Source organism: Enterococcus spodopteracolus (genome assembly GCF_030441955.1).
GTDB lineage: Bacteria > Bacillota > Bacilli > Lactobacillales > Enterococcaceae > Enterococcus_B > Enterococcus_B spodopteracolus.
On the sequence record NZ_JARJHD010000006.1, the window covers coordinates 1 to 115343 of the forward strand.

Annotated in this window: 103 protein-coding genes, 2 pseudogenes and 2 riboswitches (1 of these 107 running past the window's edge); of the genes and pseudogenes, 19 read left to right on the forward strand and 86 right to left on the reverse strand. The window is 37.7% G+C overall.

Annotation, left to right across the window (positions count from 1 at the left end):
• Positions 1-777 (forward strand): D-serine ammonia-lyase (gene dsdA, locus P3R27_RS08705; RefSeq protein WP_301399076.1); only part of this gene is annotated, 777 nt, incomplete at its 5' end.
• A gap of 148 nt (positions 778-925) precedes the next feature.
• Here dsdA and P3R27_RS08710 read toward each other — a convergent pair.
• From P3R27_RS08710 to P3R27_RS08720, 3 genes are all read right to left on the reverse strand, one after another.
• On the reverse strand, positions 926-1231 hold the full coding sequence (locus P3R27_RS08710; RefSeq protein ID WP_034690942.1) for a hypothetical protein: 306 nt from the start codon (positions 1229-1231) through the stop codon (positions 926-928).
• 1155 nt (positions 1232-2386) lie between these two features.
• Positions 2387-2662, reverse strand: a complete 276-nt coding sequence (locus P3R27_RS08715) for a hypothetical protein (RefSeq protein WP_034690918.1) — start codon at positions 2660-2662, stop codon at positions 2387-2389.
• An 83-nt stretch (positions 2663-2745) separates the two neighbouring features.
• Positions 2746-3438, reverse strand: a complete 693-nt coding sequence (locus tag P3R27_RS08720) for a DNA-directed RNA polymerase subunit omega (protein ID WP_126134033.1) — start codon at positions 3436-3438, stop codon at positions 2746-2748.
• A gap of 210 nt (positions 3439-3648) precedes the next feature.
• Between P3R27_RS08720 and P3R27_RS08725 the strand changes: the two genes are divergently transcribed.
• Together P3R27_RS08725 and apf are read left to right on the forward strand one after the other, a co-directional pair.
• Positions 3649-3861: a DUF378 domain-containing protein gene (locus P3R27_RS08725; RefSeq protein WP_010735711.1), complete on the forward strand. Its 213-nt coding sequence runs from the start codon at positions 3649-3651 to the stop codon at positions 3859-3861.
• 402 nt (positions 3862-4263) lie between these two features.
• A complete protein-coding gene (apf, locus tag P3R27_RS08730) occupies positions 4264-4896 on the forward strand; it encodes an aggregation-promoting factor (RefSeq protein WP_301357381.1) in 633 nt (210 codons plus the stop codon).
• A 113-nt stretch (positions 4897-5009) separates the two neighbouring features.
• Here apf and P3R27_RS08735 read toward each other — a convergent pair whose 3' ends face one another.
• The 8 genes from P3R27_RS08735 to P3R27_RS08770 all read right to left on the reverse strand — a co-directional run bounded on the left by P3R27_RS08735 (position 5010) and on the right by P3R27_RS08770 (position 13510).
• The gene (locus tag P3R27_RS08735) at positions 5010-5534 is read right to left on the reverse strand and encodes a hypothetical protein (protein ID WP_034687842.1); all 525 of its coding nucleotides are present in this window, start codon (positions 5532-5534) and stop codon (positions 5010-5012) included.
• 98 nt (positions 5535-5632) lie between these two features.
• Entirely contained in the window at positions 5633-6235 is a 603-nt protein-coding gene (locus P3R27_RS08740) for a hypothetical protein (RefSeq protein WP_034687844.1), read from the reverse strand.
• Between the two features lie 41 nt (positions 6236-6276).
• Complete coding sequence (locus P3R27_RS08745; protein WP_034687846.1) at positions 6277-6615, reverse strand: LPXTG cell wall anchor domain-containing protein; 339 nt, start codon at positions 6613-6615, stop codon at positions 6277-6279.
• A 369-nt stretch (positions 6616-6984) separates the two neighbouring features.
• Positions 6985-8457, reverse strand: a complete 1473-nt coding sequence (locus P3R27_RS08750) for an AcpB/EbpR/MafR family transcriptional regulator (protein WP_034687847.1) — start codon at positions 8455-8457, stop codon at positions 6985-6987.
• Between the two features lie 331 nt (positions 8458-8788).
• Positions 8789-10273, reverse strand: coding sequence for an AcpB/EbpR/MafR family transcriptional regulator (locus P3R27_RS08755; protein WP_034687849.1), 1485 nt, complete (start codon positions 10271-10273; stop codon positions 8789-8791).
• 409 nt (positions 10274-10682) lie between these two features.
• Entirely contained in the window at positions 10683-11630 is a 948-nt protein-coding gene (locus tag P3R27_RS08760; protein ID WP_034687851.1) for an ABC transporter ATP-binding protein, read from the reverse strand.
• Positions 11627-13165 (reverse strand): ABC transporter permease/substrate-binding protein, encoded by a 1539-nt coding sequence (locus P3R27_RS08765; RefSeq protein ID WP_301357523.1) that lies wholly within the window; start codon positions 13163-13165, stop codon positions 11627-11629. Before P3R27_RS08765 ends, P3R27_RS08760 begins: the two co-directional genes overlap by 4 nt.
• A 129-nt stretch (positions 13166-13294) precedes the next feature.
• Entirely contained in the window at positions 13295-13510 is a 216-nt protein-coding gene (locus P3R27_RS08770) for a hypothetical protein (protein ID WP_034687855.1), read from the reverse strand.
• 504 nt (positions 13511-14014) lie between these two features.
• Here P3R27_RS08770 and P3R27_RS08775 point away from each other — a divergent pair.
• Positions 14015-14680 carry a YitT family protein gene (locus tag P3R27_RS08775; RefSeq protein WP_034687857.1) on the forward strand — a complete coding sequence of 222 codons (666 nt, stop codon included), beginning with the start codon at positions 14015-14017 and terminating at the stop codon, positions 14678-14680.
• Positions 14681-14881: 201 nt separating this feature from the next.
• Here the strand turns inward: P3R27_RS08775 and P3R27_RS08780 are convergent, their stop codons facing one another.
• The 5 genes from P3R27_RS08780 to P3R27_RS15140 form a co-directional block, all read right to left on the reverse strand.
• Positions 14882-15859, reverse strand: a complete 978-nt coding sequence (locus P3R27_RS08780; RefSeq protein ID WP_404830964.1) for a zinc-binding alcohol dehydrogenase family protein — start codon at positions 15857-15859, stop codon at positions 14882-14884.
• A 154-nt stretch (positions 15860-16013) separates the two neighbouring features.
• Entirely contained in the window at positions 16014-16706 is a 693-nt protein-coding gene (locus tag P3R27_RS08785; protein WP_126134030.1) for a hypothetical protein, read from the reverse strand.
• Between the two features lie 62 nt (positions 16707-16768).
• Positions 16769-17737, reverse strand: coding sequence for a LacI family DNA-binding transcriptional regulator (locus tag P3R27_RS08790; protein WP_034687860.1), 969 nt, complete (start codon positions 17735-17737; stop codon positions 16769-16771).
• 156 nt (positions 17738-17893) lie between these two features.
• The gene (locus P3R27_RS08795; RefSeq protein WP_034687862.1) at positions 17894-18655 is read right to left on the reverse strand and encodes an alpha/beta fold hydrolase; all 762 of its coding nucleotides are present in this window, start codon (positions 18653-18655) and stop codon (positions 17894-17896) included.
• 8 nt (positions 18656-18663) lie between these two features.
• On the reverse strand, positions 18664-19050 hold the full coding sequence (locus tag P3R27_RS15140) for a hypothetical protein (protein ID WP_034687864.1): 387 nt from the start codon (positions 19048-19050) through the stop codon (positions 18664-18666).
• Positions 19051-19187: 137 nt separating this feature from the next.
• Between P3R27_RS15140 and P3R27_RS08800 the strand changes: the two genes are divergently transcribed.
• Together P3R27_RS08800 and P3R27_RS08805 are read left to right on the forward strand one after the other, a co-directional pair.
• The gene (locus P3R27_RS08800; protein ID WP_034687865.1) at positions 19188-19736 is read left to right on the forward strand and encodes a DUF2179 domain-containing protein; all 549 of its coding nucleotides are present in this window, start codon (positions 19188-19190) and stop codon (positions 19734-19736) included.
• A gap of 138 nt (positions 19737-19874) precedes the next feature.
• Positions 19875-20486 (forward strand): hypothetical protein, encoded by a 612-nt coding sequence (locus P3R27_RS08805; RefSeq protein ID WP_034687866.1) that lies wholly within the window; start codon positions 19875-19877, stop codon positions 20484-20486.
• A gap of 163 nt (positions 20487-20649) precedes the next feature.
• Here the strand turns inward: P3R27_RS08805 and P3R27_RS08810 are convergent, their stop codons facing one another.
• From P3R27_RS08810 to P3R27_RS08840, 7 genes are all read right to left on the reverse strand, one after another.
• Positions 20650-21501, reverse strand: coding sequence for a DUF1803 domain-containing protein (locus P3R27_RS08810; RefSeq protein ID WP_034687868.1), 852 nt, complete (start codon positions 21499-21501; stop codon positions 20650-20652).
• 98 nt (positions 21502-21599) lie between these two features.
• Positions 21600-22526, reverse strand: coding sequence for a manganese-dependent inorganic pyrophosphatase (locus tag P3R27_RS08815; protein ID WP_034687869.1), 927 nt, complete (start codon positions 22524-22526; stop codon positions 21600-21602).
• 84 nt (positions 22527-22610) lie between these two features.
• A complete protein-coding gene (pflA, locus tag P3R27_RS08820; RefSeq protein ID WP_019724233.1) occupies positions 22611-23372 on the reverse strand; it encodes a pyruvate formate-lyase-activating protein in 762 nt (253 codons plus the stop codon).
• Between the two features lie 203 nt (positions 23373-23575).
• Complete coding sequence (gene pflB, locus P3R27_RS08825; RefSeq protein WP_034687870.1) at positions 23576-25807, reverse strand: formate C-acetyltransferase; 2232 nt, start codon at positions 25805-25807, stop codon at positions 23576-23578.
• Positions 25808-26079: 272 nt separating this feature from the next.
• Positions 26080-28530, reverse strand: a complete 2451-nt coding sequence (gene parC, locus P3R27_RS08830; protein ID WP_126134029.1) for a DNA topoisomerase IV subunit A — start codon at positions 28528-28530, stop codon at positions 26080-26082.
• An 11-nt stretch (positions 28531-28541) separates the two neighbouring features.
• Complete coding sequence (gene parE / locus P3R27_RS08835) at positions 28542-30587, reverse strand: DNA topoisomerase IV subunit B (RefSeq protein ID WP_034687873.1); 2046 nt, start codon at positions 30585-30587, stop codon at positions 28542-28544.
• 267 nt (positions 30588-30854) lie between these two features.
• On the reverse strand, positions 30855-31280 hold the full coding sequence (locus P3R27_RS08840) for a CoA-binding protein (RefSeq protein ID WP_034687875.1): 426 nt from the start codon (positions 31278-31280) through the stop codon (positions 30855-30857).
• 97 nt (positions 31281-31377) lie between these two features.
• Between P3R27_RS08840 and plsY the strand changes: the two genes are divergently transcribed.
• Positions 31378-32013, forward strand: coding sequence for a glycerol-3-phosphate 1-O-acyltransferase PlsY (gene plsY / locus P3R27_RS08845; RefSeq protein ID WP_034687876.1), 636 nt, complete (start codon positions 31378-31380; stop codon positions 32011-32013).
• A gap of 137 nt (positions 32014-32150) precedes the next feature.
• Here plsY and P3R27_RS08850 read toward each other — a convergent pair whose 3' ends face one another.
• The 12 genes from P3R27_RS08850 to P3R27_RS08905 all read right to left on the reverse strand — a co-directional run bounded on the left by P3R27_RS08850 (position 32151) and on the right by P3R27_RS08905 (position 45362).
• Entirely contained in the window at positions 32151-33026 is an 876-nt protein-coding gene (locus tag P3R27_RS08850; protein ID WP_034687878.1) for an aldose 1-epimerase family protein, read from the reverse strand.
• 66 nt (positions 33027-33092) lie between these two features.
• Positions 33093-33884: a GTP-sensing pleiotropic transcriptional regulator CodY gene (gene codY, locus P3R27_RS08855; protein WP_010735738.1), complete on the reverse strand. Its 792-nt coding sequence runs from the start codon at positions 33882-33884 to the stop codon at positions 33093-33095.
• A 15-nt stretch (positions 33885-33899) separates the two neighbouring features.
• Positions 33900-35297, reverse strand: coding sequence for an ATP-dependent protease ATPase subunit HslU (gene hslU, locus P3R27_RS08860; RefSeq protein ID WP_034687882.1), 1398 nt, complete (start codon positions 35295-35297; stop codon positions 33900-33902).
• A gap of 11 nt (positions 35298-35308) precedes the next feature.
• The gene (gene hslV, locus P3R27_RS08865; protein ID WP_010735740.1) at positions 35309-35857 is read right to left on the reverse strand and encodes an HslVU peptidase proteolytic subunit; all 549 of its coding nucleotides are present in this window, start codon (positions 35855-35857) and stop codon (positions 35309-35311) included.
• A gap of 24 nt (positions 35858-35881) precedes the next feature.
• Positions 35882-36778 (reverse strand): tyrosine recombinase XerC, encoded by an 897-nt coding sequence (gene xerC, locus P3R27_RS08870; protein WP_034687884.1) that lies wholly within the window; start codon positions 36776-36778, stop codon positions 35882-35884.
• Positions 36779-37056: 278 nt separating this feature from the next.
• Positions 37057-38382, reverse strand: a complete 1326-nt coding sequence (gene trmFO, locus P3R27_RS08875; protein ID WP_034687885.1) for an FADH(2)-oxidizing methylenetetrahydrofolate--tRNA-(uracil(54)-C(5))-methyltransferase TrmFO — start codon at positions 38380-38382, stop codon at positions 37057-37059.
• Positions 38383-38404: 22 nt separating this feature from the next.
• A complete protein-coding gene (topA, locus tag P3R27_RS08880; RefSeq protein WP_019723732.1) occupies positions 38405-40483 on the reverse strand; it encodes a type I DNA topoisomerase in 2079 nt (692 codons plus the stop codon).
• 126 nt (positions 40484-40609) lie between these two features.
• Complete coding sequence (gene dprA, locus P3R27_RS08885) at positions 40610-41467, reverse strand: DNA-processing protein DprA (protein WP_034687889.1); 858 nt, start codon at positions 41465-41467, stop codon at positions 40610-40612.
• Positions 41468-41522: 55 nt separating this feature from the next.
• Positions 41523-42290: a ribonuclease HII gene (gene rnhB, locus P3R27_RS08890; RefSeq protein ID WP_034687891.1), complete on the reverse strand. Its 768-nt coding sequence runs from the start codon at positions 42288-42290 to the stop codon at positions 41523-41525.
• Positions 42283-43143: a ribosome biogenesis GTPase YlqF gene (gene ylqF, locus P3R27_RS08895; protein WP_034687893.1), complete on the reverse strand. Its 861-nt coding sequence runs from the start codon at positions 43141-43143 to the stop codon at positions 42283-42285. The genes rnhB and ylqF overlap by 8 nt, the downstream gene beginning before the upstream one ends.
• A 120-nt stretch (positions 43144-43263) precedes the next feature.
• Positions 43264-44040, reverse strand: a complete 777-nt coding sequence (locus P3R27_RS08900) for an aminoglycoside phosphotransferase family protein (protein WP_034687895.1) — start codon at positions 44038-44040, stop codon at positions 43264-43266.
• Positions 44041-44717: 677 nt separating this feature from the next.
• A complete protein-coding gene (locus P3R27_RS08905) occupies positions 44718-45362 on the reverse strand; it encodes a helix-turn-helix domain-containing protein (RefSeq protein WP_034687897.1) in 645 nt (214 codons plus the stop codon).
• A gap of 212 nt (positions 45363-45574) precedes the next feature.
• Here P3R27_RS08905 and P3R27_RS08910 point away from each other — a divergent pair, with 212 nt between their 5' ends.
• Positions 45575-46042: a hypothetical protein gene (locus tag P3R27_RS08910; protein ID WP_034687899.1), complete on the forward strand. Its 468-nt coding sequence runs from the start codon at positions 45575-45577 to the stop codon at positions 46040-46042.
• 87 nt (positions 46043-46129) lie between these two features.
• Positions 46130-46528 (forward strand): VOC family protein, encoded by a 399-nt coding sequence (locus tag P3R27_RS08915; RefSeq protein WP_034687900.1) that lies wholly within the window; start codon positions 46130-46132, stop codon positions 46526-46528.
• 53 nt (positions 46529-46581) lie between these two features.
• Here P3R27_RS08915 and lepB read toward each other — a convergent pair whose 3' ends face one another.
• The 14 genes from lepB to P3R27_RS08985 form a co-directional block, all read right to left on the reverse strand.
• Positions 46582-47133, reverse strand: coding sequence for a signal peptidase I (gene lepB, locus P3R27_RS08920; protein ID WP_034687902.1), 552 nt, complete (start codon positions 47131-47133; stop codon positions 46582-46584).
• A 248-nt stretch (positions 47134-47381) separates the two neighbouring features.
• Positions 47382-47609, reverse strand: coding sequence for a YozE family protein (locus tag P3R27_RS08925; RefSeq protein ID WP_034687904.1), 228 nt, complete (start codon positions 47607-47609; stop codon positions 47382-47384).
• Positions 47606-48124 (reverse strand): peptide-methionine (S)-S-oxide reductase MsrA, encoded by a 519-nt coding sequence (gene msrA / locus P3R27_RS08930; RefSeq protein WP_126134027.1) that lies wholly within the window; start codon positions 48122-48124, stop codon positions 47606-47608. The genes P3R27_RS08925 and msrA overlap by 4 nt, the downstream gene beginning before the upstream one ends.
• A gap of 32 nt (positions 48125-48156) precedes the next feature.
• Positions 48157-48813 (reverse strand): YpmS family protein, encoded by a 657-nt coding sequence (locus P3R27_RS08935; RefSeq protein WP_034687992.1) that lies wholly within the window; start codon positions 48811-48813, stop codon positions 48157-48159.
• Positions 48806-49702, reverse strand: a complete 897-nt coding sequence (locus P3R27_RS08940) for an SGNH/GDSL hydrolase family protein (RefSeq protein WP_034687993.1) — start codon at positions 49700-49702, stop codon at positions 48806-48808. Before P3R27_RS08940 ends, P3R27_RS08935 begins: the two co-directional genes overlap by 8 nt.
• Before the next feature lie 243 nt (positions 49703-49945).
• Entirely contained in the window at positions 49946-50788 is an 843-nt protein-coding gene (locus P3R27_RS08945) for a DegV family protein (protein WP_034687994.1), read from the reverse strand.
• A 264-nt stretch (positions 50789-51052) separates the two neighbouring features.
• The gene (locus P3R27_RS08950) at positions 51053-51565 is read right to left on the reverse strand and encodes a dihydrofolate reductase (protein ID WP_034687996.1); all 513 of its coding nucleotides are present in this window, start codon (positions 51563-51565) and stop codon (positions 51053-51055) included.
• A gap of 14 nt (positions 51566-51579) precedes the next feature.
• Complete coding sequence (locus P3R27_RS08955) at positions 51580-52527, reverse strand: thymidylate synthase (RefSeq protein ID WP_034687998.1); 948 nt, start codon at positions 52525-52527, stop codon at positions 51580-51582.
• Between the two features lie 10 nt (positions 52528-52537).
• Positions 52538-54424, reverse strand: coding sequence for an ABC-F family ATP-binding cassette domain-containing protein (locus P3R27_RS08960; protein ID WP_034687999.1), 1887 nt, complete (start codon positions 54422-54424; stop codon positions 52538-52540).
• Positions 54425-54645: 221 nt separating this feature from the next.
• Positions 54646-56742 (reverse strand): cation:proton antiporter, encoded by a 2097-nt coding sequence (locus P3R27_RS08965; protein ID WP_034688001.1) that lies wholly within the window; start codon positions 56740-56742, stop codon positions 54646-54648.
• A gap of 12 nt (positions 56743-56754) precedes the next feature.
• Positions 56755-57030 carry a hypothetical protein gene (locus tag P3R27_RS08970; RefSeq protein WP_034688003.1) on the reverse strand — a complete coding sequence of 92 codons (276 nt, stop codon included), beginning with the start codon at positions 57028-57030 and terminating at the stop codon, positions 56755-56757.
• Positions 57031-57258: 228 nt separating this feature from the next.
• On the reverse strand, positions 57259-57714 hold the full coding sequence (locus P3R27_RS08975; RefSeq protein ID WP_010735761.1) for a hypothetical protein: 456 nt from the start codon (positions 57712-57714) through the stop codon (positions 57259-57261).
• 265 nt (positions 57715-57979) lie between these two features.
• Positions 57980-59185 carry a CCA tRNA nucleotidyltransferase gene (locus P3R27_RS08980; protein ID WP_034688004.1) on the reverse strand — a complete coding sequence of 402 codons (1206 nt, stop codon included), beginning with the start codon at positions 59183-59185 and terminating at the stop codon, positions 57980-57982.
• Positions 59186-59204: 19 nt separating this feature from the next.
• Positions 59205-59543, reverse strand: coding sequence for a nucleotide pyrophosphohydrolase (locus tag P3R27_RS08985; protein WP_010735763.1), 339 nt, complete (start codon positions 59541-59543; stop codon positions 59205-59207).
• A 247-nt stretch (positions 59544-59790) separates the two neighbouring features.
• On the opposite strand from P3R27_RS08985, the gene P3R27_RS08990 reads away from it, so the two are divergent.
• On the forward strand, positions 59791-60669 hold the full coding sequence (locus P3R27_RS08990) for a YitT family protein (protein ID WP_034688006.1): 879 nt from the start codon (positions 59791-59793) through the stop codon (positions 60667-60669).
• 729 nt (positions 60670-61398) lie between these two features.
• On the opposite strand, the gene P3R27_RS08995 is transcribed toward P3R27_RS08990, so the two are convergent.
• The 10 genes from P3R27_RS08995 to P3R27_RS09040 all read right to left on the reverse strand — a co-directional run bounded on the left by P3R27_RS08995 (position 61399) and on the right by P3R27_RS09040 (position 71847).
• Positions 61399-61959 carry a YpiB family protein gene (locus P3R27_RS08995; protein ID WP_029594129.1) on the reverse strand — a complete coding sequence of 187 codons (561 nt, stop codon included), beginning with the start codon at positions 61957-61959 and terminating at the stop codon, positions 61399-61401.
• A 5-nt stretch (positions 61960-61964) separates the two neighbouring features.
• Positions 61965-63224 (reverse strand): tetratricopeptide repeat protein, encoded by a 1260-nt coding sequence (locus tag P3R27_RS09000; protein WP_301356691.1) that lies wholly within the window; start codon positions 63222-63224, stop codon positions 61965-61967.
• Entirely contained in the window at positions 63225-64271 is a 1047-nt protein-coding gene (locus tag P3R27_RS09005) for a hypothetical protein (RefSeq protein WP_034688010.1), read from the reverse strand.
• A 241-nt stretch (positions 64272-64512) separates the two neighbouring features.
• Entirely contained in the window at positions 64513-64788 is a 276-nt protein-coding gene (hbs, locus tag P3R27_RS09010; protein WP_002290178.1) for a non-specific DNA-binding protein Hbs, read from the reverse strand.
• Between the two features lie 245 nt (positions 64789-65033).
• Positions 65034-66344: a ribosome biogenesis GTPase Der gene (der, locus tag P3R27_RS09015; protein ID WP_126134024.1), complete on the reverse strand. Its 1311-nt coding sequence runs from the start codon at positions 66342-66344 to the stop codon at positions 65034-65036.
• Positions 66345-66556: 212 nt separating this feature from the next.
• A complete protein-coding gene (gene rpsA / locus P3R27_RS09020) occupies positions 66557-67789 on the reverse strand; it encodes a 30S ribosomal protein S1 (RefSeq protein ID WP_034688014.1) in 1233 nt (410 codons plus the stop codon).
• Between the two features lie 133 nt (positions 67790-67922).
• Positions 67923-68603, reverse strand: coding sequence for a (d)CMP kinase (gene cmk, locus P3R27_RS09025; RefSeq protein ID WP_034688016.1), 681 nt, complete (start codon positions 68601-68603; stop codon positions 67923-67925).
• A gap of 126 nt (positions 68604-68729) precedes the next feature.
• Complete coding sequence (locus tag P3R27_RS09030) at positions 68730-69365, reverse strand: SAG1386/EF1546 family surface-associated protein (protein WP_034688017.1); 636 nt, start codon at positions 69363-69365, stop codon at positions 68730-68732.
• Between the two features lie 84 nt (positions 69366-69449).
• Positions 69450-70841, reverse strand: coding sequence for a RecQ family ATP-dependent DNA helicase (locus tag P3R27_RS09035; protein ID WP_034688018.1), 1392 nt, complete (start codon positions 70839-70841; stop codon positions 69450-69452).
• A complete protein-coding gene (locus tag P3R27_RS09040) occupies positions 70828-71847 on the reverse strand; it encodes a helix-turn-helix domain-containing protein (protein WP_034688020.1) in 1020 nt (339 codons plus the stop codon). The genes P3R27_RS09035 and P3R27_RS09040 overlap by 14 nt, the downstream gene beginning before the upstream one ends.
• Positions 71848-71876: 29 nt before the next feature.
• Here P3R27_RS09040 and P3R27_RS09045 point away from each other — a divergent pair, with 29 nt between their 5' ends.
• A complete protein-coding gene (locus P3R27_RS09045; RefSeq protein ID WP_010735774.1) occupies positions 71877-72098 on the forward strand; it encodes a ferredoxin in 222 nt (73 codons plus the stop codon).
• A 260-nt stretch (positions 72099-72358) separates the two neighbouring features.
• Here the strand turns inward: P3R27_RS09045 and P3R27_RS09050 are convergent, their stop codons facing one another.
• The 3 genes from P3R27_RS09050 to P3R27_RS09060 all read right to left on the reverse strand — a co-directional run bounded on the left by P3R27_RS09050 (position 72359) and on the right by P3R27_RS09060 (position 76541).
• The gene (locus tag P3R27_RS09050; RefSeq protein WP_200868954.1) at positions 72359-73090 is read right to left on the reverse strand and encodes an alpha/beta hydrolase; all 732 of its coding nucleotides are present in this window, start codon (positions 73088-73090) and stop codon (positions 72359-72361) included.
• Positions 73091-73302: 212 nt separating this feature from the next.
• Positions 73303-74643: a M20 family metallopeptidase gene (locus P3R27_RS09055; protein WP_034688024.1), complete on the reverse strand. Its 1341-nt coding sequence runs from the start codon at positions 74641-74643 to the stop codon at positions 73303-73305.
• A gap of 374 nt (positions 74644-75017) precedes the next feature.
• Positions 75018-76541 carry a YfcC family protein gene (locus P3R27_RS09060; RefSeq protein WP_034688026.1) on the reverse strand — a complete coding sequence of 508 codons (1524 nt, stop codon included), beginning with the start codon at positions 76539-76541 and terminating at the stop codon, positions 75018-75020.
• A gap of 471 nt (positions 76542-77012) precedes the next feature.
• Here P3R27_RS09060 and P3R27_RS15430 point away from each other — a divergent pair.
• A pseudogene (locus P3R27_RS15430) lies at positions 77013-77241 on the forward strand (transposase); the annotation flags it as partial.
• A 141-nt stretch (positions 77242-77382) separates the two neighbouring features.
• On the opposite strand, the gene P3R27_RS09070 reads toward P3R27_RS15430, so the two are convergent.
• The 14 genes from P3R27_RS09070 to P3R27_RS09135 all read right to left on the reverse strand — a co-directional run bounded on the left by P3R27_RS09070 (position 77383) and on the right by P3R27_RS09135 (position 93128).
• On the reverse strand, positions 77383-77994 hold the full coding sequence (locus P3R27_RS09070) for an ECF transporter S component (RefSeq protein ID WP_034688030.1): 612 nt from the start codon (positions 77992-77994) through the stop codon (positions 77383-77385).
• Positions 77995-78121: 127 nt separating this feature from the next.
• A riboswitch (FMN riboswitch) is annotated at positions 78122-78244 on the reverse strand.
• An 84-nt stretch (positions 78245-78328) separates the two neighbouring features.
• Complete coding sequence (locus P3R27_RS09075) at positions 78329-79045, reverse strand: pseudouridine synthase (protein WP_010735779.1); 717 nt, start codon at positions 79043-79045, stop codon at positions 78329-78331.
• Positions 79045-79620, reverse strand: a complete 576-nt coding sequence (scpB, locus tag P3R27_RS09080; RefSeq protein ID WP_301356698.1) for an SMC-Scp complex subunit ScpB — start codon at positions 79618-79620, stop codon at positions 79045-79047. Before scpB ends, P3R27_RS09075 begins: the two co-directional genes overlap by 1 nt.
• The gene (locus tag P3R27_RS09085) at positions 79604-80374 is read right to left on the reverse strand and encodes a segregation/condensation protein A (protein WP_271525564.1); all 771 of its coding nucleotides are present in this window, start codon (positions 80372-80374) and stop codon (positions 79604-79606) included. Before P3R27_RS09085 ends, scpB begins: the two co-directional genes overlap by 17 nt.
• The gene (locus tag P3R27_RS09090) at positions 80371-80739 is read right to left on the reverse strand and encodes a GNAT family N-acetyltransferase (RefSeq protein WP_034688034.1); all 369 of its coding nucleotides are present in this window, start codon (positions 80737-80739) and stop codon (positions 80371-80373) included. The genes P3R27_RS09085 and P3R27_RS09090 overlap by 4 nt, the downstream gene beginning before the upstream one ends.
• A gap of 19 nt (positions 80740-80758) precedes the next feature.
• Positions 80759-81646 carry a site-specific tyrosine recombinase XerD gene (gene xerD / locus P3R27_RS09095; protein WP_034688035.1) on the reverse strand — a complete coding sequence of 296 codons (888 nt, stop codon included), beginning with the start codon at positions 81644-81646 and terminating at the stop codon, positions 80759-80761.
• 96 nt (positions 81647-81742) lie between these two features.
• Entirely contained in the window at positions 81743-82216 is a 474-nt protein-coding gene (gene fur, locus P3R27_RS09100) for a ferric iron uptake transcriptional regulator (protein WP_023519469.1), read from the reverse strand.
• A 104-nt stretch (positions 82217-82320) separates the two neighbouring features.
• Positions 82321-83184, reverse strand: a complete 864-nt coding sequence (locus P3R27_RS09105; protein WP_034688119.1) for a CvfB family protein — start codon at positions 83182-83184, stop codon at positions 82321-82323.
• Between the two features lie 280 nt (positions 83185-83464).
• The gene (locus P3R27_RS09110; RefSeq protein ID WP_301356700.1) at positions 83465-85501 is read right to left on the reverse strand and encodes a cell division site-positioning protein MapZ family protein; all 2037 of its coding nucleotides are present in this window, start codon (positions 85499-85501) and stop codon (positions 83465-83467) included.
• A gap of 290 nt (positions 85502-85791) precedes the next feature.
• Positions 85792-86901 (reverse strand): RNA polymerase sigma factor RpoD, encoded by a 1110-nt coding sequence (gene rpoD / locus P3R27_RS09115; protein ID WP_010735787.1) that lies wholly within the window; start codon positions 86899-86901, stop codon positions 85792-85794.
• Positions 86902-86924: 23 nt separating this feature from the next.
• Positions 86925-88766, reverse strand: a complete 1842-nt coding sequence (gene dnaG / locus P3R27_RS09120) for a DNA primase (protein WP_301356701.1) — start codon at positions 88764-88766, stop codon at positions 86925-86927.
• A gap of 168 nt (positions 88767-88934) precedes the next feature.
• Positions 88935-91304: a cation-translocating P-type ATPase gene (locus tag P3R27_RS09125; protein ID WP_200868956.1), complete on the reverse strand. Its 2370-nt coding sequence runs from the start codon at positions 91302-91304 to the stop codon at positions 88935-88937.
• A 243-nt stretch (positions 91305-91547) separates the two neighbouring features.
• Positions 91548-92384: a DUF368 domain-containing protein gene (locus tag P3R27_RS09130; RefSeq protein ID WP_404830926.1), complete on the reverse strand. Its 837-nt coding sequence runs from the start codon at positions 92382-92384 to the stop codon at positions 91548-91550.
• Positions 92385-92498: 114 nt separating this feature from the next.
• Positions 92499-93128, reverse strand: coding sequence for a lysozyme family protein (locus P3R27_RS09135; RefSeq protein WP_034688042.1), 630 nt, complete (start codon positions 93126-93128; stop codon positions 92499-92501).
• 209 nt (positions 93129-93337) lie between these two features.
• On the opposite strand from P3R27_RS09135, the gene P3R27_RS09140 reads away from it, so the two are divergent.
• Both P3R27_RS09140 and mprF read left to right on the forward strand, forming a co-directional pair.
• Positions 93338-94054: an alpha/beta fold hydrolase gene (locus P3R27_RS09140; protein ID WP_034688044.1), complete on the forward strand. Its 717-nt coding sequence runs from the start codon at positions 93338-93340 to the stop codon at positions 94052-94054.
• Between the two features lie 23 nt (positions 94055-94077).
• Positions 94078-96663, forward strand: coding sequence for a bifunctional lysylphosphatidylglycerol flippase/synthetase MprF (gene mprF / locus P3R27_RS09145; protein WP_034688046.1), 2586 nt, complete (start codon positions 94078-94080; stop codon positions 96661-96663).
• Between the two features lie 73 nt (positions 96664-96736).
• On the opposite strand, the pseudogene fic reads toward mprF, so the two are convergent.
• From fic to P3R27_RS09160, 3 genes and pseudogenes are all read right to left on the reverse strand, one after another.
• A pseudogene (fic, locus tag P3R27_RS09150) lies at positions 96737-97279 on the reverse strand (protein adenylyltransferase Fic).
• 327 nt (positions 97280-97606) lie between these two features.
• The gene (gene tuf / locus P3R27_RS09155) at positions 97607-98794 is read right to left on the reverse strand and encodes an elongation factor Tu (RefSeq protein WP_034688048.1); all 1188 of its coding nucleotides are present in this window, start codon (positions 98792-98794) and stop codon (positions 97607-97609) included.
• A 317-nt stretch (positions 98795-99111) separates the two neighbouring features.
• Positions 99112-100995 (reverse strand): glycosyltransferase family 2 protein, encoded by a 1884-nt coding sequence (locus P3R27_RS09160; protein WP_301390134.1) that lies wholly within the window; start codon positions 100993-100995, stop codon positions 99112-99114.
• 248 nt (positions 100996-101243) lie between these two features.
• Here P3R27_RS09160 and P3R27_RS09165 point away from each other — a divergent pair, with 248 nt between their 5' ends.
• Positions 101244-101600 (forward strand): YxeA family protein, encoded by a 357-nt coding sequence (locus P3R27_RS09165; RefSeq protein WP_200868957.1) that lies wholly within the window; start codon positions 101244-101246, stop codon positions 101598-101600.
• A 151-nt stretch (positions 101601-101751) separates the two neighbouring features.
• Here P3R27_RS09165 and P3R27_RS09170 read toward each other — a convergent pair whose 3' ends face one another.
• Positions 101752-102756: a nucleoid-associated protein gene (locus P3R27_RS09170; RefSeq protein ID WP_034688053.1), complete on the reverse strand. Its 1005-nt coding sequence runs from the start codon at positions 102754-102756 to the stop codon at positions 101752-101754.
• A gap of 159 nt (positions 102757-102915) precedes the next feature.
• Here P3R27_RS09170 and P3R27_RS09175 point away from each other — a divergent pair, with 159 nt between their 5' ends.
• The 3 genes from P3R27_RS09175 to P3R27_RS09185 all read left to right on the forward strand — a co-directional run bounded on the left by P3R27_RS09175 (position 102916) and on the right by P3R27_RS09185 (position 105086).
• Positions 102916-103767, forward strand: a complete 852-nt coding sequence (locus tag P3R27_RS09175) for an aldo/keto reductase (RefSeq protein ID WP_034688055.1) — start codon at positions 102916-102918, stop codon at positions 103765-103767.
• 22 nt (positions 103768-103789) lie between these two features.
• Positions 103790-104035, forward strand: coding sequence for a hypothetical protein (locus P3R27_RS09180; protein WP_034688057.1), 246 nt, complete (start codon positions 103790-103792; stop codon positions 104033-104035).
• A gap of 310 nt (positions 104036-104345) precedes the next feature.
• Positions 104346-105086 (forward strand): hypothetical protein, encoded by a 741-nt coding sequence (locus P3R27_RS09185; RefSeq protein ID WP_034688058.1) that lies wholly within the window; start codon positions 104346-104348, stop codon positions 105084-105086.
• A gap of 121 nt (positions 105087-105207) precedes the next feature.
• On the opposite strand, the gene P3R27_RS09190 is transcribed toward P3R27_RS09185, so the two are convergent.
• The 4 genes from P3R27_RS09190 to P3R27_RS09205 form a co-directional block, all read right to left on the reverse strand.
• The gene (locus tag P3R27_RS09190) at positions 105208-106809 is read right to left on the reverse strand and encodes a phosphatase PAP2/LCP family protein (RefSeq protein WP_034688060.1); all 1602 of its coding nucleotides are present in this window, start codon (positions 106807-106809) and stop codon (positions 105208-105210) included.
• 20 nt (positions 106810-106829) lie between these two features.
• Positions 106830-107969: an FtsW/RodA/SpoVE family cell cycle protein gene (locus P3R27_RS09195; protein WP_034688062.1), complete on the reverse strand. Its 1140-nt coding sequence runs from the start codon at positions 107967-107969 to the stop codon at positions 106830-106832.
• Entirely contained in the window at positions 107959-109104 is a 1146-nt protein-coding gene (locus P3R27_RS09200; RefSeq protein ID WP_034688064.1) for an FtsW/RodA/SpoVE family cell cycle protein, read from the reverse strand. The genes P3R27_RS09195 and P3R27_RS09200 overlap by 11 nt, the downstream gene beginning before the upstream one ends.
• 84 nt (positions 109105-109188) lie before the next feature.
• Positions 109189-109356, reverse strand: a riboswitch (M-box (ykoK) riboswitch).
• A gap of 393 nt (positions 109357-109749) precedes the next feature.
• Entirely contained in the window at positions 109750-112188 is a 2439-nt protein-coding gene (locus P3R27_RS09205) for a hydroxymethylglutaryl-CoA reductase, degradative (protein WP_126134021.1), read from the reverse strand.
• 455 nt (positions 112189-112643) lie between these two features.
• Between P3R27_RS09205 and P3R27_RS09210 the strand changes: the two genes are divergently transcribed.
• Entirely contained in the window at positions 112644-113801 is a 1158-nt protein-coding gene (locus P3R27_RS09210; RefSeq protein ID WP_034690124.1) for a hydroxymethylglutaryl-CoA synthase, read from the forward strand.
• A gap of 30 nt (positions 113802-113831) precedes the next feature.
• On the opposite strand, the gene P3R27_RS09215 is transcribed toward P3R27_RS09210, so the two are convergent.
• Both P3R27_RS09215 and P3R27_RS09220 read right to left on the reverse strand, forming a co-directional pair.
• Positions 113832-114554 (reverse strand): class I SAM-dependent methyltransferase, encoded by a 723-nt coding sequence (locus P3R27_RS09215; protein WP_034690126.1) that lies wholly within the window; start codon positions 114552-114554, stop codon positions 113832-113834.
• A 202-nt stretch (positions 114555-114756) separates the two neighbouring features.
• A protein-coding gene (locus P3R27_RS09220) for a cation-translocating P-type ATPase (RefSeq protein WP_034690128.1) crosses the window boundary here: on the reverse strand, positions 114757-115343 show its final stretch. The gene runs 2080 nt beyond the window's last position; 587 of the gene's 2667 nt are visible here — the last part of the coding sequence; the start codon falls outside the window, past its right edge; it ends in the stop codon at positions 114757-114759.

The window sequence follows — 115343 nt, forward strand, 5'->3', positions numbered from 1 at the left end:
TTTCAGACGACTGTCCACATGTCTAATGAAGCAAAAAGCTGGAAAAAGCGTTTGTTGAGAGAAATGGGTGTTGTTGTCAAAGAGTACGAAGGTGATTTTAGCAAAGCTGTAGCTTTAGGGCGAGCAGAAACAGTAAAGAAACCCAACAGTTATTTCATCGATGATGAAGCTTCAAAAGATTTATTTCTAGGATACTCTGTAGCTGCACTGAGACTACAAACTCAATTAAAAGAAAAAAATATTGAAGTCTCCGAAGATCATCCTCTATATGTCCATCTTCCTTGTGGTGTAGGTGGTAGTCCAGGTGGAATTGCCTTTGGATTGTCCTGCATTTTTGGTGATGCTGTAAAAATATTTTTTGTAGAGCCTACTCACGCTCCGTCCATGTTACTTGGCCTGTACACAGGATTACACGACAAAATTTCAGTGCAAGATATTGCAATCGATGGTAAGACAGCTGCTGATGGATTAGCCGTCGGCCGCCCATCGCGTTTAGTCGGCAAAATCATAGAACCGATTTTATATGCTACTTCGACTGTTCAAGATGAAAGATTATATCAATATTTAACATTGCTTGCGGATAGTGAAAACATCTATGTGGAACCTTCATCCACTGCTGGGATTGCATCATTTGTGAATATAAATCGAGCATTCGCATCGAAAAAACCTTGGATAAAGTCTGGCACACACATAATTTGGGGAACGGGTGGTAATATGGTTCCAGAAGAAGAAATGGCTCAATATTACAAAAAAGGATTGTCTTTACTTAATTTCTAATTATGTAACAATAACAGCAAGTTCAAGTTATTAAGCTCGCTAAAAGAACATCGATAACAAAAATACTCAGTTATCGATGTTCTTTTTTTACGGCAATGTTGGGTTACTAGATCATCCCAGGCTAATCTACCTTACATTAGCTAGATTATTATGATTTGATTATTTTTTCATATGGTGTTTTTCTATTTTGAGAATTTCTTTCTTTTTTTGGTTTTACTTTTTGGCTCTTCTTTTCTTTATTATCATTTGACTGTTTATTCTCCTGTTCTTTTCTCTTGTTATTAGATTTTTCTTTTTTCTTAGTACCATTTGTGTCACTACTTTGTTTTTTTCTGGGGATCTGTTGTGATTGCTTTGGCGAATGGCTCTTTGGCTTTTCTGAGACTTTAGGACCACACGCTGCAAAACTAACTGTTGCTAAAATTCCTAGACATGCTAATAAAAATTTCTTCATATTGACCACTCCTATTATTTTTTTTGTACACTTAGAGTGTATAAAAAAGAATAAATTAAACGGTGTCTATTTGCTTAAACCATTGATAAGAAACGCTTACATTGCTGTCACATTAATTTTTAAACATCCATAGATATGTTTAAATGATTAAAAATATTTCTATTTAGCACGTTACAGAAATAAACAAATTCATATCTTTACAATGCATGAACTTTTTATGAAAATTTTTTTGTTTTAAACAATTTTGCTAAATTTAGTTTTCTTGCTGTCCGAAATGATTCATTAGCTCCAAACTTTTACAAAGAAAAATTAGGAGGTTATTGTATTAAACGCTAGTCGATTAAATACTTCGTCCAAACCGATCATCTTATTTTTTATCGGTGGATTAGGTACATTGTTTTCTTTTTTCAATCTAGCTGATTTTCTAGTTTTTAATGTAGGAATATTGGAACCGTCGATGCCAATACATGTCTATAGCTTTTATCATATCTTATCAGTAAATGCTTCAAACCTTTTATTTTTTTCAGCCAATCAAATATATTTAGCTCTAATCGTTCTTACAATCACGGTTCCAGTTGCTATGCTCTTAATAAATATTAAACAAAATAATTTAAAATAAGATTCAATATTTTTACTCCTATTAAATCTAATTTTTTCACTTCTAATTATTTACCTACTATTTTTCTTTAAATAAGTGGTCCAATTGACATTATATTTTCTGTAAAACTAACTATATTATTATAGAAAAAATACCTACTCCAAAGAGTAGGTATTAAAAAAACCGTATGGTTAGGATTGTATAATTCTTTTGTTATCTAAAATACGTATAATATAATTAGTAAAGAGAGTATTGATATGCATGCTATCCCACTTCCCCCAGAAGTTTTTAGCTATTGATACTCTCTTTTGTAATGGCGCCTACTGGTAGCTTAACCCTGACTTAAAATCATTGCAAGAACTTGTCGTTTGGTTAAGAATATTTAAAATTTGATCAATTCTAATTAGCCAAAAAGAAAAAGCTCTCTTAAACGAAAAAGCTCATTTGAAAAGAAACATAGAAAATGAGCAGAAAAACATTGCTACTTGTGAAAAAAAGATTACTTCTATTAAGAAGTAATCCATTCGTCCTTGATATCTGGCATTGATTTTGTACTTTCATTTGATGATCTTTTGTTTAGGGAAGAGACTATTTTCAAAAGCGACAACAATATTTGTTTTTTCTAATACCGTGTAGTCTTTGACGACAAATTGCTTACGGTTATTATAGTAGCCTTTCACAAATATCTTCATTCCTTCATCTACATCGGCAATAAAATTAAGACTATAATTAGCAATCAAGCAATTCTCTGAGCCTAAAGTAAAACGAATCAGTGGTCGTTCCCCTAATTTGATTGTTCTGATTTTTGAGACCGATCCATATTTTCTTTCCATTGTCATCTCTCCCCTCATCCCTATTATACGAACGAACGTTCCGTTTTACAAGTGATTTTCCTTGAAAAAAGTATCGTTAAAGTCTACTTATTCACTTGACGATCAACGATTTGTTGAGACTTTGCCGCTGTTAGCTTTGCATCGTTTCTCGCTTTTTCTAATTGTGCGATATAACTTCTCAAATTACTATTTTCTGCTGAAATAGTTTCTAATTGTTTCTTCGTGGTTGCTAAATCAGTTTGTAAATTTGTTTTTTCTCGATTTAATTGGCTGATTTGTTCGTTTAACTGATTGACAGTACTTTGCATCTCTGTATATTTACCCTGGATTTCTTGGAGTCTAGTATTCCATTGACTATTTAGGGTATTGATTTCGTTTATTTTTTGAGTTATTTCATTGATCTTATTATTGATTTCGATTTGTTTGTCATTTAGTTGGTTTTCTTTACTGGTTAATTGGTTTTGTAAATTTGCATGTTCAGCAACCAATTGGCTTTTTTGCGTCTCCAAGTCAGTGATCTTTGTTTGGTATTCTTGCGCTTTTGTTTGTATATTTTGAAGATCTTGATTTTTTATTACTAATTGACTATTCAAGTCAGTGATTTGTTGGTTATGGCTTGTTAACTGTTGATCAAGTTTTTCTAAATTTTCGTTGATCTTACTGATATCAGATTCCCCACCCCAGAATAAAACTTCTCCTGCAAACCGTGTGCCCGTATAACCAATAGCCCCTAGCAACAATGCAATCAATCCAGTAATCATCCATTTTTTTTTCATGTTCTTCTCCTTAATAAATATTATTATTTTATAACCAGCTAAATCTAATCTTTTACTTGTCTATTGTCAAGACATATCTGTTTTAAATTTTCAAATTCTATAAAACGTTGAAATGAATGGACTATAAATTAAATTACAAGCAATATTTTAGTACAAATTCTTTAATTGTTTTATAATAATAGTATGTCATATAGGAAAGGGGTAATTTCAATGAAAACATTAGATATGATTGCTTTAACATTGTTGATTGTTGGAGGATTGAACTGGTTGTTAGTCGGTTTATTAGAATTTGATTTAGTTGCGACGATTGCAGGCGGCTCTACAACTATTTTAGCTAAAGCTATATATATTATTGTCGGGATTTGTGCTATTTATTGTTTGAAATTCTTTCCAATGATCTCCAATCGTGTAGAACATCAATAATTGGGATTTGATTTTTATAGAACATGGGGCAAACATTTGCTCCATGTTTTTTTATTTGATTAACTCCTTTGTATTGACATCAACAGCCTTAAGAATAGCTATTATGACTGATTGATATCCAGCCATTTTATCTTCTAAAATAGGAAAAAAACATATTTATTACGCACTTAATATTTTCTTAACTAATTTTTCTTATCAAAAAACGAGAACATACATTCTTTTAATTAAAGGAAAGAAAGCGTTTTTCGATTACATATGTTTCGTTGAATATTACAAAAAAGGTAGCTTTGTCATAAACTGTTACGTTTTTATCACCTATGAAATGTCTCAACATGGTAAAGTATTACTCGTTAGCGAAAACAGCTAATCAAATAACTTTTTAAAATACGAAGGAGATCTTTCATGAAATCACTTAAAACTATTCTTTTTGGAACAACTTTGGCCGCCGGCGCTGCATTATTTATGGGTACTTCTGCACACGCAGACGAAGCCTACACTGTTCAATCAGGTGATACTTTATCAACGATTTCTCAAAAATACGTTGGTGACAACTCCTTGATCCAAACAATTGCCGAAGCTAACTCAATCTCAAACATTCACCTGATTTTTTCAGGTCAAGAATTAACTATTCCTACTGGTGAGCAAGCAGCTGCTCCTGTCGCTACTCAAACACCTGTGGAACCTGTTCAAGAAACAGCTCCAGTTGTGGAAACACCTGTTGTGGAACAAGCACCTGTAGTAGAACAAGCGCCTGTTGTGGAACAAGCGCCTGTTGTGGAACAAGCACCAGCTACTGAAGTCGCTGTTTCAACTGGCACGAACGATGCCAAAGAATGGATCGCACAAAAAGAATCTAGCGGTTCTTATACAGCAACAAACGGACGTTATATCGGCCGTTACCAATTAGACTCTTCTTACTTGAACGGTGACTACTCTGCTGCCAATCAAGAAAGAGTGGCAGAACAATACGTTGCTTCTCGTTATGGTTCTTGGGATGCAGCCAAAGCTTTCTGGTTAGCTAACGGTTGGTACTAAGTACGGTTTAGCTTTGAGTTAAAAGCTAAATAAATAAAAAATGGAAGGCTCGAAAATAGATTATCTATTTTCAGAGCCTTCCATTTTTTATTTATGTTACCATCAATCAGCGATCAACTAATGTTGATTGTACCATCGATTGTTGTTGTATTGACCAATTTTTCTTCATTATAAATATTGTATAAAATTCTAACATCATGACTGCCAGCATCAGGTAGATTTTCAAAAGGGATAGAGTCTATTCGGTTGTTTGGAGGAATCAATCCTGATTTATACAATTGTTTATTATTTGATGCTAGATAGTATTCTACTTGGATATTGAATGCATTCTGACCATTATTACGTACATCGACACTTGCTTTTCCTTCTTTATCAACTTCTATATCATGTTTCAAAAGAATACGCATTTTGTCTTTATCCACTTGATCTTGCATTACTTTCAAAATATCTTCATTACTTAATCTTGACAGATTGTCATCTAAATCAGGCAATCCTGCCACTACTTGAGGAGGAGATTGATTAAAATAAAAGTATCCGCCGATCCCTGCTACAAGACATAGGAGTAGCAAAGAAAACAAGATATAAGTTCTCTTCTTTTTACTATGATTCTTTTTTTCAATATTATTACTATGTGCCATTTTTCTCAACCTCCTTTCTCAAATTATAACTGAAAAGTCTGTCATTCAGACTCTTTCTACTAAAATAGGTAATGGAATACTTATCAACTTTGCTAAGATTAGTTAGCTAATGCAGAAAAATGGAATGACATCGTGTATGCAGGTGTCACAATAACATCTTGTTGGAAAGGACTAGTGATTGCGCCTTCAAATTTCAAGGATTTGGTTTGTCCTGTATCGATAGTTGTCAAGTAAGTACGAGTATTCAAGAACTGTCCCGAAGCACTTTGTAAACGAACCGCTGCTTCATTTAGTGGTGTAAAGAACAAATCTTGAGTGATTCCAGTTGAGCTTGTCTCCGCAAAGCTATCTACTTCGATCATCACTCTATGTGAAGTTGAATTATTTGTCATTGCATATAATGGGGAAACGATCTCTGGTTGAGGCGTTCCGTCTTCTGCCATCGCATTTGCATATCTTACAGTCGTTGGGATCGTAATGTCGATATAGCGTTTATCTTCTGGATCAACTGGATCCCATTCTCCGATCCACCCTGAAACTTTAACATCAGCTTTATCATCATTTTTGATCGTTTGCCCCGGCGAATTGTCAGGTTGACCAGGAATCCATCCTAAATCATTGGCAGCAACATTCATTGATCCAAATCCCAAAGCGCTTAATAAAACTGTGGATACAATCGCTAAATTACTTAGCTTCTTCATATTGAATTTCTCTCCTTGCTGAAATAATCTATATTATTTCACTAAATTTTTTGTAGTCGTTCTTCTTTTTGATTGAATGTATAAAACAATCCTATCGAAAAAAGAGTAAGCAATAAACCGATCAAAGCAATTCCATTGGTCAAGCGTTCTCCGGTTTGTGGGAAATTAGAGGAAGAACCTTCACTTTTATTTGGTGTTGAACCTGTAGCTTGCTGTTCTTCATTTTGGGTACTCTGCCATGTGTCGTCTTGATTTTCGGAACTATTACTTAAATCACCGATCGTTGCTTCGACATGAACTGTTTGTATTTCTGATTGTTGAGCATGATAGACAGTTGGACTCATAAAGCATAACAGCAACACACCTATCATGTAATACATCGTCTTTTTTATCTTAACCTTCACCTCCTAATATAAACGACACGATTCCCACAAAACAATTATCCTTAAAAAACCAGCACTTTTAAAACCAAGTTTTACCGCCAGTTTGGTAAATAAAATAAGAATATATAGTTATTTATTTTAGTAACAAATATAATCCTGGCTTACAATAATTGACCAATACCCCATATATAAAAGTGATAAGATAGCATTATAGAGTCCTTATGAAACCAATAAATAACATATTATTTTAACCTATCAGTTTGTACTTTTCTTAATAATTCCCACCCAAAGAAATAATTGAGTAATATATCGCGGAACCGAATAAACTATCCTGAAACTATTGCCAACTGATTTTTATATAGTAGATCAAATCTCAGCAAGTTCATCCACTTTGATGTGATAGTACTCGACCAATTTATCAATGATCGCTTCATCTAAATAGTTAGAAATCCCAAGAGTAGGCACTTCAAAATAGTCATTGGAATATATATCTGTCAGAAGACAATCAAACTTCTTTAAATAATCATTTTGTATTTTTGTCGCAGGGTTGAGAATCTCTATATTGATATTATGTCGAAAATAAAATTTGATTTCCTCTTTGAGCATACGCATATGATCATAAGAACTATCTAATAATAGTGCGACATGGAGTTTTATCTTTTGCTTCCGTACTTGTACCCATAGATTTGACCAGGAAGTCAACAACTTGAAGACTGATTGATGGATCATTTCATCTAGATAGCTATGAAATACAGATCCTAATGTCTGATAAATCTCAAAAAATCGGTCTTCTAGATCTTTCACTAGTGTGGGACTGTCTCTTTTTACGTTTTGAAAAAATTCTCGTTTTTTATTATGTAAAATATAGGTGGGTCTTACCATATTCATGGTTGTCCAATAAATATCATGAATCAATTGATCACGATTCTCACAAACTATACCGAACTTATTTTCTAAGTATTCAATTACTTGATTTAGTTTATTTTTTTGATTTACAGCATCAACTTGGACATTTAAATATTGTAATCGTAAAGTTGGATGAATCGGTTGATAAAACTCATAGAAAAGTTGTTGGAGGTTTTCTTCTCTTAAATTGACGGCAAAATTTTCATTGATACGTCTTAAAAGTTCTGTTTCATTTGAGAAATGTTGGAAAATAAACGGTACATTCCTCGATAACAACTGATAATCTTGCTTCAAACGAATAAAAAAAATAAATAAATGAAATTTCATATTTCCTAAAAACAAGTGATTATCATTATTGACTAATGCCCAGATCGTATTCTCTTTTACAAATACTTCGATAATATCCGTGATCAAAGAGATATCATCGCTTTTCAGCAAATTCTCAGGTAAATTATATTTTTCTGCAAAGAAGGCAGAAAAAAAATCTCTAATATTCCCTTCATTACCTACAATATCGAGATGATTATTGATTTTAAATTCATATTTACTGATGACTTGATTGATTCGATTAATAATACGTGATACTTGTGTTTCAGATATGTATAAACTATCACTTAGGTCGTCTTTTGAACTTACTCTTCTAAAAAATAGTGTCTCAAGTAAGGTATATTCCAAACTTTTACTCAAAATTTTTGAATAGATGAATGCTTTGGGTGTTTTCAGATTTTTCTTTAGCAATACTCCTGATCTAAAGGAGGTTTCAATTGTCAACGGTGCAATCATCTCATTGATTTGTGAAAGATCATTTCGAGTTGTTTTTTCTGAGCTTTCGATCATTTCGGCTAATTCAGCTGTCGTCATCCACTGAGTATCCCATAATATTTCCAAAATCTTCAACTGACGTTTCAAACGTCCATCTAAGATTTCTCTCATTTCGTTTCCACCTCTCCCAACAAAAAATATTGAACGTCTACATTATTTTTAACATAATGATTTATCTAAAAATAATCTCAATCTACCGACTGCTTGGTAAAATAACGTTAGAACTTATAGGTAGATGTAATGAAAATGTCAACAATTCTATCATTCAAAAAATTGGTATATTTTAAAAATATTAAGGTATTCTCATTGATTCAGTGATCATTCTGTTTATAACCATTTTCAAAACAGATGTTTATCAATAATTTTTTGCTTTTTTATTAATTAAGAACAAGAAAAGATATGCCAGTATAGACATATCTAATAAATTGGATCATTAAACAGATTATATCACAAGTTCTTTTCTAAATAACTTCATACTTTCCTTTCTTTTTATGATAAAAGTATGTAATTTGTGAATGAACTCATTGTCGAAATAATGCGGGATGCCGATCACCCTCGGTTGTTCGATGGACCCTCGGATTGTACAAACATCTGTCAACACACAGTCATATTTTTCTAATTTTACTTGGCTGAACAGATCAAATGGTGACAAGATATCAACGGAGTACGTACTTCTAAAATGTATTTCGATTTCTTCCTTCAACATACGCAAATGACCAATAGGAACATCCAAGATCAATGCAGCTTTGATCTGATGGGTCTTTTTCATCTCGATCCTAAAATCAGACCACTGTGTAACCAAACTATATATCGATTGATACACCATATTTTTCTTATCAAACGGTTTAAGTTCAAGTTCTTCATATATTTCTGCAAAACACTCCCTTATTTCAAACATGATTGTTTGATTTTCATCCATTAATTCTAAAACAAATTCTTCAAGCACATTGTTCAATATGAAAGTCGGTCCAGTGATTCGAAAACTACTCCATAAAATGTCAGAAATCAATGTATCACTATGGGAGCACTCGATATTAAATCGTTGAGATAAATCTTTGATCAGTCGTTCAATTTTACTATGTAAGGAGGATTGGAAAATACCAAACTGTTGACAAGCTCCGATCACTTTAAAAGGTTCGCAATAGTTGGCAAATAAGTTGTATAATATGTCTTCATTTAGTTCAATTTCAAAATATTCTTTATATTTACGTTTTAATTCTTCATCATTCAAAATGATTTTGTAGCTAAAAACAGTTGCTTTTTTTTCTATAAAAGCCCCTTGCTTGCATCGATATAGAGCAGCTAGTACTTTCAAGTGTATTTTATTTAATAAAAAATGATGCTGGTCATTCGTTTCAATGATCGTTATGTTTTCCTCACAAAAACGTTGGATCAATTGATCGATCAAATCAAACTCTTCTTTTAAAAGAAGCGTTTGTGCTGAAAGATATTTTTCATACATCAAACTAGCAAATAATTTACGAATATTTATCTCTGAACCTACAATTGTCAATTCATGACTGATTTGTATTGAAAATTTTTCTAAAACTGAATTTAGTTTGGTCAGTAAGCGGTTCAACTGTGTCTCTGAGATAAACAAGCAATCACATAACTCACCTTTAGAAAGCTTCGGATTGAAGAAAATTTCTTCGATGATCTGGCATTCGATGCAATTTTGTAAAAACAAAGAATAAAGATGTGTTTTTGAGACTCCAAGTGTTTTATCCAAGAAAACACCGTGTTTAAAAGATGTTTCAATTGTAAGTGGTTTGATTATCTCATTTAAATGTTTGATATCCGTTCGTATCGTCTTTTCGACTCCCCCGATGACTTGGACAATTTTCGATACGGTCAACCATTCATTCTCCCACAGCAATTCTAATAAAGCTAATTGCCTTGTACTTTGTTTATTTAATATTCCTTTCATTTTACTCCCCCAAATCTAATAAAAAAGCACAGTAATAAACAAAAAAAATAACACCCCGTCTGTGATTTTTTCAATTTTTTCTTATATGATTATTCAATTTTCATTTAGATTTATCATTGAAATAAGATTTCAAAAAATATATGTACTATTACTTAATTATAAGTTTAAAATATAAATCGTCTTATGTCTATAAGAAAAATGAAGCTAACGTTAGATATTTTTAATTTACGGTTAAATAATATTAGTAATAATAAATGATCGAATAAAAGCATCCTAAAATCAACGCCTTCATTCGATCATATCTTTCTTTGATATTCTAATATGTTTTTAAATAACTTTTATTGAACTACTACTTCTTTGTGTCCAGTTATCTAAATAAGTCATAGTTCACCTGTCTAAAACATTCAAATCAACTCTGCTTTCCACTTAGAAATGCAAAGACATTTTCTCTGGAGATCGATCCAATCGGAATTTCTTGTTTATAGATGTTGACTGTTTCGACAGCTTCTAGTTGAGCAAATAATTGTTTTAATGGTGTATCAAGCTGAATCACTCTTCTTTGTTCAGTGATCTCTTTCTCAAAAAAACCAGCAAGTATAAGTTGTTCAACTGTCTGATCTTTTTCTTGGATCGATTCCTCGAAGAAACTACGTACAAAGTCATTCTTAGGATGCATCAATAATTGTCCTGGTGTATCACATTGGATCAATACCCCTTCTTTCATCACAGCAATGCGATCCCCTAGTTTAATTGCTTCTTCCATGTTATGGGTAACAAAAACAATCGTCGTACCTAATTCTTTATGAAGTGATAAAACAAGCTCCTGCAAGGAAGTTCTTGATAGAGGGTCCAACGCACTGAAAGGCTCATCCATCAAGATCACTTCAGGATTGGCTGCTAACGCCCGAATGATCCCTACACGCTGTTGTTCTCCTCCAGACAATTCTTGTGGCATTCGATCACGATAGACATCGGGATCTAAACCAACTTTTGCCAGTAACTGATCCGAAGTCTCGGCTCGTTTTTGTTTTTCCCAGCCTAACATTTCAGGGATCACTTCGATATTCTGTTTGACAGTCATCGTCGGAAACAATGCAATCTGTTGCAAGACATATCCCATTTGCCAACGCATTTTTTGCAAGTTATAGTCCTTTAATGATTTACCTTTGAAATATACCTCACCGTCACTTGGTAAAGAGAGCCCATTGATCATTTTTAGTGAAGTTGTCTTTCCACTTCCCGAAGGACCTACCAATACAAAGATCTCTCCCTCATTGATCGAAAGGTCTAATTGTCTAATTGCATACTTGTCATTAAAGGTTTTTTGGACGTTTTTAAATTCAATCAGTTCGGTCAATTGTTATCCTCCTTCACTAAACTTTGGTCAACCAAAAATTGTCGTGCCACTTCAGCTGGTTGTTTTTTCTCGACATTTACTTGGTAATTCATCGTTTGCATCTGTTCTTCCGTTATTTTACCGCTAAGTTTCTCTAAAGCTGCCACGACTTCTGGATGATCATTGGCAAAATCTTCATTCATCAATGGTGCGCCTTGGTAGGTAGGGAACAAGCCTCGGTCATCTTCTAAGACGATTAAATCGTATTGTTTCAGTTCACTGTCGGTAGAATAGGCATCAACTACATTGACATCACCATTATTTATTGCTTGGTAACGCAAACTAGGTTCCATGCTTTGGACACTCGGAAAATCTAACTGATAAAGTTCTTGTATCTCTTTGTACCCATCCGCACGGTCGATAAATTCTAACGTGAACCCTGCCTTGATTTGATTCTCGATTTTAGCTAAATCCGAAATTGATTTTAATTGGTGTTCATCCGCAAAGTCACGTTTAACAGCCAGAGCATATGTGTTTTGATAAGCCATCGGACTTAAAAGTGTCATTGAGAACTGTTCATTTAACAGTCTATTGGCCTCATGATAAGTTTCTTCCTTTGTTAATTTTTGGTCCTTGATTGATTCCGGAACTGTAACCAAACTCTCTAATACTGTTCCAGTAAACTCAGGATAAATATCAATTTGTTTGTTTTCTAAAGCGCTGAATAAAAAACTGGTTTTACCGAAATTCGGTTTTAATTCGACTTCCGCTTCGGTTTCTTCTTCGATCAATCCTTTGTACATCTGGATCAATATATCTGGTTCTGCACCAAGCTTACCGGCAATCGTGATTTTCTCTTGTTTTAAGAAACCAGTTTGATATATGGAAGCACCTGCGACTAAAGTCAAAATCAAGCCTAAAGTGATCATCGTATAACGAGGTTTCAAGTGTTGTAATAGACGGATCAAGCTACTGAAAATAATCGCTAACAAGGCAGAGCTGATTGCGCCGATCAAAGTTAAAACAGGTGTATTCCGATCGATCCCTAGTAAGATAAATGTTCCTAGCCCGCCAGCACCGATCAAGGCTGCTAATGTCGCTGTACCAATGATCAATACCAACGCTGTGCGGATACCTGAGATAATGACAGGCAGCGCGATGGGTAACTCTACTTTGATCAATCTTCGAAAACGAGACATCCCAAAAGCAACTGCTGCTTCTTCGATTGATGGATCAATTTCTGCTAATCCTATATAAGTGCTTTGAAATATCGGTAATAAGGCATATAAGATCAAGGCGATCAACGCCGGTAAAGTGCCGATCCCTACAAATGGAATCAATAATCCTAAAAGTGCAAGTGAGGGAATGGTTTGTAGCACACTCGTTACTTGTAACAAAAATTCTGCCATTCTTTTATGGTTGACTGCCCAAATAGCAAGTGGGATCGCAATCACTGCGGCAATCAATAATGCAATCAATGAAATAGATAAGTGCTGAAATGTTGCTGCGAATAATTCTTCTTTTCTCTCACTGAGCGTTTCGATAAACGTATTCATATGACCTTCCTTTCTGTTCTCCTTTAAGTATAAACATAGCGAAGTAAAACCCCAACTAAGTTGTTTTAAAAAAAACTTGCAATCGACTAGATGGTGAGAAGTGATTGCAAGTTTTGTTTTTGTATTTAGTTATTTTGAATCGTACGTAGCTCTATGTTGATAGAAGATTTTTTCATACCTGCGTTTTCGTTCATTTTGTCGATACTTTTTTTCATCCCACATCACAAACCATAATACAAACGAAGGTAAAAAAATCAATAATGCTGTTTGTAACCCATAATTACCTATAATAATTCCGAAAAATAAAATCAACAACATCGCACCAAAACGTCTCATTGATTGCATCTCTGATCACCTCTATTATTTTATACCGAACAATGGTTCGCTCTTTCATTATACGAACTATTGTTCCCGTTGCAAAGTAGAAGTTGGAATTAAAAAAAAACAGCCAGTAACTTTTAAAATCTCGTGGGGGAGATACTTGTTTACTGGCTTGTTCAATAATTATTATACTTTAAGTTGTGTGTCAGTGACCAAAAAAGTAAAAATCGGTTGTTTTAACATCATAATCGTTAAATTTAATAAAATAATTTATATTTTTTTATCTTTAAATACATTTTTTTATTGATCACACTATTTTATTCACTATTTTTTTATCCCCTAAATTATACAATACATATTTTTACAGAGAATCATTTTTGCTTTAAATGATTGTTTTACAAGGAATGATTGACCGAAATAAAATACACTTCATCATGTATATTTTTTCTATTTACCTATTGAATTTATAGAGCCATTCAGTGTAATATAAAGATTGCTGAAAATTTTCAAAAAGAAAAGAGGTTAGAGATGAAACAAGTAAAATTCTTATTAGACTTATGTGGAATTATTTTTGGGGCTGCTCTTTATGGATTAGCGGTTACCGGAATCAATCTCCCTTCAAAATTAGCTGATGGTGGTGTCACAGGAATTGCTCTTTTACTTAATCATTTATTTGGCTTTGCGCCTTCCATCACCTCACTGATCATAAATTTACCTTTATTGCTGATTTCCTTGTTTATTTTTGGAAAACATGCATTTATTCGAACGATCGTCGGAACATTTTCTCTGGTCTTCTTCTTGCATGTATGGGAAAATTTAAATGTCCACTTTGCTGTTGGAAATCTTTTAGTGAATAGTCTAATGACTGGCATTCTCTCGGGAATCGGTTGTGGCTTAGTTTTTCGTTTTGGTGGCAGCACTGGCGGAACAGATATCGTTTATCAAGCAATTGAAAAATATTACCATGTGAATATCGGGAAAAGTCTATTTATTATCACGTTTGGGATTTTAGTTGTGTCTTTGTTGTATTTGGATTTTACGCATTTTGCTTATACTCTTTTGAGTTGCTCAATTTTATCTTATACATTGAATAAAGTGAAGTACTTCCGCTTCGCTAATCCTTTCAAAAAAATCACAGCTCCATCCCCAACAGTCAATCAATTAGAACCTGTGGAAGATTCATATATAGATTGAACTCTTACCATAAAAAGCAACTGAGGTCGGAACAGAAGTGTTTGTTTATCGCCGTTTATTTGGTTTTAGGTGGTGCGAGAGAAACAATGTTCCAGACACAGTTGCTTTTTATAGTCATTCTTACTACTTGTCTTATCGATCCATTTTTCCACCGATGGTTTTGAACCCACCTGACAGAACGACTTTTCCTTGCTGGCTACCTTAACTCACCAGCTTCATCGCATGTTCAAGTGAAGCTCGGCTGATACCATCTGAGTAAACAGTTGTTACGTGGCTATGAAGTTTATTTTCTTCAAATAACTTTGTCAATGTCTCTAGGATTGTGCCTTGTGTTGCGATTTCTTTATTATGATCTGTTTTCGTGAAAACATACTCCCAATGGAAGCTGATTGAATCATTTTTATATTCATTCCAATCGATTTTCGCTTTTGTATTAACGATCATTCCGATATGCCCTAAAGGTTGAATGATTTTTTTTATTTCTGGTAGATAAGATTCAATATCATACAACACTGCGATATAGTCAACACCATCGCTCCCAGCTTGTTTTAACTGGTCATAAAGAGAATGATGGTAATCTATTGGAACATCTACGCCATTTTTTTCAAGCCATCCAAAATTTTGAGGACTAGCGGTTGCATACACTTTCATACCTGTCCACTTCGCTAGTTGCGTCATGATCGAACCAACACCACCTCCTCCATTGATCACCAAAAGCTCTTTTCCTTCATTTGCTTTTTCTTGAGGAACTAACTGAAATTTTTCAAATAGCAATTCATAGGCAGTGAGTGCAGTCAAGGGGATTCCAGCAGCGGCTTCGTCGCTAAGATTCTTAGGAGCTTTTGCAGCGATCCGTGCATCAACGATTTGATACTCTTGTTGACTCCCTTCACGTTGAGTCGTTCCTGCATAATAGACACGGTCATTCAGCTCAAACCCCTTTACAGCCGCGCCCATTTCCCGTACATAACCCACACTATCATAGCCGAGCACAGTGAACGTTTCTTCTTTGACGATTTCTCTTCGCTTTGTATCTACAGGATTGATCGAAAGTGCTACAACTTCGATCAATAAGTCATGTTCGTCAGGTTTTGGTACCATAGTATCTTCTTCAATCAATTGCGGATAAGGGGTCTTATAAGTAAAACCAAACCTTTTCATTGATGAGGGTCTATTTATCATTTTCCTGTTCCTTTCTACTGCAATAATATAGTTAGTCAAAAAAAAGCTGTTCCGCTCCAACATCCAGACATTTTTTTACAGGTCCTGCCTGTTTCTTATTTGTCTGGATGTTTGAAGGAACAACTTTTTCTCATACTTGATTACTCACTACTTATTGGAAATAACCATTGCCTTTCAAGGAATTACCTTGGTCATTGATCAGGCCTTCCAGCGAACGATCTAATACTCCATGAGTTTTCTTACTTGAACTTTTCTCTTGGTTCATTGTTACACCTTGTTTTCCATCATAGGGTGTATTTTCTGTTTCAAATAAAAGATACGCATTCTTTTCTTTTTTGATCGAAGCGAGCAATTCTTCTTCAGAGATTTTATTTTTCTTCGGATCAGAAATGATCGAAGCTGGTACGTATTTAGGTACAAAATAAGAACGTTCTCTTCCCGAACTATTGAATACACTTCGTGATTGGCTTGTTTTTTCTTGTGTTGGTCTCTGCTCTGAAGGGCTGGCATGACGAGTATAGCCAAAATTCGTCTGACTGTTTCGTTTTGTTTGTGTTTTTTTACTCTGTCTATAGTCTGGCAAATTTTGTTTATGTTTTGCTAGATTTGCTTTTTGTGTCGAAGCATGCCGAACATTGACTGTCGAATGAGGATTTTTTTGATTTTTTGAATAATCCTCAAAATGAAATTCATTGATTTGCTCGAACAATGGTTTGTCGCTTGTATCGGTCATCAGATCATCTTGTCCGTCAAACAGCACACGCCTATTTTCATTTTTTAACTTTACACCTATGTGATCATCGTATGCAGGAAAGCGAAAATGTTTTCGTTTGATTTCTGTCATGTAAACCATCCTTTTTAAGTGGACTTTCTCTTATAATAGCACAAATCGTCTATTTTCTATAGCTAAGCGTTAGTCTTATTTAACTTTCTTGTCGTTTCACGAATGATCAATTCTGGGAAAAAGTGACGGTAGCCTTGGCTTGCTCCTTTTTCAGTAATTTTCTTTAATAACATTTCGCCGCACACTTCCCCCATACGAATGATGTCTTGTTTAACGGTAGTCAGTTTTGGGGAACTAATTTGATCAAGAAATACGCCATCAAAACCAATAACGCCAAATTGTTCGGGTAACTGTCCGCCCACTTGTGTGATGCCACGAACGATACCAAGCGCTAAACGATCAGAACTGCAAACAAAACACGTTTTATCTAAAAATTCGTCCCAATGTTCTGTGATATATTTTTCTGGTGTGGTTGAATGATTATCAAAACGCAGCATTTTCGGAGTTAGCCCAGCCTCTTCCATCACTTTTAGATAGCCCGCTTCTCTAGATAGTTCAAAAGGTTCTGCCTCATCAATGCCGATATAAACAACCGTTTGATAACCAACTTCTAAGGCATATTGTGTCGCTTTGGCAGTCCCATATTGATTATCGCTATCAACATAATCATAGCCCATACGATTTTCACCAAATAACACGACTGGCTTTTCTAGACGATTGATCCAATCAAAATCTCTTTGACGCACGCCAGTGATGATATAACCATCGCAGGACCCAACGTCAAAAGCATCGTTGGTCACTAATTGCAAGGAATAGTGCTCTTTACCAATTCTTTTAGCAATCCCCATGAGTAGATTCATATAATAGGGTTCCGTGGTATCGATTTCCTCAAGTATAAACAACTTGATGATCTGTGAACGGTTCGAAACTAACGCTTTTGCTGCAATATTCGGACGATAATCCAATTCAGCCATGGCTGTAAAAACTAGTTCCTTTAGCTCATCAGTGACTTGTTCTGGATGATTGATCACCCGAGAAACCGTCATTTTTGAGACATTTGCTCGTTTAGCTACATCTGCCAATGTTGGCATAAAATCTCCCCTTCCATGCCTAATTCCATAACTATAGTCATTATAACAAAGATTCGTGCTAAAAAAGAGCAACTCTCACGTCGTTCTGAAAAAAAGTCTATCAAAGAAAAAAATTTCTCTTTGATAGACTTTTTACCTATTTAAACCTCTTACTTACTATATAGACGTAGCCATCATTTGGCTCAAAAAAACCGCTGCTTCATCCATCAATGGGACTTCTACCATATGACGTTTTTCCGAAGAAGCACGAAAGACAATTCCCTTACCATAAGGCTTATCTTGGTTTTTTTCGACAAATTTAGATACTTGTCGAAAAGGAATCTTTTCATCTTTTTCACCATGCCAGAAAAATAAAGGACGACCTGCTAATTTTTCTGGTTGTAAAGATAGATCATAATGGTTGACCCAAGAAATCAAATCAAAGTAGTCAACGGGCAACTTGTACTGAAATTCTTTTGCCCTATGTGAGATTTCTTCACCATATTCAAGTGGTGCTGGTGATCCCATCAAACAAATTCCGCCAGTGATTTCTGGGTGTTTGGCTAGCAATGCACAAGTGGTCATTCCACCCATTGACACACCACCCACAGCTAATTTATCTGAAAGAAGTTCACGTTTTTTTAGATGTTCAATCAATGTATCAAACTCGAATAGATTCCCGTAGATACTACTCCAAAAAGTAAAGGAAGGAATTTTTGAAACCGGTTGTTTACGCTCGCCATGATTCATCGCATCTGGAAGCAAAACTCGCATCCCTTTCTTAGCCATTTTTCTACCTTGAGTCAATACAAGTTCCTTGCTTGTCTGCCAACCATGATAGTAGATCACTACTGGGATTTTCTCTGTCTTCAACTCTTTTTTGACAACTTCTAATACGGGTATGTTTTTGATGGTTCGTTTCAAAATAATTGGATTCACTGATTGATTCACCTGATTTTCATTAAATTCGTTGACCGTAAAGTCAACCATAAACTTAGCATGACTTGTACAAGGCATAGTAGCCCAAATGTAATAGTATAAAAATCCATCCTCTTAACAAAGAATAACATGGCGAATATTCCTATGGTTCCTAATCCTATGGATAAGGCTGGAGAAATCGACATTTTAAAGAAGCTAGCCACACTACCAAAAATATTACCAATAAACACCATTAGAAAAAGAAAAATACTTAATATTACCCCATCAGTTAGTGAGATTGGGAATAACAAGGAATTCGCTTCAATGGGTTGTTGGATCGCATGAGTCCCTAAATACATACTGAGAAAAATACTACATATATGACTGACTCCAATGACCCTATTCATTCGCTTCATCGCGCTCACCTGACTCTCTTTATAATTCTATTATAATCATTTTATCATTTTTTTAAAGTAATAAACGTTTATTCTTTTCTTCAATCGCATTATTTCTGATATGATGAACATAGACGCTACTGAAAGGAGTTCTTATTATGTTCGATCCAAAAATGTTAGCGATGATCTTTTTCATTAATTTCGCTTACATCACATTAAATACCTTACGCTTTATGTTGACCATGAAAGGCTATCGCTACATCGCTCCATTAGTAAGTATGGTTGAGATCACTATTTATATCGTTGGTTTATCTCTGGTTTTAGACCGCTTAGATAATCCATTGAATTTATTCGTTTACGCATTAGGCTATGCTGTTGGGATCAGTGTTGGGATTGCCATTGAAGATAAATTAGCACTAGGATATATCATGGTAACGACGATCCTACCAGCAAATACTTCAGAGGATAAAAATTTACCGATCATTCTTCGACAAAATGGGTTTGGAGTAACACAAACGTCCGCAACGGGTTTAGAAGGTGAGCGGTTAGTCCTTGAGATTTTATCTCCACGTAAAAGTGAACGTGAGCTTTATCGCTTGATCAAAGAAGTCGAAGAACGCGCCTTTATTATCTCCTACGAACCAAAATATATTTCTGGCGGATTTTGGACAAAGAAAGTGCGGAAACGTCGAAGCGATGTGAAATGAATATTCACGAAGTAGGCGATGATCGGAACAATTTATTTCATCCGACCATCGTCTATTTATTTGTTTTATTAAAAACCATCGACAATTCCTCATCATTTTGTTATTATATTGTATATCATTAAATTTATGGGAGTACTTATGGAAATACAACAAAAAACAACGACCTATCTACATTGGGGATCTGTTTTTGCCGTTTTGAATGCTTTACTTTTTTTCTTTTATGCTTATTTTAAGACTTCAAGCATCCCATGCAATTCATTTGGCTGGTTATTGCTTGACCATTCCGAGCTAAACCAATCGACTGACAACCCAACATTCTTGATTCTTTCTACTTTCTGCGGCTTTATCTTCTCGTTATGTTTTGCCGCCTATTTTGCAAAAAAAAAGATGAATACATTTAATGAAGTAAATATAATTTTCGTGATACTGAAATCACTGAACCTTTTAACAGCTATGCTCTATACGGTTGATCAAGATTCACTTTTTTTCTTCATTATTAACGGTTTAGTTGTGATTTTAACGATATTTATTTTCTTTATTTTTTCATTGATCACCAAGCAATTAAGAATGCCAATGGTCATACAAACCAGCACCTTTTTCTGTTTTTGTTATAGTCTCGTAGCACTATTCATCCTAGCCTTTGCGCCATCGATCAATTCTGCCAATATCCAAATCACTAGTAATGTTCTAGATATCTTGTTTATTGGGAATTTGGCTTATATGATGCGGCATTTTCGTACAACAGCATGAGCCTAATGAGATCTGTACAGGAATGTTTAGCCTCGAAAAATCAGGCAGCATCCACAAAAATTATTTCCTAATTTTTGTGGATGCTGCCTGATTTTTCGAAGAGGTTCCTTCTGTTCCCACTTTTTTCGGTTTTAGTCGGTGGAGTCCCCCACAATTGTTGAGGTCATATTTTCTTGATATAAGAATACGATTTTAAATCCAATTGCTGCATGACTTCGACCAACGCTTGTTCTTTAATAAAGGCGGCTTGCATCGGTGTCTCCGTTGAAGGTTCATATTTTTGTAGCAATGCGTCATTCCTATCCTCTGTTACAGGCAAGAGCAATTGATATTGCTCCTGTTGGACAACAACCCCCGCTAATAATAAAGCATCTAAAAAAATCGACTCACGGCGTTTTTTGTATTTGTTTTCACAAATCCGTTCGATAATCACTTCTATTTGGTCAAAAAAATAGGTTTCATTCACATCGCCAATCAACTGGCCTAGTACCTGAAATTCCTCAGATAGTGGAGTTTGCTGTTTTTGAAGGTGGAAGTACGTTGGTAAAGATACCACCTCTTCTCCTTGGGTGAGCGTCCTGAAACGATAGTTTTCATTTCCTGCTTCCAACCGCACAATCGTAGGGACTGAAAAAGTAGTTGCATAAAAATAAGGAGATGTTCTTTCATGACAGAAATCCCAAATTTCTTCTGATAAGAAGAGATTTCTACGGTGTTCTGGTTGTTTCATTAATTCATTGACCAATTCTTTAGTCAGTTGATTGATCTCTGTTTGGAAATCTCCTTGGTCATAGACCGGAAAAGCACAGCGATAGCGGCGATTTTCTCGGAGGATCAAACCACTATCGATCATTTGATCAAGAAAGTGTTCCATTTTCTTTTGGGGAAATGCTTTCTTTAATTGGCGTAAAATCACCTCTTGCGAGCCTTGTTCGATCAAATAGTCGATCATTGGTTGGAAGAGGGGATGTTCAATTAGTTTTCGTTTGTTCTCTAAAGAATAAAAATATTGCATATCTGTTTACCTGCTTTCTATGTGACACCTTGAATGAAAAAAGCGGGAGGTCCCAGTCAACTGGTTACACTCCCACTCCCTTCTTCCAATCTCATTGCCTAATTGAAAACTTCTGTTAATTGAGGTACCACTTGTTTTTTACGTGAAACGACCCCTTGTAAAAATGCGCGATTGTTTTCTAACTTCACGCCAAAAGCTTGTTCAACTTGTTCTTTTCTTTCGCCAGCAATCAATAATTCTGAGTTGCTGTTCAAGATGTCTGTTACAACAAGAACAAAAAGATCATAACCATTCGTCGCGATCTCTGTTTGCATAGCAGTTTCAAGTTCAGCTTGACGATCCATTACTTCATTTAGATCAACTGTATTGATTTGAGCGATACGAACACTTGCTTCACCCATAGGGAAACTTTTCGCGTCTAGATCAAGTAATACTTCTGCTGGTTTATCATTTAGATTTGTACCTGCTTTCAACATGTCTAAACCATACGCCTCTAAGTCTACACCAGAGATTTCAACTAGCTCTTTTGCAGCCAATTGATCTGCTTCTGTTGAAGTTGGTGATTTGAACAACAATGTATCTGAAATGATTGCTGATAACATGATTCCAGCGATTTCTTTCGGAATCTCAATTTGATTTTCTTTAAATAATTTTAAAATGATCGTACTTGTACAACCTACTGGCTCAGCACGATAATACAATGGATTCGCTGTTTCAAAGTTGGCGATACGATGATGGTCAACTACTGCTAAAATCGTAGCTTCCGCAATATCTACTACGCTTTGTTGGAATTCATTATGATCGACAAGCATGACATCTGCTTGCTCCTCTTTGATCGATGTGATCACACGAGGCGCCTCTAATTTGAAGTAATCTAGTGCAAATTGTGTTTCTTCACTTGGCGTGCCTAAAGCGACAGGCTCAGCATTTACTCCTAATTGATTTTGCAAATATGAAAACGCAATCGCTGCTCCAATTGCATCTGTATCAGGATTTTGATGACCAAAAACTAAAACTTTTGACATTTGACTCGCTCCTTTTTGTTTTCTCCTATTCAATAATAGCAAAAAAACGGAAAGAAGCAATACTTATCTTCCTTCCGTTCGCGTCTATCTGGTTAAATACTTTGTATAATCTTCGATATGAAGAAGACGCTTTGCATTTTCTACTCGTTCTTTTGTCGGTGGTTCGATTCCTTCTAATGGATACGTCAAACCAAGCGTTTCCCATTTGTATTTACCCATTGTATGATAAGGAAGGATTTCCACACGATCGACATTTTCAAGTGTTTTGATGAATGCATCAAGGCGGATCAAATACTCATCATAGTCACTACGTTCTGGGACTAACACATGACGAATCCAGACAGGTTTCTTGATATCTGAAAGATACTGAGCCATTTCTAAGATATTTTCATTGCCCCAATGAGTTAATTTTTTATGTGCTTCGTTATCGATGTGTTTAATATCGAATAACAGTAAGTCCGTATAGTTCATCAACTCTTCAAAACGAGAAAAGAAAGGCTCATCATGGCTAAATGGTTTTCCACATGTGTCGATTGTTGTATGAATACCACGTTCTTTCGCCTTTTGGAATAATTCAATCAGAAAATCGATCTGCAATAAAGGTTCACCACCACTGATCGTGATCCCTCCTTGTTTACCCCAATAAGAACGGTAACGTTCTGCTTGGTCTAAAATTGCATCTGCGGTATATTCTTTTCCTCCACCAATATTCCAGGTGTCTGGATTATGGCAAAATTCACAACGCATGCGACAACCTTGCATGAAGACGACAAAGCGAACGCCTGGTCCATCTACAGACCCAAATGTTTCAATCGAATGGACATAGCCTTTTGTTTGTTCTTCCATTTTTAATCACTTCTTTTCTTTAGTTTCTTTCGTTATGAGCCACGGACAATGTTACGACTTCTCAACACGCTGTGAAGAGGAGAACTATCTGCTTGCCTCTAACAAGATATACATCCTTTTTTTACATACATATAGTTGTAAAAAAGGAAGACAAAAGCTCATGCGGAACTTTTGCCTTTCCTTTTTACACTGCATTAATTGTCTTACATTCTGTCGTGTGATGTTCTCATTAATACGTCTAATTGTTGTTCTCTTGTCAAGTCACGGAATTTAACCGCATATCCAGAAACACGGATCGTCAAGTTTGGATATTTCATTGGGTTTTCCATTGCATCACGCAATAAGTCATTACTGAATACGTTCACGTTCAAGTGGTATGCTCCTCTTGAGAAGTAACCATCTAAGACGTTACGTAAGTTGTCGATTCTTGTTTCTTCATCTTTCCCTAAACCGGAAGGGTTGATTGTTTGTGTATTAGAGATACCATCACGAGCGTGTGCATAGTTAAATTTCGCAGTTGAGTTCAAGCTTGCAAGTAACCCATTTTGTTCTGCTTGATAACTTGGGTTTGCACCAGGTGCTAAAGGTCTACCAGCTTCACGTCCGTCAGGTGTATTGCCTGTATTTTTTCCGTAAACGACATTTGATGTAATCGTTAATAATGAAGTTGTCGGAGTTGAATTACGGTAAGTTTTATGACGTTTGATTTGACCCATGAAGTATTCTAAGATCCATTCAGCGATCTCATCGGCACGGTCATCGTCATTACCATATTTAGGGAAGTCACCAGCTACTTCAAAGTCAACTGTGATCCCTTTTTCATTACGGATTGGTTTAACTTGTGCATATTTGATTGCAGACAAGCTATCCGCTGCGTGAGAGATACCTGCGATACCTGTCGCAAATGTACGTTTCAAGTCAGTATCCATGACAGCTAATTGTGCTGCTTCATAAGAATATTTGTCGTGCATGTAGTGGATGATGTTTAGCGTATTGACATAAAGCTCAGCTAACCAGTCCATGATGTTCATGAAGTTGTGTTTCACTTCTTCAAAGTCTAATGTGTCACTTGTGATCGGACGATACTCAGGACCTACTTGTGCGCCTGTCATTTCATCCACGCCACCGTTGATCGCATATAATAATGCCTTAGCTAAGTTTGCCCGTGCACCGAAGAATTGCATATCTTTACCAACAACCGTTCCAGATACACAACATGCAATCGCACAGTCATCTGAACCCCATTGTTCACGAAGCAAGTTATCATTTTCAAATTGGATCGAAGAACTTTCGATCGCAATTTTACTTGCATACGTTCTGAAGCCTTCTGGTAAGTTTTCTGAGTATAAAACAGTCAAGTTTGGTTCTGGTGAAGGTCCCATATTTGTCAATGTGTGCAACATACGGAAATCATTTTTTGTCACTAATGAACGTCCGTCTAAGCCCATACCAGCGATTGATAAGGTTGCCCAGATTGGGAAGCCAGAAAACAATTGGTTGTATTCAGGCGTACGTGCAAATTTCACCATACGTAATTTCATTACTAAATGGTCGATTAATTCTTGTGCTTCTTTTTCAGTGATCACACCGTTGTCTAAATCACGTTGGATATAAATGTCTAAGAATGCAGAGATACGTCCGATCGACATAGCTGCACCATTTTGAGATTTGATTGCTGCTAGATAACCAAAGTATAACCATTGAACAGCTTCTTTTGCGTTTGCAGCTGGTTTTGAAATGTCATACCCATATTTTGCAGCCATTTCTTTCATTTGTGCTAATGCACGATATTGTTCTGAAATTTCTTCACGAAGACGGATGACCTCTTCACTCATTGTATGGTAGCCTGTATTGTCATGGTCTTTTTTCTTTTGAGCCATTAAATAGTCGATTCCGTACAATGCGATACGACGGTAGTCACCGATGATGCGGCCACGTCCGTAAGCGTCAGGAAGTCCAGTGATGATCTTGTTTTTACGTGCAGCACGCATTTCTGCGGTATAAGCATCGAATACACCTTGGTTATGTGTTTTTCTCCAGTCTGTGAAAATGTGTGTTAACTCTTCATTTGGCTCATAGCCGTTACTTGTTAACGCATGATTCGCCATGTTGATGCCACCAAATGGCATGAATGCTTGTTTCAAAGGAGTTTCAGTTTGCAGACCGACGATTTGTTCTAAATCTTTGTCTAGGTATCCCGCCTCGTGAGAAGTGATTGTTGATACGACATCTGTATCCATGTCATACACACCATTACGTTCAAATTGGATATCATTCAATTTTTGTAATTTTTCCCACAAATTTTCTGTTGCTTCAGTAGGTTTTTCTAAAAAGCTGTCATCACCGCGGTATTCTGTATAGTTGTTTTGAATAAAGTCACGTGTATCCACGCCTTCTTTCCACTTAGTTCCTTTAAATCCATTCCATTGTTCCATCGTATGGACCTCCCGTTTCTGTTTTATGTAACAGTTTTTACGTGATAAGTATAACACATGTCGCCTTCAATGCAAGGGTTTTCTTGTTTTTTTGTTAACAAATAAAGCGAATATAAAATAATAACCGTTATTAATGCTTTTATATAGGCATTTATCTATTGTGAATCTATTCATATTTTGTTTGTGCAATCCTTAATTTTGTGTTAATAAATAAAAATAGCTGACAACTGTAATAATACAGTTGCTAGCTATCCTACAAAAAACTATAACAGTTATTCCTTGATATCCATCATCGGAGAATCAATCACTATTTGTACTTCTCCGCCTTTTTTCTCATCTAAAACAAATGAACCGTTCGACGTACGATCACCGATTGGATAATCTGTCGGATCGATCGGTAATTCTTGTCCTTTTTGATTGATCAATGTCATCGTTTTGGCGTGACCCTCTGACATATAGATCACTCGATGTGGTTGTTTCTTCAATTCTCGCAATACAGTCACACCTCGTTTGGCACGAGAAGTCTGACTGATTTCTTGTGCAAGCATTCGTTTTACTGCCCCACGCTGGCTGACAATAACGACAGGCGTATCTCCTTCTGCTAAGACAAGTAAACCATTAACGATATAATCTTCTTCTTTCAAATTGATCGATTTGACACCTGCAGCCTTCGTTCCAACGACTGGCACTTCAGTCAACGGATAACGTAGGCCCATTCCTTGATGCGTAACAAGGAAAACATCACGATCTGTTTGCTCTTTTTCAAGATAGACAGCCACTAATTCATCTTCACTGGCTTTTAGCTTCATGCCACTCAATGGTCGACTCTTATACGTACGCCATGGTTCAAAATCTGTCATCCGCGTCTGTTTGATCAAGCCGTTTTTACTGATAAATACAAATGTTTTTTCGGAATCGATTTTCTGATAGGGGAATACCGCTAAAATCGATTCATCAACAGCTAGATTCACTATCGTTTGTGAGATATGCTCACCAGCATCTTTCCATTTCAAATCTGGTAGTTCGTGGACTGGTCGATAGATCACATTGGCTTTATTGGTGACCAGTAACAAATGATCTAAAGTATTCAGTTCCCCAGCATATAGAAGATAGTCTCCTTCACGCATACCGATTTCTTCTGGTTTTGACGCACTATAGGAACGAAGGCTTGTTCGTTTCACATAGCCTTCACGTGTGACACTGACAATGACATCCTCTTGCGCAACTAATACTTGTGTATCGATTTTGATTTCTTCGATTTCATCTTCGATCATCGTCAAGCGAGAAGAAGCATATTTCTTCTTGACTTCACGTAGTTCTTTTTTCATGACAGAAAATAATTCTTTATCGTTTGAAAGGATTTTATTTAATTCAGTAATCAGAGCAATCAATTCTTGCGATTCACGACGGAGTTCAGTAATGTCTGTATTCGTCAAACGATAAAGCTGTAACGTAACGATTGCTTCAGCTTGTTCTTCTGTAAATTGGAACATTTTAACTAAATTATGCTTCGCATCTTTTTTATCTTTACTCTCACGGATCGTTGCAATGACTTCATCTAAAATCGATAGAGCTTTCATCAGCCCTTCGACGATATGTTGTCTTCTTTGCGCTTTCTCCAAGTCAAACTGACTACGTTTGGTGATCACTTGTTTGCGGTGCTCGATGTAACTACTTAAAATATCCTTCAACCCTACTTGATGAGGAGTCATATGATCGATTGCCACCATATTGAAGTTGTAGTTGATCTGTAATTCGGTATTCTTGAATAAATAATTCAAGATTCCTTGAGCGTTAGCGTCTTTTTTCAATTCCACAACGATCTGTAGACCCGTACGATCACTTTCGTCACGAACTTCTGCGATCCCATCGATTTTCTTGTTCAAGCGTATCTCATCCATTTTTTTAACAAGTGTCGCTTTGTTCACTTCATAAGGAATCTCAGTGATCACGATTTGTTGCTTGTTTCCTTTGATAGATTCGATCGCCGTTTTTGAGCGTAGGATCACTTTTCCACGACCAGTTTCATAAGCTTTCTTGATTTCATCTTTTCCTTGTAAAATGCCCCCAGTTGGAAAATCAGGACCTGGAATGAATTCCATCAATTTGTCTAAGCTGGCTTGTGGATGGTCGATCATATAGACAGTTCCATCGATGACTTCAGCCAGATTGTGTGTTGGTATCTCCGTCGCATAACCCGCAGAGATACCTGTAGAACCATTGACCAACAAATTCGGGTATCTTGCTGGTAAGACCGTTGGCTCTTTTTCAGTGTCATCAAAGTTCCAAACAAGATCAACCGTATTCTTTTCGATATCCGCGAGCATCTCACCACTTAGCTTCGATAAGCGTGCTTCTGTATAACGCATTGCTGCTGGTGGATCTCCGTCCATACTCCCGTTGTTTCCGTGCATTTCTACGAGTACTTCTCGGAGTTTCCAATCTTGGCTCATACGAACCATTGCATCATAGATACTGCTGTCACCGTGGGGATGATAATTCCCCATGATATTCCCGACAGATTTTGCTGATTTACGGAATCCTTTATCAAACGTATTGCCGTCTTTGTTCATAGCAAATAAAATACGACGTTGAACGGGTTTCAGACCATCACGGATATCCGGCAAAGCACGTTCTTGAATAATATACTTCGAGTAACGTCCGAAGCGGTCACCCATCACTTCTTCTAACGTTAATTCTTGGATTTCTTGATGTTCTTCCATTAGGTGACCTCCTATTCTACCTCTACTGATTGTTCATTTTTGTTTTCTTCTGCGCGTTCTTCTTCTAATAGGTCATTAGAAACAGACGCGGAAGTCTCAGTTTCTTCTTTTTTGTCTAGAATACTACGTTCTTCTTCTAAGCTGAATTGGACATGGTTTTCGATCCATTTACGACGTGGTTCGACTTTATCTCCCATCAAGGTGGTTACGCGTCGCTCTGCTTGCGCAGCATCATCGATCCTCACCCGGATCAAAGTCCGAGAGGTTGGGTCCATCGTCGTTTCCCATAACTGCTCCGCATTCATCTCACCAAGACCTTTGTACCGTTGCAACATATAACCTTTACCGACAGTCTTAATGATTGCAGCTAATTCGTCATCGGTCCAAGCATACTCGATTACTTGTTTTTTCCCTTGGCCTTTAGATACTTTATATAGCGGCGGTAAAGCAATGTAAACCTTCCCTGCTTCGATCAATGGTTTCATATAGCGATAGAAAAATGTCAACAATAAGACTTGGATATGGGCACCATCGGTATCCGCATCGGTCATGATGATGATCTTGTCATAGTTGCAATCTTCAAGTGAAAATTCAGGGCCGACACCGGCACCGATCGTATAGATCATCGTATTGATTTCTTCATTTTTTAAGATATCTTGCATTTTTGCTTTTTCGGTATTGATGACTTTTCCTCGAAGTGGCAATATCGCTTGGAATTTCCGATCTCTCCCTTGTTTGGCTGATCCACCGGCTGAATCTCCTTCGACAAGATACAATTCATTTTTCTTAGGGTTTCTCGATTGTGCAGGTGTTAATTTTCCAGAAAGTAATGATTCGCCCTTTTTACGTTTTTTGCCGTTACGGCTTTCTTCTCTGGCTTTACGAGCGGCTTCCCGTGCTTCTCTCGCTTTGATTGCTTTACGGATCAGCATTTGACTCATTTCGCTATTTTCTTGCAAGTAGAAGCCCATTTGTTCGCTCATGACATTATCAACGACGGAACGAGCAATCGGTGTACCCAGTTTTTCTTTCGTTTGTCCTTCAAATTGTAGCAAATGTTCAGGCACCCGGATCGACAAGACTGTCGCAAGTCCTTCACGGAAGTCACTACCTTCTAGGTTCTTATCTCGTTCTTTCAACAAGCCTACTTTACGGGCATATTCATTGTAGGCTTTGGTCATTGCTGTTTTCATGCCGACTTCATGTGTCCCACCATCTTTTGTTCGCACGTTGTTAACAAACGACAGGACATTTTCAGAATAGCCATCATTGTACTGATAGGCCACTTCTACTTCGATTCCTTCTTTTTCACCAGAGAAATAGACTACTGGCGTCAACGTATCTTTTTCTTCATTTAAATACGCAACGAATTCTTTGATTCCTTCTTCGTAATGAAAGACTTCTTGAACTGTTTCGTCACCTCTTAAATCTGTCAAAGTGATTTCTACACCTTTTAACAGAAACGCAGACTCTCTTAAACGTTCAGATAACGTATCATAGGAAAATTTTGTGGTTGAGAAAATACTATCATCTGGTAAGAAATGAACAGACGTACCATTGGCTTTCTTCGTTTTTCCAATTTTTTTCAACGTTCCGTCTGGTTTTCCACCTTGTTTGAATGTTTGTTGGTATTCGATACCATCTCGGACGATTGTCACTGTTAACCATTTAGATAAAGCATTGACGACACTGGCACCTACACCATGAAGTCCACCAGAAGTTTTATATCCTCCTTGGCCAAATTTACCACCGGCATGTAGCACAGTGAAAATAACTTCGACCGTTGGTATCCCTGAAGCATGCATGCCAACAGGCATACCACGTCCACTATCCGTAACAGTCACACTGTTATCCTCGTGGATCGTCACAGCGATTTCATTTCCGTAGCCTGATAAAGCTTCATCTACGGCATTATCAACGATTTCATAGACTAAATGATGCAAGCCTCGGCTATCAGTCGACCCGATATACATCCCTGGTCGTTTTCTTACTGCTTCTAATCCTTCAAGAACTTGGATCGAGGCATCATTGTATTCATTTTTAATTTTTTTTGCCAAGGCAAACGCTCCTTCAATAATACTTGCGATATAACCGCACCACGCTTATCATACTAGAAAAGTTCTCAAAAAAAAAGAGGGAAGGTCAGAATTGCAAGAAACAACCAACTCTCCCACTTTTTTCTCTTTTCTCTCAGCTTGTCAGTGGTAACGATCACTTACTCTTTTTGATAACAGGTCAAAACATTTTCTCATCACCCAGCTAAATTGTTTGCCAGTAAAAGTGGCACTAAGTATCAGAAAATGTGCTTCTGTTACTCCTGTTTTTTATTGTTCCATTTTTGCTAATTCGATCTTGATGCAGCGATCCATGACGATATCATTTCTTCCAGCTGCTTGGAGCATTTCAGCAGCTTCTTCATTCTCAATGCCTAACTGTGCCCAAAAGACTTTCGCATCTGTTTTCAGAAAATCTACCGCTACTTCTGGTAAAAACTCACTACGTCGGAAAATATCCACGATATCAATAGGTTCACTGACATCTGCCAGCTGAGCGACAACGGTTTCGCCTAACACTTCTTCCCCTGCTAATACTGGATTGACTGGAATGATACGATAGCCGTGTTCTTGTAGTAATTGTGCGATCTGATAACTTGTCCGTTCGGGCTTATTACTTAAACCAACGACCGCGATCGTTTTTGCTTCTTGAAGATAGCGAAAGATATTCGATTGTTCTGGATTTTTAAATGACATATGGATGACTCCTTTCCATCATTCGATTTTTTCGATTGTTTGAAGCATTCTTTCATGCTAAAATATACATTAGTTTCAACTTGAAAGAGGTTAAAAAATGAAAATAATCTTATTGTTTATTGTAGCATATCTTTTGGGTTCCATTCCATCTGGAGTATGGGTTGGTAAAATCTTTTTTAAAAAAGACATCCGCGAACACGGTAGTGGAAATATGGGAACGACCAATACATTTCGTGTTTTAGGTAAAACCGCTGGAACAGTGGTATTATTCATGGACATCTTAAAGGGGACATTAGCGACTGCCTTACCCGTCATTTTCCATGTCACTTCTGTCAACCCGTTATGGTTTGGTGTCTGTGCGATCTTAGGACATACCTTTCCGATGTTTGCTAAGTTCAAAGGTGGCAAAGCAGTGGCGACAAGTGCCGGTATGTTATTAGGCTTCAATCCACTGTTTTTTCTTTATTCATCAGCAATTTTCGTGATCAGTTTATACTGCACGAGCATGGTAAGCTTAACGAGCATGATCAGTGCGGTCTTGATCACTTTATCCACCATCTTCTTACCATACATTGCACCAGCAATCTTACCAGAACCAAATTTACTTTTGACGTTGATTGCTTGTGGTGTCTCCGCTTTTATTTTTTACCGTCATAAAGACAATATCAAGCGCATCAAAAATAAAACAGAAAGCCGAATCCCATTCGGTTTGAATAGTAGCAAAAAGAAATAATCTTTTTGATGAATGATAAAAAACAATGCCTTCTTAACAAATGACTGATCGATTGCACAACAATTCGTTCATTTGTTCAGAAGGCATGTTTTGTTTCATCGAACTAAATCAAGAGAACACATGTAATCGTCTTGTGTTTACTTGACAGTGATCGAATATTTCGTCTTGAATAATTCGTGAGCCCCTAATTGATTGATTCCTGCTTTTTCGTTCAACTGACCATTACTATCAACAGTATCTGCGATTCCAAACCACGGCTCAATACAAACAAATGGTGCTTCTTTAGGATATGGCGACCATATCCCAACGTAAGGCATATCTTTGTAACTGAGGGTGACACTGTGACTAGACTTTTCACTACGGATACTGTAAGCATTCAAACCTCTTGTTTCAAATACTAATGCATCCTGGTCAAACAGCTCCCGAAATAACGCAAGGTTGGTATTCGTTTGTCCAATCGTTTTTTGTTCCATGTCGATGAATGGTCCAGCTAATGGTAATCGCAAACGTGATTTTCTAGGAGAGAAAGCCAAATAAAAGTCTTCAAAAGTCAAACCTTCTTCTAATGGCACATTGAATGCTGGATGACCGCCAATCGAGAAATACATCTCTTCTTCCCCAATATTTTCAACATGATAATGAACAGTGATCCCGTCTCCCCCTAATTCATAAACAAGTACCAATTCAAAATCAAACGGATAATTCTCTTTTGTTTCAGGGGTACTTTTTAGGACAAACTTCGCACGTTCTTGTTCGTGCTCCGCCACTTCAAAATCCATATCACGAGCAAAACCATGTTGACCCATTGAATACGTTTTTCCTTGGTACACATATTGATCGTTTTTCAAACGTCCAACAATAGGGAAAAGAACGGGGGCATGTCTTCCCCAATACTTAGGATCGCCTTGCCAAATATATTCTAGATCATGTTCTTTTGATTTCAAACTGATCAATTCTGCTCCATGTTCGGAAATTTCAGCAATCAGCTGATCATTTTGAATAATAACAGTCATCGTCATCCTCCATCTTTTCTCAGACACTCACTTCTTCAATTAGCAAGCCTCTGAAAAATCTTCCTTTTAATAACTATGCTTCGTCAACTCATCTTTAAAACGAGCATTCAATACTTTTAAATACGTGCCTTTCATTCCCAGAGAGCGGGATTCAATGATTCCAGCTGATTCAAGTTTACGTAAGGCATTTACGATGACCGAACGAGTAATACCGATCTTGTCCGCAATATTTGAGGCAGTCAATCGCCCTTCATTACCTTCTAAAGCATCAAAAATGGCTTGAACTGCTTTTAATTCACTGTATGACAACGTATTGATCGCCATTTGTACAGCAGTCGTACTACGAACATCCGCTTCGATATCTCGTGATTTTTGATAAAGGATCTGCATCCCTACTACTGTCGCGCCGTATTCTGCTAAAACAAGGTCTTCATCGTTAAAGGCTTGTTCCATTCTTGCTAAAATGATCGTCCCTAAGCGTTCACCTGCGCCAAAGATCGGCACAACTGTCGTCAATCCAAAAGGATATTTTTCGCGACTTTCAAATGGAAATGCCGTCATATCGCTTGTGATTGGGATATTAGATTCCGTTTTCGTGATCATATCGACTGTTTCTGTGTAGGCATCAGGAAATTGCTTTTGCACAAACATTGTTTTCACACGATCATTGTTCACATCGTGCCGTTCATTATAACCAAGTAAAACCCCTTCACTGCCAATGATATACGTATTGCTGTCTAAAACAGCACCTAAAGTGACCGCCATTTTATCGTAAGGTAAATCCGCCTGCATATCAAACGTATTTTTTTGTTGCAATAATTTGTTTATCTTTCGAGTGTTCGTCAACAAATCCGTCATTTTTTTCCTCCGATTTTATAATATATAGCGACTTAGATCTTCATTTGCCGCAATTGATCCTAATTTATCATTGACATAGGCTTCTGTAATGGTAATTTCTCCCATTTGCATTTCTGGCGCTTCGAATAACAAGTCTTCCAACAATTTCTCTAATATCGTGTGTAAACGTCTTGCACCGATATTATCGGTATCACGATTCACATCATAAGCAATTTGAGCAATACGTTCGATAGCTTCTTTAGTAAACGTGACAGTCACATTCTCAGTACCAATCAAGGCAATATATTGTTTGACTAACGCATTGTTTGGTTCAGTCAAGATCTTGACAAAGTCCTCAGCAGTTAAGTCATCTAACTCAACACGTATTGGGAAACGACCTTGCAATTCAGGAATCAAATCGCTTGGTTTTGACAAATGAAAAGCTCCTGAAGCGATAAATAAAATGTGGTCTGTTTGTAAGGTACCGTATTTCGTATTGACTTGTGATCCTTCAACGATCGGCAAGATATCTCTTTGGACACCTTCTCTTGATACTTCCCCAGATTGTTGCGATTTAGAAGTGATTTTATCAATTTCATCAATAAAAATGATGCCACTTGATTCGGCTAATTTGATTGCCTCACTGTGGATATCGGCATCATTGACTAATTTTGCCGATTCTTCTTTGATCAATAATTCTAACGCTTCTTTGACTGTCACTGTCCGTTCAATTTTTTTCTTAGGCGTCAACGCACCAAGTGTTTCGTTCAAATCAATCCCCATTTGTTCAAGTCCATTGTTCATCATCGGTGCTGGTTTTTTTTGATCTTGGACTTCGATCGTCACTTCACGGTTGTCAAGCAAGCCTTTTTGCAATTGCTCTAACACTGTGCGACGATTCACTCGAATCTCTTCAGTTACTTCTTCTTGTGTATCTGCCGGTTGTTGCGAAGCATTGAACATATTCATCATTTGCTCAAACTGGTTGTTTGATTGTTTTTGTTCTTTTTTGATGCCTGGCACAAGGATCTTCACTAATTGTTTTTCCGCATTTTTCTTGGCTTGTGGGCGAATACGAAGATATTGATCTTTTTCAACGATCTGGATCGCATTTTCGACAAGATCACGAACCATCGATTCCACGTCACGTCCTACGTAACCAACTTCAGTAAACTTCGTTGCTTCAACCTTAACAAAAGGTGCGTTGACGATTTTTGCCAAACGACGAGCGATCTCTGTTTTACCGACCCCAGTTGGCCCGATCATCAACATATTTTTAGGTGTGATATCTTGTTGCATCTTTTCATCTAATTGAAGACGTCGATAACGATTTCTAAGAGCAACTGCCACTGATTTTTTTGCTGCTTGTTGACCAATGATATATTGATCTAACTCACTGACGATTTGTTTTGGTGTTTGTTTTAATTCATACATGTCATTCACCTCTATAATTCTTCTACAATAATGTTGTGGTTTGTAAAGACGCAGATATCTGCTGCAATATTCAACGCATTTTCAGCAATTTCTTTTGCACTCATCTCATTTTGTGCATAGTTTTTCATTGCTCGTGCGGCAGCTAACGCAAAGTTTCCACCAGAACCAATGGCTAATATTCCGTCATCCGGTGTAATCACTTCACCTGTACCAGAAACGAGTAACATTTCTTTGTCATTCATCACGATCAACATTGCTTCTAGCTTTTGCATCGACTGTTGTGTACGCCATTCTTGGGCTAATTCAACGGCTGCTCGTTGAAGATTTCCGTTGTATTCATTTAGTTTACCTTCAAATTTTTCTTCTAAAGTAAAAGCGTCAGCAACGCTCCCTGCAAAGCCAACGACTACTTCATCGTTGTAAATACGACGTACTTTTCTCGCACTACCCTTCATTACGACAGATTCGCCCATCGTTACTTGGCCATCACCTGCCATCGCGAATTTCCCGTTTTTTTCAACTGCACAAATGGTTGTTGAATGAAACTGTGATTCTACCATAGATATTTCCTCCTAATAATGTGATCACGCTCGTGGATGGAAAGAGCGATAATTTTTTTGTAAGCTTTCTTTTGTGACATGCGCATAGATTTGAGTCGTTGATAAATTTGCATGACCTAAAAGTTCTTGCACTGTACGCATATCGGCACCATTATTCAATAAGTGCGTCGCAAAAGTATGACGTAACATGTGAGGATGGATATCACTATCCAAACTACTCTTTTTAATGATTTGATTTAATACATATTCGATCCCAGTAGGTGTGATCGGTTCTCCATGATGATTCACGAAGACATAGTCATGTGACTTATGGTATTTCGTCATTAAGACGCTGCGCCCTTTGGCAAAATACTCTTGCAAAGCATCTTGCGCAAATGAACCCAACGGTGCATAGCGTTCTTTGTTTCCTTTTCCATGGATCAACATCACCTCTGAGCCAAAATCGATGGCAGACATCATCAATTGGCTACATTCACTCAAACGGATACCTGATCCATAAAGTACTTCTAATAATGCCCGATCTCTTAATGCTAAAGGACTATCCCCTGTCACACTTTCAAATAAGCTTTGCATCTCATTCTCATAAAAAAAACGAGGAAGTTTAACATTTTTTTTCTTCAAATGAACATACGAAAATGGATTTTCAGCGATTTTTTCTTCACGAAGAAGATATTGATAAAATGAGCGTAAACTCGCAATTTTCCGACTCACCGAATTTCGACTGTATGACTTATCAGATAGATAACTTAGATAAACTCGTACATCCAAATAGCTAACTTTCAGCGGATCAGCTTCACCTGATTCCGCCAAGAATCGTTGAAAATCATTGATATCTTCTTCATAGGCAGATTTTGTTTTTTCTGAATACCCGCGCTCTATGATTAAATAACGCAAAAAATCTTCTTGTAAAGTTGGCTTCATTCTTTTTACACCTACCTTTAGATCCCAAAATAAATTTAGCATAGGCCCAGAGAAAAAACAAACAAATTGTCAGAATTTAACTAATATTTCTAAGTTTGTTCACAATTCAATTCGTTTGCTTGACAATTAAAGGATAAGCTGGCTAGAACCAACGTTAAAAAAACCATAGTTATTATATAAATTGGCATGAGTTCAGTCAATAACCGAGAAATAAGCCGAAGTACTCAAAAATGGCAAACACCATCCTGAGACACTTCGACTTATTACATAACATCCATTTAACGAGAAGCAAATTCTTTATTCAAGACTTCTTGCTTTACTTTTTCATTGGCTGCTAAGGCACGTTGTGCAATTGCTTCATATCGAGATTTTTTATCACGGATTCGTTCAGGTAATTCTGGGAATAATCCGTAGTTTGCATTCATTGGTTGGAAATGTTTGCCTTCCGCATGTGTGATGTAGTAGGCCATACTTCCCATGGCTGTTTCTTGTGGCAAAGTCACAGGTTCCAATTCTTTCGCTAAGCGAGCAGCGTTGATCCCTGCAAGCAAGCCACTTGCCGCACTTTCAACATACCCCTCTACACCCGTCATTTGTCCTGCAAAAAATAGATCTTCGCGTTTAGTCGATTGATAAGTCGGCTTCAAGAGTTCTGGTGAATTCATGAAACTGTTGCGATGCATCACACCATAGCGGACAAATTCTGCATTTTCTAACCCTGGGATCATACGGAACACGCGCTTTTGTTCGCCCCATTTTAAATGCGTCTGGAAACCAACGATATTATAAAGAGAAGCGGCTGCATTATCTTGTCTTAATTGGATGACTGCATAAGGTCTTTTTCCTGTTTTAGGGTCTTCTAGGCCGACTGGTTTCATTGGCCCAAATAGCATTGTCTTAAAGCCACGTTGCGCCATTACTTCGATTGGCATACAACCTTCAAAATATTTTTCTTTTTCAAAAGATTTCAATTCAGCGACTTCCGCATTGACTAAGGCTTCATGGAAAGCTTTAAATTCTTCTTCGGTCATCGGACAGTTTAAGTAAGCCGCCTCGCCTTTATCATAACGTGATTTTAAATACACCTTGTCCATATCGATCGTGGATTTGTCGACGATCGGTGCCGCAGCATCGTAGAAATAAAAACCGTCTGAGCCGTTAAATGCTTTGATGCTTTCTGCTAAAGGATGAGAAGTCAGAGGTCCTGTAGCTATCACCGTGATTCCTTCTGGTATCTCAGTGATTTCTTCATTCACCACTGTAACTAAAGGATGCTCTTTGACCTTACGAGTGATGGCTTCAGCAAATGAATCGCGGTCCACTGCTAAGGCACCGCCTGCAGGTACAGCTGTTTCATCTGCTGAATGGATGATCACTGAATCTAAGCGACGCATTTCTTCTTTCAATAATCCAACTGCGTTCGCAAGACTATTCCCTCGTAGAGAATTGGAACAGACTAATTCAGCAAAATTATCTGTATGATGCGCTTCTGTCTTCTTAACTGGTCTCATTTCATATAACTTTACAGGTACACCCGCTTGAGCGATTTGCCATGCTGCTTCGCTTCCAGCTAGACCTGCACCTACTACATTGACGATTTTCAACTAAAAACCTCTTCTCATTTCTTTATTTTTGAACATCTTCTTCGTAATCGCCATTCGTACAAACCACTTGTTTGCCGCCTTTGACTTTTTTCTCGACCAGATAATGGTCACATTTCGGACAATTTCTGCCGATTGGTTTTTCCCATGAGGTGAATTCACATTCTGGGAAACGAGAGCAGCCATAAAATAGACGATTTTTCTTGGATTTACGTTCGATGACTTGTCCTTCATGACACACGGGACAAGTGACGCCGATTTCCTTGACGATTGGTTTGGTATTTCGGCAATCTGGAAAATTACTACATGCATAGAATTTACCATACTTCCCTAATTTTATCACCATCGGATGCCCACACAAATCACAATCAAAACCAGCTGGTTCATCTTTGATCTGGATTTTCTCGATTTTTTCTTCGGCATTCGATAATTCCTTTTCAAATGGTTTATAAAAACGATCGACGACCTCGATCCATTCTTCTTTCCCCTCTTCGACTTTGTCTAAGTCATCTTCCATTTCAGCTGTAAAATGGATATCTACGATTTGTGGGAAGAACTCACAGATCAGCGAATTGACGATCTCACCTAATTCGGTTGGTTCAAAACGTTTCTGTGTCAACTTCACATAATATCGTCGTTGAATCGTATCTAACGTTGGCGCATAAGTCGAGGGACGACCTACCCCGTTTTCTTCCAATGCACGGATCAACGTCGCTTCACTATAACGTGCAGGCGGTTGTGTGAAATGTTGTTTCGGTTCGATATCGACAGATTGCACCGTATCGCCTTCTGCTAACTCTGGCAAAATATTTTCTTTGTCTTCTTTCCCATCATCGCGCCCTTCAACATACACTTGCATGAACCCTTTGAATTTGATTTTTGAGCCATTCGCAATGAATCTTACATCATTTTGTTCCAACGTGACTTTCATCGTATCCAATACAGCTGGTGTCATTTGACTTGCAACAAATCGTGACCATATCAACGTATATAATTTCAATTGGTCTTTATCCAAGTATTGTTTCAACTCATCTGGTGTACGTAATGCACTGGTTGGACGCACTGCTTCATGGGCATCTTGTGCCCCTTTAGAGTTCGTTGCTTTACGTTCCGAATGACTGGAGAATTCTTTTCCGTATGTTTCTTCGATGAACGTTGCGACTTCGGCTTTAGCGGTATCGGCGATCCGTGTAGAATCGGTACGCATATACGTGATCAACCCGATCGTGCCTTGTTTGCCAAGTGAGATTCCTTCATACAACTGTTGCGCCACCATCATGGTTTTACGTGTTCTGAAATTCAATTTACGAGCAGCTTCTTGTTGCAAACTACTTGTCGTGAATGGGTTCGCAGGATTTCGCTTACGTTCTTTCTTTTCGACTTTTGTTACTGCAAACTCTTTACCAGTGATCCGGTCAGTCACTTCTTTGACAGTTTCGGCATCGGACAATTTTTTCTTTTTGCCATCGACTCCCCAAAAGTTTGCTTTGAACTTCTTACGTTCTTTCTTAAAGTTTCCGTCAATACTCCAATACTCTTCTGGCGTAAAATCACGGATCTCTTTTTCGCGTTCAATGATGATTTTCAATGCGATTGATTGGACTCGACCAGCACTCAAGCCTTTTTTTACTTTACGCCATAAGATCGGACTAATAGAATAACCAACGATACGATCAAGCGTTCGACGTGCTTGTTGCGCATCGACAAGATCCACATCGATCGTACGTGGCTCTTTAAATGCCGCTTTGACTGCATCCTTGGTGATTTCATTGAAGACAACACGATTTTTATCATTGAGATCCAAGCCTAACAAATAAGCCAAATGCCAAGCAATTGCTTCCCCTTCCCTATCCGGGTCACTTGCGAGGTAAACTTTTTGCGCTTTTTTTGCCGCTGCTTTTAGACTTTTGATGACATCGCCTTTTCCTCGAATCGAGATATAATGCGGTTCATAATTATTTTCAAAATCGATTCCCATCTTACTTTTAGGTAAGTCACGAATATGTCCTACACTAGCCATTACTTTATAATTACGACCAAGATATTTTTCAATCGTCTTGGCTTTTGCAGGTGATTCTACGATCACTAAATATTTATATGCCATTCCTGAATGGACTCCTTTCCATTTTCGGGTTCCTACTATATATATGTTACAAGGACTTTTACAAATCGTAGCTTATCATATCCATTCAGAAATCGTTTGTCAAGGAAAGCAATAATAAATCCATCGTTATGATTCCAATTCATCCAGGATATCTTGTCCTGAAAAGGTACATATCGCTCCATCTTGGATCAATTGATGACAACCAGTGGATTGACCTGTCAAAATATTCCCAGGGACAGAAAAAATCGGACGTCCAATCTCTAAGCCTTGCTCTGCTGTGATCAATGAGCCGCTTTTTGCTTTTGCTTCAATCACACAGATTCCACTTGATAAAGCGGCAATCAGACGATTTCTCATAGGGAAATGAAATTTTTGTGGGCCCACATCTGGTAAAAACTCACTTAATAAAAGATGCTCTCTAGCAATTCCTCGTTGCAACTGCTGATTTTCTTTTGGATAACTATGATTGATCCCCGTACCGATCACTGCAATCGTTCTGCCTGAACAACGGATCGCTACTTGATGCGCATAAGTGTCTATGCCTTTCGCACAGCCACTAACAACTATGTAGTCATGGTCAATCACTGGAGTAATCACTCGCTCTACGATTTTTCTCGCATAACCAGATGTTTGTCTACCACCAACGACAGCGATCATTTTTCGTTTCATCAGCGAAAGATCCCCTCGATAAAATAATAAGATCGGGGGATTTGCCAAATGAAGCAATTGTGAAGGGTAGATTGGATCAAGAAAAGTTATGTATGGATTCTTTCCTATTCTATTCCGCCAAGTATAGTTGATCTGGCTCCAATAGTCATAAAAATTTGCTTTAGAGCGATTGAAGTGCGAAACTTTCAACATATCATCAACAGACAACCATTCTTTCTTTTCACTCAATAGATGACGGATCACACGCCATTTTTGCTCTCCACTCAGTCCTTTGACCAATGCCAACTTTGTAATAAATTCATTGTATATAACCATAAAGCGCCACCTTTTCTAATCTTTTTTATAAGATACGTGAAAAGTGGCACATCGCTTATGATAAATATTGTTTGACTGGTGCAAAACTTTTACGATGGATTGGCGTGATGCCATGTTGTGCTAATCCTAACAGGTGTTCTTTTGTTCCATAACCTGCATTCTTGGCAAAACCATAGCCAGGATATTGTAACTCGTATTCTTTCATCAAACGGTCACGATAGACTTTTGCAATGATACTTGCAGCAGCAATCGAAATTGAACGGGCATCTCCTTTGATCAATTTTTTTTGTGCAATCGGCAAATCTAAAGTCATCGCATCAATCAATAAATACGTAGGTTCTGGTGTCAATTCTTTAACAGCTTCACACATCGCTAATTTACTTGCTTCGTAAATATTGACACGATCGATCGTCTGCTCATCGATCACACCAATCCCAATGGAGAGGGCTTTTTCTTGAATCTGTACATACAGTTCTTCACGTTTTTTTTCAGATAATTGCTTGGAATCATTCAATCCGTAAATCTCTACACCTTTAGGTAAAATAACAGCTGCGGATACAACAGGGCCAGCCAACGGGCCTCTTCCTACCTCGTCGATCCCTGCAATCAAGTCATACCCTTGAGCGTATCCTTCATTTTCGTAGAAGGACATCGTCTCATATTTTTCACGAAGCAAAGTTTCCTTTGCTAAGCGTTTTTCAAAAGAGTCTAACGCTTGTTGGACACCTTTTCTTGTGTCTAATCTTAGTTGTGTGACTATCGGATCATCAAGCGTTGTGATTTGTTTCAGTTTTTCTTTGATACTCTGGATCGACTCACTCATGAGTAGTCTCTTCCATTTCTTCACAACGATCTAAAGTATAGCGACCAAGTTTCCCTTGGCGGATATCAAAAACGACTAGCTCGCTCCCGCGGTCATAATCTTGGCGATACCCTCTCCGTTCCGTGATCGTCATCAATAACTCAGGTGCAACTTGTTGCTCTTCTTCTATTGATAGTCCATAACGTTCGCTGATTTTGTTAGGGTAGTAACGGGCAAAGAAATCTAAGCCGTAAATTGCTAGATCATCAAGGTGTACCAATTGGTCTTTGATTGCACCAGTCAAGGCTAGTTTTTTACCGATTTCTTCATCTTCAAACTTAGGCCATAAAATACCAGGTGTATCTAGTAGTTCTAATTCACTTCCTAAACGAAGCCATTGTTGCCCTTTCGTTACTCCAGGCTTATTCCCTGTTTGTGCAATCTTTTTGCCCACTAAACGATTCATCAATGTCGATTTTCCTACATTAGGAATTCCTAGAACCATCGCGCGGATTGCTCGAGGTTTGATGCCACGAGCTGCGTCTCTTTCGCGTTTTTCTTTCAGTGCTTCTTTTGCTGCAGGAATCAACGATTTGATTCCTTTACTTTCTTGAGCGGTGATTGCTAAGGCTTGATGTCCTTGCTTTCTAAAGTATTGCTGCCATAATTTTGTTTGTTGCGGATCCGCTAGATCAGCTTTATTCAATAAAACAAGTCTTGGCTTTTGTTGGATGATTTGATCTAGCATTGGATTACGTGAAGACAAAGGTAGGCGTGCATCAACTAACTCAAAGACGATATCAACATATTTCATCTTTTCTGAAACTTCACGTCTAGCCTTCGCCATATGTCCTGGGAACCATTGAATAGTCATTGGTGTTTCCTCCTTTAAAACTTAAAATCTAAAAAAGTTGCTCTTTACTTATACAGTACTTGAATGAACTACACTTCTAGGAGTATACAAGAAAAAAACTAAAAATCAAACGGCTTATTCTCAAGTTTCTTCATTTTGCAACTTTCTAAGAATTTTTTTCTCATTGTCGAGCAACCATTGAATATCTTGCTCATATTTTTTTAGATGGCCTTCATGTATATTTTTTTGAAAATTTGCTTCCCCGCGACTCGCTGCTTTAGTGATGAAGTCCATCATATAAGAAAGTCGCTCGCTCATCGTAGGAATCAAATCTGGATACTCGGACTCATCTAATCTGTATGCTTCAACAAATTTATTTAAACGATGACACGTTTCATCCGTGATCGGATCTCCTTGATTTGCCGCTAAAGGTACCCAGCGATAGGCGGCATAACTTGCATCCCAGATTCTTGATCCTGGTGTGATCGTGTCAAAATCAATGATACCAATGGCTATACCATTTTCCGTTATCACATTGTATGGCGCAAAATCATTGTGACACATTACCTCACGCTCTCCAAATGGAGGTAGCATCCACGGTTCTGCGCCACTTAAAGAAGTAAGGTATCCTTGATTCTGGTCGTGGAAATCTCTTAACAACCGACCTGCTGAACAAATGGCACTGTCCGTCAACAATTGAGAGGGCAAAGGATAATCATAGACCTCACCTGCGAGATAAGATACCACTTCATTTCCTTTCTCATCATAGCCTAATGGTTCTGGCACATAAATTACACCTTGGTTCATTAGGTAGCTTAAAAATTTTTGGACCTCCTCCGACCAGACTTTCTTAGGACGAATTACTTGCTCTTCTTGGATCACTACACCGTCTCTTCCTTTTAGTTTCTTTTCGATCATCTAGCTCCTCGCTTTCGACTCTTTTCTTCAGTTTACCATATCAATTCCACCTCATGTTCTAAAAATGGAAAGAGAGACGTTAGTTCAACAAGCAGATTTCCATTTGTTAAAGTCAATCAAGGAGAATGTTAACTATCCTAAAAATATTTACCATTGAACCTAGTCTTCTATTTCATAGTTATCTCAGAAAGTGTACTGATATATGATGCGGTACTCTGGAGAAGTGAATCCATGCTTATTCAGATCGTAAACTGGACAAAAATATTTGATGAGGAGGGAATATCATAACAGGATAAAATACTTTGTCCGTTCTATCCACAAGAGAAATACTTCATATTTTTGATTTCTAGGCGATCTTTTGACGTACATCATGAGTCAGTTTTAAGAAATGTCAAAAGATCAATCAGCCAAAGTTAGAAAGCAATCAATGTAAAAAAGAGCTTTCATAGTAATGAAAAAAGTAAGCTCCGTAAAACAATCGACTGAACGATTCGTTTCATGAAGCTTACTTTTTAACCTGATCCGACTCGAAGTATACAGCTCGTTGACAAGAAGATCCACCTGATTTCTAAAAGTTTTTTAGAAGATTTTTATTTTGCCATACTTACCTTCACTAACCATCGAACTCCTTCATTTGTCCTCATACAGCTATCTTTGAGTACTTCTTGCAATACGATTTATTTTTTATAATTCACACTAATTTTATTCACTTTTGAAAACATATCTAAATCTACTTCAATCAGTCCATCATGTACTAATTTCCGCTGATTGATATTAGAATTAGCAGTCTTATATAAATCAAGATTCACAAAACCTTTTTGATTACTTCCGTCAACATAGTAGCCAACATATTCACTGTCTTTAGGTATAGTAAAAAGAACAGTCATTTTCTTGTCCTTGAGAGTAATATCTTTAATGTCTTCTTTGTTAAAGAGCGCTACATCTTCTGAATTGACGTTTTCAACTGCATTCAAGACAATCGTCGGTTGCTTAGAAAATGAAAAAAATAAAAGCGACATGACTGAAATAATTGAACAAAGTGCTACTATAAAAAACAATTTTCCTTGCTTTTTTTTCTGATTCACCTCCACTTCTTTAGTAGTATCAATCATCGTGTCAGTTATGGTAGAATTTTCCAATAGTTCGTCTAAAGACACACCTAAGCTTGTCGATATTTTCACTAGTGTATGTATGTCTGGGTAATTTCTGCCGATTTCCCAATTAGAAATAGCTGAACGACTAACATTTAATCTCTTTGCCAATTCTTCCTGTGTAATTCCTGCTTGATACCTTTTTTCTTTTAATGTTTTACCAAAATCCACAACATCGCCTCCTTATTCTATCTCTCATTATAACCATTTCATAAAAGAACTTAAAAGCGAATTATTGAAACGAATCGATATATTTCCGATTATTCGATGTCACAATCTGTGACACCTTGTAAAACAAGGATTCTTGCTATTGAAAATGTGAAACAAAACACTTATTATCAAGAGGTGAATGTTCGCTAAAAAATAACAAAAAAGGAGTACTTATGAAAAAATTATTTATGTTCTCTACTATTTTCTTATTATTTGGTTTGTCCACTCCACAACAGTCAGTAGATGCAGGTCAGTTAAGTGTTGAAGCCACATACCCAGAATCAAGTTTAATCAATTTGACGCCTTCCTTGGTCAGAGGAGCCAATGTGCCAACGGCAAACTGGAACGTAGTTTCGTCATGGCGTTGTTCAATATCTGGCACTTATAGTGGCAAATATTATTTATATTCTAACTACAATATATTAGGAAAAAATACGTATAATTATTACTTCCACAATCAAGGTCGCGGAACCTTAGAAATTCGAATGAGAAATTCTGTCAATCATGCCGTCTTGAAAACACACTTCGTTCCAGCTGGCTCTACGATTTCTAATACTCTTAGTATGACAGATCAAAGTTCAAGATTTTATTATGAGTTTTATAGTACTGTTGATTATACTTTTAGCGGATACGTCCAATAAAATAAGAAATTATTCTTCAAGTTAAATACTTTGACAACGCTTACCAACGGGCGCATGATAGAGGAAAATGAAAGGGGCTGTAGCAAGATGGACACAATGGTTTTTGTCAATTTCCCTGTGCAAGATGTTGGTCGCTCGGTCGAATTCTATACAAAATTAGGATTCAAACAAAATAAAGAATTTTCGACTGAGGAAGCAAGCGCAATGGTTTGGGATGACACATTTTGGGTGATGCTCTTGACACATGACTTTTACAAAAAATTCTTGAAAAACAAAGAAATCGCAGACACAAAAAAAATGAGCGGTGCACTGATTGCTTTTAGTTTAGCAAATGCTGCTGAAGTCAAACGTTTTGGTGAAATTGCAAAAGAAAATGGTGGTAGCTACCATACAGTCGATATGGGAATACCAGAAGAAGAAATGTATTCTCTTGAAGTACAAGATCCTGATGGAAACACATTGGAACCAATGTGGATGAAAATATAATCAAAAAAAAGAAGACTTTCCAACATATTGTTATTGGGAAGTCTTCTTTTATTTTACCTGATCCATTTGATTTCAGTTAATGGGTAATACACAAATCTCGCTTTTCCTAAAATTTCATCTCTAGATATTGTTCCAAATGAACGACTATCTTTTGACACACGACGATTATCCCCCAAAACAAAATAGCTATCTTCAGGTAATTCTGTATATCCTGTCAACTCTTCCAAGGTAAAATCGGTAGTATAAGGTGCATTTTCATGGTCCGAACGGATATTTTTACTTAAATAAGGTTCTTCGACTGGCTGGCCGTTGATTTTTAGTTGGTCCTTTTCATAACTAATAGTTTCTCCCGGTAGACCAATGACTCTTTTAATATAGATCGTGCCATCTGAAAGTTGGAAAACGACTACATCAAATCTTCTGATTTCAGAAAATTTTTCCATAACGACCATATCACCTTGCTTAAGGACATTCTCCATCGAGTTTCCTTCCACTGGTACTGGGATCAATATAAATCCCCGTAAAATAAATGCAATCACTATGGAACAAAGTAAAAATTTAATCAATAACCAAAAACGGTCAATATAACGCTGCTTTTTTGTCAAAGCCCATCAATCCATCCCTCGTAAAATCTTAACCTATTATCCTCATTATATAGAATAACTACAGAAAAAGCGAATGGTTCAATAATCATTTAAAAATAGATGCGAAAAAAGACGGACATACGTACTATGTTTTAGAAATAATTGCATAGGCTAAAATCATTGTATCAAATAGGACTATTCAAAAATATTGCCTATGCAGTACTTGTCTCGTCTTTTTTAAGTCATCCCCTTCGTACCAGATCCATTGTTCAGGCGAGATGATTATTCTCTAGATAATGATCCCAAGCTGTATCAAAGATATCCATAGAGGGCAAATAATCAACATTCATTTCTAAATAATCAGAGATTTCTTCATAACTCGTACTATGTTTTGGAAACTGGATGTCCTTACCGGCTTCTGTTGCAAAAGTGGACAGTGCATCCGTTGGTTTTCCGCCACGAAGAGTCATCAGATAGTGATAGAAGCTGCGATTCATTGATTTCCCTCCCAATTGTCAGCAATAAATGCCGCACGACGCGCATGATTACGCTCAAAGTTCTCAGGATTTTTTTTGTAGTAATCTTGATGTTCCTCTTCAGCTAAATAAAAGGCCTCCGCTGGTTCAATCGTCGTAACGATGGGTTCACTAAAGCGACCACTTGCTGCAAGTTGTTGTTTGCTTTTTTCAGCTTTTTGACGTTGTTCTTCTGTAGTATAAAAAATCACAGGTCGGTAATTATCGCCTCGATCTTCGAATTGACCAAAAGCGTCTGTAGGATCTGTTTGTTGCCAATAAAGCTCAAGTAATGCCTCGTATGAGATCAATTCAGGATCATACAAGATTTCTACTGCTTCAGTATGTCCTGTTATTTTGGCTTTCACTTGTTCATACGTTGGATGTGGCACATGCCCACCAGTATAACCGGACATGATCGTGTGGATGCCAGGTAATGTGTCAAAAGGTTGGATCATGCACCAAAAACAACCCCCTGCAAATATTGCTCGTTCCATTATTAATTCCTCCCTTACTTTCGAGATATCACTTAATTAGTACTAGATTCGGTCGTTTCTTCCGTTGTTGAGGAATCTTTTGGTAAATACAAACTAAATCGAATATCATCGTTGACTAAATCAATTTTGTCCGCTTTGATGTACATGCCATTTTGCATACGGAATTGATCTAATCGTAACATGATCGTTAAATCATCTGTATTGATCTCGATCCATTCAGGTAGTTTGTAATTTCGCTTGATCATATTCATCACATCTCTGATCGGTAGATTCAATGTACCGATCGATAGACTTTTTGCTTTTAACTGAACATTGCCATTTTCCATTACATACGGATCAAAATACAAGTAAAAGTCGATAGGGAAACCTAACACTTCAAACGTCCCATTAAGCAATGCTTCATTTTCTAAATAAAATTTGTACTTGATATCTTGTCCTTCTTGGAAATCTGTCAAGAAAAAGCTGATCAGTTGGTTGACTTTTTCTTTTTGAGTATTGATCGTCAATACCGGATCGCCTTGTCTTTCTGTAATCGCTGGTACTTCTGGCAAATCAGGTTCACGATTGGCAAATATCCGCGTACCCAAGAAAATCGTCGAACCAATGATCAGGCCTAATAAAATCAGAAATGCGTATTTCCAGTAGTTATGCCTTTTGTTTTTTTCAACTGTTGAACTACGTTTATCCATCCTTGTTTCCCTCCTTGACCAGCCATTTTTCATGCGTTTCGATCAATTGATCCCTCACAGCATTAGCCATCAATTGATAGCCTAAGTTATTAGGATGAAAATGATCTTCTTCATATAACACATTATTTTTCGTCCCGTTCGAACTATCACTAGAAGCTGACTGATCAGAAGCTTCAGTAATTCCGACCTCTTGATTCAATCCTTGATACAATAGATCATTGATCGGGATAAAATAGCTATTTTCTGCTTCATTTACTACCTGCTGTGTTCCTTCATTCCAGTTATCCACAATCGTTTGCATATCCGTGATCTCAGGGAAGTTCAAATAAAATGGATTGTAAATCCCTAAAATATAGATAGGTACCTCTTTATTTAACACTCGTATCTCTTCGATGATTGCTTGGACGTTTTCTTGATACTTCTTGATTGGTTTATTGAATGACCGAATACTGATACCAAAAAGGTTATTTTGGATCACTTTCATTAAATCATTCCCACCAACAGTCAAGGTAATAATGTCTGCGGTTTCGATATTCTTTTGGATTTCTTCATTGTTTTTCAATCTTTTTAATATTTGATCACTTCGTTCGCCATTTACACCATAGTTTTCAATTTCAATGGCTGTCAAACCGTATCTTTCTTTTATGTCATTTGCGACTAACGGAACAAAACCACCTTGTTTCGTCTGGTCGCCTACTCCTTCAGTCAATGAATCGCCAATTGCTACATAGTGTAACTTTTCCTTTTGATTGCTTTCAGAAGTAACCGATGCTGCCGGTTTTAACAAAGGCTGTGCTTTCGGCACGCTTAAAGAGAGTCCGACAAAGAGAAAAACTGCAGTGAACAAAGGGATCAAAACAAGCAACCACTGTTGTTTCATTCGTTTCATTGTTTCACCTCTAAACCATGATTGTTTCTTATATTACCAAAATTCCGATTAAAAAAATAGCCCTTTTCTGAAAAAAGAAAGAGGCTGTTTCTCATCTGCTAAAGGAAGTGGAGCATCTCAAAATGTCTTTTCCTCCTCACTTCCTTATGCTAGTAGCACTTGAACGAATAAAAAGACAGATCACAAAGAACACGTTTATTTGTCTTCACATGATCTGTCCTCCTATTACTTATTTTACATTCATCAATCGGTATAATACATGATTGCAAAAGCATTTTCCCCTGTATGGGTAGCAATCACTGGATTTGTATGCAATACTGGGATGTCCATATCGGGAAACAATTGTTTCAAGCCTTCTTCAAACTCGCGAGCAAGGTCTGTGGCACCTGCATGTGAGATACCGATCTGGCGAACGTTCGGTAGAGCCTTCAGTTCTTTCTTCAAGCCATCGAACCACTTGTCGAAAGTCTTTTTCCCACGACCTTTTGTCACAGGAATCAGCTCTGAATGAGTAAAGTTCATCACCACACGAATGTTTAACATACTTGATAGTAAACCAGTTGCACGACTGATTCTTCCACCTTTTACTAAGTTATCCAATGTGGAGATACCGATATAAAGTTTTGTATTATTTTTGATCTTCTCGATTTCAGCAAGGATCTCTTCTGCTGATTTACCTTCTTTGGCCATTTCAGCCGCACGAATAACTTGGAAAGATAATCCTTGATCGGTTGTATCACTATCGATCACTGTTACTTTTGTTTTGGTTAAGTTACTCGCTTGTCTTGCAGCTTCAACCGTTCCACTTAAGCCTTTTGTCATATGGATAGAGATCACTTCACTACCATCTTGACCTAATTCATCATAAGCTGAAATGAACTCACCGATTGGCGGTTGGCTTGTTTTAGGTAATGCCTTTGATTTAGCCATCATATCCATGAATTTCTCTCCGCCAAGTTGGTCGTCATCAGGATATACAACACCATCGATCATAATTGATAATGGCATAACATGAATATTCAAATGATCTCGTACTGCTTTTTCCATTGTACAAGAAGAATCTGTTACTATTTTTACGTTTGTCATTATTTCACACTCTTTCTTTCACAAAGTGCCTAGCATTTTTCAGGCAGGTCCACTTTCAGTATACCAAAGAACTTTTGTTTTTTCATCAAATTCAGTTATAAACAAGTTTAAAATAAATTGTTTGTTATGATAACATGATTCTATTAATTTTGGTTTATATATACTCCTTCTTTTTATGGACTAGCAAAATAAGAAAAAGAAACCTGAATGATCAACCATCCATTCCGGTTTCTTCCGCTTTGAATCTATAGGTTCAACGAGACATTATATCTCTTCTGTTGTGTGTTCTTCTTTACGTTTATACGTTTCGAACTGATGGGCGTAACTATTTTTTTCATCGACTTCTCCCGGACTGATATTGATCAACGACCAAGCTTGCCAGTCAACAGCAGGGAAATACGTATCTCCTTCAAAAGAATGATGGATTACTGTACGATATAAAATCGTGCAGTAAGGTAAGAATGCTTCATAGATCGCTGATCCTCCAGCAACAAATAAAATCCCATCTGCTTCTTTTTCATACGCTAAAACTTCATTGACATCATGCATTACCTGCACGCCTTCAGCTGTAAATTCACGGTCCCTTGTCAAAACAATCGTTTTACGGTTAGGTAATGGCTTACCGCCCATTCCCATAAATGTTTTTCGTCCCATGATCAATACATTCGCTTCGGTCATCTGCTTAAAAAATTTCAAATCATTTGGCAAATGCCAAGGAAGTTTGTCTTCTTTTCCAATCAGACCATTTTCATCCTGTGCCCAGATTGCAGCGAACATTTTCTCATCCTTTCTTAGACCGCGATAGGTGCCTTTATTGAAGGATGCGGCTCATATCCTTCAACTTTGATATCATCCATTTCAAAATCAAATACAGAGTTTTTTTCTGTATTCAATACTAGCTTCGGAAATGGACGAACTTCACGAGACAATTGTTCCTTCATTTGCTCTACGTGATTTGAGTAAAGATGCGCATCGCCTAAAGTATGGATAAATTCACCAACTTCTAATCCCGTTTCATGTGCAATCAGATGTGTCAATAAAGCATAGCTAGCAATATTGAATGGGACACCTAAAAATACGTCAGCACTTCTTTGATACAGCTGACAACTTAATTTATTGTCATTTACATAGAATTGAAACATCGTGTGGCAAGGAGGTAAAGCCATACTTGGCACATCTTCTGGATTCCATGCTGAGACGATCAATCGTCTTGAATCAGGTGTCTGCTTGATAGCTTCGATCACTTCTTTGATTTGATCGATGAAACTACCTTCTTTTGTTTCCCAATGACGCCATTGATAGCCATAGATATGACCAAGATCTCCATGCTTTTCTGCAAATGCTTCATCTGCCACTATCTTTTCACAGAATTTCTTGCTTTCTTCTTGATAGACTTTATTGAATTCTGGATCAGTCAAACTACGATGTCCAAAATCTGTCATATCCGGCCCTTGATAGTCCTCGCTTTTGATATACCGTTCAAATGCCCATTCATCCCAAATATGGTTATTATTTTGTAAAAGATAACGGATATTTGTGTCTCCTTTTAAAAACCATAATAATTCGCTTTTGATCAAACCAAAAGGTACACGTTTTGTCGTCAATAACGGAAAGCCTTTTTGCAGGTCAAATCGCATTTGATAACCGAATAAACTAAATGTTCCTGTTCCCGTACGATCACCTTTTACATGTCCTTCAGATAATAACTTTTTCCCTAGATCAAGATATGCTTGCTCCATCTTTTCCCTCCTAATTATCTGCCCATTCACTTAAATATTCCCAACGTGACATTTTTTCTTCCAGCAGTTCCTCAGTTGTGGTTACTTCTTTTTGTAATTCTTGCAATCGTGTGAAATTATCCCCTTGATGGTTCATCTCTTCTTGCAATTCACCCAAACGAGTCTCTAGTTCTGCAATCTCATCTTCGATTGTTGCCCATTCTTTCTGTTCCATATAAGAAAGCTTTTTCTTTGGCTCAGATTTTTTTTCTTCAATCTTAGCTGTGACTTTTTCTGGTTGAATATGTTGATCTTCTTTGCGTTTAGCTAAATAGCTAGACATATCGCCATAATAAAGCTCTTGTTTGCCATTTCCTAGAAAAACTAACAGTTTATCAACTACCTTATCTAAGAAATAACGGTCATGAGAAACGGTGATCACCGCTCCAGGGAATGTCCGGAAATAATCTTCCAAGATCGTTAAAGTAGCGATATCTAAGTCATTGGTTGGCTCATCCAGCAATAGAACATTTGGTTGCTGGATCAATAATTTGAGTAAATATAAACGACGCTTTTCCCCACCAGATAGTTTACGGATCAGTGTTCCGTGCATGAATCTAGGAAACAAGAACCGCTCCAAAAGTTCAGCGACACCGATTTGCGTTCCATCCGCCGTTTGGACTTCTTCTGCCGCTTCTTGCAGATAAGCAATCATTCGTTTGTCCGGAGACATTTTTTCGTTTTCCTGTGTATAGTAAGCTAATCGAACAGTTTCGCCAATCGTATAGATGCCACTATCTAAGGATAATTTGCCTGCTAAGATATTTAACAACGTTGACTTCCCAGCACCATTCTCTCCAGTGATTCCTAGACGCTCTCTTGATTGGATCAATAGATCCAAGTGTTGGAGCAAAGGTTTTCCTTCAATCGAATACGAACCATCCTTGATCTCAAGCACTTTTTTACCTAAACGTTGTGTCGCGATATTTAGTTCGATATCCGTATCATGATTGACTTGATATAAGTTTTCTTTTAAATCTTCAAAGCGATTGATACGTGCTTGCTGTTTCGTCCCACGAGCTTGTACTCCCGCTCGCATCCAAGAAAGCTCCTGCTTATACAGGCGTTTACGCTTTTCTTCTTGTTCGACTTCGACACGATCTCGCTCGGCTTTTTCAATAAGATAAGCTTCATAATTGCCTTTATATTCATAAAGATTCCCAAAGGCAAGTTCAAAGATCCGATTCGTGACACGATCTAAGAAATAACGATCATGGGTAACCATCAATAAGGCACCACGATATTGTTTCAAGTAAGATTCCAACCATTCGATCGCTGCATAATCTAAGTGGTTTGTCGGCTCATCAAGCAATAAAAGATCAGGTTCATCGATCAAAACCTGTGCTAAGCTGACACGTTTTTTTTGTCCACCTGAAAGCTCACCGATTTTCTTTTCTAGTTGGTTGATCCCTAATTTTTGCAAAATGATCTTGGCATTTGTATCCGTCGTCCAAGCGTCCTCTTTATTCATTCGCTCTTCTGCCAATGCGTAGCGTTTTTGGACTGCTTCATCATCGCCATTTTCAGCTAATGCAATCAAGGCTTCCTCATAGAGTCGTACAGTCTCGATCAATGGACTATTCCCTTGAAAAACAGCTTGTAAGACCGTATCATTTTCTGCAAATGAATCGGTTTGTGATAAATAACCGATACGGTAATCATTCGGATAAAAAACTGTCTGCTGATCACCATCTCCACTGTCAAGTCCAGCGATGATATTCAAAAGACTTGTTTTACCAGTTCCATTGGTACCAATCAAACCGATGCGATCATGTTCATGGATCAAAAAGGAGATCTGATTAAATAATTCTTTTTCTCCATATGTTTTTTTGAGGTCAGTTATTTTTAGCTCTTTCACCAGTACTCCCCCCTTATCTTGGATATTGTAACATAAAACAATTGTTTAAAAGATAGTTTTTTTCGAATATTCTTTTTTTAGGTAGCATTGAAGATACGTGTTCTCTCACTTCATATAACCAAATACACAGGATTCAAAAACCTGACTTCCAGGATGAACTTAATTATTAAGGTTGAACGACTTCTGTCACAACCCCCAAAAAAAAGAGGAGCTGTGCTTTGTCACAACTTCCTCTTTTGGTCTTGTTTTAATTGAAATTTCTTTGCTTTCGCTTGGAACGCAAAGCGAAACGAAAAGCGATCTGTCGGTTGATTCATTGTATAGGACTCCAACAGATTGATATTTCGTCTATATTGATTCGCAGAAAAAGTCGTGATCGTTTCGGCGACTTCATATTCATCAATGACTTTTCTTTCTAAATAATAACCTCTAAGCATTTTTTTCGTAAACAAACGATCTTGTTGGATCAGCCAAGTGGAAATCAGATTACCACTCATCATCCGAATCCCCTGAGCTTTTCGTTGTTCGATAAAGAATCCAATCATCGTATCATCATAAACGTCTGTTAAATTCTCCAAACTTTCAATGATCAATTGTGTATTCTTTTGATACGTCTCTCGGATTTCTTGAATATCTTTTTCTGAGATCATTGTTTGCTGATCTGTCTGGCGTCTTTGCCAAAACATTTTAGGGTGGAGAACGATCCGCATCAATCGGCGTACCACAATAAACCAAAATCCAATAAATGACAAAATTTGACTTGTGATCGACTGCTCAAAGTTAGCTAGGAATCTTGAATAAAAACGATAGCCATTAGAAGACAACTTCCCAGAACGATATCGTTCATCCAAGCTGTCTCGCTCAATCGATAAAATCAACGCTTGGATTTCTTGGACTTCTTGCTTTTCATCTCCACTCAAATCAGATAAATAAAGCTCACTGATTCTTTCTTGATAAGTCTCAATCACTGCTTCTATTGCTAAATAAGCTTTTGATCCTGGTTCTTCCGCTTCTTTTTCTACGCGTAGTGTTTCAATCACTTCTTCCAAGATCATCAAAGCTTTTAAATCAGTTGTTGCTGCTTCTTCTGTTTCAGTCAACATAGGCAATACAATGATCCCGATGATCAACGTGACCAAAATAACACCTGCCGTTAAAAATAAAAGCAATGATCGTTGGTTGAATGCCATTTGATTGATCGTGAATGGTAAAATAAAAATAGTCGCTAAACTGACTGTTCCTTTTACGCCCCCGAAGGTTAAAATCAAGACTTCATTCAGTTGTTTTTTGAAACTTTGTAAACCGCCCTTAAACATATAAAACAGGCTGATTGAAACGAAACGTATGACGAATAGCATGATTGAAACCAATAAAATGATCATTAGCAACAAACTATTCGAATACAACCCATCCCCCCAAACTGGTGTAAAGACTTGTGTCAGTTCGATTCCTAAAAATATAAATACCAGCGCATTCAATGTGAAGGCAATCGTTGTCCATGTACTATTCGATAAAGTTGACAACTCTGCATCAAAAACTGAGATTTTTTTAAATCCTGAGGCTTGTAATACCCCTGCAACCACTGCTGCAATAATTCCTGAAACATGAAAGACTTCGGCTAAAACATACGCTAAGAACGGCAACAACAATTCAATCAATAAGTAGCCTGTTACGTCACGTGCCGATGCTTTCTCGATCAAACCAATGATTTTTCTTTTTACCCAGACAAGCAAAAAGCCGACTACTGCCCCGCCAATACTTGATAAAATCAGTGTAACGCCTGCATTTACCGCAGAGAACGTCCCAGTGATCAAAGCAGCTAAGGCAAATTGGAAGGCTGTTACGCCAGAAGCATCATTCAGTAACCCTTCACCTTCTAAAATATGCATGGCTTTTTTCGGAATGTTCACACGATTGGAAAGCGAACTGACTGCCACCGCATCTGTCGGACCTAGTGCTGCACCAAAAGCGAAACACGCGGCTAAAGGAACACTTGGCAACAGAAACGATAACGTTGCTCCAACGCCAATCAAAGTCAAGATCACCCCACCAAAAGCGAGAAACAATATCGTATCGAAATTTTTCAGGATCGACGCGATATCCGCTTTTTCTCCTTCTCTAAAAAGTAAGGGAGCGATGATCATCACTAAAAATAATTCAGGTTCAAAATTGATGGATTCACCCCATTCGGTCAACCCTAAAACCACGCCGAGAAATATTTGGATCAGTGGTGCAGGAATCATCGGCAAGATACGACTTGCTATGTTGGATAGCGTGATCGTGACTGCAAAAACAATCACTAACTCTGCAAATTCCATGCTTGATCCCCTTTATTTTTTATTTTGTGCAAGAACTTTCAAATATTGCTCTTTTTTCTTTAAAATTTTGTTTTCAACAATTTCCGCTTGGGTCACTCGACCGTCTAACTCACATTGCACACGTTTTGATTCTAAACGGAGCAATTCGTGTTTCAAGCGTCCCAATTGACGATACATCAAGATATTCCTTTTACGCAACTTACATAAGATCTGGCGACGATCTTCCATTGAAAAAGTACCATAGTGGTCAACCAGTCGTTTCTTTTTTTCTTCAAAACTCTCTCTCATTTTCAAGATCTCCTATATTCAAACTGCACCAATTATAGCAAAAAGTTTTTAGAATGCAACTAAAAACTTTTTACTTTTAGGATGAAGCATTCGTTTCAATTCCAGAAACTCATTCTAGTCCAATCACTATAAAATATCAATTGTAATCATAAAATAAAGACAAAAGAAAAACACATGCAAAACCAATTCAAAAGTTTTGCATGTGCTATTTTTAAACGGCATTTGATCTTATTCGAAATATTCGCCATAAACATCGTCAACACGTTGTTCTGGGTTGATCACAATGTATAAGTTACCAGTTTTTTCACTGATTTTTGTTGATTGATATTGATTATCTAATCCCTCTGTTCCTTTGTCCAAGTAAGGGAAGTATACTAGATCAGGTGTACCATTGCGATACAAGATTTCCATACGTTCAATATCTTCATATTTCAAAGCACGATTGAACATACCCATTTCTAAACCACCTAGATTGATATCATGAGTAGCTACTGAATCTCCCTCATGGAAGATTTCGATTTTAAAACCGGCACATGGATGGATCTCGATAAATTCGCTTCCATTAATACGACCAAAACTTGTTGTGATTTGTTTGATCCAAAGGTCGCCGATGTGACGACGATTGATCGTCCATGTTTCGCCGTTACGGAAATAAAATTTTAGCGCTGTCATTTCTTTGCTCATTAAAAAAATCTCCTTTTTTGACGCATTATATTCTGTTTCATTACTAGTTTAGCATAAAACAACAAAAGCGGTCATCTCTCAGGTTTGCTTTTCTATCAGCTTTTTTGATAAAAATCCTCCTCTAAAAGAGAAAAGGGACATGAAAAACATCCTACAAAAAAGCCAAACGCTTCTATAGATAACTCTCATGCCCTTACTTTAGCCATGTCAGTATATGATTAGACCGCTAATCAGACGTAATTAGTGCTTGTTACGATTTCGTTGACTAATCTTGTTGCTCTTTCAGATAGGTTAATAATGCAGCTTGTTCATTCTGTACCAGTCCGTTCACTACCGCTGACTCCGCAAGTGCTAACGCTTCACTGACCCATTTACCTGGTTTTTTCTCACTCGTAGCTAATAGCACCTTTCCATCAATCGCCAACTCACTCATTGTCTTGATAGGAAGTGCATGATAAATGTCTAGCACAGTTGTTGTGTCAGGGGTTTGTTGGAAGTAAATCATCAATTCTTCCACATCCATCGATGCGTCTTTTCCAAGATGATAAATCTCCAATGGTGTTAATCGTCGTTCTTGTCGCTTCGCCAATCCTTTGACCAAACGTTGGACTTCTCGAATCATTTGGTTGGAACATTTCCAGGCTTTTAAGAAAGGTGCCACCTCTTGCTCAGATCGACCAAGTTGGTTGAGTAATAATGCCCAAGCTTGACTTTCTTTTTTTAATGGAATAGATGGTAAATCGGCAAATCTTAGTAATGCCTCACCATCTTCTTTTAATTGTGGACAATAGATGTAACATTTTGTTTCAACAAATGCGGCCAAGCCATGATTACGAAAATCCCCTAAAAGCATTTTGATAAATTCAACATTCATTCGTTCAATAGAAATTTTATCCAATAAGGCATGGTTGTCTTCGATTGCCTTGGCTGTTTCTTCCTCCAATTTGAACCCTAACTGACTTACAAAACGAAGCCCACGCATCATTCGTAAGGCATCTTCATGAAATCGTTCAAAAGGCCGGCCAACTGCTCGTAAGACGTGATTTTCTAAATCAGCCAAGCCGTCGAATAAATCGATGATCTCACCATCTTCTTTCAAAGCAAAAGCATTGATCGTAAAGTCTCTCCGCTTTAGATCCTCTTCTAGTGTACGAACAAATGAAACACTATCAGGACGCCGATAATCTTGATAAGTCGATTCCGTACGAAATGTCGTGATCTCGTATTGCTCCCCTTCATACAAGACGAGGACCGTTCCATGTTCGATCCCGATATCGATCGTTTTTGGAAACAACTGCTTGATTTCTTCTGGAAACGCACTAGTAGCAATATCTACATCATGAATTTTTTGTCCGAGTAACGTGTCACGTACACTACCACCAACAAAGTACGCCTCAAATCCAGCAGCCTCAATTTTTCTTATTACTGGAATTGCTTTTTTATATTCGATCGGTAATTCACTTAGTCTCATTTTTACTCCTTCTATCCTCTCACTGTTCCTCATCTTTTCGGGCAAAACGATGATGGTCCCTTCGATTGAACTTCTCCATATTTTTTTCAAATACCGTCGTCAAATCAATTCCTAACGAGTTTGCCATGATCATTGTTACAAATAGAACATCGCCTAATTCTTCTGCCACTGAATTACTAGGTTCTGTTGCTTTTTTACTTTTTTCGCCATATGAATGATTGACCTCTCGTGCCAATTCGCCTACTTCTTCGGTCAGACGTGCCATTTGCGCCAATGGCGAAAAATATCCAACTTTAAATTGTTGGATGTACGCATCGACCTCTTCTTGCATACTTTTTAGTGAACGCTCTTCTTTCATTAAGAACCCTCCAATCATCTCTTCCTAAAAAACTTTACAGCAAAACGGCAAGAAGTGCAATTGTGAAAACAAAGAATACATGCTACATTATGTTAGGTACACTTAATAAATTCTTAGCATCAAGCCAACTTGGTCTATTCTATAACTATAAAAATGAAGAACCAGTTTGCTAATCCTTAGGTTTATATCTAGGATTTACCGCTTGTTGCACAATGAATCATATCATATAGTAGAAAGTGGGGATTCGATGACATCATTGAAAACAATGAAAGAAGTTATTTTTATTATTTTAGGAACAAGTATTTATGCTTTTGGACTAGTCTATTTGAATATCGCAAACCAGCTAGCTGAGGGTGGAGTTTCAGGTATTACTCTGATTTTGCGTGCTCTTTTTCATATCGACCCAGCTTATTCTACTTTATTGATCAATATTCCATTGATCCTACTAGGCGGAAAAATCTTAGGAAAACGCGCGCTCGCTTATACTGTCTTAGGTACTGTCTCGCTTTCTGTCTTCTTATGGATTTGGCAAAGGATTCCCTTACAAATCAACTTAGAGCATGATTTACTAATCGTCTCTTTACTTGCAGGACTGATTGCCGGTGTCGGCAGCGGGATCGTTTATCGTATGGGAGGTACTACAGGAGGAAGTGACATCATCGCTCGGATACTTGAAAAAAATCATGGAATCTCTATGGGACGTTCCCTTTTAGCTTTTGATGTCATAGTTTTACTTGCTTCATTAACTTATATCGATTTGAAGCGAATGATGTACACGTTAATCGCTTCCTATGTATTTAGTCGTGTCATCGATTTTATCCTTGATGGCGGCTACTCTGCTAAAGGGATTCTTGTGGTCTCAAATAAAAGTGAGGAAATTGCGCCTTTATTGATGACTGGCTTACAACGTGGTGTCACATTCTTGCATGGAGAAGGTGGCTTTTCTGGTATCGATAAAAAAATGATCTATATGGTAGTAAGTACCAGGGAATTAAACGAAGTAAAACGGATCATTCATGAAATTGACGAACATGCCTTTCTTTCAATTCTAAATGTCCATGAAGTAGAAGGAGAAGGCTTTACGTATCTTAAACTACAAACGAGGCGGTATAAAAAAATAACATAATGATTTTGAATCGACCAACCTAGTACTGAGCTTTCTATGTATATAGAATAACGTAGTTCTGCGTATTTCGTGATCAAGGAGTTGCAACTGTCTACTTAGAGATATTCTCAGTTCATTCAGAAGTACCTGGGCGATTAGGCCTTTTGCGCTTCCTAAAACCGAATATATGGTGCCCCACAAGCTTACGTTCATAAATAAGCGTGAAACACGATAATGGCTTTTTAAATTTTTGGGATTCACGCTTATTTGCCATAGCTGGGTACTTGTGTCACATCTTTTTTTGATCAATAGCTTTACCGCTTCATATTTTTTGTACAGAATGAAAGATATATGAACTATATAAAATATAACTGATAATATTTAAGAGAGCCTATACTACTATCCGAAAATATCACTGGAATCAAATATGTATACATTGATAGCAGATCAACGCACCTTCCAAAAATCTATAATATGTAAAGAACTTTGTACATTTCGTTCATACGTATCAACCAAAGGAATTTAGGGAAGCGACAAGAGATATTCTTGAACAAATTTGATTATAATAAGCTTTTCAAGAAATTTTATTATTGAAATCCATTTTTGTTGTTCTAAAAAACTTAATAAAAACTAGGCTTCCTTTACGAATATTACTCGGAAGGAAGCCTAAGCTTTAATTATAATATATATTTTCACTATAGATACTTACTTATCATAATTTTACTTTTCCAAAGCCAGCTTTCCCCACATTCAGCTCTTACTCTTCTGCGGCGCTTGAAGGATCATGCGGTTCACTTCATCTGATAGTTCAAGAAACGCATCTTTATCGCCTTCTTCTAAGGCCTGATCGATCTGTTGGTAAAGCATGTTTAGTTTTGCGGCTTGCTCTTTTTCTTGGAAATAATGCTCGATTAATTCTGTTGATTCTTCACTGATTGCATCTTCCCATGAGGCTAACGGGTTGTCTTCGATGATTGCTAAATATTCTTTCGTTTGCCACGCATTTTCAAAAAGGCATTCGACATAGAGTGGATTTTTCCAATTCAGACGGATTTCGTGGAAGATTTGATCAGTGTCAGTAAATTCCTTTCCATCTAAAAATAGCTTCATCGGCTCACCTTCATAGGAAAGATCGGTGATCTGTAAACCACGTCTTGTTAAGTTTGCACCTTCAACAAAACGCACATTGTGTAAGATTGCTTCATGATTTGCCAGATAGTTCAAAATCCAAAATACTTCTCTGCGACTGAAAGAGACATGGTTAACCATCCAAGTTAAGAAATTCTTCTTTTCTTTAACATCAATCAACATATTCATCACCTCTCTGTTAAATCATCTAATAGCGACAATACCTCCATATCTCCTGGTTCATAAGTTAAATATTGTTCCAATAATTCTCGTGTTTTTGCTAATTGACCCTCTTCACGTAAGAATAAAGCATATTCTTTCAAGAAATCCGGCTCATGATCTAATTCATGGGCTGCTTGTTCATAATGGACTGCTGCTACCGCAAAATCTTCTAATTGATTATAGGCATGAGCGAGGTTCCATTCTGCATATGGATTAGCAACTTCTTCCATTTGGTTGACTGTTTGAACAACGTCTTCATAACGTTCTTGATCCAAGTAAAGATTACTCAACGTCAACAACGTTTCATCTTGCTTGTCACCGACGTTCAATGCATCAAGTAGTAACTTCTCTGCTTTTTCTTTCTCATGTAGACGAAAAGCATTTTCCGAAGCTAGGTGATAAAGTTCTACTTGGAATGGATTCTCTTTGATACCATCTTCTAAGACTTGTTGTGCTTCTTCGATCATCTCTTCTTCTTGAAGGGCCTGACCTAGATAGAGGTATAAGGATTGATACTGTGGATTCAATTCCCGTAATTCTTGCAAATAATTGATAGCTTTTTCATTCTCATGTAATTGTAGATTCGTGAACGCTAATTGGAACAAACGATCATCTGTCCGCTCTTCGGCTAAAGCTGCTTCCAGTGGTGGGATTGCTGCTTCAAAATCCCCTTGCATACTCAACGATTGTCCTAAGCGTTCTTGCATGGAAATACTAGAAATTTCTTCTATACCGTTCGCTAACAACATTTCATAAAGTGCGGAAGCTTCATTGAAACGGTCAACTGAAAAATACAATTCAGCCAATGCAAATCGAATCAATGGTTCTTCTGGTAATAGCTTCGCTGCTTCTTTCAATTTTGCTTCACTTACTTCAGGAATACCGATTACTTGGTACAAGTCAGCGATTGCTAATAGTGCTTGTGGATAGTACTCACTATCTTGCTGGATTTTTTCTAAATAGTCAAATGCCTGATCGATCTCATTGTCTTCGATAGCGATCTCTGCCAAAGGAATATTCCATTCATCATTTTCAGGCGATACAGTTAGCAGATGCTCAAAAATTGCTTTTGCTTCTTCTAAAAAACCAATGGCTAATAATTCTTCTCCTAACTCATGTAACACATCAGCCGGATCTTCTTGGAGCACCTTTGCCAAATATTCATTTGCTTCTGTCAAATTTTCGTCTGCTAATGCTTGTAGCATTTTTTCACTATTTGTCATCATCTAAATCCCTCTAATCTCTTGAACGATCCTTTCATAGGACGCCATTGTTTTCAATAGTTCTTGCTCGTTTGGCAATTGATATCCATCTATTATACCAATTTTTTCCAAAACGAGAATTTTTTTGCTCTTTTCCGCTAAAACCAGCACATTTTCTAGATAATCCATTTTTGATATCTCTTCAGGCCAAATAATTGGATAACCTAGATGCTGCAGCCAGATAAAAAAATTCTTCAATTGAAATGAAAGCGACTTGATTTCTGAATTCCATATGAGTTGTATTAAGATACCTAAAAATTTTTTCATACTGGCGGAAAGCAAATGACTATTTTCAGTCAGATAAAAAGCTTGCTCAAATAGTTTACCATAATTTGTCACTTGTTCAGCGTCTTCTTGATAAAAATAAATGATTTCTTCTAGCATACCAGCAAAAGGACGATTGAATAATTTTTCGCGATTCGGATAATTTTTGTAAAGATTTTGAAGAAACGGATGATCACAGACTAACCCACAACAGATAAAAATCAAAAAATCGATTTGTTTCCCTTCGATTTGTTTTTCACTGATCGTCCGATCATAAATGATTCGTTCTGGAAGGTTCGTCGTTTGAAGAGCCGATTCGTTAGACCCATGTAATATCTCGCATTGAGGATTAAGTGCCCGTGCCATGGAGCGGATCGAGACGGGGATCAACCAAAGTGTAGTCTGAAGATACGTATGTTTTTGAAAGAAGCCCGCCAACTCCATAATTCCCTCATTGCCAAAACCTATTACTAAAAGCGGTCGATTTTCGGGATAGCGTCTCGCATAAGACAAGAGGCTATGCAATTCAGACAATTGATTACACTGCGTATTGCCACAAATATACCAATCAATCGCTAACTTGTTCGTGAATGACTGTGTCATTTTCTCAGCGTATAGATCATAATAACGTTGGTTCGTCAAAAAAAGAATCGCTTGATCAATCGATTCATTTTTCAACTGACTGACAAATGTTTCCCCATAAAAGATTGTTGTTTCTTCTTGTTGGTAGCGATAGGATAACTCCATGTTGCCCTCCCCTTTTCTTTTATTTTACCATTAGTAAGTAAAATAAAAAAAGAATAAGAAAACTAGTTAATGAACCCATGCCTTTTTGATCAACTCTATTCTTTTATTTGATATGTAAAGAGTTCCATTCAGTTGCTGAACTATTTGGTTGTTGCCTTTCTACTGCTTTCCGCCTCTTTTATCCATCTATATAAAAAATAAAGCGCCTGTAGCCGTAGCCACAAGCGCTTTTTCAACTGTCTTATTTAACAGCGTCTTTCAATGCTTTACCTGGTTTGAATGCAGGTACTTTGCTAGCTGGGATTTCGATTTCTTCACCAGTTTGTGGGTTACGTCCTTTACGAGCCGCGCGTTCGCGTACTTCAAAGTTACCAAAACCAATTAATTGAACTTTTTCGCCGTTAGCTAAAGCATCTTGGATAGTTGAAAATACAGCGTCAACTGCTGCAGTTGCGTCTTTTTTAGTTAAATCTGTAGCTGAAGCAACTTTTTCGATTAATTCTGCTTTATTTGCCATGGATAGATTCACCTCCTCCAACAAGAGATATGATAGGAACATCATTTAGTTTAAAAACTTTCTGAGTGGTCCAGAAGTTTATAAGAAATATTGATTAAGTTTCAATATTCTGTTATCACGATATCATATGAATCGCTTAATAGCAAGGTTTTTGGCATTATTTAACCGCTTTTTTTAGTCATAAAAACGTAATACAAAAATATGCTTATTTTTTTTGAAAAAAACGGACTACTATGGTAAAATGCCTATTTTCTTCGACGTGGAATAATTCGGATCGAAGTTCCTTCAAACGTAAATGCTTTTCTGATTTGATTTTCCAAAAAGCGTTCATAAGAGAAATGCATCAATTCTTCTTCATTAACAAAAACAACAAAGGTTGGCGGTTTGACTGCGACCTGTGTTGCATAGAAAATCTTTAATCGTTTACCTTTATCTGTCGGTGTCGGGTTGATCGCTACGGCATCCATGATCACATCATTCAAGACTGACGAAGAAACACGTAAGTTTTGGTTCATACTCACTTCTTCGATCATTTCAGGCAAACGTTCTAATCGTTGTTTAGTCACAGCTGAAACAAACAGAATAGGCGCATAATCTAAGTAACGGAATTCTTCACGGATCTCTTGTTCGAAGTCACGCATCGTATTCGTTTCTTTTTTGACTAGATCCCATTTATTGACAACGATGATCACACCACGTCCAGCTTCATGCGCATAGCCAGCTACTCGTTTATCTTGTTCACGAATGCCTTCTTCTGCGTTCAAGACCATTAACACAATGTCTGAACGGTCAATCGCACGCATTGCACGCATCACGCTGTATTTTTCTGTGGTTTCATAAACTTTACCACGTTTTCTCATACCAGCTGTATCGATCATCATGAATTTTTGACCGTCTTCTGAGACGAAGTGCGTATCGATAGCATCACGCGTCGTTCCTTCAATGTCCGAAACAATCACTCGGTCTTCACCTAGGATCGCATTGATCAAGGAAGATTTACCTACATTCGGGCGACCGATCAAACTGAATTTGATGGTATCATCCTCTTCTTCTTCTGCTTCTTCATCAAAGAATTTCACTGCCTCATCTAATATGTCGCCGATTCCTAATCCATGACTTCCAGATACAGGGTAAGGATCACCTAGACCTAATGCATAAAATTCATAAATATCATTTCTCATTTCAGGATTGTCGACTTTATTAACGGCTAAAATCACCGGTTTATTGCTGCGATATAAAATTTTTGCTACGACTTCATCTGCATCAGTGATGCCTTCACGGCCACTGACGACACAGACGATTACATCTGCTTCATCGATTGCGATTTCTGCTTGGTGCTTGATTTGATCCATAAATGGTTCATCGCCTAAGTCGATCCCACCAGTATCAATAATACTGAAATCACGACCTAACCATTCCCCTTTAGCATAAATACGATCACGAGTAACTCCTGGAGTATCTTCGACAATCGAAATACGCTCACCGGCGATACGGTTAAAAATCGTCGACTTACCGACGTTTGGGCGACCAACGATTGCAATTGTTGGATTTGCCATATTTTTTCCTCCTCACATGTTTCCAATCTCACTTAGTGTACCGAATACTTCGCGAACTTTCAAGCTTAGATCGGTGAACATTCAAGTATTTTTCTGGATCACTGCCTATTACAAAAGAAAATGGTCTGGGACGTAATCCCCAGACCACTTGTTTTACACATGTACAACTTCCCTTGATGCTGTAAATTCGCGCTTCGGGAACGATCATTCATTTATTTTTCAGCATCATCTGTTGCTGTTTCTTCTACTTCCCCTTTTAAGGCTTCGCCTAAGATGTCACCCATTGTAAATCCTGTGTTTTCTTCAGGTAACTCATAAGACTCAACTTCTTTTGGTTCTTTATCAGAAGCAGGTTTTTCTTCTAATGCTTTGATACTTAATGCAATCCGGTGCTCTTCTGGATTGACTTCCAAAACTTTCACTTGGACATCATCGCCCTCATGCAACACTTCATGTGGTGTCGCGATGTGTTTATGTGAGATTTGTGAGATGTGGACAAGCCCTTCTACTGTTGGGAATACTTCAACAAAGGCACCAAAGCTAGTTAATCGTTTCACTTTACCTTCAAGTACAGCGCCTACTGGAGCTTTTGTTTCGATATCTGTCCAAGGTCCAGGCAATGTGTCTTTGATCGATAATGAGATACGTCCTTGTTCTGGATTGATTGAAAGAACTTTGACTTTCACTTCATCGCCAACAGCTAAAACATCACCGGGTTTAGCAACATGTCCGTGAGAAATCTCAGAAACATGTACTAATCCATCGATGCCGCCTAAATCAACAAACGCACCAAAATCTGTGATACGAGCAACACGTCCCTCGATCACGTCATTTTCTTGGATAGTTGATAATAATTCTTTTTTCTGTGCTTCTTTTTTTGTTTCAACGACTGCTTTGTGTGAAAGGATCAAGCGATTTTCTGATGGTTCGATTTCAACGATTTTGAATGTCATCGTTTTTCCTTTGTACTCAGAAAAATCAGCGACAAAATGATCTTCTACCATTGATGCCGGAACAAATCCACGAACACCGACATCGACAACTAAACCACCTTTAACTACATTTGTCACTGGTGCTTCGATGATGTTTCCAGCTTGGAAATCTTTTTCGATATCCTCCCAAACTTTTTTCGCATCTAAGCGCCGTTTTGATAAAAGGTAACTGCCGTTTTCTTTGTCTTTACCAATCGTGCTGATCACGACTAGATCTAACGTATCGCCAACCTTTACCACTTCGTTGATATCTTCAACCGGTAAAGTAGATAATTCTTTTGCAGGAACTACGCCTTCAACACCCGTTCCTTCGATTCCAACGATGGCTTGTTTGTCTTCAATGACTAAAACTTCTCCTTTGACGACATCGCCAACGCTCACTTCTTGAACGCTATTCATTGCATCTTCCATAGATTGGTTGTTATCTGTCTGATTTTGTTCAAATTCTGTCATAACACTTGTCCTCCTAACCAACATTCTGCCGTTAACTACGGTACTGCCTATAGTTTAATTGATTATTTAAAAAAAATAAAGCGATTTCGTTTGTTTTCCATTAAAATGGTCGGATTCTTCGCTTTTTTTCTATTTAGTCAAGAAAATATCCTTTTTGTTGAACCACATCTTTGATCGCTTGGACAACTTCTTGAATCGTTTTACCAGTTGTATCGATTCGTATCGCATCTTCTGCTTGCTTCAGGGGTGAAACTTTTCTAGTAGAGTCATATTCATCACGTGCTTGTATTTCTTTTGTCAATTCTTCTAAATCTGTCGGAATATTTTTCTCAAGGTTTTCTTTGTGTCGTCTTTGTGCCCGTTCAGACACGCTGGCTACCAAGAAAATCTTCACTTCGGCTTTTGGTAAAACAGCGGTACCGATATCTCGACCATCCATGACGACACCACCATCTTCACCGATTTTTTTCTGGATCGCAACAAGAGCTTCGCGTACTTTTGAATGCGCAGCTACTTCAGAAACCGCTCGTGTAACGTCTGGTTGTCGAATATCTGAAGTAACGTCTTGCCCAGCTACAAAGACATGTTGTCCATCCGCCATTTGCTCAAACGAAATAGGGTTTTTGTTGATCAAATTGACTAATTCTGTTTCATCTGAAAAAGCAATGTGATGTTTGATTGCTAAGTAAGTGACTGCACGATACATCGCGCCCGTATCTGTATAAATATAGTTCAATTCATTTGCGATGATTTTAGCTACCGTACTTTTGCCTGAAGAGGCAGGACCGTCAATTGCGATACTAATTCGTGTCATTTTTCATAAACTCCCTTTTCTCAAAAAAAAGGGGCTGTGGCTCAAGCCACTGCTCCTTATTTAATTACATTTTATGAAGATACTCTGAGGAAAAACAACTCTTCAGTATTATCTTTTTAACTCCATTTATTGGACTCTAAGTTCTTGTCCTGGATATAACATGTAGTTGTTTGGATCGATTCCGTTCAATTGGAACAATTGGTCGACTGTAATGCCTGCGCGTTCTGCTACTTGTCTAGGACCTTCACCCGCTTGAACGACTGTGGTTGAGCCTGAAACACCTGCGCCTGCCTCTGGTGTTGAAGTAGGTGTTGTTTCTTGTGGAGCCACACTACTTGGTGTTGTTTGTTCTGGCTCTGTTACTGTTGAAGATGGTGTTGTTTCTGGTGTCACAGCACTTGTGGGTGTTGTTTCTCCAGCAACTGATTGTGTATCAGAAGTTGGTTCACTAGAAACTGTCGTCGATTCTACAGTTGATTCTACAGTCGAACTTTCTACGATCGATGAAGTCGTAGAGGAAGAAGATGCAGCGGTAGCACTATTACTTGACCCGTTTCTGATCCAGAAGTAAGCTCCTGCCGGGATGGCAATACATAAAACTAATAAAATCAAAAATAGCGATAAGAACAGGGTGTTCCCTTTCTTTTGCTGTCTTTGCGTACTTCTTGAAGATGCTTCATCCTCTGTATCGTAAATCGGTTGTTCCCATGGTTCTTGTGTTTCGTTATTTTCTGATGATTGATGTCTATCTTTTCTACTCACCTTATTGACCTCCTAAATTCTTTCCTAATTATTATACCATAGGATAATCTTGATTGTACGAAAAAAATACCTCGCACCATTTTTTTAAAATAAATTTAGTAAAATGGTTTGCCAGTCTGTTGCTTCTACGGTTGGACTAGTATGCCCTGTTTCAGAAAGAAATAAAGACGCACCATCTCGATCACAACATTTTTTGGGTTTTTCTTTGAGGGTTTCACCGAAATAATCCATCAGACGTTCTCGTCTACATGATGTTATATGAATATAAGCAAGCATCTGCTGTAGTTGCTTGATTTTCACATGTTCTTGTTTTTTTAATTGCAGAAGCCATGTATCAGGACTTTGCATTTCATTTACCAGCATCAGCCATTTTTGCTGGATCTCATCAAACTGGGACGCTTCTGTTTGCCCATCTAGCAGATGTTCTTCGAAAATATGGCGTTGTTCTTTAGATAATTGTTGGAAAAAGTAATGGATACCTTCATCTCCTGGCCGGTAAAGTAATACAGCGCTACTAGGTCGCTGATCTCGGCCTGCTCGACCAATTTCTTGCATATAATTTTCCAGGCTATCTGGTAGATCATAATGGATGACATACCGAATGTCTGCTTTGTCGATCCCCATACCAAACGCATTCGTCGCAATCAAAAATTGCAGTTGATTTTTACTGAATTGTTGTTGAAGTTGGCGTCGTTGTGAGGCATCTAGCCCCCCATGATAATACCCCACAGCATAGTCTTTGTGAAGCAGTTGATAAAGACGTTCGACTTCTTTTTTAGTCGCACAATAAATGATCATTGCTCCGTCTGCTCGTGCCATCAACTGACGTAATTGCTGGTCTTTTTCATCTGTATGAAAGACAAATAATGAGATGTTTTCTCGATTAACTGAATGTTTGACGAGGGCAGGTTTTGCGCGAAAGAGAATGTGTTCGATCTCTTCTTGTACCGGTCGCGTGGCTGTTGCCGTCAAAGCTAAGGTAGTTGGTGATCCTAATTCTTTTGCGACTCTTCCGAGAGATTGATACTCAGGTCGAAAATCAATGCCCCACTGTGACACGCAATGAGCTTCATCGACTACGTACAACGAAATTTTTTGTTGTTTCAGCGCATGAAGTACTTCCGGTTGCTGCAACATCTCGGGACTGACAAAGACAAATTTATATTCGGATAAATGAGCTAACACATACTGTTTCTCACTTCTAGTGAGTAAGCTATTATAGGCTACTACCCTTTTCTCTCCTCGTTTTTGCAATTGTCCTACTTGATCTTCCATCAAAGAGAGTAAAGGAGAAACAATCAATACCATCCCCTCTTGCAAATAGCCAGTCAACTGATAACATAAACTTTTACCATTACCAGTTGGCAGGATCGCTAAAACATCTTTCTGATTCAATAAGGTGGAAATAATCTCTTCCTGTCCTTGGCGAAAAGAGGAAAAACCAAAGTACTGTTTCAATGGATCAAGCAAATCCATTTTTATCCCCTCCTTTAAATGCCTCGATTTGTGCCAAGCGAAATTCTCCGTAATCGATCGTTTGTCCTTCAAGGTCTTTATATCTTAGCGTAAGAAGCGGTCGCTCCAACGAAGCTAAAGATCTTCTTGTCTCGGAGTGGATCAGTCGTTCAAAAGGAAAATCATCAAAAAAGATGGCCCACTCAATCAAATGGTCATTGATCGTACCTTTCTTCAATCCTCGTTTCACCATCACTTGCTCCACCGAATCACCAGATAAAATCAATGCTCTCGTCGTCAACATGCTTTGATTATAATTTTGTCTAAGCAATGGTGCAAGCAAATCGTATAATAAGAAATCTGAATGCTGTTCGATAATCGCTAATAAACGATGGATACACTGATCTTGGAATAACTGCTGAGCTGTGCCATCTTTCAGGGTAGTCAGTTGGTACGCGAGTAAGCCTATTTGCTTTTTACCAGAAAATTGGTTCGCTAAGAAGTTCGCTTGTTCGTCTGGCATCAGAGTAAAAATAGTAGAAAGTTCCTTTGATACTTGAGCAACTAGCTCCGTTTTGGTACACGTTGTTTCTTTCAACCATCTTTTAACTTGGTACCCATAAAAAGGACCCGTCTCTACTGGTAAATAAGCTGTTTCATTGGCGGATAAGTGAGAGACAACTTGTACAGAGAATTTCAGTAAACGCCAACTAGTAGTAGCTGTACGTCCATACTTATCATAGTGTAGTCCGATGAAGGATTCTTTTTTCCTTCGCATTCCCCCTTTTTTCGTCAGTTGCAACTCTCGGTCTTCCCACTTTAATAATCCCTCATCTATCATCTGTTGAATTTGCGTATCAAACGTTGCTTGTTCAAGTGAAGGAAAACAACCATGAACCACTAATAATCCCTGAAAAAAGCCAAAAAGTAGTACCGAGGATGTACGCTTGCCACTTAATAATTGATAGAGTGAGCTTGCTCGTAACTTGTCACTTGAAGAAAATAAAGATAAAATAAACTCAGTCATAGTAATCCCCTTACGTTAGGATGGTGAATATGTCATTATTATGTAAATTAGTTCCTGAACGCTGTATCGCATGTGGTCTATGTCAAATCGAGGCGCCTGATATCTTTGATTATGATGAAGAAGGAATCGTCTTATTTGCACAAGAACCAGAAGCACATCAACAATTCGTTCAGCCTTTAGAAGAAGCCAACGTAACCAAAGCTTATCAAAAATGTCCGGTTCGAGCAATCTTATTGGAAAAAGAAAATTGACCGCTCTCTTACAACTAACTTTTAGCAGCGCTGTCAGATGATCTACTTGTTTTTTTCTATCTCACAAAAAATAGATGAGGTAATCGTATTCCCCTCAAGTGATAAGGTGTCATCCACGAAAATGCTGCTTAAAAATTTTTGTGGATGACGCCTTATTTTTCTATGAGTTTCCTTTGAGACGTCTGTATCCGCCGATCAGCTTGTGAAATTTTCAATTATATACGGATCATTCCTTTTCGATGGTCCGAAAAGTGACGCTCTTACTTGATTTGATTCAGCCAATTCATCATGGTCGTGACGATTGCTGTTTGTTGGTCTTCATTACTGATCTTTGCTTCACCATCACCTTTTTGATGACCATAACTACCAAATCCGCCATGGTTCCCTCCAGAGATGGAAACAAATTCTGTTTGTTCTGGTAAATAAGCTTTTGCTTCATTAGCTGCTTCTTGATTCATGACTTTATCTTCACTTCCGGTGATACTGATGACCGGTAAATCAGTTTTTGCCAATGTCCCCTTTTCATCCGGATAACTTGCCATGAAATAAATACCTTTTAATCGTTCATCATCCAGATTTGCATTAGCATAACGACTTGCCATCACCCCACCTAAAGAATGTCCTCCAATCACAAAATCTTGATCTTTGAAATCCTCTCTGATTTTGTCTGCTTTGTTGCCACTCAGGATCGCCAGTTCAAAAGGCATTTTAGCAATGGCTACCGTATAGCCATTTGCTGCTAGTTGCTCCGCCCATATACTATAACTTTCTGGTTCGACGAGCGCACCAGGATAAAAAATCACCATTGGATGTTCCGCCGATTTTTCCGATTCGAATAATAAATAATCCTCTTTATCGATTCCTTGCTTAAATGATTGCTCTGCTTGAGTCGATGGTTCATACACACTTTGTTGCCAATAAAAATAACCCCCAATAGCTCCTAAGCCCAGTACGATCACTAATCCTATCAGGACTCTTTTGAATATTTTCAAAAACATCACCTTCCGTCTTTTTTCATTTGATACTCTTATACACTAAATAAAATACGGTAAAATTGCAAATGATTTTATGTAAGATGTTATTGTTGGATATCTTTGTAATGAGGAACAAGTGACAATAAAAATCCACCCCTATTTGACAAAGTTCCTCAAAATAGGGGTGGTTACTTTTATGACTCTTATTCGTTTCTTAACTAACTATTGGTTTACTTCCCACACAAGCGATAAACCGCTTCTGCGTAGATTTGCATCGCTTTGTACATGCTGCTTAATTCCCATCGTTCATTGGCTTGGTGCATGAAGTCTGGTGTATCAGGGAACATTGCACCGAAAGCGACACATTGGTTCATCGTACGGGCAAAGGTTGCTCCCCCAGAAACAAATGGCTCAGTCATATCCCCTGTGATATCACGGTACGTTCCTAATAAGTTTTGGATCAATTCGCTCTCCAAAGGAACGTATAATGAATCCAAGAAATCAAATTCTTCATATGATAAATCGTATGCTTTGATTTTTTCTGTCATTTTTTTGACAAGTTCATCTTTTTTGAAGGTGACAGGGATACGCATGTCCACCCCGATTTTTGTTTGCTCAGGTGTGATTTCTAGACTAGCGAAGTTCATCGTCAACTCCCCAGATTGTTCGTCAACAGTCTTTCCGACTACTTTTTCACCAGTCGCGTTTTCTTGGACTAATTCTCCTAAAAACTTGATTGGCGCAAAATCAAAAACTTCAGATAAAGCGATCGCTAAACGAGAAATCGCATTGACACCTTCTGCGGCATCCTTTGCGTGGATACTTTTTCCTAGCACTGTGATCGAGTCACCTTGATCGTTAAAATCGAAGTTGTGTTTCGTTAACGCTGTTTTTACTTCTGCCAATTTTTCGCCTGAATATGGTGCAGAATCCGGCACTACGTTTAGTGCCCCACCAGCATTTACAGAGAATTCATTTGTGCCAGGACCTGTCAAGTAAGCTTGTAACAAACCTTTTTCTGCATAGATCAAAGGAAATTCTGCATCTGGCGCAAAGCCTTGTGTGATTCCTTCTTCTTTTTCATTGTATTTATCTAAACAACGCCAAAGGTTTTCTTCGTCCGTTCCGAAGATGAAACGAATGCGAGTATTAAATTCTACCCCTGCATCCATCAATGCTTTCACTGCATACATCGCAGCAATCGAAGGTCCTTTATCGTCTTGAGAGCCACGGCCAACTAACCAGCCATCTTTGATTGTTGGCTCAAAAGGTTTAGATTCCCAGTTTTTTTCATCGCCTCCAGGGACAACGTCCATATGGCATAAGATACCAAATAACTCATCTCCTGAGCCTACTTCTGCATAACCATAGTAGCCTTCGGGATCTTTAAATGTTTTAAAACCTAATCCTTCACTAATTTCTAACACTTTATCTAAAGCTTCTACAACTTTTTTCCCAAAAGGATGTCCCTCTCCAGAATCAGATTCATCCAATACAGAAGGAATTCGGATCAACTCACTTAATGATTCTAATGCTTGTTCATGATGTTGTTCTGTTACAAATTGTTTCATCAACTTTGCCTCCTCATTATTTTAAAAAAAGATGGCGGCAGAAAATACTACTTTGATCCACATGTACATCTGCTCGAGTTAAATAGGCCACTCTTTACGAAATTTTCTGTGAAAAAGCCGACGCCTTTGGAAATAAGCGACAAAACCCAAAATCCAAGTTTCGGGTTTTGTCGCTTATTTCTTGGAGCTGGATTTTTCAGTCACCATTCCATCAACAGAGTAACTTGTTTTTCAAAGGTCTTGTTTCTACCGACGATCTCTTACATACAAGCGATACATCGTACATGGTGAATAAAGGATTCATGTCTCTTTATTCAGTCAATAGATATTGTTTCTTCATTTATCATAGAACTTTGGCTGTCATTTGTCTAGAATTAGAACATTGCTGCTACACCTAAGATCACACAGATAGCAACAAATAAGATGGCAATCAACTTCCCAATGAATTTCCACCAAACGGAAATATCAAAGCGAGCAATGGCGATTGCACCCATCACGATAGCAGAAGTTGGTGTGATCAAGTTCACTAATCCAGATGCTGATTGGTAAGCAGTGATTACTAGATCTTTACCGACACCAGCAAATTCTCCCATTGGTCCCATGATGCCCATTGTAGCAGCTGCTAAGCCAGAAGTTGATGGAATCAAGAATGACATAGGGATATAGAAGATAAATGTAAGGATCAAGAAGACACTTGATGATAATGAGCTTAATCCTTGTTCTCCCCAATGTAAGATCGTATCTGTGATCAAACCGTTGTTCATCACTACCTGGATCCCACGAGCAACAGCAACAACGATTGCTACACCAATCAAGTCTGAAGCACCTGCTAAGAATTCTTTGACAAAATCAGATTCTTTCATACCAAAAGTGATTGCCACAACGATTGACATAACTAAGAATAACATTGTGATTTCAGGGAAATACCAATCACCTAGAGGCAACATGTTTTTACCTAAAACAGTTCCAATTACTGGTAGGCCAGTTAACCAATTTGTCAATGACTCAAAAATAGTGAAGTTTTCATTTAATGTTGTCCATGGAATCAAGCTAATGATCATGATACCAAAAGTAAGGAAGAACAATACATTAACATGTTTTTGTTTTTTCGTGATCATTTCTTGACGATTGATTGCTTCGATATCAAAGTGTTTCATGTCTTCTTCGCGCTGATTATATACTAAAGATTTGGTTGGATCTTTTTCGATCTTCGACGCATAACGATACACATAAATAATAGAGATTGCTAGTAAGACAACGAACATAAAGAAACGTAACCCAATTCCTTCGCCCATTGAAATACCAACAGCTTGTGATGCAACTCCTGTCGCAAATGGGTTAACTGTTGATGCCAAACAACCCACTTGAGATCCGACCAACACGATGGCTACTGCTGTGACAGTATCAAAACCGACGGCCATCATGACAGGAATCAATAATGCGTAAAATGGAATCGTTTCTTCCGCCATTCCATAAGTTGAACCACCTAAAGCGAATAAAAGCATCAATACAGGGATCAACATTTTTTCTTTCCCTTTAAAGCGTTTCACAACAGTTGCGATTCCAGCATCTAATGCGCCAGTTTTATTGATGATTCCTAAGAAACCACCAACAATTAAGATAAAGAAGGAAATTGGAATTGCCGCAGGTGTTTCTTTCGTTAACTCACCCGCTGGTACACCCAACATCCCGTTGACTGGAGCCATAAAGATATCCCAAAGTCCTTGTGGATTTTGTTGGACTCTTTCGTAAGACCCTGCAATGATATTACCGGCTTCATCCACACTGTAGTGTCCTGCTGGGATGAACCATGTAAGTACAGCGATAATGGCAATAATAATGAATAAGACCGAGTACGCTGAAGGCATTTGAAATTTCTTCTTCGTTGTTTGTTCCATTTTCTTCTTCCTTTCTTGTTTCAAAAATCTTTGACACATCGGTATTTTATCAAAAAGATGATAAGAACAAAAATAATAACTAGTAAATTCGATAAATTTTATTCAAAACCCTCGTTTATTGCCCCTCCTTTGATTATTTAATTGAAATACTTTATTCATAATAATTGTAGCGTTTCCGTCGTCTATCATATCAGGTCCATCTAACAAACAAAAGGAGAAGAATTTCACATCAAAACGTATAAAATACATTTTTATACAAAAAGGCAAAAAATACTCAGACACAATTTATAAAACGCTTACACAGTGTTGGTTATTGAATTTTTTTTCATGACAAAATATTAAGTAAAACTTAAAAAAATAAACGTTAGCTATGTGAATCCCTATGATTGGTCATTTGTTATCCTCCTGAAAAACCTATCTAGGCTCTCTATTAATAACTGAAAATGCCCTTTTTAATTAAAAAAATACCAACGCCATACGGCGTTGAATAGAGAAATTTATACAAAGAGCAAACAAACCATTGAACGAATATTTGCAGATGCAAAAGAAAAGCATGGTAGGCGTTGGACAAAATATCGAGGTCTTTAAAAAAGTCGCCACGCACACGATGCTTATGTTTGCTGCCATGAATTTAAAAAAACTAGCCACATGGCTATGTAAAGCAAAAAAGCCTATGGCTTTTTATTTCAAATTTCTATAAAAAATAACAAAAAGGAGTTGCAATTAAGCCACTCCTTTTTGTCTACAGTCTGACTTGAAAGTAGAAACTACTACTTTCAAGTTTACTTGTATTTTTTGTATTATATGATATCGTTATCTTTTTTAACAGAATCGTTTACTTTTATTTTACAACGCTATGCCGTTTTTCTAACTGGTGTTGTTTTCTGCTCAACCAAGGTAGTAGTTTGGCGTGTAAGACAAGGAATGCCACACTAACGATAAATCCTTTGATCAAGTTAAAAGGTACAATACCAATCAGAATGTAATTTGCCAGTGGCATACCTAACATTTGGGTTGCGTTTAGGCCTAAAAATGTTAAATAAAGAGGTGTGACCACAAAATAGTTCGCAATGCTCATGAAAATGGTTAGTGCAAGTGTTCCACTAATCACGCCTAAAATTTGATTTTTTCCTTTTTGGTATTTGTTTCTTTTGAAGATGTAGAAAATCGGTAAAGTAAAGACCGCTGTTGAAAAGAAACTAGCGACGTCGCCAACTAGATTCTCTGGACTAAAACCGGTCATAATCAAATGTAAGATTGAACGTAAAAACGCGGTAACGATCCCCGCTAACGGGCCAAATAAAAACATGCTGATCAAAACTGGGATATCACTAAAATCGATTCTCAAAAAGCTAAATGTTGGCATGATTGGAAATGAGAAAAATTGCAAAACCAATCCGATTGCAGCAAATAATGCGACCGCAACCATTTTTTGTACTCGGGTGTTCTTCATGTTGAAATCCTCCTGTTGGGATTCCTCTTCAGCGAACTATTCAACCACGTAAACACAAACAAAAAAACTCTATTTTCGCAGGGGAAAATAGAGTTAGAGTCATTTGTACATACGTATGCCAAATAAGCTCTATCTTCTTTATCCAGACTTTACTGTCGGTATCGGAATTTCACCGATTCAGCTACTCGCAAAAGTAGGTCGTGGACTATAACCACCGGTCGGGAATTTCACCCTGCCCCTGAAGACGAACCATATCTAATTTTTGTTTACCATTTTATTATACTTATTTCATAACAAAAAAGCAAGGTATTTAACCTTACAAAAAGTAAGTTATTTATTTTGATTGATTCAATAACTGACTGATTTCTTTTTTATTCAGCTCACGATACTCACCAGGACGTAAACCTTGCAAGGTCAATTCGCCATATTTTTCTCGTTTTAATTTTTGCACAGGTAACCCGACGGCTTGTAGCATGTTTTTTACTTGGTGGTTACGGCCTTCATGAATCGTTAATTCTACGATACTATGATTCGTATGAGGATCAACAGATAAAATTGCATACTTTGCAGGTGACGTTTTCTTACCTTCAATTTTGATGCCTTTTGTCAATGGATTCAGCGCTGACTTAGTGGCGATCCCTTTGACTTTGGCAACATATACTTTATCAACTTCATGCTTTGGATGCGTCAATCGTTGCGCAAAATCACCATCATTCGTCAATAAAAGTATGCCAGAAGTATCATAATCTAGTCGTCCAACTGGATAGATACGCTCTTTGACCATTGGTAATAGGTCTGTCACTACTTTCCGGCCCTTGTCATCTGCTACAGCAGAAATGACCCCTTTTGGCTTATAAAGTAAATAGTAGCCATATTCTTCTTGATAGATCGGCACTTGGTCGACTTCCACTGTGTCGTGTTTGCCAACTTTTACGCCAAGTTCTTTGACGACTTGACCATTTACTTTTACTCGACCAGCCAAAATATATTCTTCGGCTTTACGTCGAGAGGTAATTCCTGCGTGAGCAATTACTTTTTGTAATCTTTCCATTATATGTTTTCTCCTTCATGCACGCCATCAAAAAATAAATCAAGGGGTGCGTCTTCTTCCAGTGAACGTTCGATATCTTGAATATCGGGTAACTCATTTAGCGATCTCAGACCAAAATAATCTAAAAAATGACTTGTGGTCCCGTAAAGGATCGGGCGACCTGGTCCCTCAACTCGCCCTTTTTCTTCGATCAGTTGATGTGCAGTCAAGCGTTGGATCGCGCCAGAAACTTGAACACCACGAATCAACTCGATCTCACTTCTAGTGATCGGTTGTTTATATGCAATGATTGCTAGTGTTTCGATTGCCGCTTGTGACAAGGTATTCGACGTCCCTTGCGTGTATCTTTTGACGATCGGCGCTAACTCTTTTTTGGTAGTCAGCACGATTTGTTTTTCTGTTTCAAAAAGATGTAACGCTGTGTTGGCATTTGCTTCATAACTAGCTGCCAACTCTGCTACTAAAGCAGTCGTTTCCTCTCGTGTATAGGTCAGTAAGGTACTCAATTCTTCGATTGTCGTTCCTTCTTCTCCTACTATAAATAAGATTGCTTCAAGTTCACTTAATTTCGTCATGTTGTGTATCTCCTACTGCTGGATAAAGCATGATTGATTCATAATTTTTTTCTTGCTGAGCCACGATCTGTCCATTTTTCATCAATTCGAGAATCGCCAAAAATGTTGTGACGACTTCATTCCTGGACGGCGTTTCAAAAAAAGATTCGAACAAACAGCCATTTTTTTGAGAGACGATGCGCTGTTGGATAAATGTCATTCGTTCTTCGATTGTCGCATCATCAGGTGCGATCGTTTTTTCTTCCTTTTGGGCAAATTTCTTTCGTTCTAAAATTTTCTGCATGGCTTGAAATAAATCGATTTTTTTCACTTGTCCACGCTTCAATGGTTTTTCTTGCCCCAATAACTCATCGATTGCAGAAGGTTCTTTTGTGAAATACAAACTACGTTCTTCTGCCTTTTCAGTAAGTTTCTCTGCTGCATACTTGAATTTGCGGTATTCTAACAGCTGATTGACTAATTCGTCACGAGGATCTTCTTCCCAAAATTCTTCTTCGTCATTGCTCACTTCTTGGATAGGCAATAATGTCTTGCTTTTGATTGCCATCAGTGTTGCCGCCATGACGAGGTATTCTCCTGCCACAGCTAACTCAAGCGTCTTCATCGTATGGATATAGTTCATGTATTGTTCCGTGATAGTGGCAATCGGGATATCGTAAATATCGATCGCCATATCTTGGATCAGATGAAGGAGTAAATCTAATGGACCTTCAAAGACATCTAATTTGATATTGATTTCTGTCACATCATTCACTCTTCCTTATTTTCATTGATCCATCTACTTAAATAAGCTTCTGTGATATCCGTTGGATGGATCAACACATCGGGGTATTTTGCTTGCAATTCATTCAACATTTGAAACCCAATATTCTCCCCCCGGTAGGAAGGATTCAACGAAATATCGTGAATCGTCATCTGATCTTTAGCACTCCAATGCACACCAATGATTCCTTGGATATTTGTAGAATCTTCTGGTGTATAGAAAAAAAGTTCATAATCTTCAGCAGATTCATACGTATCGATCTCTTTTAGTAAACTTGATTCTGCATTTAACTTTTTATGAAAGCTCAATAGTCCCATCGCGATTTTTCGGTTTTCTTTTCGATAATGTGTTAACATTTTCTCACCATCCTATAAACTAAGCCCTTGGGAAATGCTGCTTGTAGACATCTGTCATTCTTTTTTTCGTGATATGTGTATAGATCTGTGTCGTTGAAATATCTGCATGACCTAATAGTTCTTGAACGGTACGTAAATCCGCCCCATTCTCTAGTAAATGTGTCGCAAAACTATGCCTCAATGTATGAGGGGTCACGTCTTTGTAGATCCCTGCTTCTCGAACAAGTTGTTTTAAATTTTTCCATATTCCTTGTCGAGAAAGACCTGAACCATGATGATTCAAAAAAACGTGAGTTTCAGATGGATTTTTGACTAGTAAAGGACGAACCTCATCCAAATAACGTTCTAACCATTGGATTGCATAATCGCCTAAAGGAATGATTCGTTCCTTATCTCCTTTACCTAAGGTTTGAACCAGTCCTAAAGACAGGTGCAAATCGCCTAACTTCAGTCCGACTAACTCACTCACACGCATCCCTGTTGCATACATGACTTCTAAAATAGCGCGATCTCTGATCCCTAAACTTTTCGATGTATCAGGTGCTTCGATCAGCCGTTCTACTTCCTTTAAAGACAACGTACTTGGCAACTTTTGGGCTTTCTTCGGGGTCTCGATGTGTTGCATTGGATCTTGTTCTGTATACCGTTCTTGTCGCAAAAATTGATGGAATTTTCTTAAACTTGTAATCATACGTGTAATCGTTGCAGAAGCCTTATTTTCCGCATGCAACGTTTCTAAGTATTGGATGACGACAAATCGATCAATTGTTTGCCAAGAGGTTATCTCGTGTTCTTTTAGATAGTGCAAGTATTGATTCAAGTCCCGTTCATAACTTTTTCGAGTATTAAACGATAATCCACGCTCGATACTTAAATAGCGAAGATATTCATTGATTTCTTCTTCCATCATTCTCACCTCATGCTTCTTTATCATATCAGATAGCCTTTGGTTTCGGTAGTCTATTTTTCAATAGACACTTCAAAGAAAAAGCCGTCTATCAATTCAGACGGTCTTTCTTTCTTTTTTCTTATTATAGCATTCTTGGCAAATACCATGAAAGGTCAAACGATGATCTTTGACAAAAAAGTGGTAACGCTGTTCGATCACTTGTTCAACTTCACTTAGCAGATCTTCTTCGACTTCCTCGATCGTTCCACAATCTAAGCACAGGAGATGATGATGAAAATGTTTGGCTCCTTCTTTTCGCAGATCATACCGAGCCACACCATCATTGAAGCTGACTTTGTCGATAACTTTTAGATCCGTTAGAATCTCCAACGTCCGATAAACGGTGGCCAAACCGATCTCTGAGTTTTTCTTTTTGACTAGAAAGAAAACTTCTTCTGCTGACAAGTGTTCTTTTTCGTTCTCTAAGAGGACGAGCAAGGTTGCTTCTCGTTGTGGGGTCAGTTTAAACCCAGATTCATGTAGCTGTTGTTTTGTTTTTTTCATTACTGACATTGTATTCATGCCCATTTTCTCAACCCCAACAATTTATAATGATTATAATTAAGATATCTAATCAACCGTTCTAGATTAAAATTATTATAAGCTAGACGAGAAAAACATGCAAGTCATTCTCAATTAGATTTTTTTGCCAATTTCGTCACGCCATCCTCTTGTTGGATCAATCCTTGTTTCAATAAATTACCAATTGCTCGCTTAAATGCCCCTTTACTGATCCCAAAGGCACGCATGATCTCATCTGGATCTGATTTGTCAGTGAATGCGATTTGTTGATCTGCCGAACGTTCTAAAATCGTTAAGATCATTTGTGCATCATCAGAAATCGCTTCGTGTGCACGTGGTTTCAAAGAGACATTCAACACACCATCAGGTCTAGTCCCAACTACGCGTCCTTCTAATTTTTCACCTAAACGTGGTTCGCGGTAACGTTCTGAAGGATGGATGAACCCAATATAAAAATCATCCGTCAGCAGATACGTGCCAGTCAGCTTCAAACGATAAGCAATTCCTGAGATGTTTTTATTTTTCAATTCTTCTGAACCATGCTTACTTAGTGATTTGAAGATTCTTTCTTCTGCTAGACTTCCCCAAATGCGATCTTTCGCGTCGACACGCAAAGCGATCATCAACTGATCCCCTTTTTTGGGCCACAACTCAGTCATTGTAGGTAGCTCATCCAGTGAAACAACAAAATCTTTATCCGGTAAACCAATATCAACAAAAACACCTAGATCTTTTCTTGAAGAAGTAACTGTTCCAAAAGCATAATGACCAATGCGACTCTTCGGGATCACCGTTGTAAAACGATTTTCTTGTTTTTGATTCTGATAACCAAACCCTTCGACTGCTTCACCGATCGTATGCTCTCCTTCCTCTTTGCTCAAACGGAAAGTTTGTCCATTTTTCTGGACAAAATAATTTTTTTCATTTTCGTCAATCACCATTGCGGTAAAGACATTTGCTAATAATTCGTTCATCTTTTTCTCCTTTTCTAAAAGGCCTTTGTATTCCAACATTTCTTTGCTATCATAACATAACGCCATGTTTATAGATAGAGATTCTCCATAAAAGCTTGAGCCGGCAGTGTTCGACTGAAATAGGCCATAAAACCCGAAAATATCCTCATATTTTTGGATTTTATGGCCTATTTTTGATGCTATGATGGAAAGAAAAATTGCTTCTGGACCATTGTTGTTTTGCTTTGTAGGAATAGCAAATCAGGCTGATAGAACTATACTCTAGCTAACTACCACTGATCTAGTTACTACCGTTTCCACCAAACCAACCAGTTTTACAATTGATTGTGACAATATAAAATGGTAGAGCACTTTCATCGATACCATTCATCAAAGATGATTTAGTGGAAGTCGCATAAAGGTTGTAGTATCCTTCACCATTTTCGATGCGAGCTTTCTCTAATCGATAGCCGCCCTCTACGATGTATCCTCGTGCAATACTTGTTGCGATCACACTTTCTTTAACTCCTGGTGCCCAATTCCAAGCAGGATTAGAAGCATCTGCGACATCACTAGCTCTTGTTTCCATGATTGGACGGTTTGCGGAGTTAGTCGCTGGCGTTGTTTGTGTCGACTCAGTTTGTTGAGCAGCTGCTTGTGCTTGTGCTTCAGCCTGCGCTTGCGCTTGTTTCGCTTCTTCGGCTTTCTTCGCTTCTTCAGCTTTCTTTGCTTCTTCGGCTTTCTTCGCTTCTTCTTTTTTCGTCAAAGCTTCATCGACTTTGTCCAATTCGGTCACAAGTACTTTGACTAATTCTGTATTTTTTACTTTCGCCACTTCTGCTTTTGCTGTGTCGTACTGCTCTTTCGTCGCTGAATCTTTTACTTGACCATCTGCATAGATCACAGCAGTTTTTTCTTTTGCTGTTTGAAGTTGTTGATACTGTTTGGTTGCTTCATTTGTCGCTTTGTCGATCAATTGACCAAATGCTGTATCATCTGTTTCAAAACTTTGGATTGCTTGGTCCGCTTTCAATTTGGGTTCTGCGATCAGTTGATCATCTGCAATAACTGGTGTAACAAACCATTCATTGACCCTTTGGATCTGTTTGATCTTTGATTGGATATCTTCAAAGGTTTTTTCCAGATCTGCATAACCTTTTTCAGCTTTGACCTCATTCAATGATGCCCTTAATTTTGACAAGTCTTGATTGATCATACTTGTACGAATGAACTGTTCATCATCATCTAAATAAAACGCAGCTAAATCTGATTGTAAATCAGTCATTTTCTCTTGTTTACGTTGGGTTTCAGCAGCGATTTCTGCTTGAACTTTTTGCTGATGATCATAATACATCCAACCACCTGCACCAAGTAAAAGCACTGCCGCACTCGTCAGGTATAATCCTTTTTTGGATTTCTTTGCTCCTCGATCATTTGGCAATTCTTCTTTTTTGATGGATGCATTGCTTGCTTCTTGTTCCTCAACCTTTGTCTGTTCCGGCTGTATTTCCACCAGTTCAGTTGTTTCAGGAGCTTCTTTTGTTTGCGGTGCATCTGTTGAATCAGCTTTCGTACTCTCAACCTCAGAACTTTCCTCTTCGATCGGTTCAGTCGGCTCTATAGGTTCTTCCGTAGAAACTGGGGCGGTTTCTTCTATATTTTTAGTTACGTCTACTTGTTCTTCTGTACTTGTTGAAGAATCTTCCACCACAGTATCTTCCATGATTGTTTCTTCCACTGGTGGCTCTTTTGTTGCATCCTCTTGAGATTTGTCCGGAGAAACTTGCTCAGTTGTATTTTCCGACAAGCGAATGGCGACTGAATCCTCACCCGTTGCTGCCGCCGTTTCGATCATTCGAAGCAGCTCTTTTGCGTGTTCTTCAGTCGTATCTTCACGATGTGCCTTGATGTAAGCAGCTAGAATGGAATTTTCTTCTTCATTGTTTACTGCTTCTTTTAATTCAGCTACTCGTTTTTTCTGCTGAGCTTTTTCTCTTTGCTCAGATGTAGCAGAGTGATCTTTATCTGTTTTTTCTTTGTCAAGATCGGTATTTTCTTTTTTATCTACTTGATCATCCTTTGACTCAGTGCTCGTTTCACTTGAGTCAAACAACTCCATGACAGACTCCAACGGTAGATCTTTTAGTTCTGACCACTCGATTGGATCATTCACGATACTGTCTGGATAAACTTCCTCAGCTGTTTCGTCTAACGATTGATTTTCATCTGTTTGGGGTAATTGTGTCAGTTCAACTTGTTGTGGTTCAAAGTCACATTCTGGACATTTTGATTGATCTTTGATTTTTTCTGATCCACATTTTGGACATTTTTTTATCACTTAGCGATCGGCTCCTTTACTAGGTTTTCGCTACCATTAAATCTACCATAATCTAATCCACACGCCAATAGGATATCCTAAGGATTTTATAAAAAAACAAATAAGTCCTTCAGTAAAAAATAAATAACGACCGTAACGAACTACTTTGTTTAAACAGCCCTTTGTTGAAAGCTAGTTGAATTGTTTGATAAAAAACAAACCCTCAATAGCTGGAGAGATCTCCTACTTTGAGGGTTTTCTATCATTCAAGAAAAATGATCTGTTTTATTGTTTAAAAAATTATTTCTTGATTATTCCAAGAAATCTTTCAATTGTTTTGAGCGTGATGGGTGGCGAAGTTTTCTTAATGCTTTTGCTTCGATTTGCCGAATACGTTCACGAGTCACGCCGAAGACTTTACCTACTTCTTCCAACGTACGTGTACGGCCATCATCTAAGCCAAAACGCAAACGTAAAACATTTTCTTCACGATCTGTCAAAGTATCTAAGACATCTTCTAATTGTTCTTTCAATAATTCATACGCTGCATGTTCCGCAGGACTAGTTGCTTCTTGGTCCTCTATAAAATCACCTAAATGTGAATCATCTTCTTCACCGATTGGTGTTTCTAATGAGACAGGTTCTTGAGCGATTTTTAAAATTTCGCGTACTTTTTCTGTAGGAAGATCCATTTCAGCACCGATTTCTTCAGGCGTTGGTTCTCTTCCTAAGTCTTGTAGTAATTGACGTTGGATACGGATCAATTTATTGATGGTTTCCACCATATGCACTGGAATACGAATCGTGCGGGCTTGGTCAGCAATCGCACGTGTGATCGCTTGACGGATCCACCAAGTTGCGTAGGTAGAAAATTTGAACCCTTTACGGTAGTCAAATTTTTCAACAGCTTTCATCAATCCCATATTTCCTTCTTGGATCAAATCTAAAAATTGCATCCCACGCCCCACATATCTTTTGGCAATACTTACAACTAAACGAAGGTTAGCTTCAGCTAAGCGTTGTTTCGCTTCTTGGTCACCTTCTTCGATCTTCAATGCTAATGCTACTTCTTCTTCTGCAGTTAAAAGGGAGACGCGGCCAATTTCTTTGAGGTACATCCGAACAGGATCATTGATTTTGACACCTGTCGGTGCAGAAAGATCTTCTGTTTTAGCTTGTTCTGCTTTTTTCTCAGCACTTTTCAGACTATGGATCGATGGTTCACCATTTTCGTCAACGACGCTGATACCTGCGTCCTCTACTTTTTGGATCAACTTATCCATTTCATCTGCATTTAAAGTGAATGGTGTCGCAAGTTTATTTGATAGATCATCATAAATCACTTGCCCTTTTGGTTTATTTTCTTTAATGAACGCTGCCACTGCTGCTTCATATTTTTTAACATCTGTTCCATTTGCCATAAAAGAAGGCCCCCTTTAAGTAGCTATTCGGCTTGTTTTAACTGTTTCGTTAAATTGATGATCTCAATCGTCAATTCCAATTCTAACTGTTTGTTCCCGGTACGTCGTGCTTCTTGCTGCATCTGTTTTTTTATTATGATTTCTTCAGCTAAGCCCGATTTACTGATCACTCTCAGTAAGTCTTGGATCTCACGTGGCGTACTTTCTTCAGCCATTCGCATGTATTCGATCTCGACCACTATCCGCCTTAAATTTTCATCTTGCAAAAAGTCTAAAAACTCCGCAAGTTTGAATTCTCCATTTTGAGATACAAACGCATCAAATAAAAAATAGATTTCTGCATAAGTATCGTGAATAAATTGAACGCCTTGTTCCTTGAGTAGATTACGCACGGCAAGCTCTTTGAACGCTCGATACAATAGCATTTGTTCTGCTTTTTCAACCTGAGATAGTGGGCGTTTTTGTCTGATCGTTCCGGATTTTACGGACACCTGCTCTGTCGTTGGTTGAACGAGTTCTTGCTTGGTTGGTTGATTCTTTCGGCGCAGATCACGTATTTGTTTTTGCATCGTTTCTCGACTCAGCTGAAATTCTGCTGATAACTGTGTTAGATACATGTCTTGTTCGATTGGCGAAACAACTTTACTCAATTCACTTAGTACCGCTTCAAGATATTCAATTTTATCTTTTTCATTTTCCAGATTTTTTTCTTGCTTCAAATAACGCGATTTAAAAGCAAAAATGGTTTCTCGTCCGTGTAAAACTAATTCTTGAAAAGCCTCTTCCCCATACTTTCTCAAGTACTCATCTGGATCGAGTTTTTCTGGGATCGCTACGACAGATAATTGCATTCGACTATTTTGACGCAGTAGTTCGATGCCTCGGTTCGTAGCTTCTACACCCGCACGGTCGCCATCATAACAAAATACTAATTCTTTTGTCAGTTTTTCCATCTGTTGGATCTGTTGAGTCGTCAGACTTGTTCCCATGGAGGCTAAACCAGTCTTGACACCCGCTTGCCATGCAGCGATAACATCCATAAATCCTTCGAATAGTAAGATTTCCCCCGACTTGCGGATCTCACTACGTGCTTTGTCTAAGTTGAATAAAACTTGTCTTTTGTTGAACAAATCTGTTTCAGGACTGTTCAAATATTTTGGTTGATCTTTTGTATCGTGTTCACCAGCCAAGTAACGACCAGAAAACCCGATCGTCCGACCTTGACCATTACGAAGAGGAAACATGATCCGTTGATAAAAACGATCCGACATCCGTCCATCATCATGTGTAACAAATAAGCCGGACTGCTTGAATACTTCCTCAGAATAGTCTTCGTTTTGGAACACTTGTTGTAAAAATGATCGCTCATTTGGCGAAAAACCGATCTTGAACTCTTCAATCAACTCGGTGGTCAGACCACGTTCGAGTAAATAATTTAACGCTGGCTCACCTACTTTTGTGTGCAACAACATGTGATGATAAACTTCTACTGCTTTTTCATGAGCCGCAATCAATTTACCAGTAGCTGAATCTCCGGTTTGAGTAGTCAGCGTTTGTTGTCGCCACTGATCTTCGAGTTGGATCTGTTCTAAATCAGCGACCTTGACCACTGCTTCTGGAAAAGACAGACCTTCCAATTCTTGAAGAAACGTAAAGACATTCCCACCTTTTCCACAACCAAAGCAATGGAAAATCTGCTTATCTTCCGCAACCGAGAATGAAGGAGTACGTTCTTCATGGAAAGGGCAGAGACCTAAATAATTCTTCCCAGATTTTTTCAACTGGACGTATTGCCCAATCACCTCAACGATATTCGCTTGATTACGAATCGTCTCAATGGTCTCTTGAGGGATCCTTTGAGCCATATTCTCACCCCCTGCATTAGTTGATATCTCATACTCATCGACAAGACATTTCAGGAGAATAACCGGTAAAAAATCGCACTAACGAAAATCAGTGCGATTTTAAAGGACACAATTATACATGTTTCATTGTACCATAATCCTATACTTTTTCAAGTGATAGATACTGGATTATATGACATTTTCTTCCACTTGAGTATGGGGAGTTTTATTTGCATTTACTTTATTCAATAATTTGTTTTGTATGCCTAATTTCCAATATCCTAAACGTAATAATACATTCAAAACCATAAAGCCAACAAAATATGGCCAAGTATTTCCTAACCCAAGATTGACTTCTAATATATGATGGAAAAGCATCGCAGCAACATAAATACCGACCACTGTGGTGACTACTAAGAAAATCCGTAATGGATTGAATGGCAAGCAGGCTTTGATCACTGCCAGACAGCTGATCCCAATCAATAAATAATACATCAATGTCGTTGTTTCACCAGATGTCCAACCTTGGCTATGACCGATCAGGTAGATCGCCACAGTATTGAAAGCAACAAGCAATGCATTAGGTAATGCACTAACTAGCGCAGTAGGCAGATAGCGATAATCGACTTTTCGTTTATCATTCTCAAATGATAAGAAGAAAGATGGATACCCTTCGATAGCAAGGTCGATCAACGTGATCTGGATCGGGATAAATGGGAATCCGATAGCCGTCACTGCACATAAAATCGATAAGATAAATGAATAGATTGTTTTAATAAAGAAAATACCTGAAACTTTCGTTACGTTATTCACGACTCGGCGTCCCTCAAACAATACTTCGGGCAATGTCGTAAAATCAGAATCTAACAAGACAAGATTAGCAATTTGTCGTGTTGCTCCGTCTCCTTCTGCCATCGCAATACTACAATCGGCTTCACGTAAAGCCAATACATCGTTTACCCCATCTCCAGTCATTGCAACTGTTCGTCCACTTGCTTTCAGTTCGTTGACTAAGAGTTTCTTTTGTTGCGGACTCACTCGCCCAAAAACTGTATATTGATGCGCAGCTTTTCTGACTTCTGCTTCTTCTGTCAAATCAGATAGATCAACATACGATTGATAGTTGGGCAAACCAGCACGTCGCGCAATATTTGACACCGTAAAAGGATTGTCTCCAGAAATCACTTTCAAGTCTACCCCTTCTTCGTGCAGATAAGCTAAGGTTTCTTGCGCGTTTTTACGGATAGGATCATCAATTTCAAACAAAGCAATCGGTTCAACCCCTTGAGGATTGCCTGAAGACAACGTTTGATTGGGAGCAAGTCCTAACATCAATACACGAAAACCATTGGCCTGGGCTTCCACTAAACTTTCCGGCAACTGATCGTCTGCCACTAAGCGTTCCGGAGCCCCAACATAGACTACACCTAGTTCAGGAAATTCCATTGCGCCCCATTTGCGGTCAGATGAAAAGGCTAATTTTTCTCCGACATCGTAGCGATTAGAAATCTCGAAATACTCTCTCAAAGCACGCATTGTGACATTATTATCGCTACTTTCAGCTAAATATGTTCCCATAATGGTTGGAATCATTTTTTCATAGGTTTTATTTAAGGGTTCGACTCGTTGGATGCTCATTTTTCCTTCGGTGATCGTCCCTGTTTTATCAAGACATAATGTATCTACATGTGCCAGTGTTTCGATAGAATACATATCTTGGACTAAGATTCGTTTCTTCGCTAGTTTAGTTACACCAGTCGTCAAAGCAATACTGATCAATAACACTAATCCTTTTGGTAACATTCCCAGTAAGGCCGCCGCAGAAGCAACGACTGATAATTGGATCGACGCATTTCGAATGAACAAAGCTTCTAAGAATAAAATGATCCCTAAAGGAATGATCACAAAACTGGTAAACTTAGACACTTTGCGGATCGATTCCACAAGTTCCGAATGAATGTCCTTGTGTGTTTTTGCTTCGTTGGTCAAGCGGACAGCATAATTATCTGCCCCAACACGGATAACTGTAGCAAAGACAGAGCCACTCGTAAGGTAACTACCTGAAAGTAATTCTGCTCCTGACTCTTTGACGATCAAATCAGATTCACCGGTCAGTAAAGCTTCATTTGCCTCTACCCGACCACTGATCACTTGCAAGTCTGAGGGAATCTGTTCACCCGCACCGATTTTTACAAGATCGCCTAAAACTAGTTCTTTCGTTGCGATCATCTGTTCTTTCCCATCACGAATGACGGTTACCTCAGCCTGTGAGACGATTGATAATCGGCGCACAAGATTACGCGCATGGATTTCCTGATAGATCCCCATAGTGATATTTACAAAAATAATGGCTAAGTAAGCCATGTTTGAATAAGCTCCAACTAGTAATAAACAGAGTCCTATTCCTAAGTTCAAAAAATTGAATAATGTTAAAATATTATCGCTGAAAATTTGTTTCGTACTTTTTGTAGCATCCTCTTGGTAATCATTCTGTTGACCAGAGGCACGTCTTTGACTCACTTCATTTTCTGTAAGTCCCTTTAATTCTTTCATTTCCATATCACGCCAACTTTCAAAAATAATCACTTCAATTAGTCTAGCTGTTTCTACGATTAAAAACAACTCGTTTTTTTTATTTTAAAAAAGATAGAAAAATCAAAAAACAGCGGATCTGTTTTCTATTTTTCTATCTCGCCATATACTTCACCTAGAAAAATCACAGAAGAGAATCGTTTCTTCCATCTATCAAGAACTTGGGTATTTGAATACAACGATCACGTTACTTTTCTTCTTGTGCTTCTTTTACTTATACTGCTCTTCTAAACGGCTCATCCACCAGCCTAGTGCAGCACCAGCAATGAATAACACTGGACATGCCAAGATACCTAAAATGCCAAGTCCACTATAATTTGTAGGAATGATCATGATCGTAGATGCAAAAACAATGCCTAGAATAAAATGGAATAATTTGCTATAAGCTTTGGAGAAAATAAAGTCCATTACCTTGGAAAGACCTAGTACACACACGATTCCGCCGATTGCAATAGGAACGATCACTTCTAAACTCACTTCTTTAAATCCATCAGCCATCGCTTTATACAGTCCCATGTAAACTAAAAAATTCGATGGACTTAGTCCGGGAACGATCATTCCGAGACCAATCAAACCTCCTGCCATCATCCAGGTATAGACATTTTGTTCTACTTGTCCATCAAATAAACGGGCACCATATAACAAGAAAAGATATCCTAAAATAAATGTCACAACCATAATAATGAGATCTGTATTGTTTCGGCCTTTTTTCCCTGACTCTTTCCATAAAGCGGGCACCGTTCCAGCAATACATCCCACAAAGAACCACAAAATCGTTGTTTCGTAGGCTCCCAGTAAAAAACTGACTAAAAAAGACAGCAAGAATACGCCAGTGACACCGCCTAAGCCGACTGGTAAAAAGAATAAGACGTTTTCTTTAAAGTTTCTAGTGATATGTGCTAAGAAAGAAATCAGCCGCTCATACATTCCAAATACTGCTGCTAAAGCTCCTCCGCTCACTCCCGGCAAGATAAATCCTGAGCCAATAAACATTCCTTTGAAAAATCTTAATCCCCAATCTTTCGTTGTATTCTCTCTTTTCTCCATTACTTTTTGATTTTCTTCCACTCGTCCAAGCACTCCTTCTTTCCATTCATTGTATTCATTATTGTATTCATTATTCGTCTTGCTTTGATTTGCAGTTGGTTCGATCCAACAGGCTTAAAAAATATTTTCATACCATTCAAGAAACTGTTGGTTCATCTTCACTACATCTGCATAAAACATATTACCACCATTATGGTATAAATACCCACCATTATACAATAATGACTGGATTCGCCAATAGCGATAGGTTTTTTTGTTGTCATTGCCTAAAAGCGGACTCAACACATCCCTAGAATACTCTTCGGCTAAACCGACCGTGTTCTTCCCGCCTCTTTCGTTGACGTAAGCAATATAGTCTTTACCAAAATTGTACGCTTGGATCGCTGTCGCCAGATCGCAACCTAATGCTTCCGCCTCAGCTATCATCTCTGAGAGGTATTTGACTCCTTGGTCAATACTTCCTTCTTGTGTCGTGATCGCCCCCATCTGTCCATAGGCACTTTCCGAACTTTGCATCAAATCGACACCATTTCCTCTTGATTCAGTAAGTATGATTGCCTTCACTAGATTCTCATGTTCTTGCATTTGATACTTTTTTAATGCTGACGAAATCTCTGGCTGATAATTTTCTACACGCTTGATCGATTGATATGTTCTACCGAATAGAAAAAGAATCGTTGCCAGAATCGTGAAGACAAATAGACTTACGATCATACGGAAGATTGATTTTCTTTTTTCCTTCATCCAAACCCACCTAGCTATTTGACATCTTTTTTTATCTTACTATTTCTTTTCATTCTTGGCTATTTTTTCTCTGTTTTTTCTTATTTAATTTAATAAAAAATGAATGTTTCATTTTCGCTTTCACCTTACGAAAATGATCGTTCGTTTTATAGAGTTTCGATTTATAAAATAGATAAAGAGCGTTATAATCCAAATAGTAGGTGATAAAGGTGAAAAGAGAAAAGAAATTTGCAAAAATGGCAGATGGTACTGACATCTATTATGAAAAAAGTGGACATGGATTTCCCCTCTTGCTACTTCATGGAAATGACGGGAGCGGTGATTTCTTTTCAGAACAAGTGCCCGTTTTAGAACAATACTTTACGATCTATCTCATCGATAGTCGTGGGCATGGACAATCGACAAATCAAGCAGGAACATTGAATTTTCGTTTGATGGCAGATGATTTATTGACAATCATGCTACTGGAACAAATCTCACAAGCGAATATCTTGGGATTTAGTGATGGAGCCAATCTTGCCTTAGTTTTTTCAAGTAATTATCCAGATAGGGTCAATCGCTTGATTTTAAATTCGGGTAATACACGGTTGAATGGTGTTCTCTGGTCCTCACGACTACTCAGTGCTTTTCACTATTTCTTTGTTTGGTTGCGCGCACTGTTCCAGCCACATTTACGTCAGCATTTATTGGTCATCGATTTATTGCTTCATGATATTGGTCTCACGACAGAACATTTAGAAAAAATCAATTGCCCAACACTGATCATCGTCGGTAAAAAAGATGTCATCAAACTGAAACATTCGCTTTATTTAGCGAAAACGATTCCTAATGCTTCATTTGTTCTTGTCACAGGACAAGGACACCAATTAGCCCGCCAAAACCCAGAACGCTTCAATCAAGAAGTTTTAGACTTCTTGACAAAATAAATTTGAAAATAGTAGGTGATTTTTTGTTCAAGCCAATCATTCAGTGGTTCAAAAGCCACTTGAGACTTATCAAAACGATTTTTTTGATTTCCGTATTAGTGATTATTATTCGTGAATTGATGACAATCAGTACTTTGTTATCTGCGGACCAATTAGCTCAAACATTTTCGACGATCCCACTTTGGAAAATTGGTGTCATGTTTTTGATTGGGTTGATTTCCATTCTACCCATGATCGGATATGATTTGATTTTCAACAAGTTACTAAATCAAAAACAAAAGCCATTGTATTTATTTGAAACAAGTTGGATGATCAATACCATTAATAACATTGCTGGATTTGGTGGCTTTGTCAGTATCGGTTTACGATCCGAACTCTACGGTCAAAAAAAAGATGGCAAACAAGTCATGCAAGCTTTATCTAAAGTATTTTTATTTTTGATGGCGGGTTTATCTCTGTATAGTTTATTATCGTTTTTTATGGTCTTCTTTACCCCCGTCGCTCCGTTTCTTAAACAGTATTGGATTTGGTTGATTGCCGGTGGTTTGTATTTCCCCATCGTTTTTATTTTTACCACGATCAAAAAAGAAGGCTATGTTGGTGGTCTTTCAATTAAATCCCAAGGTCAATTGTTACTCGTTTCCTTATTGGAATGGACGGGTGTCTTAGGAACCTTTCTTGCAGTCGGTTATTTGATGGAGATCCCCATCGATCTATGGCAGACAATCCCTCTATTTATCGCTGCTTCAGTTATCGGGATCATCTCGATGATCCCAGGAGAAATCGGTAGTTTTGATGTGATGATGATCTTTGGTTTATCAGCTCTAGGTATCCCCAAAGAAACCGTTGTGATCTGGATCTTGCTTTATCGGATCTTCTATTACTTTATTCCATTTTTCATTGGATTAGTTTTCTTCTTTAAAAATGTCGGTGTATCGATCGACCAACGATACTCTGGTATTCCAAAGCAATTAGCGACCCAGATTGCCCGGAAGATCCTGGTGATCTTAATGTATTTTTCTGGCATCATGTTGGTTCTTTCAGCAACGATCCCGCAAGCATTTACTGAGTTTCGTTGGTTGCATCATATCAATCCTATAAAGATGCATTTTATTATGCAATTTCCAAGCATATTGTTAGGCTTCTTGTTTGTTATTATGGGACGAGGCATCGCAGCCAGAGTCAAGCGTGTCTACTGGCCAACCATTTTTTTGATCCTTATTTCATTAATTTATGTTGGGCTGAATGATCTAAGCACTACTGGCATTATTTTCTTACTGTTGCTATTAGGTATCGTGATCGCTTCACGTAATGAATTGTTCAGAGATCAATTTATCTACTCTTGGGAATGGTTGACGATCGATGGGTTGATCATAGGTGCATTGACCGTTTTATATATCGTGATCGGTGTTTATAATATGCCCACTTTTCCACATCGTAATCATCGGTTTATTTCATTTTTTCTATTTCCATCAGAAAAAATTTGGTTGTCTGGTTTTCTAGCAATTTTAGCAGTAGCCTTTATCATGATTTTATTTGTCCACTATCTCCAAGGTAAAAAAACACAAGTTGGACAAGAGTTAGATGAAGCGGTCGCTACTACGATTTTAGAAACTTACGGCGGTAATTCAGATAGTCAACTGATATTTTTGAAAGATAAACGGATGTTTACCTATGAAAAAGACGGGGAAGCAACCGTCTTGTTACAATTTGCTAGTTATAACAATAAATGTGTAGTGATGGGCGATCCCTCAGGCAAAAAAGAAGATTTTCCAGAAGCGATCGAAGCGTTTATCGCAGAAACAGATCGCTTATGCTACTTGCCAGTCTTTTATGAAACGAGCGAAGAACTGGTTATGATCCTTCATGAATTTGGCTATGACTTTATCAAAATGGGAGAAGAAGGCCATGTTTCATTAGTCGACTTCACGACTTCTGGGAAAAAAATGAAAGGTACACGTGCAATATTAAACCGCATTGAACGAGAAGGATTCACGTTTGAGGTACTTCAGCCCCCATTTTCATCCCAACAAATGGCTGAGCTTAAAAAAATTTCTGATCGTTGGTTAGGTAGTCGCAAAGAAAAAGGCTTCTCATTAGGTTTCTTCTCAGAAGATTATTTGCAGCGAGCACCGATTGCAGTCGTCAAAAACGAACAGGATGAACTGGTCGCTTTTGCTTCGATCATGCCGACTTATACGAATGATAAGATCGGAACGATTGATTTGATGCGCTATGATCCAGAGACTGCCCCTTCTGGCAGCATGGACTATTTGTTCATCCACCTCTTTGAATATATGAAGGAGGAAAAGATCCAATGGTTCAATTTAGGTATGGCTCCCCTGTCTAATGTCGGGACTTCAAGGAAAAGTTTCATTCAAGAACGAATTGCTTATTTAGTCTATGAGTTTGGCTCTCATTTCTATTCTTTTCAAGGATTGAGAGAATATAAAGATAAATACGCCACCAACTGGAAATCTCGCTATACACTCTATTCAAGAGATAGCTGGATTGCTTACGTAATGATCACGTTATTGATCATCGATAATGCGCCCGTTGATCAACATTCTAAACCTTTGAATGGCTTAAAAAAATGGTTCCGTAAATAAAAAAAACGCCTGATTTTGCTGTTTCAGTCAAAATCAGGCGTACTTTGTTTATTCATAAACATTTTTTCTTCTGTTATAGGTCATCAATGATATATTCAGAATAACCTTCATAAAAATAACTCACATCGATTCCCTTCATATAAAGTTCACAATCGGAAATCTTATCAGTCAACGTGTTAGATATCAAATAGCTGATTTCTAAGTCATTGATCGGCCTTCGTTCCATTGCAGATAAATAATCAGACTTATCAATCAAATTCCAGTCAATCACTTTCTATATCTCTGATTTCAAAACAAAATCTAACCAAATTCTAGTACTTCTCCCGTTACCTTCACGAAAAGGATGCGCGATATTCATCTCTACATATTTTTTGATGATTTCATCAAAAGTAGACTGTGGTATTTGGTCAATATGTTTTAGAGAAAAGGCCAAACATATCACCAGCACAAAACGAAAATTTCCCTTTGCAATATTTACCGAGCGGATTTCGCCAGCAAAATCATAGATTTCAGAAAATAAATAGTCATGGATTTCGCATAACCCCTTAAATGTTCCAAATTCTAGTTCAACTATTCTTCCAGAATCATATAAATTCTTTGCTTTTTGCTTGCTTATTTTCTAAAATCATTAGATGCTCCCTTTTAACTTTTTATCATGATTTTTACAAACACAGATAAGTTTATGATAACAAATTTATGGTCATGCTAAAAATAAGAAAAATCTATGCAAATAAGCAGCTATGATACTAGTCGTCTTATGCCCACTAGAATTGCACAAACATTATTCGAAGATGTCCCCTTCAAAAAAATAAGCGAGAAACCCAAAAATTTTTCGAGTTTTCCCGCTTATTTATTGATGCTTGATACTTTTCGTTACAATCGTTGGACAAGATATTCGAGTAAACACCTTATCTTCAGTATTTTTATTTTTTTATAAAAATACTTACGCTTCGATCTCTGTTACCATTCCTGAGCCAACAGTTCGACCACCTTCACGAATGGAGAAAGTCGTTCCTTGTTCGATCGCCACTGGATGGATCAACTCTACTTCGATCGTTACGTTGTCTCCAGGCATAACCATTTCTGTTCCTTCCGGCAACACAATCGTCCCTGTTACATCTGTTGTGCGGAAATAAAATTGTGGACGATAATTATTGAAAAACGGTGTATGACGTCCACCTTCTTCTTTTGTCAATACATAGACTTCCGCTTTGAATTTTGTATGTGGTGTGATTGAACCAGGTTTCGCAATTACTTGTCCACGTTCTATATCTTCTCTTTGGATACCCCGTAATAAGATTCCTACGTTATCTCCTGCTTCACCATAATCTAACGTTTTACGGAACATCTCTACCCCTGTCACAACCGCTTTTTTCGTTTCAGGTTTGATTCCGATGATCTCGATTTCATCACCGACACGAACAGCTCCACGGTCGATCCGACCAGATGCTACGGTTCCGCGACCAGTGATTGAGAAAACATCTTCAACTGGTAAAAGCAATGGTTTGTCGGTATCACGTTCTGGTGTTGGGATATAGTCATCCACTGTTTCCATCAATTCATTGATCGCAGCTTCTGCTTCAGGGTCACCTTGCAATGCTTTCAATGCAGAGCCTTTAATGACAGGTGTGTCATCTCCTGGGAAACCATATTCACTCAATAATTCACGAACTTCCATTTCTACAAGATCGATTAATTCTTCATCATCGACCAAATCAACTTTATTCAAAAATACAATCAAATATTTTACGCCAACTTGACGTGACAAAAGGATATGCTCGCGAGTTTGAGGCATTGGTCCGTCTGTCGCAGAAACAACTAAGATCGCACCATCCATTTGAGCAGCACCTGTGATCATGTTCTTCACATAATCCGCATGTCCTGGTGCATCGATATGCGCATAGTGACGTTTATCCGTTTCATATTCTACGTGTGCTGTGTTGATAGTGATCCCACGTTCACGTTCTTCTGGAGCTGCATCAATGCTTGCATAATCTTGAGGATTTGCTAAGCCTTTTTTCCCTAATACTGTCGTGATTGCAGCAGTCAATGTGGTCTTCCCATGATCGACGTGGCCAATGGTACCGATGTTTACATGTGGTTTACTTCTATCAAAATGTGCTTTTGCCATAATTAACAAACCTCCTAAATAGTCTTATGCACTGAATGATTTCAGCTCATAGTTCATAGCTGGTTGTTTCAAAGCGAACGCAAAAAAACCAACCAAACTTACTTTTTGTAAGTTATGAACAAAATCTATTATACGTCAAAGATGGTCAAAGTCAATCAAAGTGTTTCGATAAACTATTTCACTAAAAAAAGCGAGTGGACCATTAGACCTCGGGCATATTCCAAAACCAAATATATAGCGGGAACAGAAGTAACATCTGTTATCTCGCTAATTTTATTATTATCAGCGTTTGTTTTCCTTTAGTAACGGTCATACTCTCAAAATTGTAAAGTATCAATTTCCATATCGAACTCTAATTGTTTTGCTGCATTCAACTGATCACTGTAGTAACTTGCAAATTCTTCTGCAGAAGATTGTGTTAAATTATTAAATGAAAAAGTCACATATCTCTCATGATTTTCCTTACATATCGAATTGATTCTAAGTCCAGTTTTCTCATCCATAAACAAATAAGCTTTCCCAGGTATAAAAGTATGATTAACTAATTTTTGGGAACGAAGTCTAAATCCGTTATAACTCATTTGATACATCTCAAATGATTGGGATAGATAACTTAGTTTTCTCTTTGTTACAATGCTCAATGCTTCACTATCGCTTTCAATTTTTCGATTTTTACCAACTAAAATCGCATAGAATAACCCATAAAGGTTATAAAATGACCATAGAAGTGTCACAATATAGCCTGTTTCATACCCTTCACCTAGATAAAGCCGGTACAATGCAACAATAGAGGCGAAAGCGATCCAACCAAATAATAACATGTGGGGAAAAACTGTTCGCCAATCAAAAGACTGACTGTCAACAAGTTCCTTTTTTGTCACTTTGAATTTTTTTTCTGAATGAAAGAACTCTTTAATCAATGCTCTAGTATGAATCGGCGCGACGAAACAATCATAGATATGAGAAGTAGTAAGATTCCTAATTTTAGGAACGTACAACCGAAACGAAAGAGAAATCATGACAAACAGTGGTAAAAAGAATAATAATAACTGATTGTTGTTGCTTCGAACAATAAATATATCAAAGACCATAAAAAGAGTAGGTGCTAATAAAAAAATGATTTTTTGAAATGAAGTAAACCAGTACAAATAAGAATTATAGTAACACAATTTTTGCATACGAGATAACCCTTTAAATTTACGTGGTTTAAAATGGTCAAATATTTGTTTTGTTCCTTGCGCCCAGCGTGTCCTTTGAGAGGACAACTCTCGAGCTGTATATGGCGTAATTCCCATAGCATAAGCTTTATTTATGAAAATCGTTTCATAACCAGCATTTTGCAATAACATCCCTGTTGCCATATCTTCAGTGATGCTTTTTGTTGGAACGCCACCTATCTCCTCTAAAGCACTGCGTCGAATGATAGCGTTGGTCCCGATATGGATCAATGCATTTTCACGTGAAAGGGCTGGTTCTAAAAAGCGCATAAATAATTCCTGCTCATTGTAAAATGATTTTCTCAATAATTGAAAAGGATCTTTATTATAAAAAGTTTGAGGATATTGAATTAACGCAACTTTTGGATTTCTAAAATAATCGATAGCCTCATAAATGATATTTTTTTTAACGATGAAATCAGCATCTAAAAGCAAAATCAAGTCGCTACTTGTTTTTGAAAGTGCATAGTTGATATTTCCTGCCTTTGCATTCTCATTCCCTTCTCTTGTCAGATAACCAATATGGTATTTTTCTGCAAGTTCTTTCAATTCCTCACGATGACCATCATCACAAATATATATTTTCTTATTTGGATAACGTAACGCTTTAACAGCTAAAGCAGTCGCAATCACTAATTTATTATCTTCGTTATACGTACAAATAAACGCTGCTATACTTGGTTGAAATGGCTCTTGATCGTAATGAACTATCATAGACTCTTTCGATAACTTATTAGAAAATAAGTAAATAAAAAAACCATACACAAATAAACCAATAAATTCCGCCACATATAAAATAAGACCGAAACTTAATGATATCACTTCATCATTTGGTATCGTGTAGAAAAGTCGCCAGATCAAGTATACAATTAAGAATGCTAACGTTAATTTTGAAAATAATGATTTTATCTTATTGTTTCTTTTTGCTAAAGCATAAAACCCAAAAATTATGCCAAACAAACCAACTAAATAATACAGTTCCATTTTTATACCACCTTTCATAATATTATGATCTATTATATAATGTGCTTTTTTTTAATCAAAGCAACTAGCTTTCCTAAAATTCGATTATCGTAAAATGAACTTTTAAAAAAACTCTCTCAGAAAAATTAAGTATTTTATACAAAAAACACTAAATATGCCATAATTATATATAAATACGATAAATTTTGGACTTTCGATAGACGAATAACAGATTTTGTTGAATAATAGTATCCGAGGTGATAAAAATGATAAAAAAATTGATAGCATTATTGATTGTATTGGGAATTTTCCTAGGGGGAAGCTTTATCGCTTATGGTTATTTTTATGGCGGTGAAACTTATTATACGAAAATCACCACTAATGGAGAAAAAAAAGTCGAATCAGCTGATGATGGCATGAACATTTCAATTTATGTATATGATCAAAATGCATATAACACACAGGGCGAAGAAAAAGCCATCACCTTACGAGAAGCACGAGACCGTCCTTTGAAGATGGATGCCTATTTGAAACTACTAGTGAATCCACGTAAAGGCGTGATCAGTTGGGAAGAAGTGAAAGCACCTGACGTTCCTAAAAAAGCTTTAGAACAATTAGATCAATGATCGACAACTCTATACTCAAAACAAATAAATGGTGGTCTAGAAATAGCTCACTTACATTAAAGACATCCTCTACGAAGTTCTGAAGATTTTCGTGGAGGATGTCTTATTTCTAGGAGCTAGACACTTCTGTCCTAACTTCTACTAGCTAAGTTTATAAACGATTCAATACTTCATCAACATTTTTGATCATAACAGAGATCGTACCATCAGGATTATTAACAAATTCAATCAGATCCGGGTTACGATAAACGTCTACTGGTACAATCAATTCAATACCATTTGATAAACGGAATTTTTGTTTTCCAAATTTTTTCTCTGAGATTTCTTGTACTTCTCTCACTGGTGGTGCTTCTGGAATAAAGCCTTGTTCTTTGACTTCTTCTTGGAATGCTAACTTGGCAGTGATATTTTCTTTGAATACTTTCTCCGCGATCATTTCATGATCTAGCCGACCTTTTTCTTCGATCGTATCATACACAGCTTCTTTTAAGTCCGCCATGATATCGAACTCTTCTGTTTCAAACTTTTTGCCTAGCTGTTTCGCCACTTTTTTTATCACTTTGACATTGTCTTCTAAAGAGGGTGCCGGGACACTCTCGATCACCTTACCCGAAAAGTACCATTCTTTTTTACCAGAGAACTCATAGCGTTTTTCAATCAACTCATACGTCAGATCTGTCAGATTGACTGCTAATGCTTCATCTGCTTTTTGAGATTTTGAGCCAAGGATTGCTCGGTTCAAAATCAAACGGTTGTCAATACCAGCTTCATCTGCTTCCACATAGTGAGTATAAGCATCACGATAATTCACTTTCAATAAAGCTAAATACATCACAGTGTCTACTTCATACAAGACAACGAAAACATCTGCACTAGGTGCTTCCTCACTTTCTGCATAGATGTCAAACCACCGTTGGACTAAACGCTCACTTTCTTCGACAAAATTTTCTTGACACTGTTTCAAGTTTTGAGAAAATAGGCTTTCTTCAGTGAGTTGCCCTGTTTTGGTTTGCGCAGAAGAGATTTTTTGGATTTTCTTTTGTAGAAATTCCCTGACAAAATCTTTCGTAAGATCCAGTTCCTGTTGTGAAAATACAGGAGATCCTGTTTCTCGATCAATAATATGCAAAATTGCTTTTTTTAAATAGATATCCATCGTTTCATTCCTTTCTGCTCTAGTTTACGGAAAACCAAACAAAAATACCAGCGACAAAATGGAACGAACAAAAAAATATTTTATAACAAACAAAATACATTTCTTTTTTTAGAAAATAAGCTACACTTAAAGTGTACTAAAATCAAAGGAGCTGAAAGTATGAATTCACTAACATCTACTTACCGTTTATCAAATGGCTATGAAATCCCTGTTGTCGGTTTCGGTACTTGGCAAACCCCTGACGGAAACGTTGCTGTTTCCTCAGTTAAAGAAGCATTAGCTGCTGGTTATCGTCATATTGATACCGCTCAAGGGTACAAAAACGAAGAAAGTGTCGGACAAGCAATCAAAGAAAGTGGTGTTCCAAGAGAAGAGATTTTTTTAACGACTAAACTTTGGAACGAAAACCATAGCTATGACCTAGCAATGTCCTCTTTCGAAGAGTCCTTAAAAAAATTACAAACAGACTATGTGGATCTTTTCTTGATCCATTGGCCAAATCCAGTTTCTTTCCGTGAAAATTGGCAAGAAGCGAATGCCGAAACATGGCGTGCTTTTGAAGAGTTATACGAAGCTGGAAAGATCAAAGCAATCGGTGTCAGCAACTTCTTACCGCATCACTTAGATGAACTTGCAAAAACAGCAAAAATCATGCCAATGGTCAATCAAGTATTTCTTGCTCCTGGCGAATTGCAACCACCTGTAGTTGAGTACGCGAAAAAACATGAGATGGTCCTTGAAGCATATAGCCCTCTTGGCACTGGTAAAATCTTCGACGTCACAGAAATGCAAGAGATTGCCGAAACACATAACAAGAGCGTTGCCCAAGTAGCCCTACGTTGGTCATTACAACATGGTTTCTTACCATTACCAAAATCTGTCACACCAAGCAGAATCAAGGAGAACACTGAATTATTTGATTTTGAGCTATCAGAAGAAGAAATGAAGACGATCGACCAATTAGATGGTGTCGTTGGCAAAGCAAAAGATCCAGATACTACACAATTTTAAAGGTAAGGGATAGTGATATGCTATGAACCCCGTGGACCGCTTAAATCATTTATCTGAAAAAGTGACGCAGACATTTGATTCAGATTTCATCTTTTTGATCCGCCCAGAAAAAATCCAGCATTTTCCTGCTCGAAATTGGACAAGGGATGAAAAAATTGCGGAAATAAAAAAACGCTTGGATCATTCATTGATGACAATGCAATGGCAAGGACATGAGGTCATCTATTCACCAGAACTAGTTACCTTTGCCTTATTGCCAAAAAAATAACTAGATTAGGGAGCATTAGCCAATGGCCTTTTGCTCCCCTTTTTGAGCGATTGGAACAGAAGTATTTAGCCTCGAGAAATAAGGCGATATCTACGAAAATTGTTCGTCAAATTTTTGTGGATGTTGCCTTATTTCCCGGAAATTTACTGCTGTTCCCACCGTTTATTCAGTTTTGACATATGTGAGAGATCAATTATCTTACTCAATTTTTGTTTTTCCATCGAAGTAATAAAAGTTTTTTCTTGATAAACCTTTTCATTTGCTCGTTTTTTTCTTATAATCGAAAGGGTATGAATGAAGGAGAGTATTTATGAAGAAAAAACAAAAACAAAAATTATTAAAACAATTCCGTCCTTCTTTAGATGGAATTCGCACGCAATTATTCCGTTCATTGGAAGAAGAAAGTTTACGCCGTTATGGTCTACCATTGCAAGTCATGCTTGATCCTAAAAACCGTCAAGTCTTAATCATTGGCTTAGCAGGACAAGCAAATGAAGATACACGCATCAATGTACCAATCGACGATAACTTTACTGCTGTCTTGAAACGTATTCGTTCTGGTGAAGCAACGATTTTTGAACGTTTCCGTGACAACCTATTGATTGAGATCGTTTCTTACTGGAATGATCAACGCATGAAAAAAGATCAACCAACGGCTCAACCTGTGGCGACACCAGTCACTAATGACGCGTCCGTAAAAGAAACACCAACAAAAGAAGTTGAAAAAGTTGAGACAACTTCTCAATCAGTCAGTGAAGAAGCAACAACTGCCAAGAAAACAAGTGATGAAAAAGCATCAACCGATTCTTTGACTTTCGATGATTTTGCAAAACAAGTAGCAGAATATCCGAAATTCACTGCTGAAAAAACAGCAGATGCTGTAGTGATCAATGAAACAGTCAAAGATGACACACGAAAATTAGCAGAGATCTCTTTGTCTGCTGTCAATGAATTTACGATCGAAAAAGCTTTAGAACGTAAATACAAAGTGAAATTGACATTAGTGCCATTGATCGAACAATTTGCCGCTACACCGATTAACGAAAGATAAACGCAAGCAAATAGATTGCATGATGATTTTTACCTAAAAAAGCAGCTGAAATGACGATCATCGTTCATTTCAACTGCTTTTTTATCATTTATAAATGTAAAATAGAGAATATCGATTGTTCCTATTGTTGCGCTGCGTTCTTCCCTGTTGTTTCTAATTGCTCTTGCACTAACTGCATCACTCTCATCCGTTCCTCATCTGGTATCTTCTCATAGTAGATCCCTGCTTCTCCCAAGATGCCATCACCAATATATTGTTCACCTTTCAACTGATGGTTTGTGATATTGGATAATGCCGAATGGTATTCATTCATCATTCCGAGCATTTCATCTAAGGACATATCCGTTGTCCCATTTTCACCGACTACCTCTAAAAGCTGGCGATAATTGAATAAACTTTTCACAGATAAGAACTCGTTGACTAAAATATTGACGACTTCCCTTTGCCTTTTCTGTCGCCCATAGTCATCTTCAGGATCTTCTGCTCGCATGCGGGCATACTGTAATCCTTCCCAACCATTTAATTCTAGCGTTCCTTCTGGATAATGGATGTCTTCTGCTGTAAACTCAAACGCATTATTTACAGTGATTCCTCCCACAGCATCGATCAACGCTTCTAATCCATCCATATTCAATGACACATAGTGATGAATCGGTATATCAAGATATTGTTCAACCGTATCCACCATCATGTCGATACCACCGTAAGAATGGGCATGATTGATTTTATCAACCAGTCCATCCATATTGGCAATTTCTACGAAAGAATCTCGAGGGATACTCGTGATCGTCGTTGTTTTCTTTTGATTATTCAATGTAACCAACATGATCGTATTTGCACGATAGTCCGTTTTTCTAATTGAATTATTGGCGATACCTAAAACTAAAATACTGACTGGCGTATCTTTTTCCCGCTGAACGGTTTCTCTTTGTAACGGTTGTTGCATCGAAGTCACGGTCTGCCTGGCATCGTAGTAAAAGCGAACCCCATACGCAACTGCAGAACCTACTAACAGGAAAAGAAATGCCATAATAGACAATAAAACTTTTTGTTTTCTAGTGAATATTCGTTTTTGTTGGTGCTTTTTTCTTACTGCTTTTTCAGTGATAAAAGAGAAAAACAGACTATAGCATAAGAAAACAACTGAAAAACTCAGTAAAAAACCTGCTAGGATATCGCTAGGATAATGTACTCTCAAATAAATTCTAGAACTAGCAATCAATAATGGATAAAGTGCCCCCACCCATACTAGTTTATTTACCCTTTTCTCATGATAAATAATGTACATGGTGATCAAAAATACTAGGAATAGTGTCATAGACAAAATTGAATGACCACTTGGAAAAGAGTAAGAAGATCTAGGGATCAATTGCTCCACATCAGGTCGTGTCCGCTGGATAGCTTGTTTCATCACATAGCCAATCAAACTAACTGTCAAAACCATTAAGACTTGCCAAATGGCTAATTTATGGTACTGTTTCCGCCAACTAAAAATTGCAAGCAATCCTGTGAAAAATAAAGTAGGAATAATCGTTGCTAGCTTTGCAAAATAACTAAAAAATGTTGTTAATACTGGGAATTCGATTAATCGCTCCTGTTGATAAATGGCTAAATCGAGTTGGTTGAATAAGGTGTTTTCTGTCATAACTAGTGTGGTTAAAGTCGTCAATAAGACAAATGATACGAATGCTACCACCAATGTTCCTTTTGGCATCTGTTTCATAATAACTTCCCTTCTACTTCTCATTCATACTTTTTAAATCCTAAAATAATGCCTAAACCACAGCCAATAACCAAGAGGGAAGTTCCTCCTTGACTTAAAAATGGTAAAGGAATCCCTGTTAATGGGAGTAGACCGATCGCAGCTCCAATATTTTCAAACACTTGGAATAACAAACCAAATACGAAGACAATCGCAAAATACACATTTCCTTTATTATTTGTTTCGATTGCACTATAAATGATTTGGTAAAAAAGATAAAAATATAAAAAGAGCACAGAAACACTTCCTAAAAAGCCAAATGTTTCAGCAATCACTGTAAAGACCATATCTGATTCACGAACGGGCACATAGATAGGATTGATTGATTCAGCCCTGCCACTAAACCCACCTGCCCCGATAGAAAGTAAACTTTGTGATTGTTGATAACCAATCGATTGGCTATATGCAAATGGATCAACCCATGCGCGTACTCGATCTAACTGATAAGTCTTAAAATTCAGACGATATAAAATCTGGTGTCCGTATTCAGTAAAAACTAAAGCAATCAAAATGGCCCCGAGAATAACTAAAATCGAGGTTATTGCCGTCATGATCTTCCAATGTACCCCAGCGATCATGAATAATGCCCCCAAGCATATGACAAAAACCAAACTTGTTCCAAAATCTTTTTGCATGTACATCAATAAAAAGGTCGGTAAACTAACCAGTAATATCTTTCCTACATAAAATAAATCAGTTTTAACGGTTCGTTGCTTCACCTTTTGCTCATAAATCAAGGTCAAATAAACCACCACTAAGATAAAGGTGAGTTTCACTAATTCAGAAGGTTGAAATGAAAAGCTGCCAATTCTAAGCCAACGTTTGGTGCCTGTGAGTTGAAACATCACCGGATCATAAAACTGATACAACAGACCCATCACAAAAAGTGAAAAACCATAAAGATAAGGAGAATATCTCAACAATACGACTGTTTTAACTCGTTGTGTTAGAAACAACAGTCCGACCGACATCAAGCAAAACACGATTTGTCGAAGCACGACTCCTCGGACTGGAACTTGGTCATAAACCGCTGCCCCATATTGCACACCGACACTTAATAAATATAAAAGAAAGATTGGTAAAAATAATGCATAGTTGAATTCATTTATTTTAAATTTCATTTTGCTTACCTCGTGAGGACAATTTCAGGCAAACGCCCAAAAGCATGGATAAAATCAAATAACTTGATCCTCCATAACTAATAAAAGGAAGCGGAATACCTGTCATTGGGATCATGCCACTGATACTTGCAATATTGATACTTGTCTGTAGCAATAACAGCATCCCTGTTCCCAAATAAATCAACCCGATTTGCTGATTTGGCTCATTCGCACTCAAGACAAATAAGCGCAAAATAATCGAAAATACCATTGCTAGAATTAGTAAGCCCACGATCAGCCCTAACTCTTCTAAAATAATCGAAAAAATAAAATCAGTCTCGGCTACTGGTAAATAGCCCTTTTTGGTAATACTATTTCCCAGCCCTAATCCAAAAAGCCCACCGTTGTACATTGCATAATAAGATTGGCTCATCTGAAATCCTTTTCCATAAGGATCTAAAAAAGGATTAAAAGCAATGCTCAAGCGATCATAAGTATGAGCAAAAATACTTGGTAATAGGTCATTTTGCCCTAGTAAATAAATGATGCCGCCAAGGAACAAAAAGAGACTGAACAGTCCTGCAAAAAACAATAAAATATAGCGAACTGGTAATTGAACAGTCGTGATCATGATTGCAGCTAAGATGATCAATAAGATCGCACCAGCTACTTTTGGTTGGAATAAAATCAGTAGAGAACATAAAGCGATGATAAAAAAGGGTTTTTTTAATTCATTCAATGATTGCTTGGGTTTTCTAAAATAATAAGCTAAATAAAAAATCATACCGACATTGACAATTTCAGCAGGTTGAAATTGAAAACCTGCAATTGAGATCCATCTTTGCGCGCCACTGATATTGACACCAATCCCAGGTACCTTTGTCAAGATCAGCCCCACGATACCGATTCCCATCATTATTTTTACGATTCGATGATTGAGTATAAATGCAGGTTTCACTCGGTAAATGAAAAAAATCATTGCCCAACTAAGTGCTACAAATACCATTTGTCGAACTAAAAGTTGATTTGTACTTTGATTGAATGACATCAAACGGAATGTACTCGCACTATAGATCATCAATAATCCTATTACACTGATCAACAGATATGGTACGAGCAAATACAAATCTATTTTTCTTATGTCTTTTACACCCATCCTATATTTCTCCTTTGTGTTACAGCGGAGATACGTCACTTACCCATCTTGAATAAAAAAAGCCAAACGAAAAAAACGATTGGCTTTTCAGTCTCATCGTGTGAGTTTTGACACTAAACAACGTAAAGATTTCTCTTAGCTATCTTATGAAGAGCCTTAATCCGACAATTCCTGTTTTACACATTGGCGTCTTTCGACGTTTCTGCGCAATAGCCTATGTTTGTTTAGGAGTCTCGCCTAACAAGTTATTCTATTTGAGGAAAAGTATACCTGTTAGATTATTTATTCACAAGAGAACCTCAAATAAGCTTAAAAAACTTTAGCTTTTTTTAATGTTATATAAATTATTTTTAAAATTTAATAATATACGTTCTATATTTTTTAGATCAGAGTATGTAAAAAAACGTAACAGAAAACCTTTAATCGACAAGGTCTGTTACGTTTTTTTACATATTATACAACCTCACAAAAAATGAAAATAGCATAAAAAGACGTGATGGCCTCTTATGAAAAAAATAAATTTTAGATTATAGATCCTTCATACTTAGCATAGGCATTTTTTTATGTGTTTCGAGAGAAATGTTATAATAGTGAAAATTATTTGTCATTTTCACTCAGCTACTATGACCATTTCGCAAATTATTCCTAGTTTTTGCTTGCCTGGATAGCTTCTAAGGCAGCTAGTGCGCTTTGTTGGTTGATCGTTCCTGATTCCCTAAGCTTTGCGGCAACTCCCTCGATTTCGTCCCCTTTGGCACCAACTGTGATTGCCAATGCTCTCGCTTGTAAGGACATATGTCCTTTTTGGATACCGTCACTAACAAGTGCACGCAGTGCCGCCAAGTTTTGTGCTAAACCAACAGCTGCAATCACTTGTGCCAATTCTTGTGCAGAATCAATTGCCAACATATCTAAAGAAGCTTTCGCTTTCGGTAAGACTCGGGAAGCGCCCCCTACTATCGCAACAGCTAAAGGAACCGTCAATTTCCCTACCAAATGATCTTCCTTGATTTGCCAGTCAGTCAACCCTTGGTAACTACCATTTCGAGCAGCATAAGCATGGATAGCCGCTGCGGCTGCACGTGTATCATTTCCTGTGGCTAAGATGATCGCTTCGATACCATTCATGATTCCTTTATTGTGGGTCGTTGCCCGATAAGGATCCAACTTTGCATATTCACTCGCTTGACGAATCTTTTCAGCAACCTGCTGACCTGTTTCTTTGTCCTTTGCCAATCGCTCAAAAGGAATCATACAAGTCGCGATCGCTAAAGATTCCGTCGCCAGATTACTCAAGATACTGAACAAGATTTCCTCTTCAGGGAACCATTCTTTGATACGAACCGCAACTCCCTCCAAAATCGAGTTGATGATATTCGCACCCATCGCATCTTTGACATCCACTAAAAAATCAAGTGAAAGATAGGCGTGCTCGCTCCCCATAAATTCTCGAGTAGAAATTTCTCGGACACCTCCACCACGCTTGACGATCGAAGGATAGCTTTCGTTTGCACAAGTGACCAATTCTGGTTTTCTTTCTTCAATGACTTCTTTGACTTTTCGATAATCACAACGACCAGTCAAGACGATTTGCCCACGCATCAATCGTTGCGGTATCTGAACGCTGATATCGCCACATATTTTTGCGCCATTGCTAGCTGCAGCAATTACAGAAGGTTCTTCCGTTGCCATAGGAATCCATTTTTTTTGACCGTTCACTTGAAAATTCAATGCGACACCTAATGGGATCTCTACTTGGCTGATTTGATTTTCAATCAAATGGTTGGCGATATCTTCTGTTAAAACAGATTCTTTAAAACCTGTTGCTTCTGCTTGAGAAATCACTTTTTCTTGAACTAATCGCTGTCTACGTTGTTCTGGCGTTAGTTCATAAAACTTTTTTTTTTCGTTATCACCAGTTTCTTGCAAATTAGCTTCCAAAAGAACAGCTAATCCAAGACCGCCACCAATACATAATGAAGCTACTCCGTATCGTTGATGCTGCCTTCTTAACGCATAGCCTAAAGTAGTCAAGATACGAGCGCCACTAGCACCAATTGGATGGCCTAACGCAATCGCACCACCATAAATATTGACTTTCTCTGACGAGAGGTTCAATTCACGATTCACAACGATCGATGACGCAGCAAACGCTTCGTTGATTTCAAATAGATCGATGTCGTCCAAGGAAAGCTCTGTTTTCTCCATCAAGGTATTGATTGCTTTGATTGGAGCTACCCCCATGATACTTGGATCGATACCAACTTCAGAGACTCCTTTGATCGTAGCTAAATACGGTAAGTCGTGAGCAATGGCATAGTCTTTAGACGCTAAGATCAGTACAGAGCCGCCATCGTTCAAAGGTGAAGCATTTCCAGCAGTAACTGTGCCGTCCTCCGCAAAAACCGTCCGTAAGGTGCTTAATTTTTCTAATGTACTATTTCCTCGCACCGCTTCATCCGTTGCAAATACTTCTTCATTACGTGAAATTGGAATGATTTCTTCCTTGAAGATCCCTGACTCGCTGGCTTTAGCTGCTTTTAATTGTGAAGCCAGTGCATATTGATCTTGCTCTGCTCTCGTCACAGAAAATTGTTTTGCCACATTTTCTGCTGTCAGTCCCATATGAGTATTGGAAAATGCATCGGTTAATCCATCATTGACCATACTTGAGATTTCTTCGATTTTCTCGTTTTCTGGATCGCTCACTTGGATCATCGGCGCTCTAGTCATGCTTTCCACACCACCGGCTATGATCAGATCCGCTTCACCTAGTTGGATCTGTTGACGCGCAAGGATCACTGATTTCATCCCAGATCCACAAACTTCATTGATTGTCATTGCCGGAACACTTACGGGGATTCCGCTATTGATCGCAATCTGTCGTGCAACATTTTGCCCATTCCCTGCTTGAAGCACATTTCCAAAAATGACTTGATTGATTGCTTCTTTATTTATCCCTGTTCGTTCAAGGATTTCTGTTGTAATGAATGTTCCCAACTCAACAGCAGAATAACTGCTTAAGCTACCACGATACTTTCCAATCGGTGTTCGTGCAGCATCTATAATAACGACTTCCTTCAAGTTAAGCCACCCGTTGCCAAAGTCTATAAATTTACTCATCCACGTATGATAAAAAACGCGACGGATTTATAGGTGTTACAATCTTTTGCGCAAACGGATTCCCTCCTTATTTCTCTTATATTTGCGAAAAATGTCACGCTGTAACCGACGAGACATTCTCCAAAACGTTTGTCTATATCAAATGGATAGAACAATGTGAATGGTTTCGTAAAAATTAAAATACACTTCTTATTAAATTGTATAAAAGACGGACAGTTGATCATCTTCTAACTGTCAAGTATCTCCTACAAAAATATACCATTCTTTACCGGAAATACAAATATAACATACACCTTTTAAAAAAAGCGTTATATTTTTTTACAAATCCTTAAAAATTAGCTTTTTTGTATTTCTTTTAGCGATTTTGTGATACTTTAATAAAGTAAGTTTTTTATCATGAGTAAAGAGGTGTTGAAATGAAAATAGGGATTGATCGTCTTTCCTTTTTTATTCCTAATTTATTTTTAGATATGACTGAATTAGCAAACAGACGTGGAGATGATCCTGCCAAATACCATATTGGGATCGGTCAAGATCAGATGGCTGTCAATCAAGTTTATGAAGACATCGTCACGCTAGGAGCAAATGCAGCGAGTAAAATCATCACAGAAGAAGATCGTGAGAAAATCGATATGGTCATTGTGGGTACCGAATCAGGCATCGACCAATCAAAGGCAAGTGCTGTGATCATCCATCATTTGTTAAAAGTTCAACCTTTTGCTCGTTCATTCGAAGTAAAAGAAGCTTGTTATGGGGGAACAGCAGCTTTGCACATGGCAAAAGAATATGTCAAAAATCATCCAGATCGTAAAGTCTTAGTGATTGCGAGCGATATCGCCCGCTACGGTCTAGCAAGCGGTGGTGAAGTGACTCAAGGTGTAGGTGCGGTCGCTATGATGATCACACAAAACCCTCGGATTCTTTCTCTTGAAGACCACAGTGTCTTTTTAACAGAAGATATTTATGACTTTTGGCGTCCAAATTATAGCCAATATCCTGTAGTAGATGGTCCTTTGTCCAACTCTACTTATATTGAGTCTTTCCAAAAAGTCTGGAATAGATATAAAGAAACAACAGGTCGAACACTTGCAGATTATGACGCACTTACCTTCCATATTCCTTATACAAAAATGGGGAAAAAAGCGTTACAAAGTGTGATTGAAGAAACAGATGAGGCAACGCAAAATCGTTTGATGGCTCGTTATGAAGAAGGCATCACCTATAGTCGACGAATAGGAAATCTATACACTGGTTCACTTTATTTGGGATTGATTTCTTTATTAGAAAATTCTCAAGTATTGAAATCGGGTGCCCGTATCGGATTATTCAGCTATGGTTCTGGTGCTGTGAGTGAATTTTTCACTGGATATTTAGAAGAAGGCTATCAAAACTTCTTATTCAAAGAAGACAATCAAGCGATGTTAGATAACCGTGAAGCATTGACGGTTGATCAATATGAAAAGATCTTCAATGAAACATTACCGGGAAATGGTGAAACAGCTGAATATCATTCAGATCTACCTTACTCGATCTATAAAGTTGAAAATGATATTCGTTTTTACAAAGAAAAATAATGAATGCAAAAAACTGACCTCGATCGTTGACTAATAGATAGTCAATAATCGATAGGTCAGTTTATTTGTACTCTGAATTGTCTCACTTTTTTTAAATAATTCTTGGAGAGCTGACTGGAAACGCGGATCATCTTGCATTTCTTCATAATAAGCCTGCAAAAATGAAGCCGTGACTTCTTCCCATGAATCATAAGTGAATTCAGTTATCTTATAAGAAAGGTGTTTCTTTGATAAATACGTCTCAAACCGATCCATAATAGTTGGCGAGGTGTGAGGGTCAGATTCCTCGATCCCTAAATGCCTTTCAAGGGGGACAAAGACATTATCTTCTGAGGAGACTACTCTTAGGATCAAACAAGCTCTCGTCGCTTTCCCACGCAGTTTTTCCAATTGTTCACAAGAAACCAAGGCGGGATTTGCTGCCGAAAAAACAACTTCATAGGTCTTCTCTTCTTGTAAAAAATTAGTAAAATCTTGTAAAATGAATTGGCAGTTATTTAGCCCCAGTACTTGTGCTTCATGTTCAGCATACACAAGCATTTCTTCTGAAAAATCAATCAACTCATATTGTTCTGTTTCTTTTGCTAACGGCAGATAACGTCCTGCACCACCGGCAACATCTGCGAATGAGACAGCTGGTAATAGATCCTCGCTTTTAAGATAAGCAACGACATCCTCTATGATCGTCGTACTTGATTCTTTTTGTGATTCGTAATAGTCTTTCGCAAAGGTATTCCATTCTTCTTTGTCCATTTGGATATTTCTCCTTTCATTTTCACTTTTCGGAATAAATATTTTTATTAGAGAAACGATGAGCTTTTTTCTTAGTATAAATCAAAATCCACGAAAATCGAAGAAACGATTCTCGTGGATTTTTTTTTGATTCGAAAGGCTTAAAACTATCTCATTTCATCGTTATTCGTAAGTGATAGATGAACTATTGTGTCTTTGATGATTATTTGTTGCCTTGTACACGTACCAAAATCATTTTAGTGATTTCCATCAACACAACCGTTACAAGCGCGATTCCGATACATGTGAAGACTTCAGTCAACCCAAATGCTGCTGGGATCGAGAAGACTTCTTTTAGTCCTGGGATCATCGCAATACAGTAAAGCGCACTACATACAGCAACTGCTAATAGGACACTGCGGTTTGAGAAGAAACCAGCTTGGATCGCTGTTTGTGTATTTGAACGGGCTGGGAATGTTTGCAATGTACGACACCAGATCAACGTTGTGAAGGACATCGCTACGCCAAATTCAGGTGAATGTTGCATTCCTAACCATTGAGCAAAAATAACTGCAATACCGATCAATACGCCACGATACGTCACAGAGATCAATGTTTTGTCCGTAAAGATACCTGAATTAGGATCTCTTGGTGGACGTTTCATTGTCGCTGGCTCTGCTTTTTCAGTTCCTAACGCGATTGCTGGTAATGAGTCGTTGACTAAGTTGATGAACAATAATTGTAAGGCTGTAAATGGATTTGACCAATCTGCAACTAAAGCAAAGATGATTGCGATGATCGCACCTAAAT

Coding starts and splice junctions, on each gene's coding strand:
- fur (WP_023519469.1), bottom strand. CDS start 82,216: ATGGGCATGAATACAATGTCAGTAATGAAAAAAACAAAACAACAGCTA.
- P3R27_RS09195 (WP_034688062.1), bottom strand. CDS start 107,969: ATGAAATTTAAAATAAATGAATTCAACTATGCATTATTTTTACCAATC.
- hslU (WP_034687882.1), bottom strand. CDS start 35,297: ATGTATGAATTAAAACAAACACCAAAACAAATCGTCAGTGAGTTAGAT.
- P3R27_RS08980 (WP_034688004.1), bottom strand. CDS start 59,185: ATGAGACTAAGTGAATTACCGATCGAATATAAAAAAGCAATTCCAGTA.
- topA (WP_019723732.1), bottom strand. CDS start 40,483: ATGGCATATAAATATTTAGTGATCGTAGAATCACCTGCAAAAGCCAAG.
- ylqF (WP_034687893.1), bottom strand. CDS start 43,143: ATGACTATTCAATGGTTCCCAGGACATATGGCGAAGGCTAGACGTGAA.
- P3R27_RS08800 (WP_034687865.1), top strand. CDS start 19,188: ATGTTCGATCCAAAAATGTTAGCGATGATCTTTTTCATTAATTTCGCT.
- P3R27_RS09130 (WP_404830926.1), bottom strand. CDS start 92,384: ATGGAGAAAAGAGAGAATACAACGAAAGATTGGGGATTAAGATTTTTC.
- P3R27_RS08900 (WP_034687895.1), bottom strand. CDS start 44,040: ATGATCGAAAAGAAACTAAAAGGAAGAGACGGTGTAGTGATCCAAGAA.
- P3R27_RS08735 (WP_034687842.1), bottom strand. CDS start 5,534: ATGGCACATAGTAATAATATTGAAAAAAAGAATCATAGTAAAAAGAAG.
- P3R27_RS08925 (WP_034687904.1), bottom strand. CDS start 47,609: ATGAATCGCAGCTTCTATCACTATCTGATGACTCTTCGTGGCGGAAAA.
- P3R27_RS09170 (WP_034688053.1), bottom strand. CDS start 102,756: ATGGATATCTATTTAAAAAAAGCAATTTTGCATATTATTGATCGAGAA.
- plsY (WP_034687876.1), top strand. CDS start 31,378: ATGAAAATAATCTTATTGTTTATTGTAGCATATCTTTTGGGTTCCATT.
- P3R27_RS08950 (WP_034687996.1), bottom strand. CDS start 51,565: ATGTTCGCTGCAATCTGGGCACAGGATGAAAATGGTCTGATTGGAAAA.
- parC (WP_126134029.1), bottom strand. CDS start 28,530: ATGGAAGAACATCAAGAAATCCAAGAATTAACGTTAGAAGAAGTGATG.
- P3R27_RS08750 (WP_034687847.1), bottom strand. CDS start 8,457: ATGAGAGAAATCTTAGATGGACGTTTGAAACGTCAGTTGAAGATTTTG.
- P3R27_RS09160 (WP_301390134.1), bottom strand. CDS start 100,995: ATGGAACTGTATTATTTAGTTGGTTTGTTTGGCATAATTTTTGGGTTT.
- dnaG (WP_301356701.1), bottom strand. CDS start 88,766: ATGGCTCAAAGGATCCCTCAAGAGACCATTGAGACGATTCGTAATCAA.
- P3R27_RS08790 (WP_034687860.1), bottom strand. CDS start 17,737: ATGCCAACATTGGCAGATGTAGCTAAACGAGCAAATGTCTCAAAAATG.
- pflA (WP_019724233.1), bottom strand. CDS start 23,372: ATGGAAGAACAAACAAAAGGCTATGTCCATTCGATTGAAACATTTGGG.
- P3R27_RS08975 (WP_010735761.1), bottom strand. CDS start 57,714: ATGAGCAAAGAAATGACAGCGCTAAAATTTTATTTCCGTAACGGCGAA.
- P3R27_RS09090 (WP_034688034.1), bottom strand. CDS start 80,739: ATGTTAACACATTATCGAAAAGAAAACCGAAAAATCGCGATGGGACTA.
- msrA (WP_126134027.1), bottom strand. CDS start 48,124: ATGGAACGAGCAATATTTGCAGGGGGTTGTTTTTGGTGCATGATCCAA.
- P3R27_RS09005 (WP_034688010.1), bottom strand. CDS start 64,271: ATGGAGTTATCCTATCGCTACCAACAAGAAGAAACAACAATCTTTTAT.
- P3R27_RS08815 (WP_034687869.1), bottom strand. CDS start 22,526: ATGTCAAAAGTTTTAGTTTTTGGTCATCAAAATCCTGATACAGATGCA.
- P3R27_RS09175 (WP_034688055.1), top strand. CDS start 102,916: ATGAATTCACTAACATCTACTTACCGTTTATCAAATGGCTATGAAATC.
- rnhB (WP_034687891.1), bottom strand. CDS start 42,290: ATGAGTGAGTCGATCCAGAGTATCAAAGAAAAACTGAAACAAATCACA.
- P3R27_RS09190 (WP_034688060.1), bottom strand. CDS start 106,809: ATGAAACAGATGCCAAAAGGAACATTGGTGGTAGCATTCGTATCATTT.
- P3R27_RS08995 (WP_029594129.1), bottom strand. CDS start 61,959: ATGTTGATTGATGTTAAAGAAAAGAAGAATTTCTTAACTTGGATGGTT.
- P3R27_RS08990 (WP_034688006.1), top strand. CDS start 59,791: ATGACATCATTGAAAACAATGAAAGAAGTTATTTTTATTATTTTAGGA.
- pflB (WP_034687870.1), bottom strand. CDS start 25,807: ATGGAACAATGGAATGGATTTAAAGGAACTAAGTGGAAAGAAGGCGTG.
- P3R27_RS09180 (WP_034688057.1), top strand. CDS start 103,790: ATGAACCCCGTGGACCGCTTAAATCATTTATCTGAAAAAGTGACGCAG.
- P3R27_RS08965 (WP_034688001.1), bottom strand. CDS start 56,742: ATGGAATTTGCAGAGTTAGTGATTGTTTTTGCAGTCACGATCACGCTA.
- P3R27_RS08785 (WP_126134030.1), bottom strand. CDS start 16,706: ATGACAGAAATCAAACGAAAACATTTTCGCTTTCCTGCATACGATGAT.
- P3R27_RS08755 (WP_034687849.1), bottom strand. CDS start 10,273: ATGAAAGGAATATTAAATAAACAAAGTACAAGGCAATTAGCTTTATTA.
- P3R27_RS08915 (WP_034687900.1), top strand. CDS start 46,130: ATGGACACAATGGTTTTTGTCAATTTCCCTGTGCAAGATGTTGGTCGC.
- P3R27_RS08910 (WP_034687899.1), top strand. CDS start 45,575: ATGAAAAAATTATTTATGTTCTCTACTATTTTCTTATTATTTGGTTTG.
- P3R27_RS09215 (WP_034690126.1), bottom strand. CDS start 114,554: ATGGACAAAGAAGAATGGAATACCTTTGCGAAAGACTATTACGAATCA.
- rpsA (WP_034688014.1), bottom strand. CDS start 67,789: ATGACAGAATTTGAACAAAATCAGACAGATAACAACCAATCTATGGAA.
- P3R27_RS08810 (WP_034687868.1), bottom strand. CDS start 21,501: ATGCAATATTTTTATTCTTTAGAGAACAAACGAAAACTAATTGAACAT.
- P3R27_RS08775 (WP_034687857.1), top strand. CDS start 14,015: ATGAAACAAGTAAAATTCTTATTAGACTTATGTGGAATTATTTTTGGG.
- hslV (WP_010735740.1), bottom strand. CDS start 35,857: ATGGTAGAATCACAGTTTCATTCAACAACCATTTGTGCAGTTGAAAAA.
- P3R27_RS08850 (WP_034687878.1), bottom strand. CDS start 33,026: ATGACTGTTATTATTCAAAATGATCAGCTGATTGCTGAAATTTCCGAA.
- cmk (WP_034688016.1), bottom strand. CDS start 68,603: ATGACACGAATTAGTATCGCAATTGACGGTCCTGCCTCTTCAGGCAAA.
- P3R27_RS08945 (WP_034687994.1), bottom strand. CDS start 50,788: ATGACAAACGTAAAAATAGTAACAGATTCTTCTTGTACAATGGAAAAA.
- P3R27_RS09060 (WP_034688026.1), bottom strand. CDS start 76,541: ATGGAACAAACAACGAAGAAGAAATTTCAAATGCCTTCAGCGTACTCG.
- P3R27_RS09045 (WP_010735774.1), top strand. CDS start 71,877: ATGTCATTATTATGTAAATTAGTTCCTGAACGCTGTATCGCATGTGGT.
- P3R27_RS08840 (WP_034687875.1), bottom strand. CDS start 31,280: ATGTCATTTAAAAATCCAGAACAATCGAATATCTTTCGCTATCTTCAA.
- tuf (WP_034688048.1), bottom strand. CDS start 98,794: ATGGCAAAAGCACATTTTGATAGAAGTAAACCACATGTAAACATCGGT.
- xerD (WP_034688035.1), bottom strand. CDS start 81,646: ATGGAAGAAGAAATCAATGAATATCTTCGCTATTTAAGTATCGAGCGT.
- P3R27_RS09200 (WP_034688064.1), bottom strand. CDS start 109,104: ATGGGTGTAAAAGACATAAGAAAAATAGATTTGTATTTGCTCGTACCA.
- P3R27_RS08770 (WP_034687855.1), bottom strand. CDS start 13,510: ATGCAATCAATGAGACGTTTTGGTGCGATGTTGTTGATTTTATTTTTC.
- P3R27_RS08715 (WP_034690918.1), bottom strand. CDS start 2,662: ATGGAAAGAAAATATGGATCGGTCTCAAAAATCAGAACAATCAAATTA.
- P3R27_RS09070 (WP_034688030.1), bottom strand. CDS start 77,994: ATGAAGAACACCCGAGTACAAAAAATGGTTGCGGTCGCATTATTTGCT.
- P3R27_RS09000 (WP_301356691.1), bottom strand. CDS start 63,224: ATGATGACAAATAGTGAAAAAATGCTACAAGCATTAGCAGACGAAAAT.
- P3R27_RS08935 (WP_034687992.1), bottom strand. CDS start 48,813: ATGGATAAACGTAGTTCAACAGTTGAAAAAAACAAAAGGCATAACTAC.
- P3R27_RS09125 (WP_200868956.1), bottom strand. CDS start 91,304: ATGGAAATGAAAGAATTAAAGGGACTTACAGAAAATGAAGTGAGTCAA.
- P3R27_RS08745 (WP_034687846.1), bottom strand. CDS start 6,615: ATGTATTACATGATAGGTGTGTTGCTGTTATGCTTTATGAGTCCAACT.
- dprA (WP_034687889.1), bottom strand. CDS start 41,467: ATGGTTATATACAATGAATTTATTACAAAGTTGGCATTGGTCAAAGGA.
- der (WP_126134024.1), bottom strand. CDS start 66,344: ATGGCAAATCCAACAATTGCAATCGTTGGTCGCCCAAACGTCGGTAAG.
- P3R27_RS09210 (WP_034690124.1), top strand. CDS start 112,644: ATGAAAATAGGGATTGATCGTCTTTCCTTTTTTATTCCTAATTTATTT.
- P3R27_RS08955 (WP_034687998.1), bottom strand. CDS start 52,527: ATGGAGCAAGCATATCTTGATCTAGGGAAAAAGTTATTATCTGAAGGA.
- codY (WP_010735738.1), bottom strand. CDS start 33,884: ATGACGGATTTGTTGACGAACACTCGAAAGATAAACAAATTATTGCAA.
- P3R27_RS09185 (WP_034688058.1), top strand. CDS start 104,346: ATGAAGAAAAAACAAAAACAAAAATTATTAAAACAATTCCGTCCTTCT.
- P3R27_RS15140 (WP_034687864.1), bottom strand. CDS start 19,050: ATGAAGCGAATGAATAGGGTCATTGGAGTCAGTCATATATGTAGTATT.
- P3R27_RS08970 (WP_034688003.1), bottom strand. CDS start 57,030: ATGAGAGAGAGTTTTGAAGAAAAAAAGAAACGACTGGTTGACCACTAT.
- P3R27_RS08985 (WP_010735763.1), bottom strand. CDS start 59,543: ATGAAAGAAGAGCGTTCACTAAAAAGTATGCAAGAAGAGGTCGATGCG.
- P3R27_RS08720 (WP_126134033.1), bottom strand. CDS start 3,438: ATGAAAAAAAAATGGATGATTACTGGATTGATTGCATTGTTGCTAGGG.
- P3R27_RS09040 (WP_034688020.1), bottom strand. CDS start 71,847: ATGACTGAGTTTATTTTATCTTTATTTTCTTCAAGTGACAAGTTACGA.
- xerC (WP_034687884.1), bottom strand. CDS start 36,778: ATGAAGCCAACTTTACAAGAAGATTTTTTGCGTTATTTAATCATAGAG.
- hbs (WP_002290178.1), bottom strand. CDS start 64,788: ATGGCAAATAAAGCAGAATTAATCGAAAAAGTTGCTTCAGCTACAGAT.
- scpB (WP_301356698.1), bottom strand. CDS start 79,620: ATGACGAAATTAAGTGAACTTGAAGCAATCTTATTTATAGTAGGAGAA.
- P3R27_RS08710 (WP_034690942.1), bottom strand. CDS start 1,231: ATGAAGAAATTTTTATTAGCATGTCTAGGAATTTTAGCAACAGTTAGT.
- P3R27_RS08740 (WP_034687844.1), bottom strand. CDS start 6,235: ATGAAGAAGCTAAGTAATTTAGCGATTGTATCCACAGTTTTATTAAGC.
- P3R27_RS09135 (WP_034688042.1), bottom strand. CDS start 93,128: ATGAAGGAAAAAAGAAAATCAATCTTCCGTATGATCGTAAGTCTATTT.
- rpoD (WP_010735787.1), bottom strand. CDS start 86,901: ATGGCAAATGGAACAGATGTTAAAAAATATGAAGCAGCAGTGGCAGCG.
- apf (WP_301357381.1), top strand. CDS start 4,264: ATGAAATCACTTAAAACTATTCTTTTTGGAACAACTTTGGCCGCCGGC.
- P3R27_RS09055 (WP_034688024.1), bottom strand. CDS start 74,643: ATGAAACAATTTGTAACAGAACAACATCATGAACAAGCATTAGAATCA.
- P3R27_RS08805 (WP_034687866.1), top strand. CDS start 19,875: ATGGAAATACAACAAAAAACAACGACCTATCTACATTGGGGATCTGTT.
- P3R27_RS09075 (WP_010735779.1), bottom strand. CDS start 79,045: ATGGAAAGATTACAAAAAGTAATTGCTCACGCAGGAATTACCTCTCGA.
- P3R27_RS09035 (WP_034688018.1), bottom strand. CDS start 70,841: ATGGATTTGCTTGATCCATTGAAACAGTACTTTGGTTTTTCCTCTTTT.
- P3R27_RS08940 (WP_034687993.1), bottom strand. CDS start 49,702: ATGAAACGAATGAAACAACAGTGGTTGCTTGTTTTGATCCCTTTGTTC.
- P3R27_RS08725 (WP_010735711.1), top strand. CDS start 3,649: ATGAAAACATTAGATATGATTGCTTTAACATTGTTGATTGTTGGAGGA.
- P3R27_RS08765 (WP_301357523.1), bottom strand. CDS start 13,165: ATGAATACGTTTATCGAAACGCTCAGTGAGAGAAAAGAAGAATTATTC.
- P3R27_RS09105 (WP_034688119.1), bottom strand. CDS start 83,184: ATGAACGAATTATTAGCAAATGTCTTTACCGCAATGGTGATTGACGAA.